Origin of the sequence: Rhodococcus sp. IEGM1428 (genome assembly GCF_050321865.1) — a bacterium.
In the GTDB taxonomy this organism is placed as follows: Bacteria; Actinomycetota; Actinomycetes; order Mycobacteriales; family Mycobacteriaceae; genus Rhodococcoides.
Map to the genome: position 1 here is coordinate 1 of NZ_JBNQFW010000009.1, position 111,292 is coordinate 111,292.

The 111,292-nt window shown below is 64.2% G+C and carries 116 protein-coding genes, 4 pseudogenes and 1 riboswitch (1 of these 121 cut by a window edge); of the genes and pseudogenes, 42 read left to right on the top strand and 78 right to left on the bottom strand.

Features of this window, described 5'->3' with window-relative positions; genetic code table 11:
- The 6 genes from ACQR3T_RS26535 to mnhG all read left to right on the top strand — a co-directional run.
- On the top strand, window positions 1-427 hold a 427-nt coding region (locus ACQR3T_RS26535; protein WP_428695544.1), incomplete at its 5' end, for an MnhB domain-containing protein.
- The gene (locus ACQR3T_RS26540; RefSeq protein ID WP_428695545.1) at window positions 424-1,080 is read left to right on the top strand and encodes a Na(+)/H(+) antiporter subunit C; all 657 of its coding nucleotides are present in this window, start codon (window positions 424-426) and stop codon (window positions 1,078-1,080) included. The genes ACQR3T_RS26535 and ACQR3T_RS26540, both read left to right, overlap by 4 nt.
- Entirely contained in the window at window positions 1,077-2,720 is a 1,644-nt protein-coding gene (locus ACQR3T_RS26545) for a Na+/H+ antiporter subunit D (protein ID WP_032380263.1), read from the top strand. Before ACQR3T_RS26540 ends, ACQR3T_RS26545 begins: the two co-directional genes overlap by 4 nt.
- An 8-nt stretch (window positions 2,721-2,728) precedes the next feature.
- Complete coding sequence (locus tag ACQR3T_RS26550) at window positions 2,729-3,370, top strand: Na+/H+ antiporter subunit E (RefSeq protein ID WP_329955168.1); 642 nt, start codon at window positions 2,729-2,731, stop codon at window positions 3,368-3,370.
- Window positions 3,367-3,624 carry a monovalent cation/H+ antiporter complex subunit F gene (locus ACQR3T_RS26555; RefSeq protein ID WP_032380262.1) on the top strand — a complete coding sequence of 86 codons (258 nt, stop codon included), beginning with the start codon at window positions 3,367-3,369 and terminating at the stop codon, window positions 3,622-3,624. The genes ACQR3T_RS26550 and ACQR3T_RS26555 overlap by 4 nt, the downstream gene beginning before the upstream one ends.
- Window positions 3,621-3,962, top strand: coding sequence for a monovalent cation/H(+) antiporter subunit G (gene mnhG / locus ACQR3T_RS26560; protein ID WP_032380261.1), 342 nt, complete (start codon window positions 3,621-3,623; stop codon window positions 3,960-3,962). The genes ACQR3T_RS26555 and mnhG overlap by 4 nt, the downstream gene beginning before the upstream one ends.
- On the opposite strand, the gene ACQR3T_RS26565 is transcribed toward mnhG, so the two are convergent.
- The 5 genes from ACQR3T_RS26565 to ACQR3T_RS26585 all read right to left on the bottom strand — a co-directional run bounded on the left by ACQR3T_RS26565 (window position 3,928) and on the right by ACQR3T_RS26585 (window position 8,150).
- A complete protein-coding gene (locus tag ACQR3T_RS26565; protein WP_428695652.1) occupies window positions 3,928-5,217 on the bottom strand; it encodes a DUF5933 domain-containing protein in 1,290 nt (429 codons plus the stop codon). The genes mnhG and ACQR3T_RS26565 overlap by 35 nt on opposite strands.
- A 38-nt stretch (window positions 5,218-5,255) precedes the next feature.
- On the bottom strand, window positions 5,256-6,386 hold the full coding sequence (locus tag ACQR3T_RS26570) for a glutamate--cysteine ligase (protein ID WP_428695546.1): 1,131 nt from the start codon (window positions 6,384-6,386) through the stop codon (window positions 5,256-5,258).
- A 1-nt stretch (window position 6,387) separates the two neighbouring features.
- Window positions 6,388-7,104, bottom strand: a complete 717-nt coding sequence (gene sodC, locus ACQR3T_RS26575; RefSeq protein WP_428695547.1) for a superoxide dismutase[Cu-Zn] — start codon at window positions 7,102-7,104, stop codon at window positions 6,388-6,390.
- A 114-nt stretch (window positions 7,105-7,218) separates the two neighbouring features.
- Window positions 7,219-7,752, bottom strand: coding sequence for a LytR C-terminal domain-containing protein (locus ACQR3T_RS26580; protein WP_428695548.1), 534 nt, complete (start codon window positions 7,750-7,752; stop codon window positions 7,219-7,221).
- A gap of 59 nt (window positions 7,753-7,811) precedes the next feature.
- Window positions 7,812-8,150 (bottom strand): DUF3263 domain-containing protein, encoded by a 339-nt coding sequence (locus ACQR3T_RS26585; RefSeq protein WP_032380761.1) that lies wholly within the window; start codon window positions 8,148-8,150, stop codon window positions 7,812-7,814.
- A 326-nt stretch (window positions 8,151-8,476) separates the two neighbouring features.
- Here ACQR3T_RS26585 and ACQR3T_RS26590 point away from each other — a divergent pair, with 326 nt between their 5' ends.
- The 3 genes from ACQR3T_RS26590 to ACQR3T_RS26600 are packed head-to-tail and all read left to right on the top strand — an operon-like array spanning window position 8,477 to window position 10,896.
- Complete coding sequence (locus ACQR3T_RS26590) at window positions 8,477-9,076, top strand: peptide deformylase (protein WP_428695549.1); 600 nt, start codon at window positions 8,477-8,479, stop codon at window positions 9,074-9,076.
- Window positions 9,077-9,098: 22 nt separating this feature from the next.
- Window positions 9,099-10,043 (top strand): N-acetylglutamate synthase, CG3035 family, encoded by a 945-nt coding sequence (locus ACQR3T_RS26595; RefSeq protein ID WP_428695550.1) that lies wholly within the window; start codon window positions 9,099-9,101, stop codon window positions 10,041-10,043.
- Between the two features lie 52 nt (window positions 10,044-10,095).
- Window positions 10,096-10,896, top strand: coding sequence for an exodeoxyribonuclease III (locus ACQR3T_RS26600; protein ID WP_428695551.1), 801 nt, complete (start codon window positions 10,096-10,098; stop codon window positions 10,894-10,896).
- On the opposite strand, the gene ACQR3T_RS26605 is transcribed toward ACQR3T_RS26600, so the two are convergent.
- The 3 genes from ACQR3T_RS26605 to ACQR3T_RS26615 form a co-directional block, all read right to left on the bottom strand.
- On the bottom strand, window positions 10,866-11,462 hold the full coding sequence (locus tag ACQR3T_RS26605) for a hypothetical protein (RefSeq protein ID WP_428695552.1): 597 nt from the start codon (window positions 11,460-11,462) through the stop codon (window positions 10,866-10,868). The genes ACQR3T_RS26600 and ACQR3T_RS26605 overlap by 31 nt on opposite strands.
- 84 nt (window positions 11,463-11,546) lie before the next feature.
- A complete protein-coding gene (locus tag ACQR3T_RS26610; protein ID WP_428695553.1) occupies window positions 11,547-11,897 on the bottom strand; it encodes a GNAT family N-acetyltransferase in 351 nt (116 codons plus the stop codon).
- A 104-nt stretch (window positions 11,898-12,001) separates the two neighbouring features.
- Window positions 12,002-12,328, bottom strand: coding sequence for a GNAT family N-acetyltransferase (locus tag ACQR3T_RS26615; RefSeq protein ID WP_032380255.1), 327 nt, complete (start codon window positions 12,326-12,328; stop codon window positions 12,002-12,004).
- A 291-nt stretch (window positions 12,329-12,619) separates the two neighbouring features.
- On the opposite strand from ACQR3T_RS26615, the gene thiD reads away from it, so the two are divergent.
- Window positions 12,620-13,474, top strand: coding sequence for a bifunctional hydroxymethylpyrimidine kinase/phosphomethylpyrimidine kinase (thiD, locus tag ACQR3T_RS26620; RefSeq protein WP_032380254.1), 855 nt, complete (start codon window positions 12,620-12,622; stop codon window positions 13,472-13,474).
- On the opposite strand, the gene ACQR3T_RS26625 is transcribed toward thiD, so the two are convergent.
- The 7 genes from ACQR3T_RS26625 to thiO form a co-directional block, all read right to left on the bottom strand.
- Window positions 13,436-14,257 (bottom strand): adenylate/guanylate cyclase domain-containing protein, encoded by an 822-nt coding sequence (locus ACQR3T_RS26625; protein WP_037172004.1) that lies wholly within the window; start codon window positions 14,255-14,257, stop codon window positions 13,436-13,438. The genes thiD and ACQR3T_RS26625 overlap by 39 nt on opposite strands.
- Window positions 14,258-14,294: 37 nt before the next feature.
- The gene (locus ACQR3T_RS26630; protein WP_428695554.1) at window positions 14,295-15,752 is read right to left on the bottom strand and encodes a M28 family peptidase; all 1,458 of its coding nucleotides are present in this window, start codon (window positions 15,750-15,752) and stop codon (window positions 14,295-14,297) included.
- A 33-nt stretch (window positions 15,753-15,785) separates the two neighbouring features.
- Window positions 15,786-16,556 (bottom strand): ABC transporter permease, encoded by a 771-nt coding sequence (locus tag ACQR3T_RS26635; protein WP_094680728.1) that lies wholly within the window; start codon window positions 16,554-16,556, stop codon window positions 15,786-15,788.
- The gene (locus ACQR3T_RS26640) at window positions 16,556-17,518 is read right to left on the bottom strand and encodes an ABC transporter ATP-binding protein (protein WP_032401761.1); all 963 of its coding nucleotides are present in this window, start codon (window positions 17,516-17,518) and stop codon (window positions 16,556-16,558) included. Before ACQR3T_RS26640 ends, ACQR3T_RS26635 begins: the two co-directional genes overlap by 1 nt.
- A gap of 214 nt (window positions 17,519-17,732) precedes the next feature.
- Window positions 17,733-18,482, bottom strand: coding sequence for a thiazole synthase (locus ACQR3T_RS26645; RefSeq protein ID WP_032380249.1), 750 nt, complete (start codon window positions 18,480-18,482; stop codon window positions 17,733-17,735).
- Window positions 18,483-18,594: 112 nt separating this feature from the next.
- Window positions 18,595-18,810 carry a sulfur carrier protein ThiS gene (gene thiS / locus ACQR3T_RS26650; protein ID WP_032380248.1) on the bottom strand — a complete coding sequence of 72 codons (216 nt, stop codon included), beginning with the start codon at window positions 18,808-18,810 and terminating at the stop codon, window positions 18,595-18,597.
- Window positions 18,807-19,874, bottom strand: coding sequence for a glycine oxidase ThiO (gene thiO / locus ACQR3T_RS26655; protein WP_428695653.1), 1,068 nt, complete (start codon window positions 19,872-19,874; stop codon window positions 18,807-18,809). Before thiO ends, thiS begins: the two co-directional genes overlap by 4 nt.
- Before the next feature lie 158 nt (window positions 19,875-20,032).
- Here thiO and thiE point away from each other — a divergent pair, with 158 nt between their 5' ends.
- Both thiE and ACQR3T_RS26665 read left to right on the top strand, forming a co-directional pair.
- A complete protein-coding gene (thiE, locus tag ACQR3T_RS26660; protein WP_032380247.1) occupies window positions 20,033-20,725 on the top strand; it encodes a thiamine phosphate synthase in 693 nt (230 codons plus the stop codon).
- Window positions 20,726-20,744: 19 nt separating this feature from the next.
- Complete coding sequence (locus ACQR3T_RS26665; RefSeq protein ID WP_428695555.1) at window positions 20,745-21,554, top strand: lipase family alpha/beta hydrolase; 810 nt, start codon at window positions 20,745-20,747, stop codon at window positions 21,552-21,554.
- On the opposite strand, the gene ACQR3T_RS26670 is transcribed toward ACQR3T_RS26665, so the two are convergent.
- Genes ACQR3T_RS26670 through ACQR3T_RS26685 form a run of 4 tightly spaced genes read right to left on the bottom strand, consistent with a single transcriptional unit; the run spans window position 21,544 to window position 25,300 of the window.
- Window positions 21,544-22,356, bottom strand: coding sequence for an ABC transporter permease (locus ACQR3T_RS26670; RefSeq protein ID WP_032380245.1), 813 nt, complete (start codon window positions 22,354-22,356; stop codon window positions 21,544-21,546). The two genes, ACQR3T_RS26665 and ACQR3T_RS26670, sit on opposite strands and share 11 nt — an antisense overlap.
- Window positions 22,353-23,303 carry an ABC transporter ATP-binding protein gene (locus tag ACQR3T_RS26675; protein WP_428695556.1) on the bottom strand — a complete coding sequence of 317 codons (951 nt, stop codon included), beginning with the start codon at window positions 23,301-23,303 and terminating at the stop codon, window positions 22,353-22,355. Before ACQR3T_RS26675 ends, ACQR3T_RS26670 begins: the two co-directional genes overlap by 4 nt.
- Complete coding sequence (locus tag ACQR3T_RS26680; RefSeq protein ID WP_428695557.1) at window positions 23,300-24,427, bottom strand: LolA family protein; 1,128 nt, start codon at window positions 24,425-24,427, stop codon at window positions 23,300-23,302. The genes ACQR3T_RS26675 and ACQR3T_RS26680 overlap by 4 nt, the downstream gene beginning before the upstream one ends.
- A 36-nt stretch (window positions 24,428-24,463) precedes the next feature.
- Entirely contained in the window at window positions 24,464-25,300 is an 837-nt protein-coding gene (locus tag ACQR3T_RS26685) for an NUDIX hydrolase (RefSeq protein WP_428695558.1), read from the bottom strand.
- Between the two features lie 86 nt (window positions 25,301-25,386).
- On the opposite strand from ACQR3T_RS26685, the gene ACQR3T_RS26690 reads away from it, so the two are divergent.
- The 3 genes from ACQR3T_RS26690 to ACQR3T_RS26700 are packed head-to-tail and all read left to right on the top strand — an operon-like array spanning window position 25,387 to window position 30,141.
- Window positions 25,387-26,691, top strand: coding sequence for a hypothetical protein (locus ACQR3T_RS26690; RefSeq protein WP_230592338.1), 1,305 nt, complete (start codon window positions 25,387-25,389; stop codon window positions 26,689-26,691).
- The gene (locus ACQR3T_RS26695; protein ID WP_428695559.1) at window positions 26,688-27,659 is read left to right on the top strand and encodes a glutamate ABC transporter substrate-binding protein; all 972 of its coding nucleotides are present in this window, start codon (window positions 26,688-26,690) and stop codon (window positions 27,657-27,659) included. Before ACQR3T_RS26690 ends, ACQR3T_RS26695 begins: the two co-directional genes overlap by 4 nt.
- A gap of 7 nt (window positions 27,660-27,666) precedes the next feature.
- Window positions 27,667-30,141, top strand: a complete 2,475-nt coding sequence (locus ACQR3T_RS26700; protein WP_428695560.1) for a tetratricopeptide repeat protein — start codon at window positions 27,667-27,669, stop codon at window positions 30,139-30,141.
- Here the strand turns inward: ACQR3T_RS26700 and ACQR3T_RS26705 are convergent.
- A complete protein-coding gene (locus tag ACQR3T_RS26705; protein WP_428695561.1) occupies window positions 30,138-31,328 on the bottom strand; it encodes an acetate kinase in 1,191 nt (396 codons plus the stop codon). The two genes, ACQR3T_RS26700 and ACQR3T_RS26705, sit on opposite strands and share 4 nt — an antisense overlap.
- Window positions 31,325-33,451: a phosphate acetyltransferase gene (gene pta, locus ACQR3T_RS26710; RefSeq protein ID WP_428695562.1), complete on the bottom strand. Its 2,127-nt coding sequence runs from the start codon at window positions 33,449-33,451 to the stop codon at window positions 31,325-31,327. The genes ACQR3T_RS26705 and pta overlap by 4 nt, the downstream gene beginning before the upstream one ends.
- Window positions 33,452-33,511: 60 nt before the next feature.
- Here pta and ACQR3T_RS26715 point away from each other — a divergent pair, with 60 nt between their 5' ends.
- Window positions 33,512-34,036 (top strand): nitroreductase/quinone reductase family protein, encoded by a 525-nt coding sequence (locus tag ACQR3T_RS26715; protein WP_428695563.1) that lies wholly within the window; start codon window positions 33,512-33,514, stop codon window positions 34,034-34,036.
- On the opposite strand, the gene fgd is transcribed toward ACQR3T_RS26715, so the two are convergent.
- The 10 genes and pseudogenes from fgd to ACQR3T_RS26765 all read right to left on the bottom strand — a co-directional run bounded on the left by fgd (window position 34,037) and on the right by ACQR3T_RS26765 (window position 41,834).
- The gene (gene fgd, locus ACQR3T_RS26720) at window positions 34,037-35,050 is read right to left on the bottom strand and encodes a glucose-6-phosphate dehydrogenase (coenzyme-F420) (protein ID WP_032401751.1); all 1,014 of its coding nucleotides are present in this window, start codon (window positions 35,048-35,050) and stop codon (window positions 34,037-34,039) included. It lies immediately after the preceding gene.
- Window positions 35,051-35,114: 64 nt separating this feature from the next.
- A complete protein-coding gene (locus ACQR3T_RS26725; protein ID WP_428695564.1) occupies window positions 35,115-35,447 on the bottom strand; it encodes a YidH family protein in 333 nt (110 codons plus the stop codon).
- Window positions 35,444-35,596, bottom strand: coding sequence for a hypothetical protein (locus ACQR3T_RS26730; protein ID WP_428695565.1), 153 nt, complete (start codon window positions 35,594-35,596; stop codon window positions 35,444-35,446). The genes ACQR3T_RS26725 and ACQR3T_RS26730 overlap by 4 nt, the downstream gene beginning before the upstream one ends.
- 8 nt (window positions 35,597-35,604) lie before the next feature.
- Window positions 35,605-35,937 (bottom strand): GNAT family N-acetyltransferase, encoded by a 333-nt coding sequence (locus ACQR3T_RS26735; protein WP_428695654.1) that lies wholly within the window; start codon window positions 35,935-35,937, stop codon window positions 35,605-35,607.
- Window positions 35,917-36,009 (bottom strand): annotated as a pseudogene (locus ACQR3T_RS26740) (GNAT family N-acetyltransferase); the annotation flags it as partial. The pseudogene ACQR3T_RS26740 and the gene ACQR3T_RS26735, both read right to left, overlap by 21 nt.
- A 468-nt stretch (window positions 36,010-36,477) precedes the next feature.
- Window positions 36,478-36,837: pseudogene (locus ACQR3T_RS26745) on the bottom strand (AAA family ATPase); the annotation flags it as partial.
- On the bottom strand, window positions 36,834-38,693 hold the full coding sequence (gene cysC / locus ACQR3T_RS26750) for an adenylyl-sulfate kinase (RefSeq protein ID WP_428695566.1): 1,860 nt from the start codon (window positions 38,691-38,693) through the stop codon (window positions 36,834-36,836). The pseudogene ACQR3T_RS26745 and the gene cysC, both read right to left, overlap by 4 nt.
- Window positions 38,693-39,622: a sulfate adenylyltransferase subunit CysD gene (gene cysD / locus ACQR3T_RS26755; RefSeq protein WP_428695567.1), complete on the bottom strand. Its 930-nt coding sequence runs from the start codon at window positions 39,620-39,622 to the stop codon at window positions 38,693-38,695. Before cysD ends, cysC begins: the two co-directional genes overlap by 1 nt.
- A complete protein-coding gene (stf0, locus tag ACQR3T_RS26760; RefSeq protein WP_428695568.1) occupies window positions 39,619-40,410 on the bottom strand; it encodes a trehalose 2-sulfotransferase in 792 nt (263 codons plus the stop codon). The genes cysD and stf0 overlap by 4 nt, the downstream gene beginning before the upstream one ends.
- Before the next feature lie 62 nt (window positions 40,411-40,472).
- On the bottom strand, window positions 40,473-41,834 hold the full coding sequence (locus ACQR3T_RS26765) for a sulfatase family protein (RefSeq protein ID WP_428695569.1): 1,362 nt from the start codon (window positions 41,832-41,834) through the stop codon (window positions 40,473-40,475).
- A gap of 128 nt (window positions 41,835-41,962) precedes the next feature.
- On the opposite strand from ACQR3T_RS26765, the gene ACQR3T_RS26770 reads away from it, so the two are divergent.
- Window positions 41,963-42,754, top strand: a complete 792-nt coding sequence (locus tag ACQR3T_RS26770; RefSeq protein ID WP_428695570.1) for an SUMF1/EgtB/PvdO family nonheme iron enzyme — start codon at window positions 41,963-41,965, stop codon at window positions 42,752-42,754.
- 50 nt (window positions 42,755-42,804) lie between these two features.
- Window positions 42,805-43,572: a type I methionyl aminopeptidase gene (gene map / locus ACQR3T_RS26775; RefSeq protein WP_428695571.1), complete on the top strand. Its 768-nt coding sequence runs from the start codon at window positions 42,805-42,807 to the stop codon at window positions 43,570-43,572.
- On the opposite strand, the gene ACQR3T_RS26780 is transcribed toward map, so the two are convergent.
- On the bottom strand, window positions 43,573-43,986 hold the full coding sequence (locus tag ACQR3T_RS26780) for a GNAT family N-acetyltransferase (RefSeq protein WP_317565182.1): 414 nt from the start codon (window positions 43,984-43,986) through the stop codon (window positions 43,573-43,575).
- Between the two features lie 263 nt (window positions 43,987-44,249).
- Between ACQR3T_RS26780 and ACQR3T_RS26785 the strand changes: the two genes are divergently transcribed.
- On the top strand, window positions 44,250-44,729 hold the full coding sequence (locus ACQR3T_RS26785; RefSeq protein WP_428695572.1) for a winged helix-turn-helix domain-containing protein: 480 nt from the start codon (window positions 44,250-44,252) through the stop codon (window positions 44,727-44,729).
- Between the two features lie 2 nt (window positions 44,730-44,731).
- Here the strand turns inward: ACQR3T_RS26785 and ACQR3T_RS26790 are convergent, their stop codons facing one another.
- Window positions 44,732-45,145, bottom strand: a complete 414-nt coding sequence (locus ACQR3T_RS26790; RefSeq protein ID WP_428695573.1) for an HIT family protein — start codon at window positions 45,143-45,145, stop codon at window positions 44,732-44,734.
- A gap of 61 nt (window positions 45,146-45,206) precedes the next feature.
- A riboswitch (ZMP/ZTP riboswitch) is annotated at window positions 45,207-45,297 on the top strand.
- Between the two features lie 22 nt (window positions 45,298-45,319).
- Here ACQR3T_RS26790 and ACQR3T_RS26795 point away from each other — a divergent pair.
- The 3 genes and pseudogenes from ACQR3T_RS26795 (at window position 45,320) to ACQR3T_RS26805 (ending at window position 46,214) form a co-directional block, all read left to right on the top strand.
- Complete coding sequence (locus ACQR3T_RS26795; RefSeq protein ID WP_428695574.1) at window positions 45,320-45,463, top strand: hypothetical protein; 144 nt, start codon at window positions 45,320-45,322, stop codon at window positions 45,461-45,463.
- A gap of 6 nt (window positions 45,464-45,469) precedes the next feature.
- Window positions 45,470-45,916 (top strand): annotated as a pseudogene (locus ACQR3T_RS26800) (tetrahydrofolate dehydrogenase/cyclohydrolase catalytic domain-containing protein); the annotation flags it as partial.
- Between the two features lie 115 nt (window positions 45,917-46,031).
- Window positions 46,032-46,214, top strand: coding sequence for a hypothetical protein (locus ACQR3T_RS26805; protein ID WP_428695655.1), 183 nt, complete (start codon window positions 46,032-46,034; stop codon window positions 46,212-46,214).
- Here ACQR3T_RS26805 and ACQR3T_RS26810 read toward each other — a convergent pair.
- The 5 genes from ACQR3T_RS26810 to ACQR3T_RS26830 all read right to left on the bottom strand — a co-directional run bounded on the left by ACQR3T_RS26810 (window position 46,129) and on the right by ACQR3T_RS26830 (window position 50,266).
- Window positions 46,129-46,653 carry a permease gene (locus ACQR3T_RS26810; protein WP_428695575.1) on the bottom strand — a complete coding sequence of 175 codons (525 nt, stop codon included), beginning with the start codon at window positions 46,651-46,653 and terminating at the stop codon, window positions 46,129-46,131. The genes ACQR3T_RS26805 and ACQR3T_RS26810 overlap by 86 nt on opposite strands.
- A gap of 87 nt (window positions 46,654-46,740) precedes the next feature.
- Complete coding sequence (locus tag ACQR3T_RS26815) at window positions 46,741-47,199, bottom strand: hypothetical protein (RefSeq protein ID WP_428695576.1); 459 nt, start codon at window positions 47,197-47,199, stop codon at window positions 46,741-46,743.
- A 2-nt stretch (window positions 47,200-47,201) separates the two neighbouring features.
- Window positions 47,202-48,527: an ABC transporter substrate-binding protein gene (locus ACQR3T_RS26820; RefSeq protein ID WP_428695577.1), complete on the bottom strand. Its 1,326-nt coding sequence runs from the start codon at window positions 48,525-48,527 to the stop codon at window positions 47,202-47,204.
- 12 nt (window positions 48,528-48,539) lie between these two features.
- Window positions 48,540-49,379, bottom strand: coding sequence for a carbohydrate ABC transporter permease (locus ACQR3T_RS26825; protein ID WP_428695578.1), 840 nt, complete (start codon window positions 49,377-49,379; stop codon window positions 48,540-48,542).
- Window positions 49,379-50,266: a carbohydrate ABC transporter permease gene (locus ACQR3T_RS26830; RefSeq protein ID WP_428695579.1), complete on the bottom strand. Its 888-nt coding sequence runs from the start codon at window positions 50,264-50,266 to the stop codon at window positions 49,379-49,381. The genes ACQR3T_RS26825 and ACQR3T_RS26830 overlap by 1 nt, the downstream gene beginning before the upstream one ends.
- A gap of 150 nt (window positions 50,267-50,416) precedes the next feature.
- Between ACQR3T_RS26830 and ACQR3T_RS26835 the strand changes: the two genes are divergently transcribed.
- A complete protein-coding gene (locus ACQR3T_RS26835) occupies window positions 50,417-51,175 on the top strand; it encodes a 2-phosphosulfolactate phosphatase (RefSeq protein ID WP_428695580.1) in 759 nt (252 codons plus the stop codon).
- A 72-nt stretch (window positions 51,176-51,247) separates the two neighbouring features.
- The gene (locus ACQR3T_RS26840; RefSeq protein WP_428695581.1) at window positions 51,248-51,724 is read left to right on the top strand and encodes an OsmC family protein; all 477 of its coding nucleotides are present in this window, start codon (window positions 51,248-51,250) and stop codon (window positions 51,722-51,724) included.
- Window positions 51,725-51,769: 45 nt separating this feature from the next.
- Here ACQR3T_RS26840 and ACQR3T_RS26845 read toward each other — a convergent pair whose 3' ends face one another.
- The 4 genes from ACQR3T_RS26845 to ACQR3T_RS26860 all read right to left on the bottom strand — a co-directional run bounded on the left by ACQR3T_RS26845 (window position 51,770) and on the right by ACQR3T_RS26860 (window position 55,403).
- Window positions 51,770-53,116, bottom strand: coding sequence for an LLM class flavin-dependent oxidoreductase (locus tag ACQR3T_RS26845; protein ID WP_428695582.1), 1,347 nt, complete (start codon window positions 53,114-53,116; stop codon window positions 51,770-51,772).
- 14 nt (window positions 53,117-53,130) lie between these two features.
- Window positions 53,131-54,003: an LLM class flavin-dependent oxidoreductase gene (locus ACQR3T_RS26850; protein ID WP_428695583.1), complete on the bottom strand. Its 873-nt coding sequence runs from the start codon at window positions 54,001-54,003 to the stop codon at window positions 53,131-53,133.
- A 6-nt stretch (window positions 54,004-54,009) separates the two neighbouring features.
- Window positions 54,010-54,324 carry a rhodanese-like domain-containing protein gene (locus ACQR3T_RS26855; protein ID WP_428695584.1) on the bottom strand — a complete coding sequence of 105 codons (315 nt, stop codon included), beginning with the start codon at window positions 54,322-54,324 and terminating at the stop codon, window positions 54,010-54,012.
- Between the two features lie 119 nt (window positions 54,325-54,443).
- Window positions 54,444-55,403: a phosphotransferase enzyme family protein gene (locus ACQR3T_RS26860; RefSeq protein ID WP_428695585.1), complete on the bottom strand. Its 960-nt coding sequence runs from the start codon at window positions 55,401-55,403 to the stop codon at window positions 54,444-54,446.
- Between the two features lie 77 nt (window positions 55,404-55,480).
- On the opposite strand from ACQR3T_RS26860, the gene ACQR3T_RS26865 reads away from it, so the two are divergent.
- Entirely contained in the window at window positions 55,481-56,446 is a 966-nt protein-coding gene (locus ACQR3T_RS26865; protein ID WP_428695586.1) for a squalene cyclase, read from the top strand.
- 778 nt (window positions 56,447-57,224) lie between these two features.
- Here the strand turns inward: ACQR3T_RS26865 and ACQR3T_RS26870 are convergent.
- The 3 genes and pseudogenes from ACQR3T_RS26870 to ACQR3T_RS26880 form a co-directional block, all read right to left on the bottom strand.
- Window positions 57,225-57,761, bottom strand: a pseudogene (locus ACQR3T_RS26870) (MATE family efflux transporter); the annotation flags it as partial.
- On the bottom strand, window positions 57,713-57,868 hold the full coding sequence (locus tag ACQR3T_RS26875; RefSeq protein ID WP_428695656.1) for a CGNR zinc finger domain-containing protein: 156 nt from the start codon (window positions 57,866-57,868) through the stop codon (window positions 57,713-57,715). The pseudogene ACQR3T_RS26870 and the gene ACQR3T_RS26875, both read right to left, overlap by 49 nt.
- Window positions 57,869-58,092: 224 nt before the next feature.
- Window positions 58,093-59,391, bottom strand: coding sequence for an NtaA/DmoA family FMN-dependent monooxygenase (locus ACQR3T_RS26880; RefSeq protein ID WP_428695587.1), 1,299 nt, complete (start codon window positions 59,389-59,391; stop codon window positions 58,093-58,095).
- Window positions 59,392-59,557: 166 nt separating this feature from the next.
- Between ACQR3T_RS26880 and ACQR3T_RS26885 the strand changes: the two genes are divergently transcribed.
- From ACQR3T_RS26885 to ACQR3T_RS26925, 9 genes are all read left to right on the top strand, one after another.
- Complete coding sequence (locus tag ACQR3T_RS26885; RefSeq protein ID WP_428695588.1) at window positions 59,558-61,399, top strand: FAD/NAD(P)-binding protein; 1,842 nt, start codon at window positions 59,558-59,560, stop codon at window positions 61,397-61,399.
- 44 nt (window positions 61,400-61,443) lie between these two features.
- Window positions 61,444-62,532 carry an ABC transporter substrate-binding protein gene (locus ACQR3T_RS26890; RefSeq protein WP_428695589.1) on the top strand — a complete coding sequence of 363 codons (1,089 nt, stop codon included), beginning with the start codon at window positions 61,444-61,446 and terminating at the stop codon, window positions 62,530-62,532.
- Window positions 62,532-63,389, top strand: coding sequence for an ABC transporter permease (locus ACQR3T_RS26895; RefSeq protein ID WP_032401731.1), 858 nt, complete (start codon window positions 62,532-62,534; stop codon window positions 63,387-63,389). The genes ACQR3T_RS26890 and ACQR3T_RS26895 overlap by 1 nt, the downstream gene beginning before the upstream one ends.
- Window positions 63,365-64,123 carry an ABC transporter ATP-binding protein gene (locus tag ACQR3T_RS26900; RefSeq protein ID WP_428695590.1) on the top strand — a complete coding sequence of 253 codons (759 nt, stop codon included), beginning with the start codon at window positions 63,365-63,367 and terminating at the stop codon, window positions 64,121-64,123. The genes ACQR3T_RS26895 and ACQR3T_RS26900 overlap by 25 nt, the downstream gene beginning before the upstream one ends.
- On the top strand, window positions 64,120-65,448 hold the full coding sequence (locus ACQR3T_RS26905; RefSeq protein WP_428695591.1) for an LLM class flavin-dependent oxidoreductase: 1,329 nt from the start codon (window positions 64,120-64,122) through the stop codon (window positions 65,446-65,448). The genes ACQR3T_RS26900 and ACQR3T_RS26905 overlap by 4 nt, the downstream gene beginning before the upstream one ends.
- A gap of 128 nt (window positions 65,449-65,576) precedes the next feature.
- Window positions 65,577-66,434, top strand: coding sequence for a MetQ/NlpA family ABC transporter substrate-binding protein (locus ACQR3T_RS26910; RefSeq protein WP_428695592.1), 858 nt, complete (start codon window positions 65,577-65,579; stop codon window positions 66,432-66,434).
- Window positions 66,435-66,436: 2 nt separating this feature from the next.
- Window positions 66,437-67,432, top strand: a complete 996-nt coding sequence (locus ACQR3T_RS26915) for a methionine ABC transporter ATP-binding protein (protein ID WP_428695593.1) — start codon at window positions 66,437-66,439, stop codon at window positions 67,430-67,432.
- Window positions 67,429-68,097, top strand: a complete 669-nt coding sequence (locus ACQR3T_RS26920) for a methionine ABC transporter permease (protein ID WP_428695594.1) — start codon at window positions 67,429-67,431, stop codon at window positions 68,095-68,097. The genes ACQR3T_RS26915 and ACQR3T_RS26920 overlap by 4 nt, the downstream gene beginning before the upstream one ends.
- Before the next feature lie 80 nt (window positions 68,098-68,177).
- Window positions 68,178-69,578: a pyridoxal-phosphate dependent enzyme gene (locus ACQR3T_RS26925; RefSeq protein ID WP_428695595.1), complete on the top strand. Its 1,401-nt coding sequence runs from the start codon at window positions 68,178-68,180 to the stop codon at window positions 69,576-69,578.
- Window positions 69,579-69,806: 228 nt separating this feature from the next.
- On the opposite strand, the gene ACQR3T_RS26930 is transcribed toward ACQR3T_RS26925, so the two are convergent.
- The 5 genes from ACQR3T_RS26930 to ACQR3T_RS26950 all read right to left on the bottom strand — a co-directional run bounded on the left by ACQR3T_RS26930 (window position 69,807) and on the right by ACQR3T_RS26950 (window position 74,727).
- Window positions 69,807-70,016, bottom strand: coding sequence for a dodecin (locus ACQR3T_RS26930; protein ID WP_094617705.1), 210 nt, complete (start codon window positions 70,014-70,016; stop codon window positions 69,807-69,809).
- 359 nt (window positions 70,017-70,375) lie between these two features.
- On the bottom strand, window positions 70,376-71,203 hold the full coding sequence (locus ACQR3T_RS26935; protein ID WP_094617707.1) for an ABC transporter ATP-binding protein: 828 nt from the start codon (window positions 71,201-71,203) through the stop codon (window positions 70,376-70,378).
- Window positions 71,187-72,215 carry an ABC transporter substrate-binding protein gene (locus ACQR3T_RS26940; protein WP_428695596.1) on the bottom strand — a complete coding sequence of 343 codons (1,029 nt, stop codon included), beginning with the start codon at window positions 72,213-72,215 and terminating at the stop codon, window positions 71,187-71,189. The genes ACQR3T_RS26935 and ACQR3T_RS26940 overlap by 17 nt, the downstream gene beginning before the upstream one ends.
- 11 nt (window positions 72,216-72,226) lie before the next feature.
- A complete protein-coding gene (locus ACQR3T_RS26945; protein ID WP_428695597.1) occupies window positions 72,227-73,084 on the bottom strand; it encodes an ABC transporter permease in 858 nt (285 codons plus the stop codon).
- Between the two features lie 326 nt (window positions 73,085-73,410).
- Window positions 73,411-74,727 (bottom strand): MFS transporter, encoded by a 1,317-nt coding sequence (locus ACQR3T_RS26950; protein WP_428695598.1) that lies wholly within the window; start codon window positions 74,725-74,727, stop codon window positions 73,411-73,413.
- 101 nt (window positions 74,728-74,828) lie between these two features.
- Between ACQR3T_RS26950 and ACQR3T_RS26955 the strand changes: the two genes are divergently transcribed.
- The 4 genes from ACQR3T_RS26955 (at window position 74,829) to ACQR3T_RS26970 (ending at window position 77,789) form a co-directional block, all read left to right on the top strand.
- A complete protein-coding gene (locus tag ACQR3T_RS26955) occupies window positions 74,829-75,986 on the top strand; it encodes an LLM class flavin-dependent oxidoreductase (protein WP_428695599.1) in 1,158 nt (385 codons plus the stop codon).
- 177 nt (window positions 75,987-76,163) lie between these two features.
- A complete protein-coding gene (locus ACQR3T_RS26960) occupies window positions 76,164-76,325 on the top strand; it encodes a hypothetical protein (RefSeq protein ID WP_428695600.1) in 162 nt (53 codons plus the stop codon).
- Window positions 76,322-77,428 (top strand): YeiH family protein, encoded by a 1,107-nt coding sequence (locus ACQR3T_RS26965; protein ID WP_428695601.1) that lies wholly within the window; start codon window positions 76,322-76,324, stop codon window positions 77,426-77,428. Before ACQR3T_RS26960 ends, ACQR3T_RS26965 begins: the two co-directional genes overlap by 4 nt.
- A gap of 133 nt (window positions 77,429-77,561) precedes the next feature.
- Entirely contained in the window at window positions 77,562-77,789 is a 228-nt protein-coding gene (locus ACQR3T_RS26970) for a hypothetical protein (RefSeq protein WP_428695602.1), read from the top strand.
- Window positions 77,790-77,818: 29 nt separating this feature from the next.
- Here the strand turns inward: ACQR3T_RS26970 and ACQR3T_RS26975 are convergent, their stop codons facing one another.
- On the bottom strand, window positions 77,819-78,196 hold the full coding sequence (locus ACQR3T_RS26975; protein ID WP_428695603.1) for a winged helix-turn-helix transcriptional regulator: 378 nt from the start codon (window positions 78,194-78,196) through the stop codon (window positions 77,819-77,821).
- A 59-nt stretch (window positions 78,197-78,255) separates the two neighbouring features.
- On the opposite strand from ACQR3T_RS26975, the gene ACQR3T_RS26980 reads away from it, so the two are divergent.
- Window positions 78,256-78,963, top strand: coding sequence for an NAD(P)H-binding protein (locus tag ACQR3T_RS26980; RefSeq protein WP_428695604.1), 708 nt, complete (start codon window positions 78,256-78,258; stop codon window positions 78,961-78,963).
- A 293-nt stretch (window positions 78,964-79,256) separates the two neighbouring features.
- Here the strand turns inward: ACQR3T_RS26980 and ACQR3T_RS26985 are convergent, their stop codons facing one another.
- The 15 genes from ACQR3T_RS26985 to ACQR3T_RS27055 all read right to left on the bottom strand — a co-directional run bounded on the left by ACQR3T_RS26985 (window position 79,257) and on the right by ACQR3T_RS27055 (window position 96,059).
- Entirely contained in the window at window positions 79,257-80,057 is an 801-nt protein-coding gene (locus tag ACQR3T_RS26985) for a TauD/TfdA dioxygenase family protein (RefSeq protein WP_428695605.1), read from the bottom strand.
- 108 nt (window positions 80,058-80,165) lie between these two features.
- A complete protein-coding gene (locus tag ACQR3T_RS26990) occupies window positions 80,166-81,095 on the bottom strand; it encodes a sulfite exporter TauE/SafE family protein (protein WP_428695606.1) in 930 nt (309 codons plus the stop codon).
- A 169-nt stretch (window positions 81,096-81,264) separates the two neighbouring features.
- Window positions 81,265-81,657 carry a VOC family protein gene (locus tag ACQR3T_RS26995; RefSeq protein ID WP_094617715.1) on the bottom strand — a complete coding sequence of 131 codons (393 nt, stop codon included), beginning with the start codon at window positions 81,655-81,657 and terminating at the stop codon, window positions 81,265-81,267.
- A 5-nt stretch (window positions 81,658-81,662) separates the two neighbouring features.
- Window positions 81,663-82,997: an NtaA/DmoA family FMN-dependent monooxygenase gene (locus ACQR3T_RS27000; protein ID WP_428695607.1), complete on the bottom strand. Its 1,335-nt coding sequence runs from the start codon at window positions 82,995-82,997 to the stop codon at window positions 81,663-81,665.
- A gap of 7 nt (window positions 82,998-83,004) precedes the next feature.
- On the bottom strand, window positions 83,005-84,084 hold the full coding sequence (locus ACQR3T_RS27005) for an LLM class flavin-dependent oxidoreductase (protein WP_428695608.1): 1,080 nt from the start codon (window positions 84,082-84,084) through the stop codon (window positions 83,005-83,007).
- 1 nt (window position 84,085) lies between these two features.
- Complete coding sequence (locus ACQR3T_RS27010) at window positions 84,086-85,117, bottom strand: aldo/keto reductase (protein ID WP_428695609.1); 1,032 nt, start codon at window positions 85,115-85,117, stop codon at window positions 84,086-84,088.
- A gap of 40 nt (window positions 85,118-85,157) precedes the next feature.
- A complete protein-coding gene (locus ACQR3T_RS27015; RefSeq protein ID WP_428695610.1) occupies window positions 85,158-86,183 on the bottom strand; it encodes an aldo/keto reductase in 1,026 nt (341 codons plus the stop codon).
- Between the two features lie 57 nt (window positions 86,184-86,240).
- On the bottom strand, window positions 86,241-87,452 hold the full coding sequence (locus ACQR3T_RS27020; RefSeq protein ID WP_428695611.1) for an acyl-CoA dehydrogenase family protein: 1,212 nt from the start codon (window positions 87,450-87,452) through the stop codon (window positions 86,241-86,243).
- Window positions 87,449-88,360, bottom strand: coding sequence for an LLM class flavin-dependent oxidoreductase (locus ACQR3T_RS27025; protein WP_428695612.1), 912 nt, complete (start codon window positions 88,358-88,360; stop codon window positions 87,449-87,451). The genes ACQR3T_RS27020 and ACQR3T_RS27025 overlap by 4 nt, the downstream gene beginning before the upstream one ends.
- 37 nt (window positions 88,361-88,397) lie before the next feature.
- On the bottom strand, window positions 88,398-89,636 hold the full coding sequence (locus ACQR3T_RS27030) for an LLM class flavin-dependent oxidoreductase (protein ID WP_428695613.1): 1,239 nt from the start codon (window positions 89,634-89,636) through the stop codon (window positions 88,398-88,400).
- The gene (locus ACQR3T_RS27035) at window positions 89,633-90,850 is read right to left on the bottom strand and encodes an acyl-CoA dehydrogenase family protein (protein ID WP_428695614.1); all 1,218 of its coding nucleotides are present in this window, start codon (window positions 90,848-90,850) and stop codon (window positions 89,633-89,635) included. Before ACQR3T_RS27035 ends, ACQR3T_RS27030 begins: the two co-directional genes overlap by 4 nt.
- Window positions 90,847-92,463 carry a dipeptide ABC transporter ATP-binding protein gene (locus tag ACQR3T_RS27040; protein ID WP_037172067.1) on the bottom strand — a complete coding sequence of 539 codons (1,617 nt, stop codon included), beginning with the start codon at window positions 92,461-92,463 and terminating at the stop codon, window positions 90,847-90,849. Before ACQR3T_RS27040 ends, ACQR3T_RS27035 begins: the two co-directional genes overlap by 4 nt.
- A complete protein-coding gene (locus tag ACQR3T_RS27045) occupies window positions 92,460-93,362 on the bottom strand; it encodes an ABC transporter permease (RefSeq protein ID WP_037172068.1) in 903 nt (300 codons plus the stop codon). Before ACQR3T_RS27045 ends, ACQR3T_RS27040 begins: the two co-directional genes overlap by 4 nt.
- Window positions 93,359-94,417: an ABC transporter permease gene (locus ACQR3T_RS27050; protein WP_428695615.1), complete on the bottom strand. Its 1,059-nt coding sequence runs from the start codon at window positions 94,415-94,417 to the stop codon at window positions 93,359-93,361. The genes ACQR3T_RS27045 and ACQR3T_RS27050 overlap by 4 nt, the downstream gene beginning before the upstream one ends.
- A 7-nt stretch (window positions 94,418-94,424) precedes the next feature.
- Window positions 94,425-96,059 (bottom strand): ABC transporter substrate-binding protein, encoded by a 1,635-nt coding sequence (locus ACQR3T_RS27055; protein WP_094617733.1) that lies wholly within the window; start codon window positions 96,057-96,059, stop codon window positions 94,425-94,427.
- A 233-nt stretch (window positions 96,060-96,292) separates the two neighbouring features.
- Here ACQR3T_RS27055 and ACQR3T_RS27060 point away from each other — a divergent pair, with 233 nt between their 5' ends.
- From ACQR3T_RS27060 to ACQR3T_RS27070, 3 genes are read left to right on the top strand one after another with little or no spacing between them, the layout of a single operon-like run.
- Window positions 96,293-97,420, top strand: a complete 1,128-nt coding sequence (locus ACQR3T_RS27060; protein ID WP_094617735.1) for an acyl-CoA dehydrogenase family protein — start codon at window positions 96,293-96,295, stop codon at window positions 97,418-97,420.
- Window positions 97,417-98,481 carry an LLM class flavin-dependent oxidoreductase gene (locus ACQR3T_RS27065; protein WP_094617736.1) on the top strand — a complete coding sequence of 355 codons (1,065 nt, stop codon included), beginning with the start codon at window positions 97,417-97,419 and terminating at the stop codon, window positions 98,479-98,481. Before ACQR3T_RS27060 ends, ACQR3T_RS27065 begins: the two co-directional genes overlap by 4 nt.
- A complete protein-coding gene (locus ACQR3T_RS27070; protein ID WP_428695616.1) occupies window positions 98,478-99,755 on the top strand; it encodes an MFS transporter in 1,278 nt (425 codons plus the stop codon). The genes ACQR3T_RS27065 and ACQR3T_RS27070 overlap by 4 nt, the downstream gene beginning before the upstream one ends.
- Here the strand turns inward: ACQR3T_RS27070 and ACQR3T_RS27075 are convergent.
- From ACQR3T_RS27075 to ACQR3T_RS27130, 12 genes are all read right to left on the bottom strand, one after another.
- A complete protein-coding gene (locus ACQR3T_RS27075; RefSeq protein WP_428695617.1) occupies window positions 99,733-100,401 on the bottom strand; it encodes a methyltransferase domain-containing protein in 669 nt (222 codons plus the stop codon). The genes ACQR3T_RS27070 and ACQR3T_RS27075 overlap by 23 nt on opposite strands.
- Before the next feature lie 141 nt (window positions 100,402-100,542).
- A complete protein-coding gene (locus tag ACQR3T_RS27080; protein WP_428695618.1) occupies window positions 100,543-100,989 on the bottom strand; it encodes a nuclear transport factor 2 family protein in 447 nt (148 codons plus the stop codon).
- Window positions 100,986-101,396 carry a nuclear transport factor 2 family protein gene (locus tag ACQR3T_RS27085; RefSeq protein WP_428695619.1) on the bottom strand — a complete coding sequence of 137 codons (411 nt, stop codon included), beginning with the start codon at window positions 101,394-101,396 and terminating at the stop codon, window positions 100,986-100,988. Before ACQR3T_RS27085 ends, ACQR3T_RS27080 begins: the two co-directional genes overlap by 4 nt.
- Entirely contained in the window at window positions 101,390-102,352 is a 963-nt protein-coding gene (locus ACQR3T_RS27090) for an NADP-dependent oxidoreductase (RefSeq protein WP_428695620.1), read from the bottom strand. Before ACQR3T_RS27090 ends, ACQR3T_RS27085 begins: the two co-directional genes overlap by 7 nt.
- A gap of 38 nt (window positions 102,353-102,390) precedes the next feature.
- On the bottom strand, window positions 102,391-103,515 hold the full coding sequence (locus tag ACQR3T_RS27095; RefSeq protein ID WP_428695621.1) for an LLM class flavin-dependent oxidoreductase: 1,125 nt from the start codon (window positions 103,513-103,515) through the stop codon (window positions 102,391-102,393).
- Window positions 103,512-104,252, bottom strand: a complete 741-nt coding sequence (locus ACQR3T_RS27100) for a DUF1684 domain-containing protein (RefSeq protein WP_428695622.1) — start codon at window positions 104,250-104,252, stop codon at window positions 103,512-103,514. The genes ACQR3T_RS27095 and ACQR3T_RS27100 overlap by 4 nt, the downstream gene beginning before the upstream one ends.
- Window positions 104,249-105,604, bottom strand: a complete 1,356-nt coding sequence (locus ACQR3T_RS27105) for an NtaA/DmoA family FMN-dependent monooxygenase (RefSeq protein WP_428695623.1) — start codon at window positions 105,602-105,604, stop codon at window positions 104,249-104,251. The genes ACQR3T_RS27100 and ACQR3T_RS27105 overlap by 4 nt, the downstream gene beginning before the upstream one ends.
- A complete protein-coding gene (locus tag ACQR3T_RS27110) occupies window positions 105,601-106,677 on the bottom strand; it encodes an LLM class flavin-dependent oxidoreductase (RefSeq protein ID WP_428695624.1) in 1,077 nt (358 codons plus the stop codon). Before ACQR3T_RS27110 ends, ACQR3T_RS27105 begins: the two co-directional genes overlap by 4 nt.
- Window positions 106,670-108,268 carry a dipeptide ABC transporter ATP-binding protein gene (locus ACQR3T_RS27115; RefSeq protein ID WP_428695625.1) on the bottom strand — a complete coding sequence of 533 codons (1,599 nt, stop codon included), beginning with the start codon at window positions 108,266-108,268 and terminating at the stop codon, window positions 106,670-106,672. The genes ACQR3T_RS27110 and ACQR3T_RS27115 overlap by 8 nt, the downstream gene beginning before the upstream one ends.
- Complete coding sequence (locus tag ACQR3T_RS27120; RefSeq protein WP_428695626.1) at window positions 108,265-109,158, bottom strand: ABC transporter permease; 894 nt, start codon at window positions 109,156-109,158, stop codon at window positions 108,265-108,267. The genes ACQR3T_RS27115 and ACQR3T_RS27120 overlap by 4 nt, the downstream gene beginning before the upstream one ends.
- Window positions 109,151-110,131: an ABC transporter permease gene (locus ACQR3T_RS27125; protein WP_037172088.1), complete on the bottom strand. Its 981-nt coding sequence runs from the start codon at window positions 110,129-110,131 to the stop codon at window positions 109,151-109,153. The genes ACQR3T_RS27120 and ACQR3T_RS27125 overlap by 8 nt, the downstream gene beginning before the upstream one ends.
- Window positions 110,132-110,135: 4 nt before the next feature.
- Window positions 110,136-111,292, bottom strand: partial view of an ABC transporter substrate-binding protein gene (locus ACQR3T_RS27130; protein ID WP_428695627.1) — the 3' portion only. The gene runs 460 nt beyond the window's last position; 1,157 of the gene's 1,617 nt are visible here — the last part of the coding sequence; its start codon lies beyond the right edge, outside the window; the stop codon is at window positions 110,136-110,138.

Below are 111,292 nucleotides of genomic sequence, written 5' to 3' on the forward strand. Positions count from 1 at the left end.
GATCTTCCCGACGATCATGGTGCTCTCGATCTACTTCTTCTTCTCCGGCCACAACGCCCCCGGCGGCGGTTTCGCCGGAGGTCTCACGGCCGGCTTGGCGTTGGTGCTGCGATATCTCGCGGGCGGCCGTTACGAGCTCGGCGAAGCGGTGCCGATCGATGCCGGAAAGATCCTGGGTCTCGGGTTGATCTTCGCGGCAGGCACGGCGGTGGCGTCGATGTTCCTCGGCGCGCCTGCACTGTCCTCGGCGACGTTGGAAGTGACGCTGCCGATACTCGGTGACATCAAGCTCGTCACCGCATTGTTCTTCGACCTCGGTGTGTATCTCATCGTGGTCGGGTTGGTACTCGACGTGCTGCGCAGTCTCGGCGCACGTCTCGACGCACAGGTGGAAATGCAGAGCCAAGGCCGAGTGAGCGCCCCATGACCGCTGATCTCGGAATGCTCGTCATCGTCGGCGTCCTCGTCGCCGCCGGCGTCTACCTGCTGCTCGAACGCAGCATCACCAAGATGTTGCTCGGCCTGTTGCTGTTCGGCAACGGCGTCAATCTGCTGTTGCTCACCGTCGGTGGGCCGGCCGGTACGCCGCCCATCGTGGGCCGGGACAACTCCCTGGGCCAGAGCATGGCCGATCCGTTGGCGCAGGCGATGATCCTGACGGCAATCGTCATCACCATGGGTATCGCGGCCTTCGTCCTCGCACTCGCCTACCGATCGTTCACGCTCAACACCAAGGACGACGTCGAGAACGACCCCGAGGACACCAAGGTATCCAAGCGCCGGTCGATGGCCGAGGCACCCGACCGCGACCGCTCCGATGACCCGGTGACGGGCGAACCGAGCTTCGGCGGCGACGCATTCGACTCGAAGGGCAATCCGATCCCCCTCGAGGAGATCAGAAACCTCGAAGACCTCGAATGCTACGAGGATCTGCACGACGGCGACTTCGACAACGACGACGACAATCCACAGCTCCGCGGGCTCGACGGTCTCGATACGGCCGAGAAGGACGACAGCCGCCCAGAGAACGGCAGCACCGACGACCGCAGCACCGACGACACGAAGGGAGACGGCAAGTGACGATCTCCCCGGGCGTGATCGATGCCCTGACTCCACTACCCGTTCTCATTCCGATGCTCGCCGCGGCCCTGACGTTGGTACTCGGCCGCAAACCCCGCGCGCAGCGTTTCATCACCATCGTCGCCCTGACTGCCGTGGTCGCGATCTCGTCGATGATGCTCTACCTCGCCGATCGCGATGGCACCAGCGCACTTCAGGTCGGCGGTTGGGATTCACCGCTCGGCATTTCCCTTGTGGTGGACCGACTTTCGGCGATGATGCTCGTCGTTTCCTCGATCGTGTTGCTCGCGGTCATGGTGTACTCGATCGGTCAGGGTATCCGCGACGGCAGTGAGAATCAGCCGGTCTCGATCTTCCTGCCGACCTATCTCGCACTGACCGCAGGCGTGTGCAACGCCTTCTTGGCCGGCGACCTGTTCAATCTGTTCGTCGGCTTCGAGGTACTGCTGGCCGCCTCGTTCGTGCTCCTGACTCTGGGAGCCAGCGCAGACCGCGTGCGAGCAGGCGTCTCGTACGTGATGGTCTCGATGGTGTCCTCGCTGATCTTCCTGATCGGTATCGCCCTGGTCTACGGCGCCACCGGAACGCTGAATCTGGCACATATCGCGGTGCGGATGGACGACATCCCGTCAGGCACGAGAACTGCGATCTTCGCCGTGCTGCTGGTGGCGTTCGGCATCAAGGCCGCGGTGTTCCCGCTGTCGACGTGGCTTCCCGACTCGTACCCCACCGCCCCGGCCCCGGTCACGGCAGTGTTTGCCGGTTTGCTGACGAAAGTCGGTGTGTACGCGATCATTCGCGCACACACCCTGCTGTTCCCGGACGGCTCACTCGACAACGTGTTGATGGTCTGTGGTCTGCTGACGATGCTCGTCGGCATCCTCGGCTCGATCGCGCAGAGCGACATCAAACGACTGCTCTCGTTCACCCTCGTCAGCCACATCGGCTACATGATCTTCGGTGTCGCGTTGTCGACGCAATCGGGATTGTCGGGCTCGATCTACTACGTCGCGCACCACATTCTGGTGCAGACGACACTGTTCCTCGTCGTCGGTCTGATCGAGCGTCAGGCCGGTTCGTCGTCACTGCGACGACTCGGCGGTTTGGCTGCGGCCAGCCCGGTGCTGGCGATCGTGTTCCTGGTGCCCGCCCTCAATCTCGGTGGCATTCCACCGTTCTCGGGCTTCATCGGCAAGGTCGCTCTGCTGCAGGCCGGTAGTGAACAGGGCAGCGTGTTGGCCTGGCTACTCGTCGCCGGCGGCACCGTGACCAGCCTGCTGACGCTGTACGTGGTGGCCCGGGTGTGGACCAAGGCGTTCTGGCGGGCTCGCGCCGACGCCCCCGAGGGCGACCTGGCGGACAACAGCCCGTCCGCTCTGCTCGACGACTCGTCGGACATTCAGTTCGGCGACCGCGAGGACGTCGGCCGGATGCCGGCCTTCATGTTGATCCCCACGATCGGCCTCGTCGTCGTCGGCTTGGCGATGACAGTGTTCGCCGGCCGCATCATCGACATCAGCGACCGCGCCGCAGCGGACCTCCGCGATCGCTCGGTGTACATCGACGCGGTGCGCGGTGCGGAATTCGTCGGCGATCAGGCCTACGAGCAGGCTCGTGCAGACGAGGAGGGCACCCGATGAAGATGAAGATGGACCGCTCGATTCTGCTTCGTCTGTGGACCCTCGCCTGGTTGACGGCCATCTGGGTGCTGTTGTGGGGCAACGTTTCTGCCGCGAACATCCTCGGCGGTATCGCGGTGGGTCTACTGATCATGGTGCTGCTGCCGTTGCCGCGGGTGCCGGTCGAGGGCCGCATCCACGTGTTCTCGCTCGTCAAACTCGCCGTCGTATTCCTCTACTACGCAATCGAATCCAGCGTCAGCGTCGCCTGGTTGGCGATCCGGCCGAAGGCCCCGCCGGTCACCGGAGTGCTGCGCTGCCGCATCGCGATCAAATCCGATCTGGTGCTCACCCTGTTCGTCGACGCAATGAATCTCGTGCCCGGCACCATGGTGCTCGAGATCGACCGAACCCGACGCCTGCTGTACGTGCACGTGCTGGACATGGGTACCCAAAAGGCGGTCGACGGCTTCTACGCCTACGTCCGACATCTGGAGAAGCTGTTCATCGCCGGCTTCGAGCGTGATTCCGACTGGAAGCCCAGCCCCCTGCACTACCAGGAGTACGAGCAATACCACGGGGTGCTCGGCGACGACCCCGTCGAGGCCGATTCGGACGCTCCGCGGGACGACAAGAAGACCGACGACAAGAGGAAGGGGGACTGGTCGTGACCGTCGTACTCGCCGTAGCCGGCGTCCTCCTGATCGCCGCCGCGATCCTGACCGCGTTCCGACTGCTCGACGGCCCCAGCACACTCGACCGACTCGTCGCCATGGACACGATTCTTGCCGTCTCCATGTGCGGCCTCGCGGTGTGGGCCGTCTACAGCCGCGACACCACGCTGGTACCGGCCATCGTCGCGCTGTCGCTGGTCAGCTTCGTCGGATCGGTCAGCATCGCACGTTTCAGAGTGAGGGACGAATGAGCACCGTTGCGCAGGTCATTGCCTCTATCTTCATTCTGTTGGGCGCGCTGCTGGCGTTCACCGCCGCCGTGGGTATCGTGCGCTTCCCCGATACTCTCTCGCGGATGCACGCGGCCACCAAGCCGCAGGTGGTCGGTCTGATCATGGTGTTGATCGGGGCGATCATCAGCCTGCGCGGAAACGTCGACATCTGGATGCTCGTGCTGGTGGGTATTTTCACCCTGGTGACCGCTCCGGTGATCGCTCATACGGTCGGCCGCGTGGCCTACCGAGAGCAGCGAGGTCGCGACGGCCTGCTGATCGTCAACGAGATGGAACCGGACGAGTCCGATCGGTAGCTCGGCGCGAATCGGCGAAGAACACCGCATGGAAGCCGAACGCCATGGCTGCCAGTACGCCGAGAACGAGCGGCCCGAACACCTGAGGGTGTGACGCGAATGCGGCGGCGAGATAGCGGTAGCTCACCAACAGTGCAGCCATCGCGGCGCAGCCGTAGGCCACCAACGTGATTCGGGCCCGATTCCAGCCGCGCTCGGGGTCGCGGAGAACGGATTCGAGGGTCAGGCACAGCACTGCACCGGCCACCAGATCGACCCCGTAGTGGTAGCCGAATCCGAGAGTGGCGGCAAGCGTACCGAGCAACCACAGGGTGCCGCCGGCGCGCAGCCACCACGGGCCACGTCGGGAATGGATGAAGATGCTCAGCGCCCATGCGGTGTGCAGGCTCGGCATGCAGTTTCTCGGAGTCTCCGAGTCGAACGGGATCTCGCCGAGCGCGCCGGAGAGCGGCAAGACCTGCGACGGCCACGAATCGAATGCGAACATCGGTCCCACCACCGGGAACAACAGATAGAACACCGGTCCGACGAGTCCGATGAGCAGGAACGTGCGGAACAGGAAGTGCCTCGGCCAGGCTGCACCCGCGGCAACTCCACGTAGCTGGTACAGCGCAACGACGATCGCCGCGACGGGAAGCTGGATGTAGATCCAGTGCAGCGTTCCTTCGGCGACCGGGCCTAGGCGGTCCAGGATGTTGCCCAGGACCCAGGACGGATTCCCCAGCGCGTGATCGGCGGCGTATGCGTATTCGTCGAGAACGTAGGGCCGGGCGACGGTGGTGATGTGCAACCAGGCGTCGCCCGCCTTGGTCGCGAGCAACAGCAGTGCTCCCAGAGCAACACCGCGCATCGCCCGAGTGTCCCCCCGACGGGCGACGTAGACTCCGAGCCCGACCAACACGAGGGACGGGCCGTTGCCGACCGTCAGGGTGGCGTCGAAACCGAATCGGACACCGAGCACAGCAACATCGATCAGCGCCGCGATGGCCAGGGTGCGCAGACGGAGAGCAGTGTTCAGACCTACAGTGGCCAGGACCAGCGCCGCCCACGGCAGCGACATCGACTTCGGTGTGCCGAACAGGTCGTTCCACACGCTCGGCAGCGGGCCGGGAAAGTTCCAGACCGTCGCGATGATCTGCAGCAGCACCAGGAACGCGGCAACGAGGGCAGCGCCGACGATCAGGGGACGAACAGAGTTCTCACGTGTCGAATCGACCTCGACGGTCCCGACGTCCCCCTGCAGCACGCCGTTGATCGTAAACGGTGAGTGAACACAAAGTTAAATACAAACGGTCACGATTGGAGCTCGGTGACCAACGACTCCACCACGGCTCGCAGATCGCCGCCGGACTGCGCAGCCACCGCACGCTGGCGTTGGTACGACGCCCCGCGCCGGGGAATGTCGGCCACCGCGGCCAACTCGTCGACGCAGTTCAACCGCACGGCCGTCGGCGTCAACTTTTCGAGCAGATCGTGCAAATCGTCGGTGACCAGGCGTTCGTTGCTGCTCGAGTCCAGGATGATCTCGGCATCGAGGCCGTACCTGGCCGCTCGCCACTTGTTCTCCTGCACGTGCCACGGCGGGATGGACGGCAGTGACTCCCCCGCTTCGAGTCGCTCGTCGAGGTGGACGATGAGGCAGTGAGTCAACGCGACGAGGGCCGCCAACTCCCGCTTGCTCGACGCCCCGTCGCACACTCGGACCTCGATGGTTCCCCACTTCGGTGCCGGCCGGATGTCCCAGTGCATGCCGCCGAGTTGCTCGATGACGCCGGTCTTGAGCTGATCGCGAACGAATCCCTCGAACTGCGACCAGTCCTCGAACTGGAACGGCAGACCGGCTGTCGGCAGCTGCTGGAACATCAGCGCACGATTGCTGGCGTATCCGGTGTCGTTTCCAGCCCAGATCGGCGAGGAGGCGGACAATGCCAGCAGGTGTGGGTATTGCAGGAGCAGCGAGTTGAGAATGGGAAAGACCTTGTGGGGCGACGAGACTCCCACGTGCACGTGCACTCCCCAGATCAGCATCTGCCGACCCCACCACTGGGTGCGCGCGATCAGCTCGTCGTAGCTCGGCGAGCTGGTGAGCTGCTGGGTGGACCATTCGGCAAACGGGTGCGTGCCCGCCGAGAACAGGTCGATTCCCAGTGGATCCGCGGCGCGGCGCACCAGGTCCAACGAGCCGCCGAGGTCCTCCATGGCCTCACCGACGTTCTCGCACACTCCGGTGACGAGCTCGACGGTGTTGCGCAGCAATTCCTTGGTTACCCGAGGGGTGTCCCCGGCGATATCGCGCACGCCGTCCATCACCGCTTCGGCGGAGTTGACCAGGTCTCGCGTGTTCTTGTCGACCAGTGCGATCTCCCACTCGACGCCGAGCGTCGGGCGAGGTGAACTCGCGAAGTCGATCCGGGGAGCGCTCAAACTACTGCAGTACCGCGCACGCAGCCCGAGCACCGGCGTCGCCGGTCATCAGGGTCGTCATGTCCGGCACCGCGGCACCGTCGGGAAGTGTGTACCGCGGCGGAATGTTCGCGAAGTTGTCGGCACCCTCGTGCACGATCACCGAGGTTCCCGCACCGCCGGCGCGCAGATCGTCGAGCGTGATCGTGTCGGTCGTGGTGACGAGTCGTCCGGTGCCGTCCTCGCCGACCTGGATGGACGTCAGATCGCCGCTGGCCGGATGCTCGGTGCGGCCGTCGACCTGCAGGTGACCGCCCGCAGACAGGAACGCGCCCGGTTCCCCGCCGGTGGGAGCCACGGAGTTCGGCTCGCAGGCGGCCACGGTGTGAACGTGGAAGCCGTGGAATCCGGGAGTCATGTTCTCGACCTCGGCGGTGACGGTGAGCTTCTCGCCCTCGGCCGCGAACGTCACTGTGCCCACCTCGGCGCCGGAAGCGTTGCGGAGGGTGCCCTCGATGGTCTCCTCGGAGCTCGACCCGGACTCGGCCCGGCCGTCGCCTGCCGTAGCGGCCGCCGACGGATCGGACTCGCCGGTCCAGACCGGCGGAACGGTGCCGGGGGTATCGGACGCAACCTCGCCGTTGCTGCAGGCAGAGAGACCGAGCGCTGCGATCGCGAGGACCGGCACCGCGTAACGCAACGATCGGGTTGCAGCAGTGCGTCGCTTGAACATGTCCATCGGAAATCGCTCCTCTTTCAGGCAGTTTCGCCGGGCTCGAAAATAATAACGTGCCGCCCGATTCGACCGAACCGGGCACGTCGTCGATGTGGTGAACTCTGGGGTCTGGATAACCTATTGCGTCACGATGACGACGACGCCGACCGTGGATTCGAGCGAGGTCGGCTTGGGCTCGGCAGGAACACCGAGTTCCGTGGCGATCGACTGCGCAGCTTGTTCCTCACCTGCAGCAGTTCCGTAGTACACCGCCGTCTGGGCGAACTGGGCCTCGCTGAAGTTGCCCGTCTCGGCGACGTTCCATCCCCCGGCGGTCAAGGTGCTCGCGGTACCGGCCGCGAGACCGGAGACGTTGGAGTTGTTGAGCACCCGCACTTCGACGTCGGCGGAGGTGCCCGAGGTGGTGGGGGCCGCGGAGCTGGTCGACGCGTCACCTTCCGGTACCTGCGCTGCTGGGGCCTGCGTCGTCGGTGCAACCGCAGCCGGCGCGCTGGTCGTCTCGGAAGCGGAGGGCTCGGCAGCCGCCTCGTCGGAATCGGAACCGGTGAGCGAGAGTGCACCGATCGCCGCGAACAGGATCGCGAGCGAAATCAACACCATGGCCAGAGCGCGGAGTGGTGGGCCGGTCTGTTCCGGGTTGGGGCTGCTCACGTACTCGACCCTAGCCGACCGTCAACGGCGACTCGGAACACGCCGATATTCGGACCTGCTCAGACGTCGAAACCGAGCCGACGTGCCGCGCGAGCCTTCTGCCGACTCGCCCGCAGGCGGCGCAGGCGCTTGACCAGCATCGGATCCGCGGCGAGCGACTCCGGACGATCGACCAATGCGTTCAGAATCTGGTAGTAGCGGGTGGCCGACATGGAGAAGAGTTCCTTGATGGCCTCTTCCTTCGCGCCGGCGTACTTCCACCACTGCCGCTCGAAGGACAGGATGTCGTGCTCTCGTCGACTCAGGCCGTCTGCACCGACTTCGTTCGGATCCTGCGAGCCGTCCGAACTTCCCGGTTGCTGAGCCTGGTTCGAGTCACGCGCTGCTGCGCCGTCCATCCCACTCCTCGACTTCTCGACTCCCTGGACCTGTGCGATCACCGACTCGTGAGACCACAGACCCTGGGGAAATCTGCTTCCCCCAGTACTGCCGGCACCCGTACGCGCACCGACTGAATTACACAGTTGTGTTTCGAGAATCATTCAACCATGCTCGACGCCCGAGGCACGGCTCCCGCGAGGTACCGGCGCGTGGCGTGTTCGATGAAGACCGGCAGCGCAAGAGACCACATGCACCACCCCACTGGGTCATTCCGCAGGCTCCACTCCCGCACCTCTTGGGTCATTCCGCAGGCTCCACTCCCGCACCACTATCCTTGTCGACCATGGCAATTCTTCCCATCCGGATCGTCGGCGATCCGGTGCTCCACACCGCAACCGCTCCCGTCACCGAGTCACCCGCCGAGCTGGCCGAGCTGATCGCCGACATGTACGAGACCCTGGCCGCCGCGAACGGCGTCGGTCTCGCGGCGAACCAGGTGGGCGTCGGCAAACGTCTGTTCATCTACGACTGCCCCGACCAAGGCGCGGACGGCAAGGTCGTCCGGCGACGCGGGGAGGTCGTCAACCCCGTCCTCGAGACGTCCGAGATTCCCGAGACGATGCCCGATCCCGATGACGACGACGAGGGCTGCCTGTCGGTTCCCGGCGAGCAGCACCCCACCGGCCGCGCCGACTGGGCTCGGGTGACCGGCACCGATGCGAAGGGCGATCCCGTCGACATCGAAGGCCGAGGCTTCTTCGCTCGGATGCTTCAACACGAAGTGGGTCATCTCGACGGTTTCCTCTACACCGACGTACTCATCGGACGACACGCACGGGCAGCCAAGAAGGCCATCAAGCGCGCCGGCTGGGGCGTGCCGGGTCTGAGCTGGACGCCCGGCACCGTCGACGATCCGTTCGGGCACGACGACGACGAAGACTGAACGACCCGATGAACTTCGATCAGTGAGCATTCCGGTGGGTACCCGGGTGATGCTCCGCTATCGGCTGCCGCCCGGGCACACCCATCCGATGACGGACGTGATCGGTGAGTTGGTGACGCTCGACGCCGATGCCGTCTCGGTCCGCGGCCGGGACGGATCGTTGGTGCAGGTTGCCGCCGAGCGCGTCGTAGCCTTGAAACCGTTGGGCCCGAGGCCGATTCGGACGTCGGAGATCAGGGCACTCGAAGCTGCCGCTGCCGACGGATGGCCGGGCGTCGAGCGAGAATGGATCGACGGTTGGCAGCTGCGCTTCGGTCACGGTTTCACCGGTCGCGCCAATTCGGCGGCACCGCTCGAGCCCGGCGCGTCGACGACGCCCGAGACGCTGGCGAGAATCTGCGATCGATACACCGCACGGGGATTGACGCCGACGCTGTCGCTTCCCGATCGTCTCGGCACCGCTCCGGCCGGATGGACGTCGTACAACGAGAGTGCCGTCATGGCGGCGGACATCTCGAATCTTGTTCTGCGCGACGGCGACTCGGCCATCACCGTCACTGCGGAGCCGACCGCCGACTGGTTGACGTCACTGCACTATCAAGGCCGCGCGGCACCTCACGGCGCTGCAGAAGTGGCGTCGGCGATCCACGAGGGCACCCTCGGGTTCGGCGCGCTCGGGGCCGGCGAAGTCGGATCAGGCACGATCGCAGTCGGGCGAGCGGCCGTCACCACCGCCCCGGACGGTCGTCGCTGGGTGGGGCTGACCTCGCTCTGGGTCTCCCCCGAACATCGTCGCAACGGTCTCGGCACATTGATGTGCGGCGAATTGGTGCGGTGGGGACGCGAGCACGGTGCAACCCACGCGTACCTGCAGGTGGCCGTGGACAACACCGTCGCGCTCGCCCTGTACCGAGACCTGGGTTTCGTCGACCATCATCACTATCGCTACGTGCGACCGGATTCGTGATGACGCGATCGGTCGAACACTCTGTCGGAGGCGTTCTATAGGGTTCCTTCCCGTGCGCTTGGCTACTTGGAATGTGAACTCCGTCCGCTCTCGTCAGGATCGAATCGTCGATTGGCTGCAGCGATCCGATGTCGATGTATTGGCAATGCAGGAAACCAAGTGCAAGGACGCACAGTTTCCGTATCAGCGGTTCACCGATATCGGGTACGAGGTGGCCCACGTCGGACTGAGTCAGTGGAACGGCGTCGCGATCGCGTCCAGGGTCGGTCTCGACGACGTGCAGATCGGGTTCGAGGATCAGCCCGGCTTCAGCAAGGATCCCGAGATCGATCCCGCGCAGGAAGCCCGCGCCATCGGAGCCACGTGCGACGGTGTGCGCGTCTGGAGCCTCTACGTGCCGAACGGCCGCGAGCTCGCCGACCCGCACTACACCTACAAACTCGAATGGCTGGCCGCACTGAAGGCCGAAGCTCAGGCGTGGGTTGCGGCCGATCCGCAGGCCCAGATCGCGCTGGTGGGCGACTGGAACATCGCGCCCACCGACGAGGACGTCTGGGATTCTGCCCTGTTCGAGGGCAAGACCCACACCTCCCAGCCCGAGCGTGATGCCTTCGCCGCGTTCGCCGACGCCGGATTCACCGAGGTGACGCGGCAGTTCACCCCCGAGCCCAGAACGTATACCTACTGGGATTACACACAGTTGCGGTTTCCGAAGAAGCAAGGCCTACGCATCGACATGGCGCTGACCTCGCCTGCACTGTCGGCCCGAGTCTCCGGTGCATCGATCGACCGCGAGGAACGCAAGGGCAAGGGAGCCAGCGATCACGCGCCGGTGATCGTCGAGATCGGCTGAGCAGGCCGGACCGAACTGCCGGCCACTGCTCGCGCGGCGATGATCGCTCCTACGGCAATCAGGATTCCGTGGGCGATCCGCACGGCCGGCGGGGTGTAGAACTGCGGGAGAAACAGCACGAATCCGGCGGCCAGCACCATCGCGTAGCGGTTCCGCAGAGCGAACAGCACCAGCCCGACGGCAATCGAGACGAGCCCGAGCGCGAACATCGTCGACTGCACAATCGAGTAGCGAATCGGATCGGCAAGATCGATCAGACCGGGGTTCGAGTTCGCTGCGGCGTCGACACCCAGGGCATGCAGCGCGAACGTCTCTGCGCCGTAGTACGGCAGAACCAGCCCGACGCCGATCCAGGTGGTGACCACTGCGGGATCGGACCGTCGACCTCCGTAGAGCACGGCCAGTCCGAGCGCAATGAAGCCGAGCATCGCGAAGGTGTGGGCCAGCACCCAGCTCGAGGATGCGAAGGCGTCCGCTCCTGCACTGCCCACCTCGTCCGAGTAGGGCCGCAATGCGGGGTAGAGGGCGAAACTGAGGCCGATGAAGAGGTACAGAGCTGCACGCATCGGAGGTACCAACCTTTCGAGAGCGGCGCTCTCTACAGGAAGCAGTATTCACCCTCGATGCACTCCAGGCAAGAGCAGTGCTCTCTATTCGGCGATGAGGTCCAGGAATTCCTCGTGCTGCGCCAGGTAGCGCCGGACGTACGTGCAGATCGGGACGATGCGCCACTGTCGATCGCGCGCGGTGTTGAGCGAGGCTCGCACCAGCACACCGGCCCAACCGCGATCGCCGTACTCCTCTTTGACGACCGTGTGCATGAGCGCGACGACGCATCCGTCGCCCACGTCCCCGTCACCGAAGCGGTAGCCGAGGATGCCGACGAGCTCGTCGTCGACAAAGAGGTCGAATCTACTGTGATCGGCGTCGTCCTCGATGCGGACGACGGGTCGCTCGACAGGTGTCGCCGGGACGGAGCGACGAGAAATGATGTGACTCATGTCACTTATGAGACCAGTGTTACTCGCGTGACGCGAGGCGAGTGCCTCGATCGTCGCCGAGTCGAGTCCGTAATGTGACCGCGAGAGACCGACCCGAGTAGTGGTCAGAGGGCGACGAGCATGTCGTTGTATTCCGGGTTCGCGGCGGCGAATCGCTGCACGTAGGTGCAGACCGGCCTGACCTTCCAACCGTAGGAACGTGCACTGTCCAGCGCGCGACGTACCAAGATTCCGGCCAGACCCTGATGACCGAAGTCCTCGGTGACGACGGTGTGCATGAAGGACACGACGTGCGTGCGTGTTGCGCGAGTGCCGTTTCCCTCCACCTCGAAGAATCCGACGATCCCGACGAGATCGCCGTTCAATCGGAGCTCGAACCGGTTCTGATCTTTGTTGATCGAGACATCAGCGCTAGGAGAACTCGCAAGCATGGGACGCCTCCTTCGCTGTGTATGGGGTGGTGAACGAGTGAATCGAATGTGACGTGCACCACTATTAAACATGCGCGCGGTGGCTCTGTCACCTTTTCTACCAACAAACCTTCGGATGCGTAGGTTTGTCCGTCCATCCCGACTCGAATGCTGGTATCGGTCATAAGCTGCCCTGTTCGACGTTGTGATACAACAACATTCGAAGCCACGACGCGTTTTCACCGAATATTCACAGGTTCGGATTCGGCCGCCGAGGCGGTCGCCTCCGCCCCGCCGGTACTGTCGTCTCTCGTGAAGTTCCTACCGCTCACGCCCAACGGCGAGACTCCCGTCCGCGCGCTGACGATCGCCGGAACCGACTCCGGCGGCGGGGCCGGAATCCAGGCGGACAGCCGCACGATGGCCATGTTGGGCGTCCATGCGTGCGTTGCCGTCGCCGCGGTGACGGTCCAGAACACCGTCGGCGTGACGGGCTTCCACGAGATCCCGCCCGAGATAGTCGCGGCCCAGGTTCGCTCGGTGGTCTCGGACATCGGCGTCGGCGCAGCGAAGACCGGGATGTTGGCGTCCACCGCCATCATCGAAGCGGTCACCGCCGTGTGCACCGAGGTGGGCATCGGCCGCGACCGGCCGGTACCCCTGGTCGTCGATCCGGTGTGCGCATCGATGCACGGCGATCCGCTACTGCACGCGGAAGCGCTCGACGCCATCCGCCACACACTGTTTCCCATCGCCTCGCTGGTGACCCCCAACCTCGACGAGGTCCGGTTGATCACCGGCATCGAGGTGGTCGACGACGCGTCCGCGCACCGCGCCGCGGAAGCCCTGCACGGCCTGGGCGCGCAGTGGGCACTGGTCAAGGGCGGTCATCTGCGCACATCCACCCACAGCACAGACCTGCTGTTCGACGGCGACACGTTCCTCGAATTCACCAGTGACCGCATCGACACCGGCAACGATCACGGCGGCGGCGACACCCTCGCTGCCTCGATCGCGTCGGCACTGGCACACGGATACTCGATGCCCGACGCGGTGGCCTTCGGTAAGGAGTGGGTCACCCGTTGCCTGGCCGCGTCCTACGACCTGGGTGCGGGCCACGGCCCGGTGTCACCGCTGTGGCGACTGCACGAGTCGGAGGATGCGTAGGTCGTCGGGCGCGCCCTTGATCTTCGGAGCGAAGAAGCTGCGGCGATAGGGCTTGGCCACCACGTGTAGGGCGTCGAGCACCTCCGGCGGGACCGCCTCGAGGGCCGCGGCGGAGATCATGACGTTGCCGTTTCCGCCGGTCTGCATCACGCGGGCGGCGACGGTGACGTCGACACCGAGCCAGTCCGATCCCACCTGACGCGGGCTGCCGGTGTGGATACCGACTCGCATCGTCGGGGTGTGTCCGTCCACATTCACGGCGCCGAGGGCATCCCGTGCCGCGAACACGGCCTCGACGGCTTTGTCCGCATCGGAGAACACGGCCATGATGCCGTCGCCCAGCCTTTTGACGACGTGACCGCCGCGGAACGCGACCTCGGGTTCGACGGCTTTCGAGACCTTGCGAAGCAAAGTCAGGGTGGCGGTATCGCCCGCACGAAGCGACCACGACGAGAATCCGACGAGGTCGGTGAAGACGATCGTGACGTCCGATTCGCCGCGACCGCGGCCGGCCCGCTCGAGAATTGCCTGCCACACCTGCAGGGCACCGAGGCCGACTTCACGGGATGCACCCGGTTCGTCGTCGAGTCCGTTGGCGGCCAGAAACCGATCCGCAACGCGGGCGACGGCCAATGCTCGCCCCGGGCCGTCGATGGACATCGGATCGCCGAACGTGGGGTCGCCGGGTAGTGCTCGCCGCACACGTCGAACCGCCCCGACCACCGTGGGCGCTCGATTGGTGGTGCGGACCCACTCCACCACCGAGGAGACGACTGCGTTCACAGCATCGAGCGTAACCCACGGTTACACATACTTAGCCTCACCCTTCGGCGCGTGCGGCCTCGCGCGCAGCACCGACCGGAACTCCGTTGGGGCCCTCCACCGACTGCGCGTAGACGCCGATTCCGTAGGCGACGGCGGCACCGTTCTTCGCCAGTGCGGCGCGGTCGACGTTCGCCAGGGTGTCCTGATCCGTGTGGTAATTCTCGTCGAAGGTCTGATCGGCGGTGCCGCCCCACTTTGCAGCCTGCTCGGTCGTCTTGTTCTCGTCCGCGCCGCTGAACACGCCGCCCGCCGGAATGCCGACCTCGATGAACGGGCCGTAGTCGGATCGACCGTCGAAGTCGGTGCCGTCCGCGGCGACACCGTCGGCGGCCAGCCGCTCGACGAAGGTGCGCTCGATGGCGTCGGATCCGGCCGGTCCCGCGGGCTCACCGACCTTGTCGGAGTCGTCGCCGTCGTACGCGAGGTAGCCGGCGTTGTGCGAGCCGATCATGTCGAAGTTCAAGTACAGAGCGATGTTTCGCTTGTCGTCGTCGGACAGGCCCTCGACGTACTTGGTGGAACCGACGAGCCCGTCCTCCTCGGCACCCCAGAACGCGAAGCGCACCGCGTTGGTCACCTCGGGCGCACTACCCATCTGCAGAGCCGTCTCGAGCACTGCCGATGTGCCGGTGCCGTTGTCGTTGATGCCCGGGCCCTCGGGCACGCTGTCGAGGTGAGCACCCGCCACCACAACGTTCTCGGTCGAGCCGGTGGTGGTCTGGGCGATGATGTTGCGGCTCGTGGTCGTGTCGGTCGTCGTGACGAGGGTCAACGTGACCTCGGGTGCCGCGAGGACCGCTGCGCCGTCCTCCTGGCTGACGCCGCCGGTCGGGATCTTTGCGGTCTCGGGATCGCCGAGTGTCCCCGAATCCAGCGGTCCCGGTTCGTTGTTGACGATGATCGTGGCTGCCGCGCCCAGTTCGGCGGCGACGGTCTGCTTCGCACCGAACGGGCACACGCCACGCGGCACGACGGCGACCGCACCGGCGAGATCGAGGCCGGCGTAATCGGCTGCCTCGCATCCGTCTGCACCGGCGGGGGCCCCGACGACGCGCGCAGTGATGCCCTCTGCAGGCGTGGTCGGTGAATAGCTGAGCGCGAACACCGGAATCTCGGTGCCCGCGAGAGAGAGGGTCTGGGTCTGCGCCTCGAAGGTCTCGAACTCGAACTCCGGAGTGGTGACCTCGAAACCGGCCGATTCGAGTTGCGAGACAACGTAATCGACACTCGCGTCGTATCCGGCGGTACCGGCGGCGCGGTTTCCGTCATGTGCGGCGGCGATCGTTTCCAATTCCTGGAGGTGCCCGACCAGGGCGTCCTCGGTGACCGCGGCCGACAGCCCCGGCCCGTCGGGTGTCGCGAAAACTCTGGCCGGTTCCTCGTCCGAGGTGGACGAGCAACCGGCCAGAATCAACACAGTGACGGCGCTACCTGCAAGCAAGGAAATCCGCATAGCGGACACCCTACCCAGACAAATCGCAGGGTGTCAGGCGTCCCGACGATTGACCACGAACACTGCTGCGCCGAAGATCACCGCAGTGAAGACGACGAAGTAGATCAGACTGCCGACCGGACCCCAATGGAAGTCGGTGCCCGCCGAGCCGCCCAAGAAATGGTCGGCGTTCTTGAAGGGCAGGAACGGCTGAATCTTCTCGCCGACCTTCGGGATGACTCCGACGAGGCTCTCGATCAGCAACGGCCACAACAGTAGGACGGCGATGGCACCGGCGGACTGCCGGATGAGCGCACCCACCGCGACAGCGAGAACGATCTGCACGAACGCCAGGACGGCAGTGCCGTAGATGACTCGCCATGTGCCGTCGACGTCGAAGCTCAGGAGCGCGCCTGCTTCTTCACCCGCGATCGATTTCGCCAGGAAGAATGCACCGAACGCCAGGATCAGCGACAGCACCGCGCCGTACACGCCGACGATCAGCGCTTTGGCACCGAGCACCGAGGCCCGGTTGGTGACCGCCTGAAATGTCGTCCGGATCAGGCCGAAGCGGTATTCGCTGGTGACGGTGAGGGCCGCCAGGATCATCAGCACCATGATCCCGAGCCCGCCTACACCGCTGCCGACGACGTCGTATGCGGTGGTCGGCGGAAGCCCCTCCGGAGCATCCGGGCCGATGGCCGTCTTTGCGGCCCAACCGAGGATGGCTCCGAACCCGAGGCCGAATACCACCACGATCGCGCTGCACCACCACGGCGATTTGGTCGAGGTGAACTTGATTCTTTCTGCTGCCAAGACGCCCATCAGAGTGACCCGCCCATCGCTTGCTGAGTGTTCTGGTCTTCGGCGCCCGCGCCGTGGTACTGCACTGTGTCTCCGGTGAGTTTCATGAATGCTTCCTCGAGTGAGCCTCGCTGAGAGGCCAACTCGTGCAGGGTGATTCCGGCGCGCCCGGCGATATCGCCGATCGTGTCGGTCGTGGAGTTCAGCACCACGAGCGAGGGCTGAAGCTCATCGGTCTTGTCCGGCTCGCGCACGGTCAGACCGGCCGTGGTCAGTGCCTGTCGAAGCCCGTCGAGCTGTGGGCTGCGCACGCGCACCGATGCCTCGGAAGCGTGGTCGATGAATTCCTGCACCGAGGAATCCGAGATCAGCTTGCCGCGTCCGATGACGATGAGGTGCTCTGCAGTCTGGGCCATCTCCGAGAGCAGGTGGCTCGAGACCAGTACCGTGCGGCCCTCGGCTGCCAAGCGCTGCATGAACTTTCGGATCCAGACGATGCCCTCGGGGTCGAGGCCGTTGACCGGCTCGTCGAACAGCAACACCTTGGGATCGCCCAGCAGAGCGCCGGCGAGACCGAGCCGCTGCGACATGCCGAGCGAGAAGCCGCCCGCATTCTTCTTCGCGACCTCGGACAGTCCCACCAGACGCAGCACCTCTTCGACGCGCGACTTGGGGATGCCGTTGGACGCAGCCATCCACTCGAGATGAGCACGTGCCGAACGATTGGGGTGCACCCACTTGGCGTCGAGCAGAGCGCCGACGGTACGCAGTGGCTGCTTCAGATGGCTGTAGCTCTTGCCCTCGATGGTCGCCGAGCCCGAGGTGGGTCGGTCGAGCCCGAGGATCATCCGCATGGTGGTCGACTTGCCTGCGCCGTTCGGGCCGAGGAAGCCGGTCACGATGCCGGGTTTGATGGTGAAGGTGAGGTTGTCGACCGCCGTCACCGCGCCGTATTGCTTGGTCAATCCTGTCACTTCGATCATGGGGTCAACCTTCCCCGATCGAACGCGTCCGCACATCGACCTACAGTCGCCGATTGCATCATCCTTTCGGATGACACACACCCTGAGACAGTCGGTCACATGGGCGGCACGCGGTTACATCGGCACCCGTGGCCAACCAGGCGCAGCCGCAAACGCGCGCGCGTTTGCCGGATACGCAGCACCCTGGAAGGTGCCGGGCCGCCGACGCAGCCGCTCACATCGGCGAGCTGGCCTGCGCCCAGAATCGTTTCGGGATGCGTCCCGCATGTCGGGCCTGGTAACCAGCCGCTACCGCATGTCTCATCGCCGACGCCATCAGCGCCGGGTCCTTCGCCCGGGTCACCGCGGTGGCGAGCAGCACCGCGTCGCAGCCGAGTTCCATCGCGAGGGTGGCGTCGCTGGCGGTACCGATACCCGCGTCCAGGATCACCGGCACCGTTGCGGCGTCGACGATCATCTCGATGTTGTGCGGGTTGGCGATGCCGAGACCGGTGCCGATGGGCGACCCGAGCGGCATGACGGCCACGCAGCCGATGTCCTCGAGGCGCTTGGCCAGCACCGGGTCGTCGGTGGTGTACGGCAGCACCTGGAAGCCGTCGTCGACGAGTTGCTCTGCGGCCTTGACCAATTCGATGGCGTCGGGCAGCAGGGTTCGCTCGTCGGCGATCACTTCGAGTTTCACCCAGTCGGTCTCGAGCGCCTCACGACCCAGCTGCGCGGTGAGCACGGCCTCGGCCGATCCTCGGCATCCTGCGGTGTTCGGCAGCGGCGCGATGTTCAACCGGCGCAGCAGATCCAGCACTCCCGTCCCACCCGCGGCGTCGACGCGGCGCATCGCAACAGTGGTCAGTTCGGTTCCGGACGCGACGAGCGCCTCCTCGAGTACCGCGAGATTGGCCGCTCCCCCGGTGCCGGTGATGAGCCGAGAGGTGAAGGTGCGGTCCGCAATAGTCAGACCCGCCATGCCCTCAACCACCCCGGGAGTGGAGCCCGCGGAACGACCCTCAGCCACCCCGGGAGTGGAGCCCGCGGAACGACCCTCAGCCACCCCGGGAGTGGAGCCCGCGGAACGACCCTCAACCACCCTGAACCGCCGTGAGAACGTCGATGGTCCAACCCTTTTGGACGTCGGTGGTGTCCCACCGGCTCTTGGGCAGCACGGCACCGTCGACGGCGACGGCGATGCCCTTCTCCGGCATTCCGAGCTTGTCGAGAAGCCGAGTCATGGTCATGTCCTCGGTGAGCAGGTGATCCTCGCCGTTGACGGTGATGCCGATGGCAACCTGTGTCATGGTGTCCTTTCGATCTGCGGGCTGTGAATGTGCGAGAAGCGTTCGGGGTCGGCCGCTTTCGCCTCGGGCAGCGCTTCGCCGGCAATAAGTGCGGCTACCGCGTCGGCGGTGATGGGGGCGAGCAGAATCCCGTTGCGGCCGTGACCGGTGGCGACGATCACCTGGGGAGACAGCCTGCCGATGATGGGTAGTCCGTCCGGGCTCATGGGCCGCAGTCCGGCAGCTGTTTCGTACAGCTCGTATTCGCCGATACTGGGCATGAGCCGTTCGGCGTCGGCTATCAGGTCTCGTACCCCGGCGACGGTGACCTGGGTGTCCTGACCGGATTCGTATTGTGTTGCGCCGACGACCAATCCGTCCCCCCGTGGCACCAGGTAGATCGGTCTGCCGTGCACGGTTCCGCGAATTGTGCGGTGCGGCGGGGGCGCGGCGCTCGGTCGACGACGCAGCCGCAGGATTTCGCCCTTGACCGGACGGACGGGCAGCGTGGGCCACAGCGCGGCCGACTGTGCGCCGGCGGCCAGCACCACCTGGTCGGCATCGGGGATGGTCTCCACCGGGGCGGTCACGAACTCCACTCCCGCATCCAGGCATCCCTGCTCGAGCGCGGCAACCAGCGCTCGATTGTCGACGGACAGCTCGGTCGGTGCCAGCAGGCCGAGCCGAATGTTCTGTGCCAGTGCGGGTTCGAGCTCACGCAGCTGTGCGCGGCCGAGAATCTCCAGTTCGTGTCCTTGCTCGCCCACCCACTCGGCAACGGTCCGCAGATCTGCGGCATCGGCGGAGTCGAGGGCAACCGTCACCGATCCGGACGCGGAGAACACCGCCGGGCCGGGCAGGCGCTCGGCGAAGTCCGGCCACCGCGCCAGCGAGGCAGCACCGAGGTGCAGGAGTTCGTGTTCGCCCGGCCACCCCTCGGACAGCGGTGCCAGCATGCCGCCGGCCACCCAGGACGCACCCTTGCCAAGAGCGGGATCGTGCACGACCACTCGGTGACCGTCCTGGCTCAGGCGCAGCGCCGTCGACAGCCCGATGACGCCTCCGCCGATAACGACGATGTGCACGCGATTCACGTCCTCACTCCCTGCGCCCGCATGATCGGGTTCAGGTATTGACGGTAAGGGCGGCGAACCCACTCTCAGCCCCACGATCCTCGGGACTCCCGCGAAATCTCGGCCACTCCGTCGTCGGTGGCGGCCACCATGAGAATACAGTTCGCTTTGTGCATCCATCTCAGACCGCCCGCAATCAGACTCCCCGTGAGCGTCTTGCGTCCGCTCGCCTGTACCTGTGTACCGATGCCAGGCGTGACAAGGGCGATCTCGCGCAGTTCGCCGAGGCCGCGTTGTCCGGTGGCGTCGACATCATTCAGCTGCGCGACAAGAACTCGGCCGGTGAGCGCCAGTTCGGGCCGCTCGAGGCCAAGGACGAGCTCGCTGCACTGGCGATTCTGCTCGGCGCGACCAAGCGGCACGGTGCACTGCTGGCGGTCAACGACCGCGCGGACCTGGCGCTGGCCTCCGGCGCGGACGTGCTGCATCTCGGTCAGGGCGATCTGCCGGTGCACTACGCCCGCCAGATCCTCGGTCCGGACGTGGTGATCGGCCGCTCGACGCAGAACCGCGCCCAGTCCTCGCTCGCCGCGATCGAGGACGGCGTCGACTACTTCGCCGTCGGGCCGGTCTGGCCGACGCCCACCAAGCCCAACAGATCGGCCGCTGGGCTCGAGACTCTGCGGGCCACCGCGGACGCGCTGCCGGAGCGGCCGTGGTTCGCCATCGGTGGCGTCGACGCCACCAACGTGGATCAGGTGAGGGCAGCCGGTGCCGACCGCATCGTGGTGGTCCGCGCCATCACCGAGGCCCGCGACCCACAGGCAGCCGCTCGCGCGCTGGTCGAGGCTCTGCAGGCCTAGCCGGGGCACACTGGACGGAGTGTTCTCCTCCCTCGCCCCGGCCCGTCGCCGGTTCGTCCTCGCTCTCCTCGTCCTGGTTGCGGTCGGGGTCGTCGTCGTCGCTGCGATTGTTGCGTCGTCGCTCCGTACCGATGACCCCGTCGCGAGCGTCGACCAGTCGGTGCCCGGCCCGGTGCTGCTGGTCCCCGGTTTCGGCGGTTCCACCGATGCGCTCGACGTGCTCGCGGCCGCGCTGCGAGAAGACGGTCGCGACGCCACCGTGGTGGCCCTGCCGGACGGCGGCGTCGGCGACCTGACCGTGCAGGCGGGCACCTTGCGGGACGCCGCCGACGCAGCTCTGACTCGAACGGGAGCGACGTCGGTCGACGTCGTCGGGTATTCCGCAGGCGGTGTGGTGGCCCGGATCTGGGCAGCCGACCTGGGCGGTAGCGAGCAAGCCCGGCGCATCGTGACTCTCGGCTCCCCGCACCACGGCACCCAGGTGGCGGGGCTGGCGGCCCAGGTCCTGCCCGACCAATGCCCGACGGCCTGTCAGCAGCTCGCCCCGGACAGCTCCGTACTCGCCGCCCTGAACTCCGGCGACGAGACCCCGGAGGGGCCGCAGTGGGTGTCGATCTGGACCGACGTGGATCAGGTGGTGGCCCCGCCTACCTCGGCCGAACTCGACGGGGCGATCGACATCCCCGTCCAGAGCGTGTGTGCGGATTCCACCGTCGATCACGGGAACCTGCCCCGCGATCCTCTCGTCGCCGCGATGGTCTCCGCCCAGTTGGACGGCAACTCCACCACCCAGCTCGGCGCAGCTGATTGCAGCCGTCTCAGCTGGTGATGTCCTTGGTCGTGAAGTTCGCCCATGCTGCGCCGAGAAGCACGACGACGTAGACGCCCTGCAGACCGACGCCGCGGACCAGGTCCCGCGTCGGCACCGGATCGCGGAACAGGTCGACGAAAGCCAGCCAGTACCGCGTCGGCAGGTACGGCGCAATGGCGTCGGCCGCGTCCAGGGTCAGCAGCAGCGAGCTGGCGATGAGGAAGGCCAACGCGCCCAGCGACGCGGCAAGCGGGGAGTCGGTCAGGGTCGAGAGAAACAACCCCATGGCAGCGACTCCGAGCATGGACAGAGTCACGTAGAGCACGGCGATGACGGTGCGCACGGCGACCTGTTGATCGGTCAGCACCGTGCCCGACACGCTGGAGACGCCGGCCAACGACGTGGTGTCGAACAGCGTCGTCCCGACGAAGTACGCGACGGCGGCCACGATGACCACGGCGAGCAGCACGAAGGCGGCCACCGAGATCAGCTTTGCCACCAGTAGCTTGGTCCGTCCCACCGGGCGGGCCAGCAGGTAGCGCAGGGTGCCGGCCTGGGCCTCCCCGGCGACGGCGTCGCCGGCGATGACCGACACCGCGACGGGCAGGAACAGCGGCAGCACGATGGCGAGCGCGGCGAGCGGGAAGAGCTGGCCGTTGGTGGTCACTGCCGACAGGAAGGCAGGGCCTTCGCCGGGTCGCGGACCGATGTCGGTGAGTGCCAGCAGGCCCGCGACGATCGTGGGCAGCAGGTTGAGCAGAAGGATGACGACCCAGGTGCGGGGTCGACTCAGCATCGCGCGCAGCTCGACGCCGATCATGCGGTCACCTCCGTCCGGGTGGAGCGAACAGGACCGTCGACTCGGTCGGCGCTGGCGCCGGTGGCGGCCAGCACGGACTGCTCCAGACTCATCTGCTGCGTCGTCAGCTCGCTCACTCGGACCCCGCCTTCGACGAGCAGTCGATTGAGCAGGGCGGAGTCGGGGTGTTCGATCACGAGCTGCTGTCCTTCACGGTGGAGCACGGTGGCGTTCTGGACTCCGGCGAGCACGGCGACGGCCTCGGCCGGGTCCGGGGTGCCCACGAGCACTCGGCCGGTGGGCTGTTGGAACGCGGAGAGCTGATCCTGCAGAACAAGGCGACCCCGATCGAGCACGCCCACTCGGTCGCACAGTTGTTCCACCTCGGCCAGCAGGTGGCTGGAGAGGAACACTGTGGTCCCCTTCGCATGCAGGCCCAGGAGCAACTCTCGAATCTCCAGGATTCCCTGTGGGTCGAGACCGTTGGTCGGCTCGTCGAGTATCAGCAGCTCGGGGGTGCGCATGAGTGCCGCGGCCAAGCCGAGGCGTTGCCGCATGCCGAGCGAGTACTGCTTGACCGGTCTGCGTCCCACCCCGGCGAGGCCCACCTGCTCGAGAGCCTCGCCGACGCGGGCGGTCCGGGTGCGCCGGGCACCACCCGGCCCGGCCGCGTCGAGCAGCGTGAGGTTCCGGCGTCCCGAGAGATTGGGGTAGGCGGCGGGGTTCTCGATCAGCGCTCCCACCCGCGGCAACACGCTCCTGCGTCGCCGCGGCATCTCCTCACCGAGCACCTGCATCTGCCCGGCGGTGGCCAGAACCAGACCGAGCAGCATCCGCACGGTCGTCGTCTTGCCGGAGCCGTTGGCACCGACGAAGCCGTAGATGTCGCCGGCGCGCACATCGAGGTCGACGCCGTCGACTGCTCGCACCGATCCGTAGCTCTTGGTGAGGCCGGTCGTGCGGATCATGTGGCTGCTCCTTCGAGCTGCTGGGCGGCGGTGGCCAGGGTTTCTGCGGTGACGGTGCCGGAGAGCAGGTAGCGACGCCGGTCGGCGGTGGGCTCGGTGATCAGGACGTTGAGCGGCCCGATCGACAGCGCGACGCTGTTGCCGGTGACGACTGCGCCAGGGGCTTCCCGCAGCTGGTCGACGAGCCCGCGCGCGGCGCGACGCGGCAGCGGAGCGGCGATCAACTCGGTCACTCCGCGGCCGTAGATTCCCACCGCACCCTGGCCGCCGCGGTCCATCAGGTCGAGTCCGGACAGCGTCGACGGAAGACCGGCGGCGTCGATCCCGTCGGCAAACGAGGCGATGTCGAGACCGTCCTGCTGCTGCACATCGGTTCCCGGCGGCGGGACGAAGCGGACGGTGTCGGCGTCGGGGGTCGCGGAGGAGAAGTCGAGGAAGGCGGTGCTGACGATAGGGCGAGCGGCGCCGTCGCCCAGCACGTCGACCTGAAGGGGCAACCCACTGTCGGGGTCGACCCACACGTCGACCGCGGTGACGGTGCTCTGCGACTCGCTGGGGATCAGCCGGAGGCCAGGGGCGTCCCGGCCGGCGATCCGGCGATCCGGCAGTCGGGTGACCTCATCGGCGATCGCTTCGCTGAGCAACCGCTGCCCGAGCTCCGGGGGCAGCAGGTCGGCTTCGCGAGGCAGGCGCAGGCTCGGCTCGGGGACCGGTGTCACCACTGCCGTGTTCTGTTCGTAGTCCCAACTCCACAGCCGAGCCGGGCTCCGGTAGAGGCCACGCTCCCCGGCGAGGCGCACGGTGTCGATCCGCCAGCTGTCCGGGCTGCGATACCAGGCGCGCAGGGTTGTGGTGTCGCCCAACAGATCCGGAAGGCCACCGAGTCCGTCGGTCACCGGCAGAGTGACACCGCCGACCGCCTGGGCGTAGCCCGAGTACGGCGTCGCGGTGGAGGACTGGACTCGGGAGAGCAGTTCGGCCGCGGTGATGTTCGACGCCTCGACGGGCCAGCGCTCGATCACCGAGGGGGTGGCGACGAGCACGGCGATGCCGAGCACCACCGCCAGCCACCGCCACTTCTTGCGCACCTCTTCGACCGTACGGACGTACCCGGTGTGCTGCATGTGAGCAGAACCGACCGCGGTCGAACTCCAGGTTCTCTACAACCAGCCGAGGACGGTCGACGGCGTCAACACCTGCACCGAGTCGGGCAGCCGGTCGCGCAGTCCGCGGTCGGCGGTGACCAGCGCCGTCAGATCTCCGTCGAGACGGGCCTGATGGGCCAAGGTGTCGTCGCCGCTGCCGTTCGCGAGAATCGTCCGGGTGCGCGGGTCGTTCACCACCGCGCCGCGGGCCTCGCCTTCGAGGACGGCCTCGATTCTGGTGAGCCACCCGTATTGGCCGCCGGGCAGTTCGACGGTGCGTGGCAGCGTCTCGGCGAGCGAGGTGAGCAGTGCGCCGGTCGATCCGGCGCGGTCCTTCCACCAGCCGTTGGGTCGTGAACCGAGCACGTTGGCGGTGTCCAGCAGTACCCGCAGCGGCACTGTGCGCAGCGCCGACCAGCTCGATGCGAACCCCGGGTGCAGCGGGAGGTCGGCGACGGTCGATTCCGGTACCCAGCGCAGTTCGGTGCTCTCACCGTTGGGCACGGTGGTCAGTGGATGATCGGTATCGGCAACGACGGTGGTGTACGACCAGCCGCTCGCGACACTCGCCGTGACTCGCTCGCTCCGAACGCACAGCTGTTCGGCCGCGATACCTGCTTCCTCGTGCGCCTCGCGTATGGCCGCGTGCTCGGTGCTCTCGTGAGAGTCCCGGGCCCCGCCGGGCAGCGCCCACGTTCCGCCCTGGTGGCTCCACAGTGCTCGGTGCTGCAGCAGTACGAGTGGTTCTCCGGTGTTCGACGGTGCGCGGAGCAACAGTCCGGCGGCCCCGTGCTTTCCCCAGTGCCGAGAACCGTCGGCACCGATCACCCACCCGTCCCCGTCACCTCGCATGCTCACCACCCTAGGGGAATCGTCCGCGTGTAGTGACTGTGCTGTAGTGGCTGCAGTACGGTCCGCCTGCTTATATGCTCGGTGACGTGATCGCGGCCGGCATTACCCCCTCCGCTGCCGTGCCTCCGACAACGGCCACTCCCGTCGGTACCGTTGCCGGCAAGCCACCGGTTCGCTACACGATGCGTTCGACGCCTGCGCGGTTGGTCGCGATGGGAACCGCGCTGGTGGTGTTGGCGTTGACGGTCGGAAATCTGGCGTCCACGGCTGTCACCGAGCGGGTGGACACCTTGGGCACACTGCTGGTGCGGACCGAGCCGTTCGCGAACTCGGCGCAGAATCTGTACGGGGCACTGTCGGTGGCCGATTCCGCTGCCGCAACCGCATTCATCGCCGGCGGTCTCGAACCGGCCGAGGTACGCGAACGCTACTCGCAGGCACTCGGCGAGGCGTCGTCCGAACTGATCGCAGCGTCGGCCGGAGTGACCGAGAACGACGAGGCCACCAGTGCGGTGCTGACGCAGATCGCCGCCGGATTGCCGGTGTACAGCGGTCTGGTCGAGACGGCCAGGGCCAACAACCGGAGCGGGAACCCGGTGGGGGCGGCGTATCTCGGTGAGGCCTCGACCATGATGCAGACAAGTCTGCTGCCGCTGGCCGAGAAGTTGTACACCGAGCAGGCATCACGGGTGTCGGCCGATCAGGAACGGTTCACCAGCCCGCCGTTCTTCGCGATCGGGTCGGTGGTGTTCCTGCTGATGATGACCGGCCTGGCGCAGTGGTACCTCTCGCGAACGACGCGTCGAACGTTGAACGTCGGATTCCTCGGTGCCACAGCCGCTGTCGTCGGCCTGCTCGGCTGGATGCTGGTGGTGGGTCTGATCTCCTCGATCGCTACCGACCGCGCGCTCGATCGCGGTGTCGCGCCGCTGAAGTCGTACACGACGGGTTTCATCATGGCCCAACAGGCCAGAGCGGACGAGACCCTCGATCTCGCACGCCGCGGCGGCAGTCAGGATTACGGACAATCGTTCGACGCCAACGTCTCTCGCATGTCGGAGATGTTCCAGGGTGATACCGCGGTGATCGACGCGTTGAACACGTGGTCCGGCTCGCATGCGCGTATCGATTCCGCGCTCGAAGTCGGCGACTTCAACGGCGCGGTCGCCATCGCCACCGGAACCTCGGAATCCGATTCGGCCGCCGCCTTCACTGCACTGGACAGTGTTCTGGTCGACGGCATAGAGAACGCGAGAGCCGAACTACGGTCCAACATCGACCGCTCGGTCGGTGTGTTGTCCGGCTTGTCCAACGGCGCGTACGTGCTCACCGTCGTCGCCTCGGTGGCGTTCGGTGTCGGCCTGTTCCCGAGGCTGCGTGAGTATCTGTGAAACGTCTGCTCGCTGTCGGCCTCCTGACCACCGCACTGCTGGTCGGCTGCACCCCGCCGGAAAGCTTTGCGCCACAAGTCGATACGACGTTCTCCGAACCGCCGCTACCGGACGGGGCATCCGTAGCCGCTCGGCCGACCGAGACTCCGGCCGACGACGAGTGCGCCCGCCCCACCGCCAGCCTGCGCCCACTCACGACCGGCACGGACGCTCCGCCGGTACCGCAACCGACCATCGACGCACTGCGCGCGAAGGGCCGCCTGGTAGTCGGACTCGACACGGGCAGCAACCTTTTCAGCTTCCGTGATCCGATGAGCGGGCAGCTGGTCGGGTTCGACGTCGACATCGCGCGGGAAATCTCGCGGGACCTCTTCGGCGATCCGAACAGGTTGGACTTTCGCATTCTGACCTCGGCGCAACGGCTGGAGGCCCTGCAGGATTCCTCGGTGGACATTGTGGTGAAGACCATGACCATCACGTGCGCTCGACGCAAGGACGTCCAGTTCTCCACCGTGTATTTCCAGGCGCAGCACCGGATTCTGGTGGTGCAGGGTTCGGGTATCCGCGGCGTCGGCGACCTGGCGGACAAGCGCGTGTGCGCCGTCGAGGGCACCACCTCACTGCGACGACTGCAGCGAATGCAACCCGCAGCGACCGTGGTCACTGTGCCGATGTGGTCGGATTGCCTTGTGGTGCTGCAACAACGACAGGTCGACGCGATCAGCACCGACGACGCCATTCTCGCCGGTCTGGCTGCGCAGGATCCCTACCTCGAGATCGTCGGCGACAGCCTGAGCCCAGAGCCCTACGGGGTCGGGATCAACCGAGACAGCGAGGATCTGGTGCGGTTCGTCAACGGAACACTGGCGCGCATTCGCGCCGACGGAACCTGGAATCGCATCTACAACCGATGGCTGACGGTCCTCGGCCCCTCCCCCGGCCCGCCTACCGCATCGTACTGCGACTAGGGGCATCATGGACGACGACGAACAGCAACCCACTGCCCCAGCGGACAAGACGCAGGCAGTCTTTCGGGCCGAGTCGGGAACCGACGGAATCGAACGCACCCAAGCAGTTTCGAGAAGCCCAGCAGTGTCGAATAACCCAGCAGTGTCGGAAAGCCCAGCCGTGTCACGGGCACCGATCGACGATCGGACCGCACGGACGCCGGGACCCGTTTCACCGGACGCCGGCTCGACCGAACGCGGAACAGCGAAATCGGCTGCAACACGGGCCGCATCGACCCGTTCCAGGACGGGTAGGTCCAGATCCGGTCGATCGCGCAGCACCGGCCTTCGACGTCGACTCGGGGGCGGGCTGGTCGACGTGCCCCGGGTGGAGCCGGTCGATCCCGAAACTGCGGTGATGTCGGATCCGACGGTGCCGCAGCACAAGCGGTTCTGCTGGAAGTGCAACGCCAAGGTCGGCGGCAGCGAGCCGGGCGAGCCCGACATCGCCAAGGGCGTGTGTCCACACTGCGGTACGACATTCGACTTCACGCCCCTGCTCGAACCGGGCGATCGAGTGGTCGGCCAGTACGACGTGCAGGGCTGTATCGCGCACGGCGGACTCGGCTGGATCTATCTCGCCATCGACCGCAACGTCAGCGACCGCTGGGTGGTGCTCAAGGGACTACTGCACTTCGGCGACGAGGAAGCCCACGCAGTCGCGGTCGCAGAGCGTCAATTCTTGGCGGAGGTAGCGCATCCCGGCGTCGTCAAGATCTACAACTTCGTCGAGCAACCCCGCAGTGACGGGTCGACCGTCGGCTTCATCGTCATGGAGTACGTCGGTGGACGGTCGTTGCGCGACATCCTCGGTACGTGCGACGGCGGAAGGATGCCCGTCGAGCAGGCACTCGCCTACGTCCTGGAAGTGCTTCCGGCACTGGGTTACCTGCATTCGATCGGCCTGGTCTACAACGACCTCAAACCCGAGAACATCATGGTCTCCGACGACCAGATCAAACTCATCGACCTCGGCGCGGTCGCGGGTATCGAGGACTACGGCTACTTGTACGGCACGGTGGGCTACCAGGCACCGGAGATCGTCAAGACGGGACCGACGGTGGCGTCGGACATCTTCACGGTGGGCCGCACGCTCGCGGTACTGACGCTGGACATGCCCTCGAAGAACGGAAAGTATCTCGAGGGCCTGCCGTCGGTCGAAGACTCCGAAGTGCTGCAGCAATTTCCGTCACTGCACCGACTGCTGCTGCGCGCCACGCACGAGAACCCCGCTCGACGGTTTCGATCAGCGGACGAATTCGCCGGGCAAGCGACCGGGGTGCTACGCGAGATTCTGGCCATCCGAACCGGCGTCGAGCGCCCCGGCCTGTCCACGGTGTTCAGCCCGCCTCGTACCACCTTCGGAACCGAGCAGTCGGTGGGCCGTACCGACACCTACGTGGACGGCACGGTACGCCACGAACGCATGACCGCAGCCGAAGTTGTTGCGGCGCTTCCCGTTCCACTGGTGGACCCCAATGATCCCAGCGCGCCCTTGCTCGCGGCGGCCGTACACGTCGAACCTCGCCAGACCCTGGACTCGCTGCAGCACGCCAAACGTAACGGCATCGAACGTGTCACTGCAGGCGCGGACAAGCCCAAGGACTCCATGACTTCCTCGTCTCCTGTCGACCTGGGGGTCGAGATCACCCTCGCCGAGGTCAAAGCCAATCTGGATCTCGGAAACGTCGTCGAGGCCACCGAGATTCTGGCCAAGGTGCAGTCCGAGGACCACGCCGCCGATCCGTGGCGGGTGCAGTGGTACGCAGGCCTGATCGCGCTGCTGCATCACGAATACGATTCTGCTTTCACGAGTTTCGACAACGTGCTCGGAGCGATGCCCGGAGAGCTGGCCCCCAAGCTCGCTCTCGGTGCCACTTCGGAATTGCTGGGTCACGTCGCCGCGGGCAAAGCCGACGAAGCCGAGAAATGGCGAGCCCGAGCCGAGGGCCTCTACCGAGCTGTGTGGCGTACCAACCGCGGCATCGTGAGCTCGGCGTTCGGCTTGGCCCGGCAGTTGCAGCGGCGCGGCGATCAGACCGGGGCCATCGCCGCTCTCGACCAGGTACCGATCAGTTCACGGCACTACTCGATGGCGCGCATGACCAGTGTGTTGACGCTGCTGATGGATCGCTCGCGAGCCGAACTGTCCGAAGCCGACTTCCGTTCCGCTGCCCGCCGAGTTGCGTTGCTACCCAAGGCGGAGAGCCGGGCACTGCAGATGCGGACGCTGGTGCTCGCGATGGCCTTGGACTGGATCGTCTCCGGCCACGCCGCCACGGCCGAACGGGAGCCGATTCTCAGCGTCCCGTTCACCGAGGACGGATTGCGGCGTGGCACCGAGAAGGGGCTGCGGGCGTTGGCCCGCAACGCCACCGATCGCGCGCATCGCTTCTCACTGGTGGACCTGGCGAACGCTATCCGGCCCCGTTCACTGTTCTAGTCGCCGTCACGAACCAGATCGTCCGTCGCCCGAGCGATCGCCAGCTCCTCGTTGGTCGGCACCACCAACACGGTCACGGTCGACGAGTCGGTCGAGATGACCCGAGCCTGCTTGCTGCGCACTGCATTACGCTCCGGGTCGATCTCGATGCCGAATCCCTCGAGGTTCGCCAGGGCGTCGGCACGCACGGCGGACGCGTTCTCGCCGACACCCGCGGTGAACGTGATGACGTCGAGCCGGCCGAGTCCGAGCATGTACGCGCCGATGTACTTGCGCAGTCGGTGAATGTAGACGTCGTACGCCAGCCGCGCGGAGGCGTCGCCGTCGTCGATCCGTTGTTGCAGTTGCCGGAAGTCGTTGACCCCGGACAATCCGATCAGCCCGGACCGACGGTTGAGCAACGCATCGATGTCGTCGACACTCATGCCTGCGCTGCGGCGCAGATGCATGATGACGCCGGGGTCGATGTCGCCGCTGCGAGTACCCATGACGAGTCCTTCGAGCGGGGTCAGGCCCATCGAGGTGTCGACTGCCTTGCCCCCGGAGACCGCCGATGCCGAGGCTCCGTTGCCCAGGTGCAGGACGATCTGGTTCAGGTCTGCGAGATCGCGTCCCAAGAACTGCACCACCTGGCCGGAGACGTAGTGGTGCGAGGTGCCGTGGAAGCCGTAGCGCCTGATGTCGTGCTCGGCGGCGACGGTCGCGTCGATGGCATAGGTCGCGGCTGCGTCGGGCAGCGAATGAAAGAAGGCCGTGTCGAACACCGCCACGTGCGGGACGTCCGGCAGCTGCTTCCTGGCAACCTCGATGCCGAGTACGTTCGGCGGATTATGAAGCGGTGCAAGACTGCTCAGGTCCGAGATCTGCTGCACAACGGCGTCGTCGATGATCGTCGGACGGTAGAACACCGTTCCTCCGTGGACGACTCGGTGCCCGACGGCGGTGACGTCTGAGCCCAGTTCGATTCCCGCGTCCGCGAGCATCTCGAACGCCAGCGCCAGACCGGCACCGTGATCCTCGATGTGCTGGGTACGCTCGACGCTCTCGCCGCGATGGTCGAGTTCGACGCGGCCGTCGGATTCACCGATGCGCTCGACGAGCCCACTGGCCAGCGACTCGCCGGAGCCGGGGTCGACCAGTTGGAACTTGACCGACGATGACCCGGAGTTGACGACGAGGATGCTCACGATTCGCTGCTCTCCTTGGCTGCGTCGGCAATACCCTGTGCCTGAATAGCCGTGATGGCAACGGTATTGACGATGTCCTCGACGAGTGCGCCGCGGGACAGATCGTTGACGGGTTTGCGCAGGCCCTGCAGAACCGGTCCGACGGCGACGGCACCGGCGCTGCGCTGGACGGCCTTGTAGGTGTTGTTACCGGTGTTGAGATCCGGGAAGATGAACACCGTCGCGCGGCCGGCCACCTCGGAGTCGGGCAGCTTCGACGCGGCGACGGACGGCTCGATGGCCGCGTCGTACTGGATCGGACCTTCCACGAGTAGTTCCGGATTCCGTTCGCGCACAATCGCAGTGGCCTGTCGAACCTTGTCCACGTCAGCCCCGGATCCGGATTCTCCGGTGGAGTAGGACAGCATCGCCACCCGCGGTTCGATGCCGAACTGGGCCGCTGTCTGCGCCGAGGACACGGCGATGTCGGCGAGTTGCTCGGCTGTCGGGTCCGGTACGACGGCGCAGTCACCGTAGGCGAGTACGCGATCGGACAGGCACATCAGGAAGATCGACGACACCGTCGACACTCCCTCGGTGGTCTTGATGATCTCGAACGATGGCTTGATGGTGTGCGCGGTGGTGTGCGCGGCGCCCGAGACCATGCCGTCGGCGATTCCCTTGTGCACCATCATCGTTCCGAAGTACGAGATGTCGGCCATGATCTCGCGGGCGCGCTCGATCGTCATGCCCTTGTGCTTGCGCAGCTCGGTGTACTCGGCCGCGAAGTCCTCGGTGTACTCGCAGTTGTTGGGATCGAGCACAGTGGCTTTGTCGAGGTCGACGCCCAGTTCCGACGCACGTCGCCGAACAGGACCCTCTTCGCCGAGGATCGTGAGGTCCGCAACCTGACGCTGCAGCAGTCGGCCGGCAGCCCGAAGGATGCGATCGTCGCCGCCCTCGGGCAGGACGATGTGCTTGCGGTCGGCGCGGGCCCGGTGGATCAGCTGGTACTCGAACATCTGCGGAGTCGTGATGGTGGGGATGGCGATGTCGAGCCGTCCCAGAAGGGTTTTCGCGTCCACTCGCTGTTCCATCAACCCCAGTGCCGTGTCGACCTTGCGCTGCGATCCCACCGCGACACGGCCTCGGGTCTGCGCCGCGGCAGAGGCGGTGTCGAACGTGCCGAGGTCGGTGGTGAGGATCGGTAGCCGGGGGCCGAGTCCCGCCACCAGACGTGCGATGGCCGGATGGGGCTCGATGCCGCCGTTCATGATGATGCCGGCCAGCGACGGAAAGCCCTCGGCCTCATGGGCATTGACCAGTGCGAGCAGTACGTCCGATCGGTCCGCAGGCGCGATGACGACAACGCCCTCGGTGAGGCGTTCGAGGATGTGCTCGGCTGTCATGCCACCGACCATGACCCGCAACGCTTCTCGCTGCAGCAGCGACGAGTCACCACTGTAGAGGGTGCCGTCGACGGCGTCGAGCAGCTCGGCCATCGTCGGGGCCACGAGGAGGGGGATCTCCGGCAAGCTCCACGCAGGCACCCCGACCGACGCCAACGCATCGGTGACCGCATCGAGATCGTCGGGGGCACAGCGGTTTGCCACGATCGCGGCCAGATGAGCGTGATGTTGGCGTAGTTCGGCCTGGCACAGAGCCGCCAACTGCGCGATCTCGTCGGGTGTGCGATCCGATCCACGCAGTGCGAGCAGCACCGGGGCACCGAGATTGACGGCGATCCGGGCGTTGAAGCCGAGCTCACTGGGGCTGCCGACATCGGTGTAGTCGCTGCCCACGATCACCACGGCGTCGCACTGAGCAGCAACCTCGTGATAGCGATTGACGATCTCACTGAGAGCGGCATCCTGGTCGGTGTGCACCTGCTCGTACGTAACGCCGAGCGACTGCTCGTACGTCAGATCCGCGGTGGTGTGCTCGACGAGAAGTTCCAGAATGTAATCGGGTTCGTCCGTGGAGCGAGCGATGGGACGAAACACCCCCACCCGGGCGGCCGTCGCGGCGAGCATCTGCAGCACACCGAGCGCAATGGTGGACTTGCCGGAGTCACCTTCCGGTGACGCGACATAGATGCTGGAGGGATACATACCGGCCGTCTCGGCACTGGTGGGCTCAGCCATGGTCGCTAGCCTAGTGGTTGCGGTGTTGACACCGAGGGCAGTCCGGTTGTCCTATGAACCATGGCCGATTCACCGTTCCCGGATGTGCGCTGGGGCAGCGAGACCTCGTTCATCCGCAAGCCCGCCGTGAAGTTCGCGTCGACGAAGCCCGGTTCGTGGGTCATCCGCAATCTCGCGGGCGTCGACCGCTGGTTGCTGACCAAATCCGACGGTCGCTTCACCGTGCTCGGCCCGATCGCCGCTCCGGTGATACTGCTGACCACGACCGGCCGCAAATCCGGCAAGCCGAGGACGAGCCCGCTGCTGTACTACCGGGAGGCCGACAAGATCTATGTCGTCGGCTCCAATTTCGGTCAGCAACATCACCCGGCATGGACGTCCAACCTGCTCGCCGATCCGAAGGCTGTGGTGGCCATCGGCGGCAAGAAGATTCCGGTGACGGCCACCCGCATCACCGGCGACGAGAAGGCCCGCATCTACCGACAGTTCGACGCGATGGTCGAGGTGTACGGCGAGTACGAAACCAGGACCGACCGCGACATGCGATTGTTCGCACTCGCGGCCGATCTCGGTGGGTCGTCGTAGCTAACCGAGCTTCCGCAGGCGCGGCGCGAGGTCCTTCTCGAAGAGTTCGAGGAACCGCTTCTGATCGTGACCGGGGGCGTGGAACACCAGGTGGTTCAGGCCGGCGTCGGTGTACTGCTTGACCTTCTCCACGGCCTCGTCCGGATCCGATGCCACGATCCAGCGCTTGGCGACCTGCTCGATCGGCAACTCGTCGGCGGCCTTCTCCATCTCGATCGGATCGTCGATCGAATGCTTCTGCTCGGGCGTCAGCGACAGCGGGGCCCAGAAGCGGCAATTCTCCAGCGCCAGTTCGGGATCGGTGTCGTAGCTGATCTTGATCTCGATCATCTTGTCGATCTCACCGGCGTCGCGCTCGGCCTTACCTGCGCCCTCTTCCACAGCCGGAAGGAGCTTGTCGGTGTAGAGCTCCATGCCCTTGCCCGAGGTGCAGATGAATCCGTCGCCTGCGCGTCCTGCATACCGCGCGACGACGGGTCCGCCGGCCGCGATGTACACCGGGATGCCGCCCTCGGGGACGTCGTAGATCGACGCGCCCTTGGTCGTGTAGTACTCGCCCTCGAAATCGACGCGGTCGCCGAGCCACAGCTCGCGCATCAACCGCACGGACTCACGCAGGCGCGCGAATCGTTCCTTGAACTCCGGCCATTCGCCGGTGAATCCGGTAGCGATCTCGTTGAGCGCTTCGCCGGTACCGACACCGAGCATGATGCGCCCCGGGTACAGGCAGCCCATCGTCGCGAATGCCTGGGCGATGACCGACGGGTTGTAACGGAACGTCGGGGTGAGCACCGAGGTACCGAGCTGGATCGTGTTGGTGCGCTCACCGACGGCAGTCATCCAGGCGAGCGAGAACGGTGCGTGCCCGCCTTCGTGCCGCCACGGCTGGAAATGGTCGCTGACCGTCGCGGAGTCCATTCCGTGCTGCTCGGCGAGAACACCGAGCTCGACCAACTCACGCGGCCCGAACTGCTCCGCCGATGCCTTGTAACCGAGTTTGAGACCCTGCGCCACGCCGAACTCCTGTCGTTGGTCGTCCTAGTTCTTCGATTGTGCACCCGCAGTGATCCACCGAGTACTACTGGATCCCCAGAACGGTGACCACTGCAGCCATGACCGCGACAATTGCTATTCCGACCGCGAAGATCCACAGGTCTCGAGACTCCGGCATCGGTGCACCGTTCTCCAGGGCTTTGCGAACACGCATCCACCGCCGCAGGCCGATGATCGGTGCCGCGGCGGCGAGTCCGATCAGAATCAGACCGAGTGCCGTCCGCACCCATCCCGTACTGAAATCGGGAACGAGGTGAACGATCGCAATTCCGCCGGCCAGGAGCCCGAGCGAAGTCCGCAGCCACGCGAGAAAGGTGCGTTCGCTGGCGAGCGTGAACCGCTCGTCGGGGCGCGTCACTGCCGTGCGGCAATGCGCTCGCGAATCAGATGGGCAACGAGTTCAGGATCGCCGGGGGTGAAGACCGGCGAGATGCGGCGGATAGTCAGCACCACTGCAGTGTCCTTCTTCGGGCGCATCACGTCCAGCGGAAGCCACCGACCGACCATCGCACTCGTCAGTCGGCATGCTCCGCGTTCAGTGCGGGCGTTCGGACCAATGTCAGATGGGACGTCCGACGTAGCTCGAATCCGATGGACAGGTACAGGTCGATGGCGCGCACGTTCGCAGCCGATGCATGCAGGAACGGCTCCTCTCCGCGGGCGCGGATACCGTGACCGACCGCGCGCACCAGGTCCGTGGCCAGACCCTGCCCTCGGAATGCCGGGTCGGTGCACACCGCGCTGATTTCCGTCCACCCGGGAGGGTGCATGCGCTCGCCCGCCATCGCAATCAAAGCACCGTCGCGTCGAACACCGAGGTACGTGCCGAGCTCGATCGTCCGGGGCAGGAACGGTCCGGGCTCGGTGCGGCGAACCAGATCGAGCATCTCAGGGACGTCTGCGGCCTTGAGCTCGACGGCCTCAGTGAAGGGCCGCGTCTCGAGGTGCGTGCCGACGAGTTGCACCAAACCGAAGGTCTCCTCGTGCGACCACCCCGCGGGCACTTCGCGTTCCGGTCCGTTCAGTGCCACCACGGTTCGCGGTCCGAACAGGGCAGCGATGTCGTCCCAGTCCTGCGGATCGAGAACGTCGGGGTGCACCAGGAACGGAGACACCTCGGGATCCGCCCGCATGACCCGCCCGCGCCGGACCGCAAAGCGAGAGAGTGCGCCGTCGAGAGAATTGCGAATGGGTTCGTCGAGAGGATGAGCGGACACAGGAAAGAGAATCGCACGGGCGTCAGCAATCGACATTGCCGGTGTACGTCCGGCAGTGTCGAGTACACGGTGTTCGCTTGTCCAGTGATCGTATTCGTGGCGCTCGATCTCATCCCACCTCGGAGCCCGAAAGCTTCCGGTGTCGCCCACAATTGCGACCGAGCGTGCCTCGGCCCGGCGGCGGTGCTCCTTCGGATCCGAACATGTGACCTCGAGTTCCACGATGTCGGCACCGGCTGTACTGGCGGTGTCTCGCCACGCGCGACGCGTGACCTCGAGTGGGTTCACGCATTCGACGACCACCGAAATTCCGAGCGCGAGATTATCGGCCGCGACGGCGTAAGCGACCATGTAACCGGCCGGCCCGATCGGTTCGGCCGAACCACCACCGCACGCCGCAAGGGCAAGGTGATGTTCTATCGTGTCCACCCGCACGAACGCCAACTGTGCCTCGGCCGCGATCGCCAACGCGATAGTCGACTTTCCGGTCGCGGGCAGACCACAGATGACGTACAGCGTCGGTCCGCTCAACGCCGCTCGTGTTCCTCCAGAACCGCCAAGACCTTCTGCACCAGATCGTCGATGTCGGCTCCGGTGGTGTCGATCGTCAGGTCCGGGTTCGACGGAGCTTCGTACGGGGCGTCGATGCCCGTCAGCCCCTTGAGTTCGCCGGCCCGAGCGCGGGCGTACAGGCCTTTGGGATCGCGGCGCTCGCATTCTTCCAACGGAGTGCTGACGGCGACCTCTACGAACGGTAGCTTCGCAGCGTCGTTCAGTGCACGAGCGATGGCGCGGTCCGATTCCAACGGCGACACGAGCGAGGCAATGGCCACCACCCCGGCATCGGCGAGAAGTCGCGTCAGGTGCCCGACGCGACGGATGTTCTCGGCTCGGTCGCCTGGGCTGAAGCCGAGATCGTCGGACAGTCCGTGACGCACATTGTCGCCATCGAGAAGGTATGCGGTACGGCCCGATTCGACCAACGCGCGTTCGAGCGCCACCGCCACTGTCGATTTACCCGAGGCCGGCAGCCCGGTGAACCAGACGGTTGCTCCGCTCTGCCCCGTTGCGCCCCAGCGGTGTGCACGATCGAGCGCAGAGGGGTGCCACTTGATGTCGTTTCGGGTCTGCTCGCCGGGCTTGACTTCCCTCGCCTCTGCGATGGTGCCTGCACCGACTGTGTCGTTCGAGGATTCGTCGATCAGGATGAACGCACCGGCATCTCGGTTGCCCAGGTACGGATCGGCCACGATCACCGACGATGTTCTGAGAGTCACGATACCGATGTCGTTGAGCGACAACTCGACCGGCGAGTCCTTCTCGTCCAGAGTCTCCGGATCGAGCCTGGAGTGCAAGGCCTGCACCGTCGCCCGGACTGTCCTGGCGGTGTGTTTGAGCGACACGCGGTCCCCGGCACGCAGCGGAGTCGCGCCGAACCAGCACACCGTTGCGTCGATCTCCCGCGCGAGCACCGGCTCGTGTGCACCGTCGACACCACTGACCAGGACGTCTCCGCGGCCGATGTCGATATCGTCTGCGAGCTGGACCGAGATCGACAGTGGTGCAACGGCGGTCGTGCGATCGTCGTCGAGAGTGTCGAGTCCGGTCACAGTCGAACGAGACCCCGACGGCAGCGCGACCACCTCGTCGCCGACGGACAGTGTTCCGGCCGACAGCCTGCCGGTGTACCTACGTCGCTCCCCCGCGGTCGGTCGAGACACCCATTGAATCGGCAGACGTAACTCAGCGGGTTCCGCTGCAGGAGCGGCCAATTCGATGCTCTCGAGATGCTCGAGCAGAGTCGGGCCGTGGTACCAGGGGGTATTCGCAGAGCGGTGCACTACGTTGTCGCCGTCCTTCGCGGCCAACGGGATCACCGTCAGTTCGACGCCGCCCAACCTCTCGGCGAGCAAACGAAGCTCGGCCTCCACCTCTCGGAACCGATCCTCGCGATAGCCGACGAGGTCGATCTTGTTCACGGCGGCCACCAGGTGTTCGACACCGAGCAGCGTCGAAATCCTGGCATGCCTGCGTGTTTGCCGCAGTACCCCGGCGCTGGCGTCGACCAGCAGCACTGCGACGTCGGCCGTCGACGCACCGGTGAACATGTTTCGGGTGTACCGCTCGTGACCGGGGGTATCCGCCAGGATATAGCTCCGCGATTCGGTGGAAAAGAATCGGTACGCCACATCGATCGTGATGCCCTGCTCCTGCTCGGCGCGCAACCCGTCCGACAGTGCCGCCAGGTCCGCAACGCCGTCCTTCGTGACCGCGTCCAGGTGGTCGAGCGGCAGGCTGTCGGTATCGAACATCAGCCGACCGATCAGCGTGCTCTTGCCGTCGTCGACCGAGCCTGCCGTAGCCAGTCGCAGAAGTTGCCGTGTCATCAGAAGTACCCCTCACGCTTGCGGTCTTCCATCGCGGCCACCGACGTTCGGTCGTCGGCGCGAGTTTCTCCCCGTTCGGATACCGTCGCCGCAGAGATCTCTCCGATGACGCCGGCGATGTCGGTTGCGTGCGAGCGCACAGCTCCCGTCATCGTCAGGTCGCCCACTGTGCGGTAGCGCACCCATTCCGTCGACGCACGCTCGTGCTCGGTGGGAGAGGTGAACTCCGATGTGCTGAGCAGAATCCCGTCCCGCTCGAACACTTCTCGCTCGTGCGCGAAGTAGATGGACGGAAGCTCCAGGCCTTCGAGTTCGATGTAGCGCCAGATATCGAGCTCGGTCCAGTTGCTCAGCGGGAAGACGCGTACCTGCTCGCCGCGGCGGATGCGCCCGTTGTACAGCGACCACGGTTCGGGGCGCTGCGCCCTCGGGTCCCACTGGCCGAACTCATCGCGGAAACTGAGCACTCGCTCCTTTGCCCTGGCCCGCTCCTCGTCGCGCCGCGCCCCACCGAACGCAGCGTCGTAGCGGCCTTCCTCCAACGCGTCCAACAGAGTTCGCGTCTGAAGGCGGTTGCGTGATGCATTGGGCCCGCCGACCTCGGTGGAGCGGCCACGGTCGATGGAGTCCTGCACCGACGCGACGATCAGCTTGTGCCCCGAACTTTGCACGCGTCGATCTCGAAATTCGATGACCTCGGGGAAATTGTGTCCCGTGTCGACGTGCAGAACCGGGAAGGGCAGCGGCGACGGCCGAAACGCTTTCTCTGCCAACCGAAGCAGGACGATCGAGTCCTTGCCCGCCGAGAACAGCAGTACAGGCCGCTCGAGTTCGGCCACCACCTCACGAATGATGTGGACCGACTCCGCCTCGAGAATTCTGAGCTCGTCGACGGTGGTGTGATCGGAATTCGTGAGACTCGCACTCATGCGCTCACCCTTTCGGCTGTATAGCGGTCGATCCAGTCGTCGGAGCGGCGATCGCCTTGCCGCTTCAGCGCAGGTGGTGGTGCCAACGCTGGATCGAGTCCGAGCGCCGCCAGCACCCGCCCGACCTGGCCGGTCGTGTCCTGGGCGAGTTCGCTGAAGCCGACGTCGAGTGGCGTCACACCGGCCTCTGCGAACCACGCCGTCCATGACTGCTCCTGCTGGACGAGGATTCGATGCAGATGTGCAATTCCGTCGGCGTTGTACTCGGCTCTGGCATCGACCTCGGGATCGGCGCTGCCACGCCACACCTGAGTCTGCACCGCCCTCCACATCGACACTGCCTGCGCCACTGTGTCTTCGCGTCGGACATGCACGAGAAGAACATCGTCATCGATGACGTCATGGATGGCCGAGAGCAGGTCGTCACCCGATCGATCGGGTAGGCCATCGGCCCAACCCGTGAGCAGCGGTGTCTGATTCCACATCAGCTTGCCGCCCCAGACGCCATTGTCACTGCGCCCGGCTGCGCGAATTCGATCCCGCCACTGCACGGCGGTCTCCGTGGCCGGGGTCCCCGGCAACAGCGGCGCGAGTAGGCGAAGGATCGACTCGTCCTCGACGCCGGCGAACCACTCACGCGGCTGGGGTGCCAACGATGTGCCCGGCAGGTATTGGAAGAACTCCTGCGGCTCGCCTGCCACGCCCGTCGCGCGCAACGATTCGACGAGCAGGGTGCTGCCGCTGCGCTGCGATGCGAGCACCAGATAGGAACGTGGGGGTTCGCTCATGGACGAGAGCGTAAACGAACTCCAACAACCGCGCGCAACAGGCTATTTCAATCTCGCAGCATTTAACCCTTGCCTGATTCGCCGTCATGTGCAGCATCTATTCCTCGCTCGGCACTGAGCGGAGAACGAGACGTCGGCTTCAGCCCGTGCACGACGACGTAGTCCTGGGTGTACCGGTCGGAGATGCGGGTTCCGACGAAATCCGACGGAATCACGTCCCGGGTGTACTCACGCCACGTGTGCAGACGCATTGCCAGATCCTCGGCGACGCTGCGATACGACGGGTCGCCGTATACGTTGACGGTTTCTCCTGGATCGGTACGTAGGTCGTACAGCTCCGTTCGTGCTCTCGGACCGGCCACGGCACCGGCAACCGCCTGACCGGACGGGCTTTCCTCGATGTCCCAGGGCAAGTCCAGCTCCGGACGATCCGTGTAGTTCTCGATGTAGCTGTGATCCTTGGTCCGCACGGCCCTGATGGGGTCGAACGAGTCGTGGTAGGTCTTCGACGTGAAGACCTGGTCGCGAGCCACCGCGGAATCTCCGGTCAGCTGCGCTGCATGCGAAAGTCCTTGTACCTCATCAGGTACCGGCACCCCCAGCAGATCCAATAGCGTCGGCACGAGGTCGACCCCACTGAACAGCTCGTCGTACACCTTCGGCTGCAGTCCGCGCGACTTCGGCGGGCGGACGATCATGGCGATTCCGGTGCCTGCCTCGTACAAGGTCGACTTCGCGCGCGGGAAAGCCGGGCCGTGGTCGGTCATGAACACGACCCAGGTGGTCTCGTCGAGCCCCGTCTCGGTGAGCGTGTCGAGCAGCTCCCCCACCGCTGCGTCCGCAACCTCGACCGACCCGTGGAACTCGGCCAGATCGGCCCGGACCTCCGGGGTGTCGGGCAGGTAATCGGGAACTTCTATCGACGAGGCGTCGACCGGGGTGTATCGCTCCCGAGGGTAGGGCCGGTGCGTCTCGAAGAAGCCCGCCGTCAACAGGAAAGGTCGGCTGCGATCCTCACGCAACCACTCGTCCGCCTTTTCCACGACATATTCGCAGTACGAGTTCGACACATCGAACGTCTCGAACCCCAGCCTCGAAGGAAACGACGTTTCGTGCTGCATACCGAAAAGCGTTGTTTTCCAACCGGATTCACCAAGAAGAGCCGGCAAGGTCTGCACACCTGGGCGATACTCCCACCCATGGTGCGCCAAGCCGACCAGCCCGTTGCTCTGCGGGTAGCGGCCCGTGAACAACGAACCCCGCGAGGGCGAGCACAGTGGCGCAGTGGCATGCGCGCGGGTGAACAGGATTCCCTCAGCGGCAAGCGCGTCGACGCGCGGGCTCGATACCGAGCGCACCCCGTACGCGCCCAGGTGACGCCCCAGATCGTGCCAGTGAACAATCAGGACGTTCTCTTCACTCATTGTTATTGCCTAGCACATCGTTCGGCTCAGGATGCGATCATGAGGACATGTCCGCATGCTGTACACCCGGCCGCAACGGGAGCGTCGGTGCCCCGACCAGCATGTCGAGCTCCGGTGTGGCGCCCGCGATGGCGGACCTGAACGGAACTGCGTTTCTGATGGGTAGCGACGATCCACTCAGCTACCCCGAAGACCTCGAGGGACCGGTGCGCCGAGTTGCCGTCGACAGCTTCTCCATCGGTATCACCACGGTGACGGTGCGCGAGTTCGCGGCATTCGTAGATGCCACCGGGTTCGTCACCGACGCCGAGACCTTCGGGGATTCCCTCGTGTTCGCGGGCACCCTTCCCGCCGAGGACCGGTCCCCCGTCGTTCCAGAGACCCCCTGGTGGCGCGTTGTTCCCGGGGCGAACTGGCGGGCACCGGCCGGGCCGCAATCGTTGCTCGACGCCGTCCGCGACCTGCCGGATCACCCGGTGACTCACGTGTCCCGACGCGACGCCACGGCATTCTGCGCGTGGTCCGGGACAGGGCTACCGTCCGAGGCTCAGTGGGAGTTCGCAGCCAGGGGCGGGCTGGAGCAGCAACCGTTTCCGTGGGGCAGCGAACCGGATCTCTCCCGCATGAACACCTGGCGCGGCCACTTTCCCGGCTCGTCGACCGACACCGTGTACACCTGCGCTACAAAGACATTCGACCCCAACCGGTACGGCCTGTACGAATGCACCGGCAACGTCTGGGAGTGGACGACGGGCGTATTCGACGCCTCCCGCCGCGACCGGCGTGGGGTGATCCGTGGCGGATCGCACCTGTGTCACGCCAGTTACTGTCGACGCTATCGCACGTCGGCGCGCTCGGGCGTGTCCGAGGACACGTCCACTGGTCATATCGGCTTCAGAGTCTGCAGCATCCCGACCTAGAGGTATAGTTATACCGGTATAGTTATCGCATAACCCACGAAAGGTGCCCCATGATCGAAATTCTCCCGCCGAGCAAGATCCCCCTCGCACGCAAATCGGGAGCATTGGTGGCCGAGATACTCGAGACCGTCCGCGAGCGTGCCACCGTCGGCACCAACCTGCTCGAGATCGACGAGTGGACCAAAGACATCATCCTCGGAGCCGGGGCGACGTCCTGCTACGTCGACTACGCGCCCTCCTTCGGCCGCGGTCCGTTCGGCCACTACATCTGCACCTCTGTCAACGATGCTGTGCTACATGGCCTTCCGCACGACTACGCGCTGGTCGACGGCGATCTGCTGACTCTCGATCTCGCCGTGGTCCTCGGCGGCGTGGCGGCGGACTCTGCCATCAGCTTCGTAGTCGGCGAGCCTCGAAAAGTAGACACCGCCATGATCGACGCCACCGAACGGGCTCTGGCTGCGGGGATCGCAGCGGCACGTCCGGGAAACAAGATCGGCGACATCTCACATGCCATCGGCACCGTCCTCGGCGAGGCGGGCTACCCGATCAACATGCAATTCGGCGGTCACGGCATCGGGTCGACGATGCATCAGGACCCACATGTGTCCAACAACGGGCGGCCGGGCCGCGGCTACGGCCTTCGCCCCGGCCTGATGTTGGCACTGGAGCCCTGGATCATGGAAGACACCGACGAGCTCGTCACCGACGACGACGGCTGGACTCTGCGCAGTACGACGGGATGCCGCACCGCGCACAGCGAGCACACGGTGGTCATCACCGACGACGGTGCCGAGATCATGACCGTGCGAGCCTGACTACAGGCGCTTCTCGAAGGTGTTCGAGAACGGCAGGACCTCATAGGGAGGAAATACCGGGATTCGGGTGTAACCGCTCTTCTCGTACAGCCGAACCGCGTCGGGCTGACGGTCTCCGGTCTGCAGTATCAGCCGCGGCAGCCCCTGGTCGCGGGCGGCATTCTCCGACGCCTCCAGCAGGGCAGCCGATACTCCCGTGCCGCGATGGTCGGGATGAACGAACATGCGCTTGAGCTCGAGGTCGGAGCCGTTCCACCGCAGCGCTGCATGCCCGACGGCATGCTCATCCCCCTCCGAGTCACGGCGATACACGACGAACGTCCGGTGCACAGTGCTCTCGTCGACGGCGTTGGCCTGGGTCTTCGACATCAGAGCGGCCCGGTCTGCGTAGCGGGGACCCACCTCGGCGGCCATCGCCGCGCGCAGGGCTTCGGCGTCGGGATGATCCCAGTCGACGGCTCGGGTGAACAGGGCGGCGCGGGGTCGGCATACATCGGTCACGCCCGATCGCAACACGTCGACGGCCACCGGTCAACTGTTCCGATCACGGTGAGCAGATCTCTGGCGCACGAGCCCGCCGTCGATCACCCTGTGACGGTGAACAAGAACTGTTGCTGCCCACGCTGACCAACTGCCCAGTATCCGCAGCACACACTTGTCACAGGAGCCGACCAGCCATGAGCACCGAAGCCACAGTCATCGTCCGGATCTCGGATTCCGGCACTTCGTCTTTGCAGGGATTGACCCGCCCACAATTGCATGCACTCGCCGAGGCACTCCGCAGTGTCACCAAAGGTTTTGCGCCGCAAGCGAAAATCCTCACTCGCTTCGATGTGCAAGCAAACGAGCTGAATGCGCCGCTGGTGATCGACCTGCCCGCGCGTGACGTGATCCTGAGCGGCAAGAGCGTGAGGCTCAGTCACACCGAGTTCGAGATCTTCGCGTATCTGGCTCAGCATCCACGCGTCGTCGTCGCGCGATCCGAACTCAACACATCCGACGGTGGACGCAGCGTCGATGTCCACCTGTCGAGGGTGCGCACCAAACTCGGCCAGTTCGGTCGACTGATCACCACGGTCAGAGGAACCGGATACCGCTTCGATCCGGAACCGGGAATCCGCGTCATCACCGAGCCGACGGTATTGCGCAGCGCCTGACGTCAGGCGGGCATCAGACCCTTCATCTCGGCTGCGAAGCTCTCAGCACCGAGCCGATCGACTCTGTGTGGCCCAGGCTCGTCCCGAACTGCGAACCACTCGACCGACGCATCGACACCCGGCCACCGAGGAATCACGTGCACATGCAGGTGGGGATGACTGTGCCCGATCGCCGCGACATACACGTACTCGGCACCGAGCCGCGTGAGGGTGCGTGAGACCGCCGTGACCGTCTGACCTACCTCGGCCGCTTCCACGTCGGTCAGAGTCCCGAAGTTCGGGGTGTGCCGTATCGGCGAGACCATCGAGTGTCCCCGAAGCACGAGGCCGTCGATCGACTGTTCCGGGAGGTGAAACGCCACGACTCTGTCCGACGCATGGAGAAAGTCGCCGGGTAGCTCGATCTCTCCGGCCACTTCCCTACAGAGCAAACAAGTTTCGTCCATGACAAGTGTCGAGACTAGCGGTAATGTCTCTGTCGCACAGCATGACTGGCGAAGGTGGAGTACCACCGGGGAGTGCTGCGATCAGTTCACCGAAGGAAGCGCCGACCGCCTGGGTGTTTCACACGATCTTCGTGTGGAGGACCGATGAAAATTTTGAATGGCGCAGTGGTCGCAGCAGAGATCCTGGCGCACACGGCGACGCGGTCAGGGGCACCACTCGAAAGTAACGGTGCCGCCGCAGTTCTGGCCACTGTTCTCGTTGGGGACGACCCCGCGTCACGAACGTAGTTGAACATGAAGGCGCGTCGTTGCGAGCAAGTCGGCATCAGGTCACGAGGCGTCGAATTGGACGCCGAGACGACAACGTCCGAGTTGATCGCCGTTATCGAGAATCTATCGGCCGATCCGGAAGTGAACGGAATCCTGCTGCAACATCCCGTTCCCGAAAACATCGATGAACGTGCGGCATTCGACGCCATCACGCCCGCCAAGGACGTCGACGGCGTCACGACGGCGTCCTTGGCTGCAACGGCGTTCGGCGGGGTTGGGTTTCGATCGTGCACGCCGGGAGGAATTCTGCGCTTGCTCGATGCGTACGACATCGAAATCTCGGGCAGGCGCGCCGTCGTGGTCGGCCGCAGCCCGATACTCGGGCTACCGGTGGGCCTCTTGCTGCTCGGCAGAAACGCGACAGTCACCTACTGCCACTCCAGAACCGCTGACCTGGAGGCCGAGGTGGCGCGCGCAGACATCGTGATTGCCGCGGCCGGGCACGCCGAGCTGGTCCGAGGCTCGTGGATCGCCCCCCGGTGCCGTTGTAATCGACGCGGGGTACAACGCAGGCAATGTCGGCGACGTGGAATTCGCGGCCGCCGCGGAGCGTGCGTCGGCGATCACTCCAGTCCCCGGAGGCGTCGGGCCCATGACCATAGCGCTGCTGCTGGAGCAGACGCTTACTGCGACAGAGCGGCAGCTCTACGGCGACGGTTTCGCCGCACCACCACGAAGACCAACAAAGCAACCAGAACCACGGCGATGATCGCGCCGAGTGCCGTTGCGCCGCGGAAACCCGGCGCACTGGTGTCGAGGGTGCGTTCACCGGCATGGGCGGCATTGCTGGTACCGAGGACAATGGTGAGGGTCAACAGGTTCGGAATCGCAGTGACGACGGCGAGGACGACCGACCCGATGGCAAGCTGCTTGCCCGCCCTACCCTTGCGGACCGTCCAGGCGCTCCAGAAGAACACCAGCGGCGCGAACGTGCAGACGATGCCGAACAGCAGGCCCCACAGAATGCCCTTGGTGAACGTGCGGTCGGCCAGTTCTTCGACCCGCAGACTCCACCAGCGCGGAAGAAATGCCGCCAGGATGAAGTACGCGATCAACAACAGGACGATGCCGGCTCCGACGAGGATGCCCCGCCTCTTCCAGTTCGCCGAGCTGGTCGACGGTGCGGGCGTGGTCGGATCGGCAGTCATGAGGCCATCGTAGATCGTGCGTGGCCGTACCCCACGCGAGTCGAGACCCGATCGTTAGCTTCCAGAGTCGACTCGTGTACCCGGCAGCTATCCCCCGGCCACTGTCGCATCGATGTGCACCCCGTTCGACGCGTCGCCCAGGCGCACCTGCGGATTCGACTCGACGTGCGTCGGCCGGTATGCCGTCTCGGCACCGGCGAACACGCAGTGTCCACGAACATGCACGACGCCGCCCGGCGTGGTGAGGTCCACCCCGCCCTGAAGCTCCACTGCCGCGGTCGGCTCGACCGGAATCAGTGCGTGGAGCCACGGCGCCAGATAGGGGTCCACCTCGACTGCCCCTGAACGCGGATCTTCCGCAACCGGAGCCAACAGAATGGGCGACGACGGAAACTCCACGTCGGATCGAGCACTCGGCAACGAGGCTTCGAGTTCTTGCCAATAGCCGGGTGGGATATCGGCGTGGGCGGCCCCGGGGCTCAGCACGGTGCCGGTGAGAACAGCTACAGTGAGTCCCAGCCCGGCCCACCACCCGCGAGTTCTCAAACCTAGCCCGACACCTGGTCGTTGGCGGCGTCCTGAGCCGCTTCCAGGGCCTCCGGAATCGACTCTGCTCGTCCGGCGAAGATGTCCTTGAATGCCGAGTCGATGTCGGCCGTCGCGGCTTGCGCCCCGGGCACCGGATCGTTCTTCAGTACCCCTTCCTGTACGGCTTTCGGGAACAGGCTTGCATCGACGCCTTTGCCATCCCAGTAGTCGAAATAGGACTGCTGCGCCCCGGTCACCGCCGGGATCAGCGACCCGCTCGCACCGAGCGCAGTGCTGCCCTGGGTACTGCTGATCCAGGCCAGCACCTTCTGCACCGACTCGTCGTTGCCGGATTTCGCATTGGCTGCGGCGATGACGCTGTTGGTCACCGGGATTCGGCCTGCCGGGCCGGCCGGGATGGGAGCCAGTCCCCACTCGAAGTCGGCACCTTCATCGATCTTCGCCAGGTTGTAGGCACCGGATTCGAGCACCGCGAGCTTGCCCTGCAGGAACTGGTTCACGCTGAAGTCCGAGTTGTCGTTGGTATCCGCTGCCGACGGCGCAACCTTGCTGTCGTTGACGAGACCGACCGCGTACTCGACTGCCTCGACAGCCTTTTGGTTGCTCCCGAAGACGTACTTGCCGTCATCCTGGTACAGACCGCCGTTGGAGCCGATGAAGTTCCCCAGAATTGCATCGAAATCGTAGGCTGAGTTGAATCCGTACTGGGCCACCTGCGAGGCGTCGAAGCCTGGCTGATCTGCCGTCCGCCCGGCAGAGTCGACGGTGAGCTTGCGCAACGCGGGCAGGAAAGTGTCGGCCGCGACATTTGCCGGATCCCAGGTCAAGTTCTCGAGATCGACACCCGCGTCGGCGACCAGCTTCTTGTTGTAGTACAGCGCTTTGCCGCCGTCGATGAGCTGAGGAACACCCCACAGGGAATCGTTGCGGGTGTACTGCTGAACCGCAGTCTCCTCGAATCCCGAGACGGCGTCGGGCAGGGTCTCACTGATGTCGACCAGACTGCCGTTGTCGGCGTAATTACTGAAGTTCGGCGCGTTGACCCAGAAGATGTCGTCACCGCCACCACCGGACAGGTCTGCTCGTAGCTTGTCCCAGTAGTTCACCCACGGAACCTGATTCACCTGGACGGTGATGTCGGGATTCTGCTTCGTGAACTCCTCGAACGACGCCTCGTAGGCGGCGGCCACAGCGTCGTCGCTCCAAATTCGGAACGTGACAGTTCCCGTGTCACCGGCGTCGCCGGATCCGCACGAAGTCAAACCTGCGATCAGCGTCAGCGCACCGAAAATACCGACTGCTCTGCCGAAATACCTGCGTGCCATGCACTTTCCTTCTCAATTGAATCCGCGGATCGCCAATGAGTCGACGATATGTTTGTGGAATGCAACGAACAACGCCAGCAGCGGCACGATGGCAACCGTCGTGGCCGCCATCACCAGCGTCCAGTTGCCGTTGTACTGGCTCTGCAGATTCGCCGTCGCCACGGTGACCACCTGCCACCGCTCGCCGCTGGTGATGATCAGCGGCCACAGGAAGTTGTTCCAGTGTGTGACGACGGAGATCACCACCAGGGTTGCGATGATAGGCCTGCTCACCGGAATGACGATGTGCCACAGGGTGCGCAGATGTCCAGCTCCGTCGAGTCGGGCTGCCGCCAGCAGGTCCTCCGGGATACGTAGGAAATGCTGACGCAGCAGAAAGATGGCGTAGGGCGACCCGAACATCGTCGGTAGTACCAACGACCAGAACGTGTTTCGAAGACCGGTTTGCGAAAATATCGCGTACAGAGGGATCAGCGTGACGATCGCCGGAACCATCATGGTCGAAAGGTACACCCAGAACAAGACGTCACGACCCGGAAATTGCAGTCTTGCAAAGGCATAGGCGGCCATGATCGAGAAGGTCACCTGCGCGATAACGATGGTCGCGGCTACTGCGACGGTCACCAGAATCGCGCGTCCGAACGACCCGCTGCCGAGCAACTGTGAGTAGGACTCGGTCGACGGCGGTGAAGGCAACGAGGTAGGCGCGGTGCCGGCGAACTGTCGGGCGGTCTTGAGCGAGGTGAGGAAACTGAGCAGGAACGGCACCAGTATCACCAGGGCGGCAGCGGTCAGCATCACGTACACCACGGCAGTGGACGTATGGCGTTTCGAAAACGTCGGAGTTGCCATCAGCTGAGCTCGTAGCTCGTGCGGCGGGAGAAGTATCGTTGCTGCGCGACCGTGAAGACGGCCAGCACGAAGAACAGGACCAGGGCCATCACAGCGGCGTTACCGAACTGAAAAGAACTGAACGCCTCGTAGTATATGCGTCCGCTGACGACGTCGGCCGCCCGCTGCGGCCCCCCGTTCGGCGCGAGAGCGTATGCGGTGTCGAAGATCTGAAAAGAGCTGATCATTCCGGTCACGAGAACGAAGAACGTCGTCGGGCGCAGCAGCGGAAGCTTGATGTGCCGAAATTGCTGCCAGGTGTTGGCCCCATCGATCCGGCTCGCCTCGACGATGTCGTGCGGGATGGCACCGAGACCGGCAGCAAAGAAGAGCGATACGTAGCCGACGTTGGTCCACACACTGACGAAGATCAACACGGGCAGAACCAGTTTCGGCTCTGCCAACCATTCGATGCGGTGCCCGATGACGGTATTGAGCAGTCCGTCCGTCGGCGCGAGAATCCACTTCCACACCACACCGAGTGCCAACGGCGCACACACCCAGGGCAGCAGCAGTATCAGTCGAAATACGCTCGCACCTCGGTCTCCGCGAGCCAGCAAAGTACCAAGAAACAGTCCGACGACTGTCTGTGCGGGCAATGCGACGGCGACGAATACGGTTGTGACAAGCAGCGAATGCGCGAATCGCCCGTCCTTGAACACGTTGCTGACATTGTCGAAACCTACGAACGACGGGTCACCGATCAGGTCCCACTTCTGGAAGGCGAGCCAGATCACCACTGCGATCGGGACGAGAAGGAACAGTACGACACCGAACAGGCTCGGCAACAGAAAGAGATATCCCGCCACGGTCTCTCGGCGGGCGGAACGGTGAAGCGTCGACGGCACTCGATGAACTGTAGGGCGAGACGACCCTTCCACACACAGTCAGAATCATCCGGAGTCGATAGGTTGACAGGTCATCGGAGCATCTGACCGGAGAAGGACGAGGCTGATAGCGGCACGGATTCGCGACCGCGCGCAGGTAGCATCACCGCGGTGAATTCTGCACACCGGCAATTGTCGTACGGCTTACGGTTCGAGTGGGGATTGTCGGGCGCGAAGGCTGTTGCGCCCGAATGTGATCTGGCGATCGTGGTGGATGTTTTGTCGTTCACCACGACGTTGAGTGTGGCGCTGGACGCCGGCATCGTGGTATTGCCCTTCGGTGTGCGCGGCGACGAAGCACAGGCCTACGCGCAGCAGAACGATGCCGTTCTTGTGGTCGGCCGATCCGTCGCTCGAGGAGATCAGATCAGCTTGTCGTCGCCGACCATCCGTGATCGCGCCTCGAAACCCGAGCGGCTCGTGTTGCTCTCGCCGAACGGGTCGACCATCTGTTACGAATTGGCCGAGGCGGTCTCGTGCGTCGTCGGCGGATGTCTGCGAAACGTCGACGCGATCGGGCAGTGGGTTGCTGCGGAGTTCGCCGACGGCGCTCGGATCGCCGTCATCGCCGCGGGCGAGAAGTGGCCTGATGGGACACTGCGCCCGGCCGTCGAGGATCTGTGGGGTGCCGGTGCCGTGATCAGTACTATCGCTGGTCACGGGCGACGCCGGACCCTCTCCCCCGAAGCCCGGATGGCCGGTGCCGCATGGACCGCTGTCGAGGCCGACCTCCCGGCAGCCCTCGAAGTATGTTCGAGTGGGCAAGAACTGATTGACGCCGGATACCCGCGGGACGTCTCGATTGCTTCAGAACTGAACGGCAGCGACGTCGTTCCCGTTCTCCGTCACGACCGCTTCGTCCCCGCCTGACTCCTGCCGAGTTCGGATCACGATGAGCCGAACCCTTCCGATTCGGTCGCCGGAGGGACATCGTCGGAATTCATGACAACCAGCTCTATTCGAACGTCCGTCGTTCCCTTCGTGATCAATGCCAGCGGCACCGGGGTCGCCCAGCACCTTGTCGCCGAGGGCGATGCAGGCCACCAATTCGACACCGATGCCTATCCCGCATTCGGCGGTAAGGACGAGGCACCCAGCCCGTTGTTCTACGCGCTCGGTGCGTTGACCTCGTGCAACCAGGTGACGGCCGCCCTCGTCGCCAAGGATCTGGGAATCACACTCGGCGAGTTCACGTTTCGCATCCAAGGCGACCTCGACACCGCAGTGCTCGTGAACGGTGACGAAGGAAATGCGAATTTCGACGCCGTGAAGGTCGAGGCGACGGTACAGACCGACGCCGACCAGGAGACCTTCGACAAGTTCGTCTCCGAGGTCGCTCGCCGTTGCCCGGTGACCCAGCTCTTCGTGCGCAGTGGCCTGGAGTTCGTGAACGAATGGTCGCGCGCAGAGTTGAGCTGACCGAGCTCGTCCCTCGACCCGACTCGTAGGGCGCTCCGAAGCGCCCTACGAGGCCTGCTCCCGCTCCGACGCGGTCTCCTCGTCGAGACCGAGGTGCCCGCGCAGCGTGGTGCTCGTGTACTCGGTTCGATACACCCCGCGCTCCTGTAAGGCCGGAACCAATTTGTCCACGAGGTCGTCGATGGCATCACCCAAGTGATAGGGGTTGATGTTGAATCCGTCGACCACCCGGTGCCGAACCAGATCGGCCCATCGGTCGGCCAACGCCGCAGGCGTTCCGGAATGGAACCGGGACGCAGGCGAGATCTCGAGTACCAGTTCGCGGATCGACAGGCCTTTCTCCTCGGACAGCGTGCGCCACTGGGCAATCTGATCGAGCTTGCCGGTACGTGCATCGACGGAGAGGGTGCCACGGGACGGATCGAGCTCGTCCTCTACCGGATCGATGTCCGGCAGTGGACCTTCCGGGTCGTAGCTCGACAGATCCTTTCCCCAGTAGTGCTCGAGGAACGCAATGGCGCGAACTCCGTTGTAGGCGTTGGATCTTAGCCAGCGAACCTTCTCCTCCGCCTCGGCTTCGGTATCACCGAGCACCACGGTGACACCCGGCAGAATCTTGACCGCATCGGCGGCGCGACCGTATGCAGCCGTTCGTGCGCGCAGATCTCTCGCGTACGCCACCGCCGCGTCGTAGGCGTTGTTGGCCGAGAAAACGACGTCGGCGTGCCTCGCTGCCAAATCGCGTCCACCCGAAGAATCCCCAGCCTGAAAGAGCACGGGAGTGCCCTGCGAACTGGACCGAACATTGGGTGTTGCACGGGCTTTCAGCAGATCGGTATCGGCGTCGATATCCGAACCCGCCCAATACTGTTTCGCCAGTTCGACCACCTGGGTTGCCCGCTCGTAGCGTCGTTCGTGGTCCAGCCAACCGCCCCGACGGAAGTTCTCACCCGTCCACGCATTGTCGGTGGTGACGATGTTCCATCCGGCGCGCCCGTCGGAGAGGATGTCGAGACTCGCCAACCGCCGGGCGAGCTCGACGGGGATGCTGTAGGTCGTGTTCTGTGTGGCGACCAGTCCGATGCGCTCGGTCACCGATGCCAACGCAGCGAGCTGTGTGATCGCGTCCGGCCTGCCGGCGATGTCGGTGGAGAGGATGGCACCGCGGTTCTCCCGCACCCGCTGACCGTCGCCGAGGAAGAAGGCATCGAACAGACCACGTTCGAGCTTGGTTGCCACCTCGACGAAGGTGTCCGTCGCAACCTGATCGGGTGCCTTCGGATCCTCCCAGACCGTCTGGGCGCCGATTCCCGGATAGAACACGCCCAGATGAATCTGTGCATTCGGGTCGAACGGTGCGCCGGTGTCCGGGTGCTGGTCGTTGGTGCTCACGATGATTCTTCTCCCTATTTCTGAGCCGAAGCGGCGTAGCGGCTGACCGGACGCGCCAGTCCCAAATTCTCGCGCAGCGAGAGTCCAGGGGTCGGCCTGCGAAGCAGATGTGCCGGGACGGAAAGGTCTTTCACGGCGTCAGTCCCGAGATGTAACCGGATGCCGTCGACCACGCCGGCCAGCGATTGGGCGTCGGACAGATCGTCGATGTCGGCAAACACCAGGGCTGCTCCATCGGCGCGCGCCGCTGCCGCCCGATCCACGACATCGTCGCCGCGCACCAACGCCACATCCAGCAGATCGGTGACGCCCAGATCTACATCTCCGATGACGACCACCTGCCCCTGCGGCGAACGTGGGGTGATCAGGGGCCCGACGACGTCGAAGAACTCGCCCTCGAACCGCACGTGATGCACCTTGGCTGGGTCGAGATATCGACCGGTCGCCGCGTCACGGATAACCGCGTCGTCCTCCCACGAATCCCACAGCCGCCGAGACACGTCGATGACGTCACGGATCTCGGCGGTCACGCTCGACCGCACCTCCGATCCCACTGCTGCATGAGCAGCGGGAGAGTTGTCTGCGCCGATCACCCAGGCTCCCCGGCCGTGGGATGCATGGTCGAGGCTGGCGAGTTGTGTTGCGAGAAAGAACGGTTCGGTAGTGACTGTGTGGACGGTGGGAGCCAGCCCGATGGTCGATGTGGTCGAGGCGACAAACGCAGCGCGCGTGCCTGCATCGAGTCGATTCCGGGTCGAGACCAGAGAATCACCGAAGGTGACGACAGTGAAACCTGCGCGTTCGGCGTCCGCGACGTCGCTGCGAAGCCGCTCTGGCGATTCGTCGTAGCCGTCGAGTTCGAGGGCAAAGTACAAGGTGTCAGCCATTGTCGCTCACACGCCCTGAATCGGCAGGCCGTGATCGCGCAGCGCGGGAAAGCCACCGTCGACGTGCGCGACATTGGTGTATCCGAGCTCTTTCAATTTCTCGACGACCGGTCCGGATCCCTTGACAGAGCCGAAGAACACCACGATGCGCTCGGAACGGTCGCGATTGTCGGCACCGAATTCGACCGCCACATCGTCCTTGTCGACCACGATCGCACCTGCGACAGTGCCGAATTCGATTCTCGACGGTGCGCTTCGCACATCCACCAACGTGGCCTCGCCCGCCACGGCTTCGCTGGGACTGATCAACTCCGAACTCATCGTGATCCTGCTTTCTCCGGGGCATACATCGATACCTGCGCAACAGCCCACTTTGCCGCAGATGCGCTCGGGAATGAAGGGTTCGAATCAGCGTGAGGAAAACCCCGACGCAATGGCGGTCACAGTTCCGACACCCACCCCGCAGAGTCGTTCTCATCCGAAACTGCAGCAAGTGAATGCCACAGCACCAGCACGTCGAACCATTGTGCCGCTGCAGAACTCAACGGTCGTACCTGTTCGTAGCCGGCACGAAACGATCGCCGTACCGACGCCGGTATGGGTCGCCACTCGGTGAAACGGGTACCGAGATAAACGCTCGCCTTGGCCAGATCGAGCACCGCAGGATCAGTCCGTACCTCGTCGAAATCGAGGATCCCCACCACCCGCGAATTCTCGGTCAGTATATTCGCTGCTCGAAAGTCGTTGTGCACCAGTTGGACACTCTCGTCGAGCTCGGGAAGATCGGCGAGAGACTCGCCAAGCCTGCGCGACGCGTCGGGCGCGAATCCTCTGTCCTGGCCGGACAGCCAGTTCTCGATGCGTTTCTTCGGCTGCACCTCGGTCTGAATCGACGGTAGGGCGTCGGAGGCAAGATCGCGCATTGCCCTGTGCACCTGGGCGAGACTCGCTCCTGCGGATCGCACGGCCGAGGCGTCGGCGGTGTCCAGCCACTGCCCGGTCAATTCCGGCAGCACAGTCACCGAGAGTGCACCTGCTGGGGCGTCGATCACCACTCGCTCGCTCCCCACGGTCGACGAAACCGGCATGGCTACAGGCACTCCCCGCTCACCGAGTGCGCGCAGCATGCGCGTCGTCGCGTCGAGAGCAGAGAACCGAAACGAGCCGTGCGACCACTTCACCACCACCGGGCCCCGGTCCGTCTCGGCCCACACGATCGCATTGTGATCGCTGACGACGATCCGAGTGCAACGAGCGACGCCGATCTGCCAATGCTCGGCGAGGGCGCTCGATACCCACGCCTGCACGCCATCGACGCCCTCGAATCCGAACCGCTCTCGGAGCGCAGTCGAGGGGTCGATCGACTTCTCCCACAGCATGGACACTCCGAGCGGCAACATCTGTTCGACTGTAGCGAGGTTTTCGTAGCAGTCGAACAGCCGCGACGAACGGCCACACATCGATAGACTGCCTGTCCATGGTCGCCGATTCCCTGCGCAGCTGGCTGGTCGATTCGGATCCAGCGCTGCGCTGGCAAGTCGAACGCGATCTCTTGGACGAACCCTCCGACGTATGGGAAGCAACGCGCGCACGAGTCGCAATCGAAGGCTTCGGCGCGCGACTGCTCGCCCTTCAGGATCCGGACGGTCAATGGGCGGGTGGTGCATTCTTCCCCGCGAACTTCGACGGTTCCCAGGCTCCGGGGCAACCCTGGACCGCCACCACCTGGTCGCTGAATTCGCTGCGCGAGTGGGGTCTTCACCCCGCGGTGCTACGGGCGCGCCGCACAGTCGAATTGCTGGACGAGAACAGTCGGTGGGAGTACGAGAACCTGCCCTATTGGGGCGGCGAGGTGGACTGCTGCATCAACGCGTGGACGGTCGCCAACGGGGTGTGGCTGGGGGCAGACGTCGAGGGCATCGTCGAGTGGTTTCTCGAGCATCAGCTGCCGGAGGGTGGATGGAACTGTGAGTGGGTCGAGGGATCCACCCGCTCCTCGTTTCACTCGACCCTGAACTCGTTGAAAGGGTTGCTGGAGTACGACAAAACCATGGGTGGCACGGAAACAACCCGCACCGCCCGGCGCACCGGTGAGGAATATTTGCTGAGTCGAAAACTTCTGTACACCCTGTCCACGGGCAAGCGCGTCGGGCCATGGGTGGACCAGTTCTCCTATCCATTCCGTTGGACGTACAGCGCCCTCAACGCTGTCGACTATTTTCGCCAGGCCTCCCTGCTCGACGGGACACCCCCGGATTCGCGGCTGGAGGAGGCCATCGCAGTCATCAGGGCCGCCCGCCGGACTGATGGAACGTGGTTGCAGGGTCGCCCTCGGCCAGGACAGGTCTGGTTCGAGATCGACGCACCGGAGGGCGAATGTTCGAAGTGGCTGACCTTGATCGGGACCAGGGTGTTGACGTGGTGGGATTCCCACCACCGTTGAGGGCACGACCCCGGCGGCGAGACGAGCGGTACGGCCACACCGCTCGAATCAGCAGTCCCAAGGGCATTCCGATCCACATCCACCTCAGATCGCCGCTCGACCAGGTGGCACCGGCACCGGCCACAGTGACAACGGTGCCGACTCCGATACGCAGGAGATTGACCGCGAAGTCGCCGCGCCCGAATTCGACTCCATCCCTGGTGAATGCCACCGCTCCCACCACGAAGCTCAGAGCCGAAAGTCCCCAGATCGACCACGCTGCCACCTGCACCTCCGGCGATGCCGACAGCATCCGGGTCGCCCAGGGGCCCACGCCGAGGACGATGACAGCAGAGACACCTCCGAGCGCCACCGATCCGGTCAGCACGGTCTTCTCCACCATTGCGCGCTCGGATTTCGACTGCGCGCACGCGACCAGAATCTGGGACGCCGACTTCCACCCTTCGACGGCCAGCACCACCAGCAACCACACTTGATAGACCACCAGGTGTGCGGCTGCGTTCACGTCCGAAGAATGAACGGCAGCCGCCGTCGACGCCAGAGTGGCTCCGCCGAGCATCGCCGATCGCACCGCGAGTAAGCCCGCCGCCGCAGCGGATGCGCGCCAGTGATCGACTGCGTTGTCAGATAAAGGCTTTCGCCACGACCATAAATCGCGTCGCTTCATCACCCACAGTGCGACCAGGACGACAGCCGATTGGGACAGACCCGACGCGGTGCCGATACCGATGATGCCGACATCCGAGGCCGTCACTGCAACGATGATGCCGATGTGTATCGCCGCCCCGCTCAGAGCAAGTGCGGTGACGTCGGAGACGCGCCCGGCTCCGCGAAGCGCGCCGTAGCCTGCCAGGACCACCGCCGATACCGGCAACCCGGCAGCGCGCACCAGCAGGTAGCCGCGGGCATCACCGTCGCTGACGGTGAGCAACGCGAACAGGGTTACGCCACAGGCAAGTACGAGTCCCCACACCGCGGCCATCGCAACCGCCCGGCGTACTGCTGCCTGCACCCGGGCCCGGTCACCTTCCCCTCGAAGCCGCGCGATCTCGGTGGTCTGCGCAAACATCAGTGGGGTGAGCAGCCACGTCGTGGTGGTGACTATGCCGGACCCGAGAGCAAGTGCGCTCTGCTCGGAGACTCCCAGGTAGCCGGCCGCTGCAGTGTCGGCAAGTCCGCTGAGCGGCTCGGCCAGCAGGGCCAAGCCGGCCAGCCCTGCCAGTCGCAATGCCGAGCGAAGGATTGCCCTGTCGAAGATCGCACTGTTCACGACGCCTTTCCTCGATGCTGACGCACATGAGTACGGGTAGCGCACCGGCGAGTGCAGAAACGTTGGCGCGCAGAGCGACTGAAGTCCACGAAGGCCTGTTCGCACGAGTCGCACACCCCCAGCCGTAATGCACCGGACGGGTCGGCCAACACGGTCGCGAGCCCGACCAGACAGTTGGTCCGCAACCGTTCGGCGATTCCCGACGTTCAACGCTTACATCACACAGTCCGAGTCAGCCGCGGATGCCGAAGTCGACGGCAGCGTGAGTGCACGCAGGCTGCGATCCGAGGCGGTCGATGAGAGCCGCTACTCGCGCTTTGAGCCAGGTCATGAGCCTGATGCTAGGCTCGATGCGCAGAATATGCACCCGTTGCAATCACGCTGATTCGAATGGTGGCAAGGGAGGAAGTTCGAGATTTTCGCGGAAGGTTCCGCCGATGTAATCGGTGCCGAGGATGCCGCGTTTGCGCAATTCCGGGAACAGTCCGTTGAGAACGAAGTCCCCGGTCCGTGGGTCGGTCAGTCCGCCGACGGAGATGACATCGAGAACCCCCGCGTCGTAGCGTTCCTGGATGGCGTCGGCCAGTTGCTCGGGGGTTCCCGCTGCAGCCCAGTGGCCGGTGTCCTTCGATGCGATGATCAACTCACGCAGCGTCTTTCCCTGCGCCGCCAGTTTGCCGAAGATCTCCACTCGACCGCGTCGACGGTTGACCGAGGACGGGTCGGGTAACACCGACTCCGGGATCGGCTGGTCCAGCGGCAATTCCGACAGGTCTACGCCACCGCCGAGCATGTCTTCGAGCCGCAACCTACCGGCGTCGAAGTCGGTAGCATCCTCGGCCTCACGAACGATCTGCGCCACCTCTGCTTCCGAGGCCCCGTAGGTGGCATGGAAGGAGCTGAAGATCAGGGGCAGTTGGTCGCCGCGGCCCAGTTCGGCGGCCCGGGTTCTCACTGCCTTGGTGTAGGTGACGGCGTCTTCGAGGGTCGCGAGCGAGGTGAACACCACCTCGGCGAATCGGGCACCCAACTCGATCCCGCCTGCAGACTGCCCGGCCTGGAACTGTACCGGTCGACGCTGCGGCAACGCAGGAATGTTCAGCGGACCCTGGACGGTGAAGTACTTGCCCCGATGGTCGATGCTCTCCACCAGCGTGGCATCCAACTCGGCACCGTTCGGCCCCGGCGTCAATGCGCCGGGCTTCCAGCTGTCGAACAACTTGTTCACCACCTCGAGCGACTCGGTGGCGCGTGCATACCGCTCCTCCGGGCTCGGCAGATCCAAATCGCTGTAGTTCTCCTCCCCCAGCGACGAGGTGACAGCATTCCACGCGGCGCGGCCGTTGCTGACATGGTCGAGCGTCCCGAAGAGCCTCGCCAGGTTGAACGGATGATGGAACGTCGTGGTGACGGTAGCGATCAAACCGACATCCGAGGTGACCGCAGCCAGCGCGGCCAGATAGATCAACGGTTCCTGGGCGCCGATCGCACCTTGCGACCCGAAGCTCAGCAGGTCGGCCGCAAAGAGCGCATCGATTTTGTTGGCCTCCGCAATCCTGGCAACCTCGAGCGCCTGATCGAGAGTGGACTTGGTGGAATCGACTGCCGCGTCGTAGATATCGGTTCCACCGCTGACGCCGGTGACGGTCTTGAGTGTGCGACGACGCTCGCTCATGCGCCCACGTACCGAACTGTTGCAAGTGCCATGTGGAACGACGGTAAAGTGCCGCCGGCCGAAAAGGGAAGACTTCGACTCAGCGTGATTTTTTACACCTGCAATCCGCGATTTCGGCACGTGCATACTTGATTTCGAGACGTCTGCACACTCGGGAAGGAAGCCAGTGACCGCGTTCACCATTGCGATAGTCGGCGCAGGCCCCCGCGGTACCGGCGTGCTGGAACGGCTGCTGGCACGAGAGTCCGCCACGGATATCCACGTCCACGTGATCGATCCCTTCCCGCCCGGAGCAGGCAGAATTTGGCGCGGCAACCAACCGCCGTTGCTGTGGATGAATTCAGTAGCGGCCGATGTCACCATGTTCACCGACGACACCACCGTTGTGGACGGACCCATCCGAACGGGTCCAACCCTTGCCGAGTGGGTTCTCGACAACGTAGACACACTGCGCGCGGACCCCGAGCTCCAGGACGAGCTCGAGCGGTTCACGCCCGGATCGTTCGCCTCACGCACCCTTCAGAGTCGCTACCTCGGTTGGGTGTTCGAGCGCGCCATCGCTGGGTCCAGCGCGCACGTGCAGGTGCACCGGGCGCGGGTCGTCGATGTGTCGACCGAGCAAGTCCTCACACTCGACGACGGGTCGAACATCCACGCCGACGTCGTTCTGCTCGCGCAAGGCCATCCCGATGCGCTTGCCTCACAACGGGAGACAGAGTTAGCAGACTTCGCGAATGCTCACGGGTTGACGTATATCGGCCCCGGATACACCGCAGATCTGGACCCGGGCCCGGTACCTGCGGGTGAGCCGGTGTTGGTTGCCGGACTCGGGCTGGCCTTCATCGATTGGATGGTGTTGCTCGCGGAAAGTCGCGGTGGCACCTTCGCACGGAGCGAGAACGGCACACTCGTGTACACACCTTCGGGCCGTGAGCCGGTGCTCTACGCAGGCTCGCGGCGCGGGGTGCCCTATCACGCGAAGCTCTCCTACGACATCGCGGCCGCTCGGCCGCCTCTGCCGAAGTACTTCACCGCCGACGCGTTCCCCGGCGACGGACCGCTGCACTTCCGCGACGAGATCTGGCCGCCGGCGTCCAAAGAACTCGCCTGGGCCCACTATTACGAACTGTTCGCAGCTCATCCCGAGCGCACGTCCGGATCGTGGACGGACTTCGAGTCCGGATTGACCGAGATCGAGTGGCAGTCGGAGGAACTCGTCCGGTTTGTCGAACAGTACGTTCCGAAGGACGACGACCGGATCGATCTCGCGCGCATCGACAAGCCCTTCGCCGGAGTACGATTCGAGAGCCTGGAGGATGTTCGGACGCACCTGGACGACTACATCGTGACCGACCTACGCCGTCGAGCCGACCCTCACTACAGCTCCGACGCAGCAGTCTTCTCCGCGTTGCTGTCGGTGTACATGACGATCGGTGAGTTGTTGCGCCGCGGCCGGATTCCGGCGCACTCTGTTGCAACGGACGTCGAAGGCTGGTTGCATTCGTTCTTCAGCTTCGTCGCCAGCGGACCGCCGCCTCTTCGTCTCGAACAGCTGTTGGCCCTCAGCCGTGCCGGCATCGTGCAGTTCCTCGGCCCCGAGGTCACCTTCGCTACCGAGGGCGACCGGTTCGTCGCCCGCAGCGCCGCTCACGACGTGGTGATCCATGCCGACACCCTGATCGATGCGCGGCTCCCCGTGGCGTCGATCGCGAGGGCAGGTGATGAACTGCTGCGCACCCTGCATGCCCGCGGTGACGTTACGGATATTCGTGCGACCGAGCAGAGTTCGGCCAAGGTCGCCGTGGACGGTCGTTCCAGGCTGATCGACGCCTCGGGTGAACCAGCCGAACGCAGCTACGCCGTCGGTCCGTGGGTTGCCGGGCACACGTGGTCGAGCGCCTTCCCCCGGCCGAGGACCAACGCTGGGTTCTTTCGACACAACGACCAGTTGGCCGCCGAGCTGCTCGGCCACCGAAATGATCGAGAAGCGCACTTAGAATCACGCTAACGTAAACTGTTGTTCAACAATCGGTGTCACGTTTCACTGGTCCCATGCGCACCTTCATGGCCAGACGACGACCGTTCCGAACCGCGACCACTGTCCTGGTCGCCCTGTGCACTGTGGCCGTGGCTCTGTCCGGTTGCGCGTCGGACGATTCGCCGGACAATGCTCTCGCTGCCGACGCGGCGTTGCCCACCGAGGTTCCTGAAGGAACCAAGCTGGTCATCGCGGACCAGTCGGAGGCTCAGCAGACCGTGCTGGCCGCATCAGGCGAAGCGGATGCTCTGCCGTTCGACTACGAGTTCGCAAACTTCGTGGGCGGGCCTGCAATTCTGGAGGCCTTCCGGGCCGGTGCCGCCGACGTCGCCATCGTCGGCGACACCCCGCCGATCCAGGCTCTCATCGCCGGCCAAGATGTGCCCATCATCGCTGCACGCCAGTCGGATCCGAACAACACTCGGCTGGCAGTAGCCGCGGGCCGAGACATCACGACGCTAGCCGATCTGCGCGGCACCAAGATCGCCTACGCCGAAGGCACGGCCCAGCAGGCAATCGTGTTGCGCGCGTTGGCCGCTGCCGACCTGACCACCGATGACGTCGAGCTCGTCCGGCTGCAGCTCTCGGAGTTTCCGGACGCCATCCGCACCGGTCAGGTGGACGTCGCGCCGTTGAACGAGCCCAATCTGACTCGCTTCCTGGCCAATCCGGGCACAACGTTGATCGACGTCACCGAATCCGACGGGACCTCGACGGGCCTGGCTTACCTGTACGCACGGCGTGAAGCACTGCAGGACCCCGCCAAGGCCGCAGCCCTTCGAGCTTACGTCGCGTCCTACATTCGCGCGGTCGACTGGTCCAACGACAACCCGGACGAGTGGATCCAGGCGTACTACGTGGACAACCAGGGGCTCACCGAGGCGGACGGTCGACGCATCGTGGAATCGCTCGGACCGTCGACCTTCCCTGTCCTCGACGAGGCCCTGGTGCAGCGTCAGCAGGACACCATCGACGTCATCGACGCCGCAGGCGAACTGCCCGAGAAGGTCACCGCATCCGAAGGATTCGACCTGCGATTCGAGCCGATCATCGCGGAGACGGTCACCGATGTCGGCGGCGCACGCACCCGTGAGGACAGCTGATGGCCACCCTGGCACTGCGCCGCACCAGCAAGCCACACGTACTCGACTCGACCGGCAAGCTCGCGCCCCGGCGTACCTCGACCCGACGCCTCGGGCCGGGCAAGGCAATTCCGTACGGGTTGGCTATCGGCCCAGTACTTCTACTGCTTCTGTGGGTGATCTCGTCCGCCGCCGGATGGCTGGACCCGCAGACCCTCCCGGCTCCTTGGACCATCTACCAGGCCGCGGCCGAACTGATCGCCGACGGGCGCCTGCAGAGCAATCTGCTCACGTCCGTTCAGCGCGCGGGGATTTCACTCGTACTGGGCGTCGCCATCGGGGTCGTACTCGCCCTGGTCGCCGGCCTCAGCCGGCTCGGTGAAGCTGTCGTGGACGGGCCGGTGCAGATCAAACGCGCCATTCCCACCCTGGCCCTGATCCCCTTGTTCATCGTCTGGTTCGGAATCGGCGAGTCGATGAAGATCATCGTCATCACCACCAGTGTGCTCATCCCCGTCTACATCAACACTCACGCCCAATTGCGAGGAGTCGACAAACGCTTCGTCGAGCTGGCCGAGACCGTCGACCTGTCCCGCTGGCAGTTCATCCGAAAGATCGCTCTCCCAGGCGCACTCCCCGGTTTCTTCACCGGCCTGCGCATGGCGGTCACGATCTCGTGGCTGGCGCTCGTCGTAGTGGAACAGGTCAACGCCACCAGCGGCATCGGCTACCTGATGACGCAGGCACGCACCTACGGACAGATCGACATCATCGTCGTCGGGTTGGTGGTGTACGCGCTGTTCGGATTGATCGGCGACACCCTTGTTCGGGCGGCCGAGAGAAAGGCACTGGCATGGCGACAGACACTGGGCGGTTGAGCACCACCACGACGCCGAACGATTCTCGAGTAGTCGAAGCTCGTAGTCTCAGCAGAGGTTTCGACGATCGGCTCGTGTTGGACAGCATCGACCTCGACATTCACAGGGGCGAGTTCGTTGCGCTGCTCGGGCGAAGCGGCTCGGGCAAGAGCACGCTACTTCGCGCATTCGCCGAATTGGATGACGGCGTGCTCGGTTCCGGCGACCTACGCGTGCCGCGAGCTCGTGCCGTCGTGTTCCAGGACTCTCGTTTGCTTCCGTGGGCCCGTGTACTCGACAACGTCGTCCTCGGACTTACCGGACGCGATGCCTCTGCTCGTGGCCGCGCCGCCCTGGCCGAGGTGGGCCTGGAGGGCCGCGAGAGGGCCTGGCCCAAGGAACTGTCCGGCGGCGAACAGCAGCGAGTTGCGTTGGCCCGCTCCTTGGTTCGTGAGCCGGAGCTATTGCTTGCCGACGAGCCATTCGGTGCACTCGACGCACTGACCCGCATCCGCATGCACGTCCTGTTGCGGGATCTCTGCACGCGCCACAACCCTGCCGTGCTGCTGGTCACGCACGACGTCGACGAGGCAGTACTACTCGCCGATCGCGTACTCGTACTCGACAACGGCCGCTTCGTTGCCGATCGCCAGATCGATCTACCGTCACCGCGTCGTCACGGCGACCCCCGATTCGTCTCGCACCGCAACGCCTTGCTCGAGGCTCTCGGTGTCGAGGAAGGAGCACACGCATGACCAGGACCCTGCACTTCAATGCCTTCCTGATGTCCACCGGTCATCACGAGTCGTCCTGGCGTCTGCCGGAATCCGACGCGCGCTCCGGCACCGATATCAAGCACTACCAACGTCTCGCCCAGATCGCCGAGCGCGGCACGTTCGATTCGATCTTCTTCGCCGACAGCCCCCAATTGATGGCAAATGTCGCGCGACGCCCGTCCGGGAACCTCGAACCGTTGCAGATTCTGACGGCCGTATCGACGGTCACCGAACGAATCGGCCTGATAGCCACTGCCACAACGAGTTACAACGAACCGTTCAACCTTGCGCGTGCATTCGCCTCCCTCGACCACATCTCGGGCGGTCGTGCAGGCTGGAACATCGTCACCACGGCGGGCCTCGAGGCGGCACAGAACTTCAACCTCGACGAGCTGCCCAAGCACGACGTTCGGTATGCCCGCGCGGCAGAATTCGTCGACGTGGCCCAGAAGTTGTGGGACAGCTGGGACGACGATGCCATCTCAGCGGACAAGGAGTCCGGCGTATGGGGACACAACGACAGGGTGAGAACCGTCGATCATCGAGGCGAGTTCTTCTCCGTCCGTGGACCGTTGAATGTCCCCCGCCCGATACAGGGGTATCCACTTCTGGTCCAGGCGGGCTCGTCCGAGGACGGTAAAGATCTTGCGGCCCGGTACGCCGAAGCAGTGTTCACCGCGCAGCAGACAATCGACGATGCTCGTGCGTTCTACGCAGATCTGAAGGCGCGCGCTGCTGCTGTCGGTCGAAATCCTGACCACATCAAAATTCTGCCCGGCATCGTACCGGTCATCGGCTCGACCGAGGCCGAGGCCCGCGCACTCGAACTCGAGCTGGACCGGCTCATCGTGCCCGAATACGCACTTGTTCAGCTCGCGAAAACCTTGAAAGTGGATCCAACGGCTCTGCATCTGGATGAACAGCTTCCTGAGCAGCTACTGCCCGAGGACGCTATCGAAGAGGCCAAGAGCCGCTACACCCTGATCGTAGAACTTGCTCGACGCGAACGGCTCACGGTGCGGGAACTGATCGGTCGCCTCGGCGGCGGACGCGGGCATCACACGTTCACCGGTACGCCGCTGCAGGTGGCCGACGCCATCGAAGAGTGGTTCCTCGGCGGAGCTGCAGACGGCTTCAACATCATGCCGCCGGCGCTTCCGTCCGGACTCGAAGTGTTCGTCGACGAGGTGGTTCCGATTCTGCGGGCGCGCGGGCTGTTCCGAACCGAGTACACGGGATCGACGTTGCGCGAGCACTACGGCCTGCCACGTCCGGTGAACCAATTCGGTCTGGTCTCGGCCTGAAGATCGTTCCGACGCGGACGGGATCGAACTCGTGACATCGAATCACGATGATCCTGAACATTCCCCGAAACCGATGCCTCCGCCACGATGAGGCGTCACGCTCGATCTACCCAAAAGGAATCTCTCAAGTGTCTCTGTTTCGACGCCGCAGTTTCGCGGCTGCGTTCGCCCTCACCGCCGCGGCCACCCTCACCTTGGCGGGGTGCAGCAGTTCCTCCGAGTCCGACGCTTCGGCACCGCTTCGAATCCTTGCCTCATCGACCCCGCACGCCGAAATCTTGAAGTACGTGCAGGACTCGGGCCTCCTGGGCGACGAAACGCTCGAGGTCACCGAGATCACCGGCGACCTCGATGCCAATGAGGTGCTCGAAGCCGGCGACACCGACGCCAACTACTTCCAGCACGTCCCCTACCAGGACCAGTGGGAGAAGGAGAAGGGCGTCGACGATCTCGTAGCCGTCGCGAGTGTGCATGTGGAACCGCTCGGCGTGTACTCGAACAAAGTCGACAGTCTCGACAGTCTGCGCCAGGGTGCGGTGATCGCCTTGTCGAGCAACGTCACCAACTACGCGCGTGGACTGTATCTGCTCCAGCAGGCCGGACTGATTCAACTCGACCGACAGCTCGGTGACGCAGGAACCGACATCACCCAGATATCCGAGTCGAACATCACGTCGAATCCCAAGGGACTGACCTTCACTCAGGTTGACCCGCCGCAGCTGCCACGTACCTTGGACGACGGAAATGTGGACGCAGCAATCATCAACGGCAACTATGCAATCGAAGGTGGCCTCGATCCAGCTCAGGACGCGCTGGTCCTCGAGGAGGCCGAGGGCAACCCCTACGCCAACGTGCTGACCGTCCGCTCGTCGCTGCAGGAAGATCCTCGGGTCACGAAACTTGCAGAAGCGTTGACATCGACGGACGTCGTCGAATTCATCGAGAGCACGTACAAGGGTTCCGTCGTTCCTGCCAACGCCACCTGAGCATGGTCTTCACAGTCGAAAGGGTCTCCAAGAAATTCGGCGACGGCGCAAACGAATTGACGGCGCTGGACGATGTCTCGCTCCGTATCGAAGACGGTGAAATTTTCGGAATCATCGGCAAGAGTGGTGCCGGAAAGTCGACCCTGCTGCGTTGCCTGAATCTTCTGGAGCGACCCACCAGCGGGCGAATTCTTTTGGGCGACACGGACCTGACCGAACTGAGCCCGGCGCAACTGCGCCGGGCTCGGCGCCGGATCGGGGTGGTGTTCCAGCATTTCGCCCTGCTCCATTCACGCACAGTCGCGGGAAACATTTCGTTTCCGCTGGAGGTTGCGGGAATCGGCAAGGCCGAGCGTGCCAAGCGTATCGACGAGCTGATCACGTTGGTAGGGCTCGAGCATCGCAGGGACGCCTACCCTTCCCAACTGTCCGGGGGACAGAAACAACGAGTGGGAATCGCGCGCGCTTTGGCAGCCAAGCCTGACGTACTGCTGTGCGACGAGGCGACGAGCGCCCTCGATTCCGACACCACATCTCAGATCCTTGCTCTGCTATCGGACCTGAACAAGCGACTGGGCGTCACGATCGTGCTGATCACGCACGAACTCACCGTCGTGCGAAGCATCTGTCACAGGGCCGCACTGATCGAGGGTGGCCGCATCGTCGACGAAGGCAGACTGGCCGATCTGGTGACCGACGCCGATTCGCCGCTCGGGGAGGCATTGCTACCGTCTGGCAGCAGTTCGACGGTCGGAGGAACTCCCGCACTGCTGACGTTCGTCGATTCGCTCGCGTCGGCACCGGTGCTCTCGCACCTCGCTCGCGACATCGGCGTCGACGTGACGATCGTTTCCGGGGGTATCGACCGAATCGGAGACCATCAGGTCGGAAGGCTTCGGGTCGAATTCAGCGCCCACGGCCAACCACCAGATGCGGACGTACTGGTCGCGGCGACCACCTATCTTTCCGAACGATCGGTGAAAGTGGTTCTGTCATGAACAAAGTCACCTGGCAAAATTCGTTGGGCGAGGCATGGCAGGCGCTGCTCGACACGCTGTACATGGTCGGGGTTTCGTTCGTCCTCACCATAATCATCGGCATTGCGGTCGGAGTGGTTCTCTACTCGACTGCCCCCGGCGGCATCCTTCCGAACCGCGCGGTCAACAGCGTGCTGGGAATCATCGTCAACATCGGCAGGTCGCTCCCGTTCGTGATTCTGCTCGTCATCCTGATACCCACCACGCGCGCGATCATCGGCACGTCCATCGGTGCCACTGCTGCCATCGTCCCGCTGACAGTCGGATCGGTGCCGTTCTTCGCGCGGGTGGTGGAAAACGCTCTGCGCGAGGTCGATTCGGGCCGGATCGAGGCCGCCCTGTCGATGGGCTCGTCGAACAGAGACATCGTGGTCAAAGTGCTTCTTCCGGAATCCGTTCCAGGTCTGATCGGTGGAGCCACCCTGACCGCGGTCATGCTGATCGGGTACTCCGCAATGGCCGGTGCAATCGGTGCAGGCGGTCTTGGCGACTTCGCGATCAAATACGGCTATCAGCGCTTCAACACTCCGGTACTGCTGGTCGCCGTGGTCATCCTGATAGTGGTCGTCCAGATCATCCAGTCGGTCGGCGATATCTCGGTGCGAAAGCTGGCTCACCGCCGCTGATCGGCGGCTTACATCCACGCTGAGTTCAACCCTTGATCGGTAAAACACGGTGGACAAGTCTAGGGTCTGGAGGTAATCGAATGTCAAGTGCTGAAAGCGACATCCAGACCGACACTGGGGCGCTCAACGTCTACGAATCCGTCGCGGATGCAATAGGACACACGCCGCTGGTTCGACTGAACCGTGCGACCGAGGGCATCGCTGCGGCCGTCTACGCCAAACTCGAGCTACTCAATCCCGGCGGAAGCGTCAAGGACCGTGCCGCGCGTCAGATGATTCTCGATGCGGAAGCGAGCGGTGAGCTCAGGCCTGGCGGAACAATTGTCGAGGGCACTTCGGGCAACACCGGTATCGGACTCGCCGTTGTCGCCGCGTCGCGTGGGTACCGAACCATCGTTGTCGTGCCGGACAAAACGAGCGTCGAGAAGGTTGCGTTTCTGCGCGCCTACGGTGCCGAGGTGAAAGTGACGCCCGGCGCGTTGCCGACACATCACCCCGATCACGTGCGCAACGTCGCCCGACGGATCGCCGACGAGACCGACGGCGGCTGGCTGGCGGGCCAGTACGACAATCCAGCGAATCCCGGTGCGCACTACGTCACGACCGGACCCGAGCTGTGGCGTCAGACGGCAGGTGCCATCACGCATTTCGTTGCCGGTATCGGCACGGGCGGGACGATCAGCGGAACCGGGAAGTACCTCAAGGAAGTCAGCGACGGAGCGGTGCGAATCATCGGAGCCGATCCAAAAACCTCCAGTTACAGCGGTGGAGACGGGCGAGCGTACTACGTCGAATCGATCGGCCACTTCGTTCACCCAGACTCGGTCGGGGATGTCTGGCCAGAATCCTACGACCACGGCATCGTGGACGAGTTCATCACCGTCAGCGACCGCCAATCGATCACGGCTGCACGCACTCTGGCCCGAACCGAAGGGCTGTTGGTGGGCGGATCAGGTGGAACGGCCGTCGCGGCAGCGTTGCGAGTTGCCCGAACGCTGCCCGCCGATGCCGTCGTCGTGGTGCTCATTCCGGACTCGGGTCGCGCGTACCTCTCGAAGTATTTCGACGACGATTGGGTCGCGCGCTTCGGATTTGCCGACCGCGCGGAGAGTGTCGACCGCGCCGTCGAGGACCTGCTCGGCGAGATCACCACTCCGGTGGTCGTACCGTCCAACGTTACTGTGGGTGAGGCTCTTTCGCTGCTGGGGTCACGCGCCGAGCTGCCGGTTGCACTGCCGCGTAACCGGACGGGCGCACAGGTTGTCGCCGAGATCCTCGGATCGGTGACTGCTGAAGAATTGCGCGACGTCGATCCGTCCGCTCCGCTGACGGCTCACATCTCACCGCCGCTTGTAGTCGTCGGAGCGTTCGAAAGCGTCGACTCGGCAGTTCGGCGCGTGGGCAGCGATCGTCGTACTGTCGTCGTCGCCGGATCGGGCGTGTTGGTGGGGCTACTCGAGCCAGGACGGCTGAGTCGGTGACGGTACGCCTGTCCGGTCATGGCCACTGTTGATCACCTGTCCGGCAGAAAGATTCGGGCGACGGAATACCGTCTGGCGTTCTTTTGCTGCTCAGGGATATGACACTGGTGAGCGGCGTCGGTCCACGGCGTTCCGCTTTCGCTCGTGTGTTGGCGGCGCTCGATTGAACGGGAGGGCGAAGTCGGCCTCGGGAGCCTCCCGAGGCCGACTTCATCGGCCACGCTCGCTTCACTCCTCGAGCTTGAAGCCAACCTTGATCGTGACCTGGTAATGCTTGACCTCGTTGTTCTCGATGTGGCCGCGAGTCTCGACCACCTCGAACCAATCGAGGTTCTTCAGCGTCTTGCTCGCCCGTGAAATGGCGTTCTTGATCGCATCATCGGATCCCACCGTGGACGTCCCGACGATCTCGGTGACTCGGTAGACGTTGTCACTCATTACTCACAGTCCTTTCGTAGCGTCGTTCCAGTGTGCATCCAGCGGACCGAAGACGGCCACCATTCGAATCGATCCGATCCGAACGAGAAGTGGAGACTGCAGGAACGACCAGTCGAATCACGTTCTGTCCGTGCGCTTGCGGAGTACTGCGGGCAGGCAGGATTTCTGCGTTCGCCAAGGCTGCGCCCGTCGATTCTGCGGCAGTCCTACGCCCCCACACATCCGACCGCCGTCCCCCAAACACCGACCAGGACGGCCTGAGCGGTGCCTGACCGAGGCCGAAACCAGTCCGACAACAGCGCGTCGGAGCGATACTCTCCGCACGCAGCGCTTGCCCAACCCTTCAACTGCATTTCGTGTCAGGCAGCTGCCGCGGACTTCACGGCCTGACCGACCTCGGCACGTAGAGCGGCGAACTCCGGTGAACCCCTCAACTCGTCGGCGTCGACCCCAGTGCGTGGCAGATCGACCCCGATATCCAGTGCCACCTGCCCAGGACGTTTGGTGAGGACAACAATGCGTGAACCCAGGAACACAGCTTCGTCGGCACTGTGCGTGACGAAGACATTGGTCCGGCCCAGCTCGGAACTTACCTGGCGAACGTCTTCCTGCAGCCGCTCACGGGTGAGGGCATCGAGCGCGGCGAACGGCTCGTCGAGAAGCAGCAGCGACGTCTCGGCCGCCAGAGCGCGGGCGATGGCGACCCGCTGCTGTTGCCCGCCGGAAATCTCCCAGATCTTCCGATCCTGCGTGCCCTCGAGACCGACGCGCTCGAGCAGCTGCGCGCGCCTGCCGGCCCTGGCCGACTTCGGCACCCCTGCGTACTTCAGTGCCAGATCGACGTTGCCGCCCACGCTCTTCCACGGGAACAGACGCGGCTGTTGGAACACGACACCGGACGTCACGCCGGGCGTCGGCGACGTCCCGGACACCTGCACCGAACCCTCCGTTGCATCCTCGAAACCCGCGATCAGGCGAAGCAGTGTGCTCTTACCGCATCCCGACGCGCCGACGAGAACCAGGAACTCGCCTGGTGGGACCGTCAGATCGACGGGTCCCAACGCTGTCACTCGATCGGTGCCTTTGCCGTAGATGTGAGAAACATTGTCGATTCGAATCGAGCCGTCGACGCCTACCTCGGCCCGTCTCGAATCGGATTCTGTGCGCGACTCAGTTTTCGAGGACATCGGGAAGGCCTTTCACGTAGATGGCATTCTGGAATGTCTCGATCGGGGACGCCGCATCGATCTGCTTCTGATCGGCCAAGAACTGCGACGCACTCTGCAAGTTGGCGGCAAGGTTCCCGACGTTGCCCTCGGTACCCAACCACTCCGAGGACGTCAATTCCTCAGGCGACAGGAACACTCCCTGGCTCAACTGATTCGCAGCCTCGTCCTGAGTGATACCGATCTCGGCAGCGACAGCCGCGGCAGCCGCGTCGGGGTCGTCTGCGATGGTCGTCAACGCGCGAGTCTGCACCTGACGCCACGTGTCGACGACGTCGGGATTGCTTTCGGCGAACGAGGTGGAGACCACTCCGAGATCGAGGGTGGGCTTGCCCGCCGTCGCCAACTCCTTGCTGGCGATGAGCTGCTTACCCGTCTTACGCAGCTCGTCCAGGGTGGGAAGCCAGGTGTACACAGCATCGACATCGCCGCGCTCCCAAGCCGCCAGCGAAGTTTGCGGCTGCAGATCGACCAAGTTCACATCGGAGGCGCTGAGCCCTGCCTGCTCCAGCGCGGCGAGCAGACTGTAATGCGCGGTGGACGCGAACGCCGTTCCGATTCGTTTGCCGCGCAGGTCCGCAACGGTTTCGATGCCGGTACCGTTGCGAGCGACCAACGCCTCGTTGTTGCCCGCGACGTCGAGAACGAACGCGACCTGATACGGAATGTTCAGCGGCGCGGACAGTCCGCGGGCCACCGGGCTCGATCCGATGGCACCGAAGTCGACTTCGCCGGCGACGAAGGCGGTATTGATGTCGGCACCGGAGTCGAACTTCGTCCACTCGATGTTGTAGTCCGGCAACGCTTCTTCGAGCCACTTGTTGTTCTTCACCACCAGGTCACCACTCGGAAACGACTGGTACGCAAGGCGAATTGTCGGCTTGCTGCTATCGGTGGTGCCATTGTCCACCGCGCAACCGCTCAACGCCAGCGCACCGAGAGTCAACACGGCCAGGATCTTCGACAACTTCATGATTTTCTTCCTCAGATCTTTCCACGCCAGGGGACGACTCGACGCTCGACCGAGCGCAGGATGCCGTCGATGATGAGACCCGAGATGCCGATCGCGAAGATCCCGACGAGCACCACGGGGGTGTTGTTGTAGTTACTTGCATCCTTGACTGCTCCGCCGATGCCGGGGAGGCCGTTGAACAGTTCCGCAGCAACCACCGAAGAGTAGGCAATACCGACGGAAAGTCTTATCCCAGTAAAGGTTTCAGGCAGTGCCGATGGTACGACCACGTCTCGGATGACGTCGCGCCGCGACGCTCCCAAAGCCCTCGCCGCTTCGACGAGTCCGACCGGTGCCGCAAGCACGGCCGCCGTCGTTGCTACTGCCGCCGGAGGAAGCGCCGCCAGCGCGAGAAGAGTGACCTTGGGTGCTTCGTCGATGCCCAGCCAGATGACCAACAGAAAGAAGTAGGCCAGCGGAGGAAGTGCGCGCAGAAACGTCAGCCACGGCTCGAGGATGCTGCGCACCCAACTCACCGTTCCCATGGCCAACCCGAGCGCTACACCGAGAACGATACCGATGACAACGCCCGCGAATACCCGCCGCAGCGTCATGTACAGGTGTTCCCACAGCAGGTAGCCCTGGTAGCCACGGACGCCATCGTGGGTGGTGGAGAAGTCGACGAACGCCGACCACACGGTGCTCGGGTACGGCACGAACGTCTGGTTCCAGATTCCGCTCGCTGCGGCAGCCTGCCATATACCGACGAAGACGACGAGCGACAGTAAGGGAAGTGCAACATTGGTGAGGCGCTGCACCCACGGATTGTCCGAGGTACGACGAGATGACGCGACCGGGTCGTCGGGGACGAGGTCGACGGGAACAGACATGGCGTTCGCTTTCGGTAAGCGCCGACCACGGAATCAGCGATAGTCGAACAGCAACGTCGCGATACCTGCGTCGGCAAGAGTGACGGCCCGCCTTGGGCGGGCCGCTAGAAATGAGGGCTCTTTACTGAACCGAGCGTTATGGGAGTGGTCACCGACAACACATGGTGGTGCAGGTACGACAAAAATCGACGGTGAACCGTCGGATCAGGAATGTCGTGTGCACGGACAATTCCTACCGCACACATGGGAATACCTCAAGTCGAACGGGTCAGGTTTCCCGACCGCACCTGACGTGGGCCACACAGTGCACCCCGCGGGCAGATGCGCTAGAAATGCAAGTCCTTCTTTCGGATCAGGGACGTGGCGATCACCGAGATCACCGACGTCGCGACGAGGAATCCGCACGCCAGCCAGGGTGATCCACTTCCCACGGCGATCAGGGACGTCAAGATGAGTGGCGTGACGCCCGAAGCGTAGATGCCTGAGAACTGGTAGACGACAGACAGTCCGGTGTAGCGGATCTCGGTGGGATACAGGCTGGCATACAGGGTTCCCTGCGCAGCGTAGAACGTCGCGTGCACGATTCCGAACACCAGCACGAGTCCCAAGCCGAATAACCACAGGCTTCCGGCACCGAACAACGCGAACACCGGGAAGACAGCGATCCCGTAGGCGGCAATACCGATGATGTACATGCGGTGCGCTCCGAACCGGTCCACGAAATAGCCGGACACGGGAATCAGCACTGCCATCAGCGACGCAGCGACGGTGACGACCAGCAGGACCGGCACCTTCTCGTATCTCAATTGCGTTGTGGCATAAGTGATTGCGAAAACACCCCAGGTGTTGAATGCCGCGCCTTCCCCCCAGCGCGAGAGCAGCCCCAGTACCGTATTGCGAATGTGGCTGCGCGCGAACACCTCTTTCACCGGTGCACTCGATCGCTGCTGCAATTCGGTGACCTCGAGGAATGCCGGGGTCTCCTCGACCTTGAGCCGCACCACCAGCCCAACGGCCACCAGAACGAGGCTGAGCAGGAACGCGATGCGCCAGCCGTACGCAAGGAACTGAGCGTCGTCGAACACTACTTGCAGGAGGGCGAATACTGCTGTACCCAGCGCCAATCCGAGTGCCAGACCGATCTGCGGAATGCTGCCGAACAAGCCGCGTTTCTTCGGCGGGCTGTGTTCCACTGCCAACAGCACTGCTCCGGCCCATTCACCACCGAGCGCGAATCCCTGCAGAACCCGTAACAGCAGCAGCAGAACCGGCGCGAGAATGCCGATCTGCTCGGCAGTAGGAAGAACCCCCATCAGCGCGGTCGCGACACCCATGATGAGCATCGACAGCGCGAGCGTCTTCTTTCGGCCGATGCGATCACCGAAGTGACCGAACACCACGCCGCCGATCGGACGCACGAGAAAGCCCACGGCAAACGTCGCGAACGAGAGCATGGTGCCTACGAACGACGACTGATCCGGGAAGAACAGCTGGTTGAACACCAGGCTCGCGGCGGTGGCGTAGAGGAAGAAGTCGTACCATTCGACTGTGGTTCCGAGCAGGCTCGCGGCTACGACGGTCCGCAATCGCGTTCGGCGGTCCAGATCGGACTCAGGCTGCGCCGGTTCAGCAAAAGAAGTCATGTGGTTCCACACTGCAATACCGAGAACGTCATGTCACGGGTTCGACTCGAGCTGATTTCAACTGTGGGAGCGAGGCCGTCGCCGGCGTACGGTTGAGCAACATGTCTCTCCGCTTCCATTGGTTCCTGCCCACTTATGGCGACTCTCGCAATTTGATGGCCGGTGGCCATGGGTCGTCGATGTCCGGTGATAGGCCGGCGACGCTGAAGTACCTCAACCAGATCGGTGCGGCCGCCGAGGACAACGGCTTCGAGGCAGTCCTGACGCCCACTGGCGCGTGGTGCGAAGACGCCTGGCTGACTACGGCCATGATGATCGACACCACCGAAACGCTGAAGTTCCTGGTGGCCCTGCGACCCGGGCTGCTCAGCCCCACCCTTGCCGCACAGATGGCCGCGACCTTCCAGTGGCAATCCGGTGGCCGGTTGCTGCTCAATGTCGTCACCGGCGGCGAGGACCACGAACAGCGCACCTTCGGCGATTTTCTGACCAAGAACGAGCGTTACGCGCGGTGCGGCGAATTTCTCGACGTCACTCGCAAGCTCTGGGCCAACAAGGGCCCGGTGACTTTCGACGGCGAGTACATCAAGGTGGAGAACGCGTCATTACAGCGTTACCCGGACCCGGTACCGCCTATCTTCTTCGGCGGAAGTTCCCCGGCGGCAGGCACTGTCGCGTCGCAGTTCGCCGACACCTACCTCACCTGGGGTGAACCGCCGACCGCCGTGGCCTCGAAGATCGCCTGGATCCGCGACCTCGCCGAGGTCCAGAACCGACGCCTCGATTACGGCATCCGCCTGCACGTCATCACCCGCGACACATCGGAACAGGCCTGGGCCGAGGCAGATCGACTGCTTGCAGCGCTGGACCCGAAAACCATCGAGGCAGCCCAGGCATCGCTCGCGCGCTCGGGTTCCGAAGGCCAGCGTCGAATGCGCGAATTACACAGCGGCGGTGACGCATTCACGGCAGGAAACGACGCACGCAGCCTCGAAGTATCCCCCAACCTGTGGTCCGGAGTCGGCCTGGTCCGCGGCGGCGCGGGCACCGCACTGGTCGGATCGCACAGAGAGGTCGCCGACCGCATCGCCGAATACGCCTCGATCGGCCTCGACCACTTCATTCTCTCTGGCTACCCGCACGTCGAAGAGGCATTCCATTTCGGTGAGGGTGTGCGGCCGATCCTCGAGCGCCGCGGCCTCGTGCAGCAGCGAGACACGACACCTTCAGGGGTGGGAACGCCGTTCGTCTCGCGCTAGGCGGGCTGGTTCGACACGTCTCCTGGAATATCCCGTGCCCAAAGCCGTTTTTGGCCTGCTCACGCGAGCACTGGCGTGCGGTCATCTCGGCACCATGCACCGACGGCGCGATGAAACGCTGGAATCAACGTGATTCGAACTGTTCGCATTCACAGCGACCGCCCATACCGTCGGTGCATGTCCGAAAAATCCGATACACCGCTCGCACCCGACGGGGACTCGTCCGCGGAAGAACTCAGACTTTCCTGGCTGGGTGAGGACTGGGCCTCGGTCGTCGTCGGACTTGCTCTCATCGCGCTGGTCTTCGTCGGCGCAATTCCGGGCTGGTTGGTCCCATGAGCGACAACCTGCAACTCGAAAACGGACGGAAGACCCGCGGTGTTCCATTGGCTCTCGGTGGCGTGCTCGCCGTGGTGGTACTCGGGTCACTGACACGTCTACTGGAATCTCAGGTGCCGAATTGGCTTGCTGACACCCCACTCGAAGGCATAGCCAAGGCAATCGAATTCCCCATCTATGCAATAGCTCTCGGCCTCATCGGCAATCTTGTACTCGGCACCCTGGGACTTCGTGAGAAACTGTCGGGGGGCTACCGAACCGAGTTCTTCATCAAGACGGGTCTTGTGCTGTTGGGCGCGTCGGTGAATCTGAAGATTCTGGTGACGGCAGCCGGGCCCGCAATCGTTCAATCAATCCTGTTGATCACCATCGTTTTCGGATTCACCTGGTGGTTCGCAGGCAAGCTGGGCATCGACGACAAGCTGCGCGCTCTGCTCGCCTCCGCCGTCTCGATCTGCGGCGTCAGCGCTGCCATCGCCGCTGCCGGTGCGGTGCAGGCCAAGAAAGAGCAACTTGCCTACAGCGCATCTCTCGTCATCGTGTTCGCGCTGCCCTCGATCTTCCTGTTGCCATGGCTGGCCAGCGTTATCGGGCTTCCCGACGCGGTTGCAGGAGCCTGGATCGGTGGAAACATCGATACCACAGCGGCCGTGGCAGCGGCAGGAGCGCTCGCGGGCGAGGATGCCCTGCAGATCGCCACTATCGTCAAGACCACGCAGAACGCACTCATCGGTTTCGTTGCCATTGCGCTCACCGCGTACTTCGCGTTGAAGGTCGAACGCACGTCGTCGGCGCGTCCGACCATCTCGGACTTCTGGGGGCGTTTCCCCAAGTTCGTCCTCGGCTTCATCGCAGCATCGATCATCGGAACGTTGTGGGTCGCGAACGTCGACGGCGGCAAGGCCGACATCGGCGTGATCAACGACCTCCGAACCTGGTTCTTGATCTTCGCATTCGTCTCGATCGGGCTCGAGTTCTCGGCGAAAGGAATTCGAGAGGCCGGTTGGCGGCCGATTGTGGTTTTCGGCTCGGCCACGGTCGTAAATATCGTTGTCGCGCTCGGACTTGCGCTGGTTCTGTTCGGCAGCTTCGAACTCGGTTGATTCACAACCGGCCAGCCGAGCCACGTAGACCGCATGCGCGGTGATCGCAACGTTCGCCCACGCCCCGCTCCTCTACCGACTCGCAGCCCGAGGGGCCGACATCGTCGTCATCACGCCCCACACCGTTGCCTAAGTGCACACCACCTTCATCAAGATCAGAGCGATCGAACAGCATTACCGGCCAACGCGCCCTACGCCGCTGAAAATCCACGCCGACCTAACCGTGCTTCTGGGCAACGGTGCTTCCGCCACGAAGCGGCGGTCGATCCTCGAACACACAGCACCCGTCCCGTCCGAATGGACGTCCGGCAGCCGAGTGTTCAGTGCCACAAAGAATGACGACGCCGACGAGATGGTGTAGTGGGGGCCTTGGAAGTTGATCGCCTAGGTTTACGACCTGCCGTCCTGGATGGCCGCTACTTGCGCGGGCGATGTGCCTTCTCGGGACGTCTGCGACTGGGCATTCGCCCACGATCGCACCGCATGGATGAGCGGAATGAAGGATCTGCCGTGGGCAGTGAGCTGGTAACTCGTGGTGCGATCTTCACGCTCGATACGAGTGAGGTAGTCGTCTTCCTCCATCGACCGCAGGGTTTCGCTGAGTACCTTCGCGCTGATCGGGGCGAGATGGCGACGGAGTTCGCCGAACCGGCATGGGCGTCGAGCTAAGCACTGCAGGATCATTGCCGTCCAGCGTCCACCGATCTGGACCGGGAAAGTGCTCATCGGGCAGCGCGGATCGAAGGAAGGCAGCTCATCTGAATTCATGCGAACCTGCTCGGCAGTCACGTTGCGGTAACTAGGGGGGTCGTTTCTATCATCCCAGGATGGCAGAGAACAGAGAACAATTGGCACCTGTACTGGTACTGGGTGGGTCCGGACGTGTCGGTCGCGCTGTCGTCGACGAGCTCGCGGCCCGCGGCGAACACGTCGTATCGCTATCTCGCCGCGTGAGCGCATCACCCCACATAGCGACGGTCGAGCATCGCCGCGGCGATGTCTCCGACCTCGAAGAGGTATTGAGCGGTCTCCGCCCATCCGCAGTGGTCATTGCGGTCACCCCGTTCACAGCGCCACCCGAATCGTTCGACGGATTCGACACAGACTTCTATGCACGAATGATGACCCGAATCGAAGAACTCGTCTTTCCTGGCACCCGAGTGATCGATGTTGCGGTCACCGCGATTGCGCACCTCGACGACGGGTCCATCGTCGCTGACCACGACGAGCTGTTTCCCCGCCGACTGCGGCCGTTCAGCGATGCCCACGCTCGTGGTGCCGACCGGCTCGATTCCTCCACTCTGAACGGCACCGTTCTGATTCCCGCCGCCGGTCTGGGTCTGACGAATACTGGATCCGGGTCCACCCCCGTTCTCCTGGATGAACCCGTTCCGTTGGAAGACGCGATCGCCGCGGTGACGCACGTAACCCTGGCGACTGCGGTAGTCGATCAGCTCACGCTCACCAACTCTGGTAACCAGCGCTGGCTGGTACGCGACGCGGCAGTGCCGCTGACGCGCAGTTCCCAGCGCTAGCACGGTTCTCGCAGAGGAACTGGACATCGAACGCGACTCTGGCTGTGTCTGTTACAGCTGCGGAAGATAGTCGTCCGCGAGGACTCTTCGTCGACCAGGGCGAGTAATTCGACGTCGATCGTAGGACGCCTCTCTGCACACTCCAGGACCGCCACCCAGTTGCCGACAAGTAGACCGATCTCCCGAACCCACTCTTCTCTGGTTATCCGACCGGCCGTCACCTCGCCCAGTATGGGTTGGGAGACGCGATTTCGTGAATCAGCCCGCTGCGCAACCGGTGGCGATGCGCCCCGCTACGACTGCTCCGGTGTCGCGGCCAGTACCTTGCGGTATCGACGCGGACCGACTCCGTAGTCGTCGATGGCGTAGTGCCACGTCGCCAGGTTATTCCATAGTACGAAATCGCCTGCATTCCAACCGAACCGGATGGTGTAGTTCGGCGAGGATGCGTGATCGAGCAGGAACGGCAAAAGGGCCTTGCTCTCTCGATCCGTCACGCCTTCGAGTCGCAGAGCTCCGGTACTGACGAACAATCCCTTGCGACCGTTTCGGTCGAGCCGCACCACCGGATGCGAGACCGTCTGCTTGATCTCACCGCGGTCGGCACCCTGTGCGTAGTGCACGGCATTCGAGTCGTAGACCGCACTCACACCCTCGAGCAGCACCTTCACGGGCTCCGACAGATCGTCGTAGGCTGCTTGGAGGTCCGCCCACAGCGTGTGGCCTCCGAGTTCCGAAACCTCTTCATAGACAAGGGATTCGATCGAGAACGGCGGCGTCCTCCAGACCCCGCCGATGTGCCAGGTACTGGCCTTACCGGTGCTCTGGACGTCGTACGGATAGACCAGCGGATGTTCCGGGTGCCGAACTGCAGTCGGGTGATCGAACGGTTCGTCGAAGATCCGCACAGCCTCTACCTGCTGGGCCGGAGTCAGATTCGCGGATCGGAACACCAACACCTTGTGCTCGTCGAACTCTGCACGCAGTGCGGTGCGGGTTGCGTCGTCGATCGGTTGGGCAAGGTCGATGTCGGAGATCTCGGCACCGAACAATGGTCCAGCGCGGTGGATTCGGTAAGTCAGAGTGGATGTCATGGGCTCGACGCTAGAACGCCCACTGCGCGTGGTCGATAGTTGCGATCCGCATGCGCAGAAGTCGACATTCGTTTCCGCGCCGAGCCCACGACAGACCGGCTCCCCGAATCAAGCCGAAATTTCCTCCGCCCTGCGCTTGGCCTCCTCGGCCACTCGATCCGCCGACTCGAACTCACGGTCGTCGAAGTACGCCCGGAGTGAGTAGGCGAACGCACCCGCCCAGGCGACGACAATCGTGATGTAGATGGCTGTCTGAACTGTGCCGTCGAGCTCGAACCAGCCACTGCGGAAAAGGCTTCGAGTGTTGGTAAGCACGATGATGCCGCCAACGGAAGCGCCGAGCAACCGAGGCGGCACGTGGCGAACCAACCACGCGGCGAGCGGTGCGGCGATCACGCCACCGGCCAGAATCGCCAGCACCCAGCCGAAGTTGATGCCCTGCGATCCGAGGCTGAACAAGAACCCCAAGCTCGCCGCGAGTGCAATCACGAATTCGCTGGTGTCGATCGATCCGATCACCTTGCGAGGCTCCAGCCGCCCACTGGCCAGAATGGCAGGCGTGCCGACCGGGCCCCAACCTCCGCCACCGGTGGCATCGACGAATCCTGCCAGCAACCCCAGCGGGGCAAGGAAGCGCTTACGCAACGGCTTACCGAGATTCCCACGCGGGATACCTTGGAAGGTGAATCTGATCAGAATGTAGAGACCGAGGGCAAGCAAGATCAACGCCATGACGGGCGCGGCGCTTTCTGTCGAGAGTCTCGACAGCACTGTGGCCCCGAGGAAGGCACCGACTGCACCCGGTAATGCGATACGCCGCACCACCTTCCAGTCGACGTTACCGAATTTCCAATGCGAGACGCCCGATACGAGCGTGGTACCGATCTCGGCGAGGTGAACCGTGGCCGACGCAGTGGCGGGGTTGGTTCCGATGGCCAGTAGCAACGTGGTGGTGGTGACGCCGTACGCCATACCGAGTGCGCCGTCGACGAGCTGGGCGGCAAGCCCGACGAGGCCGATCAAGATGAGAGTCTTCACGAATTACTCCAGTGGGTCGAAGTTCGGATCTGTGGGTTGGGTCAGATCGAACGGGGACAGCCAGCGGAGACGAGGCGGGTCGGTGGAGGCATACGGACAATTCGACATAATCGGGACACCGTCGTCAAGAGTTCCGCTCGAGCAAGTGCATAAAGCGGAGGAGCTCGAATCATCCCGCAGGCGAGGATGAATCGAATACCTTTCCGACAATCTCCGGCGACCACTGAACGTATTCGACGCTCACTCCATCGGGATGCGTCAGGTAATAGAAGACACCCGTGTCGCTCTCGAGCGGACCGGCGTCCACCCGCGCGCCGGCTGCGAGGAGCTGCGTGACGAGTGCGTCCACGTCGTCGACGATCACCGGCCCGATAGTCGAGCGGAACCTGTCGGTGAGTTCACTCGGTCCACCGATGATCAGAAAATTCCCGACCGCCGCAAGGTCTGCACCCTCGAAGCCGAACCGCAGGTCTGCCGGCCTGCCGACCAGCTCCTCGTACAGCGGCAGGGCAATCTCGGTGTTCTCGACGAACAATCGCGCATACGTCTTCAGGATCGTCATCGTTGTTACCGGGCCTCGTGTCGTTGGATCGCGTCGGACGTCTCTACCCCGAGCCCCAACCTCTCACGGAGTGTCGTTGCGCTGTAGTCGGTCTGGAACAGCCCGCGCTCCTGCAGAATCGGCACGACGAGGGTTGCAAAATTCTCGAAGTCCACGGCGGTGTCGGCCGGCATGATCGTGAATCCGTCAGCAGTGCCTGCCTCGAACCAGGACTGCAGATCGTCGGCCACCTGTTCCGCCGATCCCACCACCAACCGGTGGCCGGATCCTCCTGCCCCGCGCTCGATGAGTTCGCGCGGTGTGATGGCACGTTCCTCGATGAGAGCACGGGTGGAGATTGCAAACCCGGACGAGAACGCGGTGATCGGAATCGACGCAGGGAGGTCGGCTGTCGAGATGGCGTCGTCCGGACCGAACGAACCGTCGGGAAGTCCGAGATTGCTCAGCAGGGCCGCCGTGAGTCGCTCGATGGGCAACGATCTGTAGAGCTCCTCTGCCCGCTCCCTGGCCCTCTCCTCGGTGGCGTCGACCACGACAACCACACCGAGCGAGATCTTCACCTCGTGCGCTCCGCGCCCCGCACTCACTGCACGCCGGCGAATGTCGTCCCGGAACGCCGCCGCCTTCGCCCGAGTCTGCGCAACGGTGAACACCACGTCGGCGAAATTGCCGGCCAGCGTCAATCCACCCTCTGATCCCCCGGCCTGCACCAGGACCGGGCGGCCCTGCGGGCCCGCCGGAACGGGAAGTGGACCCGCGACGGAGAAGAACTCACCCTCGTGATCGATTCGGTGGATCTTCGTCGGATCTGCGTAACGCCCCGAGTCCTTCTCGGCTACAAGCCAATCCGGATCCCAGCTGTCCCACAAGCCGGTCACCACTTCGAGGAACTCCCATGCCCGACGGTAGCGAGTGGCTTTGTCGGGATGCTCCGTCAGTCCGAAATTGGCGGCGGCGGCTTCGGTTCCCGTGGTGACGATATTGACTGCCGCTCGGCCCTTCGTCACGTGATCGAGAGCCTGGAACCGTCGCGCCAAATTGTACGGCGAGTTGTACGTGGTCGAACTCGTGACGATCACGCCGAGGTGCGCGGTGAGGGCGGCCAGATGCCCCAGGAGAACGAGCGGGTCGATTCCGGTTCCCGGAGCCTCTTCGATCTCGCCGCGTAGGGCTGGTCCGTCGCCCAGGAACACTGCGTCGATCTTCGCCGCTTCGGCAATGACGGCGAGGCGGGCGAAGTGGTCGATGTCGAGATATGCCAACGGGTCGGCATGCGGCAGTCGCCAGGCGTGCCGAAAGTGACCCGGTGTCATCAGTGACAGATTCAGGTGAAATGGCATAGCTCGCTCACAATCGGATCGGTTGACCGGCGGTCGCCGGGTACCACCCGAGCGCCGGTGCGAGCTCTCGGGCGCTTGTCTCGAGCAGTCGCCGATGCTCCGCGGGTTCGGGCACTCCCGGTACGAAACTGACGAGCAGATCGGTGATCTCGCGTAGCGCCGGATCCTCGGCGAGCTCCGCAGCCAGAACATCACTCGGCCCGATCAGCGCCCGGTCCGAGGCCAGATACTCCTCGGCGGTCTGCTCCGGTCTGGCTTCCCCCGTGGTGCTCCAACTCTGCCAACGGCGCACCCCGGGAGAGACCAGGCGCAGCGCCTCCGCGCGGTCCTCGTGGGGATAGACCGCACGGGAGACCTGAATTCGTGGGGCATGCACCGGGTCCGTCCACGCCGCGCGGTACTTCGCTACCAGCTCGCCTTGACGTTCCCGCGCCTGCCGAGCCGTCCCGCCCCGCCACGCCGTCGCTCGGGAGAGTTGCAGGCCGTCACCCGATCGTGCAACCGCACGCACGGCGTCGCCTGCGACCGCCGGATCGCTCGTGGTTGCCTGCCACAGCCGACTACGCACGCCCGCACCCGGCGGGTGGAGAACCTCACCCGCACTGTTGAGAGCCGACCCGTCGAGTACCTCGTGCAGCCTCGCCACCGACTCGTCGAACAGTCGGTGCCTGTCCCCCAACGGCTTCCCGAATGCTTCCCACGCCTGCGGGAACGGGCCGGAGCCCACGCCCAGTTCGACGCGTCCCCCGCTGATCGCATCGAGGGTGGCCACGTCTTCGGCGACCCTCAAGGGGTCCTCCAGCGGGAGGACGAGGACCCCCGTCCCCAAACGAATGCGCGTCGTGTGTTGCGCAATCGCGGCCAGGGTCACCAACGGTGACGAGATGTGTTCTTTACCTTGCCGGAAGTGCCGCTGAATGACCCAGCCGGAGTCGTAACCCAATTCCTCGGCGTGGACGAACAACTCGACGGCCTCGCGATACGCGTCGGCGGGTGCGAGGTCTCGGTCGAGATGAAGTAGAAAGCCGAGGCGGAACGGACGCCCGTCCTCGACGCCTGCACCGATGGCCGCGCCGTGGTACGTCATGTCAGAGATTCAGTCCGGTGCCGTGCACACCGAATTCCTCGATGATCGCAAGGTCCTCGTCGGTCAGTGACGGGAAGCTCAGCGCCTGTACGTTGTGGTCCAGCTGCCACGTCGAGCTTGCCCCGACGAGGGCCGACGTCACGGCAGGTTGACGGAGAACCCATTGAAGTGCCAACTGCGCCAACGACTGTCCTCGTGATTCGGCCAGTTTGTTCAGTTCCGCGGCGCGCTGACGGTAGGTGTCGGTCAGAGCGTCGGGCGTCAGAAAAGTGCTGTTGACGGCGCGTGCTTCGGCCGGGATCGACTCGAGGTACTTGTCGGTCAGCAGACCCTGTGCCAGCGGTGAATAGACGACGAGCCCGAAGCCGTCCTGCTCGGCGAGTTCGAGTAATCCGTTCTGCTCGATGCGTCGATCGAAGATCGAGTATCTGGGCTGGTGCACGAGCAGCGGCACGCCGGCCTCGCGCAGCAGCACGGCGGCCTCGTGGGCGCGCTCGGGGAGGTAGTTGGACAGGCCGACGTACAGCGCCTTGCCCTGCTGGACGGCCGAAACCAGTGCTCCGACAGTCTCTTCCAGTGGCGTCGTCTCATCTGGGCTGTGGTGGTAGAAGATGTCGACGTAGTCGGTGCCGAGATCGCGAAGACTGTGCTCGAGCGAGCCGAGCAGCGACTTGCGAGATCCGCCTTTCAGGTACGGGCTGGGACCGATCGCATTACCCGCCTTGGTGGACAGCACGATCTCGTCGCGGTACGCGGCCAGGTCCTTGCCGAGTACTCGGCCGAAATTCTTCTGCGCGGCCCGGTGCGGCGGGCCGTATCGGTCCGCGTTGTCGAAGTGGGTGATACCCAGATCGAACGCGTGCAGGATGATCTCCTGCTGGGTCTCGAACGAATAGTCGGTACCGAATTTCTGCCACAGGCCGAACGAAAAGGCAGGCAGATCGAGTCCTGATGTGCCACTGCGCCGATAGTCGATCTTGTCGTAGCGATCGGCGGCCGCGAGGTGGGGGGTATCGAATGATCCGTATGACATGAGACGAAGGCCTTTCAACGATGGAGGTTGCGGTGGTAGGTCAGTTGTTGCGGCGCAGCGCATCCGGAGACAGTGAAGGTGTGTCCGCTCCGGTATCACGGTCCTGGAACTGCGTGCCGGGTTCGACGATCTCGTCGATGCGATCCAGCACATCGGAACCGAGCCGAACGGTGCTCGCCTTCAGGTAAGCCTCGAGGTGTTCCTGGGTTCGTGGACCGATGATGACACTGCTGATCGCAGGGTGTTCGAGTGCGAACCCGATGGCGAGCTCGATGAGGGTGAGTCCATTGTCTTCGGCGAGTCGGGCCAGGGCGTCGGCTGCTTCCAGCTTGCGCCTGTTACGCGCCGCACCGACGTCGAACCGACCCGGTATGAGATCGGCACGCGCAGAATCGGGTTGCGGTGCATCGAGCCGGTAACCGCCGGAAAGCCATCCGGCCGCGAGTGGACCGTAGGTCAGCACTCCCACTCCGTACTTGCGCACCACCGGAAATACCTCGCGTTCGACGCCTCGGACGAGCAACGAGTACGGGAGCTGTTCGGTATGCGGGGCGATGAGCCCGTGCTTCTCGGCGATCCAGTGCGCCTCGACCTGCAGGTGCGCAGGGAAGACGGAGGTGCCGTAGTAGAGAATTTTTCCCTGCCCGATCAGGTCGTTCAACGTCTGCAGCGTTTCGAGCAGGCTGGTGGTGGGATCCGGGCGATGCGCCTGATACAGATCGATCCGGTCCGTTCCAAGCCTGCGCAGACTGTCCTCGACCGCACGGGTGATCCAGCGCCGTGAGTTTCCAGCGTGGCGCGGGTCGGTACCGATCTGTCCGTGGAACTTCGTGGCCAGGAACACGTCGTCACGACGACCCGATATCGCCTTGCCGACAATGGCTTCCGACTCGCCCTGCCCGTACACATCTGCAGTGTCGATCGAGCTGATTCCTGCATCGAGCGCCGCCCCGATAATGCGAAGGCTTTCGGATTCCTCCTGCCAGCGACCGAAATTCATCGAACCCAGTGTGAGCGGGCCGATGCGAACTCCGGTGCGGCCCAGTACGCGGTCTTCGTTGGACATTGTTCCCTTTCGTGGGTAGCTCGAAATCGATTCGGGCTTTTACGGAGACTCGGGCTTCTAGAAGAGCCCGGTCGTGGGCGGATCCTGCCCGGTCAGGTGATATGCCCCGGCGACAGCTGCTTTCCATTGTCGCGGATTGTGATTGGCGGCCGTCCTCGCGTTGCGCCAGTGCCGATCGAAGCCCGACCCCCGATCGGTGATGGATCCACCCCCGACGTCGAACAGCAGTTCAGCGGCTTTCAGGGCCGATTCGATAGCGACGATTCCGGCCTCGGCGACGGTCACCGAAGCACGGGCTCCGGCGTCGCGAGCCTCGATTCCGGAGAGACCGCGTGCATCCTGCACTGCCTCGGCCGCCAGAATCACCACCGCGCGAGCTGCAGTGGCCTTCGCCGCGATCTCGCCGACGGTCTGTCGGACGTACGGATCGTCGACGCTGTGTGGGGCTGAACTGTGTTTGATCGGACGGGCACGCTCACGCACGAACCACACCGCATCGTCGCGGGCCCGGGCCGCGATGCCGGCCTGTACCGCCGCGAGATAGAGCTGAGCGAAGGACCCGAGCCACGGATTGTCGGGCGTCGCGGCGTCGAAATCGACGGCCTCGTCGGCGTGCACCCGCACTCGGGTGAACAGAGTCGATCCGCTCTGTGTCAGTCGTTGACCGATCGCATCGAAGTCGTCGTTCCGCTCGAGCCCGGCACGGTCGGTGGGGACGGTGAAACGCACCACCTCCCCGGTATCGGTCACCGCGGACGACGAGAAGTACGACGCGTAGAGCCCGCCCGTCGAGTAAAACTTGCGGCCGTCGACGAGGTATCCGTCTCCGTCACGGGTAGCGGTGGTGGAGATACTTCCGCTTGACCCGCCGTTTCGTTCGTTGCCTGTTCCCGCGAACAGAGCCCCCGCTCTCAGACGGTCCAGATTGACCTCACGCAGGGGTACGTCCTTCCTCCCGGCTATCTGGTTCGCTACCAGAAACGTGGGTCGAAGCGCCTGTGCCACATTGGAATCAGCACGGGCAATCTCGATGACCAGGTCGGCGACGTCTCGAACGGATCCGCCTGCACCGCCCTCGTGACGTGCAATTCCCGTCAATGCGATTCCGGCACCGGCAAGTTCGCGTACCTCGGAAAAAGCGTAGTCGCGCGACTCTTCACGTGATCGAGCCGTCTCGCCGAGCGTGGCCAAGATGGGTGCCACCACGGAGCGGATCCCGTCGACGGTCACCTGCCGAGCCGTATCGAGAGTGTCCGTCTGCGTGTTCATGCGGGTACCTCCGTACGAGTACGCAGTCCGAGTCTGTCCCGCAGACTTCCACCCGCCGGTCTCTCGATGTGGGCCGCGACCGCGCGGATCAGATCGACCACCTCCCCCGCATCGAGGTCATCGGTGACGAGCACGACGCCGTTCACCTCGTCGTGTGCGAACCACTCCAGGTAGTCCGGCACCGTTCGAGTCCTGACCAGGACGGTCACGTCGGTCCGATTCCTGCCCGCCGCCCCCAGCGCCGACGTGAGCGAACGCAGTGACGCGACCGCAGTCGGAACATCGATGATCACCACATCGGCATGTGCCGCCGTACGCTTCCATCCCACCGCGTCCGGCTCGGCAACGACGAGAGGTGGTCGCCCCTGACGCGATGACGGACCGTCCAGCGGGCCCGCCACTCGATAGAACCGACCGTCGTGCTCGATCGCCCGAACGAGGCTGTCGTCGACCACGAGTGCGCGTTCCTGGTCACCGAGAAGTGCTGAGGCCGGAAAAGACTCCCACAGCTGTTCGAGGATGCCCGCGTACTCACCCCATCGCTCGGCGGACTCGACGGCTCCTCGATCGGGGGCCGTTGCATCGCTCACTTCGTCGCCATCGCCCGGATTCAGGACGAGCCCGACCAGGCCATCGGTTGCCCGGTCGAAGGCCGACACCCGACGCGCCAGATTGTACGGCGCATTGTGAGTGGTTCTGGCGTCGATCAGGTATCCGAGACCGTCGTGGTGGCCGGCGAGATAAGCACCCGTTACGGACGGATCGACTACCGCCGATTCACCTGCCCGGTCGAGAAGTCTGATCGCATCGATGCCGGACTCCTGCGCCACGGCAAGGATGGCATCGGCATCGGCCAACGACACCCCCGCATCCGAGTCCGTCACTGCCAGTTCGAGTACGACGGTCATGGTGTGCTCCTGGTTTCGTCGAAGGCGAATCGCGTTCTCACACTGCACTCACTAGGGGACGAGTCGTCGACGTCGGTGCGGCAGGGAGACCGAGACCGAGATGACCCCGCAGGGTCGTGGTCTCGTACTCGGTTCGGAACAATCCACGGCGCTGCAGTTCGGGAACGAGATGATCGGCGAAATCATCGAATCCCGAGGGCAATACGTCGGGCATGACGTTGAAGCCATCCGCAGCCCCTCCGCGGAACCACCGCTCGATATCGTCGGCGATCTGCTCGGGAGTGCCGACGACGATCCGGTGTCCGCCTCCACCCGAGAGCTTCTTGAGCAGCTGCCTCACCGTGGGGTTCTCGCGGTCGATGATGTCGCGGACCACACGATAGAACGTCTGCGAACCGCCGGCGTGGTCCGGGTCGCGGAGCAGTTCGGCAGGGATCGGCTCGTCGTCCGGAAGACCGTCGAGGGAGAAACCGAGCTGACCGGACAGCCGTGCACGGGCGTAGGCGTCGGGTAGTAGTTCGTCGAGTTGCTCACGACGAGCGAGCGCCTCGGCTTCGGTACTACCGAGGACCGTCGAGAGCCCGGGAAGCACCACGATTTCCTCTGGATCGCGGCCGAATCGCACTGCACCCTGGCGTATTTCGGAACGGAACGCACGTGCCTTGTGGAGATCCTGTTCGGCGGAGAAGACCACCTCGGCCACGCGCGAGGCGAGTTGCTTGCCATCGCTCGACCCGCCGGCTTGGACTACCACGGGCCTGCCCTGGGGGGAGACCAGCTCGGCACGAGAACTCCATTGCGCAACAACGTGTTCCACCACATCGGCCGCTCTGCGGTATCGCAGCGCGTGCTCGGGCTCGCCGTCACGACCGAAGTTCGCGCCCGCTATCGGGCCGGCCGTGGTCACCACGTTCCAGCCGAACCGACCACCACTGACGTAGTCGAGATCACCGAGTCGACGGGCGATTTCACGGGGATCGTTGTAGGAGGACGAGAGGGTGGCAATGAGTCCGATGCGTTCGGTCTGCGCGGCCACTCGCGCCAGCACCGTGGTCGGCTCCAAATTGTTGCCGGGTCGGTGGCGTGTGCTCGGGTCGAACTGTGGTCCGTCGGCAAGGAACACCGCGTCGAGTGCGGCCTCCTCCGCCTTCTTCGCAATCGAGGTGTAGTGGTCGATCGAGTAGCTCGCCAGTCCGTCGGTTCCGGGAAACCGCCAGGAGCCGCCGAAGACACCGGCATTGAGGATGTTGACATTGAGATGTAGCCGACGCGTCATCGCTGACTCTCCGATTCTCCGTAGTAGCCCGAGACCGGGCGAGTTCCGTTGACGAGGTTGTCCCCGATCACTCTCGGCTTGTAGATCAGCGGATTGTGTGAGGCCAGAGTCCTCGCGTTACGCCAATGACGATCGAGTCCCACCCGTGCGCGAACTGTGGACGATCCGCCGGCGTCGAAAGCGCTCGAGGCCAGGTCCAGGACAGCATCGGCCACGCCGATCTGCGCTGCGGAGGTTTCGACGTACGCGTCGGCGAAAGCCGCTTCGTCATCGAGTTCGTGCGCCGAGTGCAGCTGCTCTGCAGCGTGTTTCAGCAACGTCTCTGCGGTGAGTGATCGGGAGTACAGGGTACCGATCACCGCGAGCACATCGGGGTCGGACGCAGCGTCCTGGGTTGTCGCGTGGCGACCGGTCCGTGTTCGAGTGCGCACGATGTCGACGGTCTCGGCCACCGCGCTACGAGCGATACCGACGAGATTTGCCAGGTGGACGATCTGCACGAAGGAGTCTAGACCGCGCAGTGCGTCCTTGTCCGCGCCCACGTCACCGTGTGGCTCGACGGGTACGGCGGTGAAAATCGTTGTTCCACTTCCGGTCTGACGTTGACCCACGCCGTCCCAGTCGTCGATGTGCTGAACTCCTGGGTGGTCGGCAGGGAGAACCACGAATCCTCGGCGGTCGTTCTCGTCCAGCACGGCGGCACGGATGAACTGCGCGAAGCGCGATCCGGTCGAGTAGAACTTGGTACCCGACACCACCCTGCTTCCTGCATCGTCGACACCGACCCGAGCGGTGATGGCACCGTGCCCGCCCACTGTCTCGAGTCCCACGACCGAAGCCGAGGGTTCCGATTGAGCATTACCGAACACGGCCCCGTCGGATATCTTTCGCGACCAGTGCTCGGCTACCACGGGATCTGTTTCGCGTCTGAGTATCTCGGTCGTGGTGAAGTGACCGCGCCAGATCTGCGGAATGTTGGAATCGGCCTGCCCGGCCTCGGCGAGCAGTGAGAACAGCGTCGGCAGATCGACGTCGAAGCCGCCGAACTCTTGGTGGACGCGTAGCTTTCCGAAGCCTGCACGAGCCAGCTGCTGCACCAGCTCGTACGGATGCTCTCCCGAACGGTCGCGTTCGGCAGCACCCTTGGCCAATTCGGCGAACACCGTGCGGAACTGCGCCACTGCAGCGTCGAGATCGTTCGTCGATGCGCTCATGCTGAACCTCGGGTGCCGATGGAGTCGCGGCCTGCGATCGCCTCGAGCAGTTTCACGGTGTAGTCGCTGGTGGGGTTGTCGAATACCGTACTCACGGGACCTTGCTCGACGATTCGGCCGCGTTGCATCACCGCAACCCTGTCCGAAATGGCCTCCACGACAGCCAGATCGTGCGAGATGAACACGTAGGTCAGCCCGTGTTCGCTCTGCAGCCGCTGCAGCAGCTCCAGGATTTGGGCCGCAACCGACACGTCCAACGCCGAGATCGGTTCGTCGAGCACCAGGACCTTCGGCTCGAGGATCAACGCCCGGGCGATCGCGACGCGCTGCCGCTGTCCGCCGGACAGCTCGCGCGGATGGCGAGCAGCGAAATCAGCAGGAAGCGCTGCTGATTCGAGCGCAGCCGCCACCTCGTCGACGTTCTTGCGACGACGCCCCCACCGCGGTTCCTGGAACGATCGGAGTGGCTCCTCCACCACGTCGAACACACTGAATCGTGGGTCGAACGACGAATACGGATTCTGGTAGACGATCTGCACGTCGCGGCGAAGCGGCCGAAAATCCCTGCTGCTCAGCGTCGTCGTCTCTGTGCCCAGGATCGTCACCGCTCCGGAGGTCGCGTTGGTCAGCCCGGTCAAGATGCGCGCCGTGGTGGATTTACCACTTCCGGACTCGCCTACGATCGAGAATGTCTCCCCTGCGCGCACCGAGAACGAAATTCCCTCCACAGCAGGCTTGTCGCCGTATGTCTTGTGGAGTTCGGCGACCTCGATGACCGTCGCCTTCTCAGCGGACACAGCGGCTTTTATCGGCCGAGAGGCACGACGCGACGGCACACTGTCGAGAAGATGTCGGGTGTAACTGTCTTGCGGGTTGGCCAGCACGTCGGCCGTTGCGCCCAGTTCCACCAGATGCCCGCCCCGCATGACACCGATGAGATCGGACCGGTCGGCGGCGACACCGAGATCGTGGGTGACCAGAACGAGACTCGTCGACGACCGGGTTCGCAGGTCGTCCACGAGATCGAGGACCTGTTTCTGCACGGTCGCGTCCAGGCCGGATGTGGGCTCGTCCGCAATGATGAGGTCCGGTTCCGAAGCTACTGCGGCAGCAACCAATACACGCTGCTGCATGCCGCCCGACAATTCGTGCGGGTACTGCTGGTATCTGCGTTCCACGTCGTCGAATCCGACCAGACCGAACAGATCGAGTACTCGTGCCCGCCGTGCGTCCGCGTCGAGATCGGTGTGCAGCCTGAACACGTCCTCGACCTGATGCCCCACCCGTCGCACCGGATCGAGCGAGACCGACGGGTCCTGCGGGATCAGGCCGATCGCACTGCCGCGGACCTGCCGCCATTCTCTGGGTGTGAAGGTGTTGAGATCCCGACCGCGGAAGGTGATCGTGCCGCCGAGTACGTGGCCGTTCGCGGGTAGCAACCCCAAGATTGCCTGCCCGGTGGTTGTCTTGCCCGACCCGGACTCCCCGACGAGCGCCAGAACCTGACCTGGACCGACGTCGAACCCGACCCCGTGTACCACCGGTCGTAGATCCCTGCCGGTTCGATATCCGACGGTGAGGCTGTCGACGGACAGTACTGGTGTGCCGGTCATCGGGCGTTCCGTTTCTGGAGGTGGCGAGAAATGATGTTGGTCGACATCACTACTGCGATGATGGTCAGTGCGGGGTAGAGGGTGAGCCAACCCCTGGTTGCGATGAACTGCCTACCGTCGGCCACCAGCAGCCCCCACTCGGGGTCCGGCGGCTGCGCACCCAACCCGAGGAAACTGAGGGACGCAATCCAGATGATGGCAATTCCGAGCTGAACCGCGATCAGTGAAATGGTGGGTGCCAGCGAGTTCGGCACCACGTGACGGCGCAGAATCGTGAACGTCGTTGCGCCGCTCGTAACTGCAGCCTCCACATAGCTGCTCGTCCGCACCTTCAGCACTTCGGAGCGAATCAGCCGAGCGAATTTCGCGGACGACGTGACCCCGACAGCCAGTGCGGCCGGAATCAATCCAGCGCGGCCGGTGCTGGCGGAGTACAACACGACGATGGAGATGGCCAGAAGGAACTCGGGAATGGAGAGCACCACATCGATAACGCGCATGACGACACTGTCCAGGGCACCTCCGAACCATCCGGCGACGGAACCGAGCAGGGAGCCGGCGACGACCGCAACGGCAACGGCAAGGCCTGCGCCGAGCAATGAGGCACGCGCTCCATAGACGATGCGAGAGAACAGATCTCGACCGAGTAGATCGGTTCCGAACCAGTGCTCTCCCGACGGCGGCAGCAACTTACGAGTGTTGTCGATGGCGATGGGATCGAAGGCGGTGAACAGCGACGGCGCGACGGCCCACGCGGCCGCGATCGAGAAGATCGTCACTGCTACTGCCAGCACGGCATGACCACGCAACCAGCGAAGTACTGTGCCGATCGATCGTGCATTGTGGGACGGTTGTACTGCGGTGTCGTCCTGTGGCGCAGCGGAGTCCAGGGTCGTCATGGCATCGACACCTCCGCTGGGAGTCCACGACCGACCGACACCGCGCCGATGCCGTCGAGCCGGGAATCGCCGAGCAGGGTCTTCGCCGGTGCCCGTAGTCCGGCTCCGGCCCTTCGTGTCCGACCTGTCGCCACCAGTATTCGTGGGTCGAGGAACGGGTAGGCAATATCGACGACGAAGTTGACCACCACGAACGCCAATGCGGCGATGAGCACGACCCCCTGCAGAACCGGAAGGTCCTGTGTACCGACAGCATTGACGGTCACCTGTCCGATTCCGGAGCGAGCGAACACGGCTTCGGTCACCACCGAGCCAGCGATGAGTTCGCCGCAGACCAGCCCCAGGAGCGTCAGCACCGGAAGCGACGAGTTTCGTAGTACGCCGCGACGGAAGCTGTACCCTTCGCCGGCTCCCCTGGCCCGCAGTACGTGGACGAACGGCAGATCGCGAGTCTTGGCGATCGAGATGGCCAGCACCTGTGCCAGTGGTGCAGTGATGAAGATCGCCAGGGTCACCGCGGGTGCAAGAAGCGCGAGAAACGTGCCGTCATCGGTGGAGGGGATCAACCCGAACTCGAAGGACAGGAACTGCAGCGCGAGGATACCCACCACGAACGTGGGCACCGAACCGAAGAGCGCCGGAATCGAACCGAGCACAGCGCGCACCGGCTTCCACGGCGCGTAGTTGGCACCCGTCGCCAACAGAGCCGCAAAGATCAATCCGAACACCAGCGCCAGACCGGTCAGCTGCAACGTACTCGGCAGAGCGTGGGCCAGAAGACCTCCCACGGTTGTGCCATTGGTCAGCGAGAATCCGAGATCACCGTGCAGCACCGACCCCAGCCCGCTGAAGTACTGCACCACCAGGGGCCGGTCCAGGCCGTAGTAGGCAATCAGCGCCTGCGCGGACTCCGGTGACAGCTGGGCCTCGGGGTTCTGGATCCGGTTGCTGACCGCGTCGCCAGGCAGTGCATTGAGCAGCAGGAAGGACAACGTGTACGCGGCCCACAGAACCAGCACTGCCTGCCCTGCTCGCTTCAGGATGTAGGTACTCATCTCGCGCCTACTCCGACAGCCAGGTGTCGTAGAACCAGGAGCGACCGGTGGATTCGGTCGTGAAGCCCTGTACCTCGGGTGCGAGTCCGAAGACCTGCGTTTCGTCGTAGAGCGGAATCGAGTATCCCTCGGTGAAGATATGGTCCTCTACCGCCTGGATCGCTGTCTCTCTCGAGGCCGGGTCGAATTCCGCAGACTGCGCCTCGAGCAGCCTGTCGAGCTCGGCATCCGGGGCGGCATTCTTGGTCACGTTCTGCCGATCACTGCCGTAGGAGGTGCGCAGGACACTCGGTTCCGCAGTCGATGTCTGACCCTGGGTGAAGTACCAGTCGGGTGCACTCGCAAGCTGCGATTCGTACTCGGTCAGCGACGGCCGGGTCAGGTTCACCTCGACACCTGCTTTGCGCCACTGCGATTGAACGACTTCGAGTACGGACTGCGATACCTGGTAGTACGGGGCGACACGGAGGTTGAACGACAGACGCTTACCGTCCTTTTCACGGACTCCGTCGGCTCCGACTGCCCACCCGGCACCATCGAGAAGCGATGTAGCCTTGCTCAGATCGTAGGCAAGGTACTCGCTCGAGTCGCCACGCAGTGGGGTCCCCTGCACCAAGGCGCTTGTCGGAATCGGATAGTTGGGCGATAGAACGGACTTGTTGATCTCGTCCCGATCGGTAGCCGCTTGCAGAGCCAGCCGCACCTGCTTGTCCTGGATCGGGGCAGTGGGGTCGCTGAGATCCACTGTCAGATCGTTGGTCTCGCCTTGGACCGGGATCGCCACTAGATTTCCGCCACCGGCAGTGACCGTCTCCTCGTCGTACGGCGCAATGTTACGAGCAATCTGTGCTTCTCCCGATTGCAATGCACCGACCCGGGTTCCACCCTCCGGAACGGTTTTGAACACGATCCTGTCGAGATATGCCTTGCCGCTGTGCTCGGATCCTTCGGGTGCCCAGTCGTAGTCCTGGCGGCTCGTCAACGTCACACCCGTCGTTCCGTCGACGGATTCGACGACGAACGGACCGGTACCCACCCAGTTACGCAGATCGCTCTGCCCGTTGAGGTCTCGATCCAGAAACGACTGAGCCAATATCGAGCTCGCGCGGTAATTCGACAGAATCTGAATGAACCCGGCGTTGGGCTTGGACAACTTCACTGCGACCGTCCGGTCGTCGATCGCATCGGTACCGGCGTAGTCGGTCCAGAACGGATCCTTGGTGATTCCGCGAGCCTCGTCGCCGTTGCCGTGCTGATCGAAGTTCGCCTTGACGACCTCGGCTGTGAGCGCGGTGCCGTCACTGAACGTGACGCCCGGCTTCAGCACGAACGTGTAGGTGAGGTTGTCGTCGCTGATCCGATACGACTCGGCCAACCACGGTCGGTATTCACCGGTCTCGGGGTCCTGCCAGATCAGACGCTCGGCAAGATTGTCCGAGACCTGACTGTTGGACCAGATCGAGTTGGTGGGCTTCCACGCGTTGTACTCGACCGGATCGTAGAACGTGAGCGTGCCACCGGACACCGGTGATCCCACGTCGGCCTGCGCGGCGGGACCGCTGCTGCACGCTGCCAATGCAAAGACAGCGGCGGCGGAAACAATGACGGATGTGACAGCGCGTTGAGACTTCTTGGTGAACACGTAGTTCGCCTTTCTACAGAGACCTGTCCCGACAGATAAAATGAATACATCCAGGCGACCCACGCTTCGAGCGCGGACTCGATCGACGATTGACGACAGTCAACGGCACTCGCGGAATTTGGTCACGAGTTCTATTCATCGTGATTACAAGGTGGGTGAAACCCACTCGACCGCAGTAGCTTTGTGCACACTGCAGAGCGGGGGACGTATGAGCCGAATGGAGAAACGAACGCATGACGCCTAGCTCGTTCCGCGTAACCCCGTCCACGCAATTGATTACCGAAGAAAAAGAAATTCCGTTCCTCGATCGAGTACTCGAGTACACCGAACGCGCACTGCGGCCGTCTGCCCTGCAGACCGACAAGCACGGAGTAACCCATGAGCGAATCGAACAATTCTCGGAACTGAAGCTGCTCAATCACCTTGCCCCTCCGGAATTCGGCGGTGCTGCAGTCGATCGAACAACCGATCGTCGACTTCACGAGGCAATCGCAGGGGCGTGCCTCAATACGTGGCTCGTCTGGGCCCAACATGGACCGATGGTCGGCAGACTCGCCGAAGCACACGCCGCAGGTAGAGAGTTGCCCGAGTTGGGTTACGAGATTCTGCGTGGACGTGTGCTCGTCGGGGCGGCGGTCAGCGACGTTCGAAAGTTTCCCGATCACTTCATCGAAGCGGTACACAATCGCGGCAGTTGGACGTTCTCGGGAACGGTCTCCTGGGTCAGCGGTTGGGGCCTCAACACGGTGTTGACCGTCGCCGCGGTCGAACGCGCGACACGCACGGTGGTCACTGCGCTGGTACCCGTCACCTCCGACATCCGTCCAATGGGACTGGGCCTGAGCGCAGTTCACGGGAGCCGCACCGAGCGGGTGAAGCTGGCGGACGTAGTGGTGCCCGACGAATACGTCATCGACAGGGTGCCGCTCGCCACCTATCGCACGAAGGACTTCGGTGTTGCAAGCGATGCGCGTCCACATCACTTCGGGCTGGCCGAGACGGTGCTTGCCGAACTCGACGTGTCCACACCGGAAGCCCGACAGGTTGCCCAGGCGTGGCGACCTCGCATCGCACAGCTGCGTGCCGATGCTTACGGCCTCAGTGACGCCGCGAAGCAGTCCGGCGACGACCGGCACCGTGCAGGAGATCGCCTGCGCATCAAAGCTGTGGTCGGAGAAGCATTGTCGACGCTGACGCGGGCTCTGCTGATCTCACGCGCAGGCCGCGGCATTCAATCCGACGACACTGCACAACTCCACGCACGTTCGGCATTGTTTCTCCTCGTGCAGGGCCAAACCTCGGATGTACGTGAGGTGCAGCTGAACAGAATCGCCCTCGAAGGGACAGAAGAGAGAACATGACCAACGAATTCCTCTGGTACATACCCAATCAGGTCGATCCCGGCCACCGCGGCGACGACACCGTCGAGGGCCACAACAGCCTCGAGAACCTGACCGGTCAAGCCATTGCGCTCGAGCAGAACGGCTGGGCGGGCGCATTGATCGGCGCCGGATGGGGCCGTCCCGACACCTTCACCGTTGCAACAGCCTTGGCGGCTCGAACCACCACGTTCGAGCCGCTCATCGCAGTCCGTCCCGGATACTGGGCTCCCGCCCACTTCGCCGCCTCGGCAGCAGCTTTGGATCATCTCACCGGAGGTCGGGTACGGGTCAATATCGTCTCCGGCAAAGACGATCTCGGTGCCTACGGAGATGTCGACAGCGATCAGTCACGCCGTTACGAACGAACCGCAGAGTTCATCGCACTGGTGCGCAAGCTGTGGACCGAGGAAAACGTGACCTATCGAGGTGAGCATTTCCAGGTGGAGAATTCGACCGTGTCCCCGCCGATCGTCGGACGCCCTGGCCGTCCGCACCCCAAACTCTACTTCGGGGGTGCCTCGGAGGCAGCCGAGCGAGTATCGGCCGCTCATGCAGACGTTCAGTTGTTCTGGGGTGAGACGCTCGACGGAGTTGCCGAACGAATCGAGCGGCTGAAGAAGTTGAGCGAGGATGTCGACCGGAAACATCCACCGCTCGAATTCGGCTTGCGCGTCACCACTTTCGTCCGCGAGACCACCGATCAGGCGTGGACCGATGCGGAAGCCAAGGTGGCCGAACTCGCAGGCTCACAATCCGACGCATTCCGAAATCCGCACCGTCGAGTCGCCGTCGGGCAACAGCGTCTGCTCGATCTGGCATCACGTGGAGACGTGTTGGACGACAACCTCTACACGGCCCCCGGACGCGTGGGCGGCGGCGGTGCCGGCACTACCTGGCTCGTCGGGTCGGCGCACGACGTCGCCAAGTCACTGCGCAAGTACCAGGATCTCGGGATCACCCATTTCGTCCTGTCGGATACGCCCTACCTGCGTGAGATCGAGCGCCAAGGCACCACCTTGCTCCCGCTACTGCGCGAATGACACTCGCGACCACCGACTCGCTCCTACTGTCACCGAAGTCGAAGCAGCGCTTGGTTGCCGTGTTCGCACTGACGAACTCGATCGGTTACATCGCCATGGTGCAGACCCTGCCGGTTGTGCTGATCCCCATGGCAGACGACCTCGGAACGTCGCGAACCGCGATTGCGGCGGCAACAACGGTCTCGACCTTGATGGGGGCCTTCGCTGCACTACCGGTAGGGCGGGTCCTGGACCGAGTCGGTGGCCGCGCCCTCATGGCGACCGGGTCCGGGTTGGGCGCGGCATCGGTACTTCTGTGGTCACAGGCCCAGAGCCTCCTGCTGTTGTACGGCGCGTTCGCCCTGATCGGTTTGGCGTTGTCCATGTCGACCTACGAAGCGTCCTTCGCGGTACTGGCTGTATCTGTCGAGCCCCCGCAGCGAAACCAGTCGATCCTGACGGTGACGATGGTCGTCGGCCTGGCGACCTATCTTGTCTACCCCCTCGTGGGGTGGCTGAACATCCAGTTCGGTTGGCGGACAACCGTCATTGCTCTGGCAGTAACTTTGGCCGTCACCGCCGTACCGGCTCATGTTGTCTCGGTGCCTTCGCGAACAACACACCGCGGCCGAATAATCGGGCGCTCCGGCGCTCCGCTCGGCACTGTGCTGCGGCAGAGCCGGTTCTGGCTGCTGACGGTCGCATTCGTCGCGCAGGCAGCGTCGTCGGCCGCATTCTTGCTGCTCGGAATCACCTACCTGATCGATAGAGGGCATTCGGTGCCCGTCGCCACCTCTGTCCTGATCTCAGTCGGGGTACTGCAGATCGTCGCCAGACTCATTCTGACGGTGGCGGGCAGTCGCTTGTCTTTCACGGTGGCAGCCGCCGTATCCTTCGCAATCCAGGGCATCGGGCTTTTGTTGTTGCCGTTGGTCGGGCTATCGATTCCGTTGACACTGCTGTGTGTGGCGGCGGTGGGCCTCGGCCAAGGCGTGGCCGTCGTCGCGAAGCCGGCGATGCTGGCCAATACGTTCGGGGTGCTGCATTTTGCAAGCGTGCTCGCCGCCATCACCGTTCCGACAGCACTCGCGCGAGCCGGATCGCCCCTGCTCGCAGCCTGGTTGGGTGATTGGCGATTTCTCGTCGGATGCGGTGGGTTGTCTCTGATCGCTGCACTCGCGTTGCTCCCGCTGCTGCTGAGATCATCTCGGAACACCGACGAATCCTCGGCTGCGGGTCGTGACAGGGATTCGACAGGAACGGTTCAGTCCGCTACCTGCGCGCGTACACGCTGATGTGCCGCTCGCTCGAGGCGGTGAAGGGCTCGCCGTTCCAACCACCCCACCGGCTCCGCAACTGCAATCCGGCGATTCTCGCCATCAGATCCATCTCGGCCGGCCAGATGAGTCGGCACGAGATCGGGCCCAGCCGAATCCCGCTATCGGTGAACGAGACGTGGTTCTCGTCGAGGATCTGTGTGACCGGGTCATAGCGATTGACATCGAGAATGACCTCACCGGCAGTAAGTCTTTCGACGTTGACGAACTGGTCCCCGCGCAACCATGCCGACGGCACACCGGCTTCGACGACGAAGACTCCGGTTGCCGTCAGGTGCGAAGCCGCGTTCTCGAAGCAACGCACCTGACCGTCCTGAGTCAGCAGGTTGTAGATCGTGTTGTAAACGAGGTAGACGAGAGGATATTCGTCCGCTGGGCCGGTCGCGCTCGACATGTCGCCGATCGTCACATCGATTTCGTTGCCGCCCGGCTTCTCACGCAACCGAGCGACCATATCCGGCGACAGCTCGATACCGTCGACTCGAATGCCCTGGTGTGCAAGCGAAATCGCGATACGCCCGGTACCGACAGCAAACTCGAGTGCGGATCCGTCGGCGGCCAGACCGGCGAGAAAGCGAACGGTGTCGTCCTCATCGCCACGCACGGATCTGTCGTATCGCCGTGACACCTCCGGTCCAAAACTGGTCGCGGGGTCGAATCCTTCCATGCGAATGATGTTGTCAACCGGGCGCACAACCATCAACCGATTTATCCAGCGCAGCCGAACCAGTCGCCGCGGCTCCTGTCATCCCCTCCAGGAAGCGAAAGTGAATGTCCTGCTCGACGGACCGCCGGGGTCGTCGCGTCGACGGTTTCCGCGGCTTGCGACTCGGTGCGCGATTCTCCAGCCACGGCGGGTGTGCACCAGCGTGTCCTGGTAGTCGCCGCTGCCCGCGGTGCCGTCGGTTCGAACGATGACGAACTTGCTCCACGCCCGGATGGTTCCGTCCGGGCGGCGGGTGAGGATGGTGTTGGACGTGTGGTGTGGGTGATAGGGCCGAACGTTCTCGACCATCTCTTGCACCGTCGAAATACCCTGCCGAGCAGCCTCTCCGGCCCCGAAGACCACATCGTCGGTGAACACTGTGTGGGCCTGATCCCAGTCCCGGTTGTCTATCACCTGGGCGTAGCGGGAGAGAACGTCCAGGATCTCGGCCGCAGTGTCGGAATCGACGCGAACTTCCGCGGTCACGACCGAGCCCAGCTCGCGAACGATTCCGCCTCGTGTTGAGCAATGTCCGGTCGATTGCGAACGGTGATGCGCCTCCTCGAGATTCGGGCACCGTCTCCGGTCGCGGTCACCTGATCGACGTAATCACCGGTCAGAGAGGTGGCGTCGAACTCGACCACGATGAACCGACTCCACACCCGCGCTACATCACCGTCGATATCGGTGATGGTGTTGAGCGTGTGATGAGATCGCTTCGGATCGAACGACTCCAGATACCCCCGGATACCGTCGAGTCCGATGATCAGGTTTTTCTCTGCCTCCAGGGTTGCATCGGGAGTGAAGACCGACGCCAACTCTTCCCACTCCTGATTGTCAACCACGTGCGCGTAGCGCGCGAGTACCTCCGCGACAGCCCAGTTGTTCAGCACGTCAACTTCTTCCGTCGCGGAATCAACACGAACTTTCCGCGCGGGTGATCCCTTTTCAGTTCCAAGTGCGCTGTGGCTACATCGGCCAACGGGAACGTCTTCGCGACGACGACCTCGAAATCACCCTCACCTGCTTGTCGCACGAGTGACAGGGCTGCCTTCTTACGCCGTTCCGCGCTCTGCGGGTTACCGCCACCCACCGAAGGGAAACCCTCGTTGGCGGCCCGCTCGAAGGCAGCGATCGTGACCAAACGGGCTTTGTCCGTCAACAATTCGAGGGATACATCCACGGCCTCGTCGGTGCCGACCGTGTCGATGGCCGCATCGATGCCGTCGGGTGCCACGGCCCGCACACGATCGAGCAATCCCTCGCCGTACTCGATCGGCACCGCACCGTATTTCCGCAGAGCGTCATGGTTCTCCGCACGCGCTGTGGCGATCACGGTCGCACCACGGGCCTTTGCCAACTGCACGACTATGGATCCGACTCCGCCGGCCCCGCCGTGTACGAGCACGGTGTCGCCGGTCGACACAGCGACCGTTTCGAGCGTGTCGTATGCGGTACCGGCGACGACGAGCAGGCCGGCAGCGACATTCCAGTCCAGAGAGGCGGGCTTCGGCAGTACCGCATCCGCAGGAACGAGAATCTTCTCGGCGTATGCCCCCTTCGCACCGGACACGATCACCTCGTCGCCGACCGAGATCGGCCCGCCCGCACCTTCGGCCGCGTTACCGACAGCAACGACGACGCCGGCCGCTTCGCTACCGAGCGGGAGCGGAAGCGACGACTCGTCGGTGCCGAACGCGCCGCTGTAGAGCTTGTAATCGATCGGATTGACCCCGATGGCCCTCACCTCTACCAGAACCTGCCCTGCTGCAGGCTTGGGCAGAGCCCGATCGACGATCTCGACGACCTCTGGCCCACCGAATGATGTTGCTACCGCTACTCGAGTCATGCCGCCCTCAACTGTTCTCTCACATCGTTTGTTCCCGACTACACGCGTAATCGCGGTAGTCCCCATTCCTTACCGAGCAGTTCGTACGAGAGCAACCGGTCGGCGTGGTCGTGGGTCATCGAGGTGACAACCAATTCGTCTGCGCCGGTGGCCTTCTGCAAACCATCGAGCTTCTCGCACACCGTCGCCGCCGAGCCGGTGAATTGGGTGTCCACGCGATCGGCCACCAGTGAGTACTGCTCGTCGGACAGCGGTGTGAGACTCCTGGGATCCGGATACTCGACGGCACCGTGACCGCTCCGAATGCTGTACACCCACTGGGGGAACGACGCCGCCAACTCGTGCGCGCTGGAATCCGAATCTCCCACAACCACATCAGCTGACACTGCAACATACGGATGGGACAACGTTTCCGACGGCAAGAATGCACTCCGGTACTCGTCGATCGCGTCGAGTGTCGTTCCAGGACTGACGTGGTAATTCGCGACAAACGGTAGTCCTCGAGCACCCGCTTCACGGGCGCTTGGCCCTGCACTGCTTCCGAACAACCACACTTGCACCTGGGCACCCGCACCGGGACGGGCCGACAAGGGCACACCGTTTCGCTCATAGGTATCGGACAGCAGCGCCGCGATATCGTCGAGCTGATCACCGAAGTCCGGTGAGATCGCCTCGGGCTGCTGGAGGGCACCCAGCGATGCTGCCAGTCGGGCCGACTTCAGCAGTGCAACAGGTGAATACGGAACTGGAAACAGCACCCCGTCGATCGTTCGCGCATCGCGAGGCCGCTCGGGTACCGGGGCACCGGACAGCACTTCGGCACGCCGCTGCCCGGATCGACCCACACCAAGATCGATACGACCCGGATACAACGCGTCCACCGTTCCGAAGGACTCCACAACGGCAGCAGCTGTCGTGAAACCGAGCTGGACCGCAGCCGATCCGACACGAATCCGGTTGGTGGCAGCGGCAATCAGACCGATCAACACTGCGGGTGAAGAACTGGCCGCGGCCACGAAGTGGTGCTCGGCCACCCAATAACGCTCGTACCCCCACTCCTCGGTCTGGCGCGCAAGGTCGACAGTGTTTCGCAGCGCCTGCGCGACCGTCGACCCCTCGCTGATCGGGGACAGATCGAGAACCGACAACGGAACTCGCGTCATCTCGGGTTCTTCTCCCCTGCCTCGACGGCGAAAGTCAGTCTGTTCTCGGCAGGCGCGACGGGGCACGTCGCGTAGTCGGTGAACGCACACGGAAGGTTGGATGCCCGGTTGAAATCGAGAACGACGGAACCGTTCTCGGGTGCCGCAATGGAGAGAATCCGCGCAGCCGGATAGGTGGTCACTCCGCTCGTGGCATCGGTGAACAGGACCTTCAGACCATTGCCGATGCCGCCGAACGCAATCAGTTGCGCAGCGGTACCGGCCAACTCGAAGTCGAGAGTGCCCACGGCCGTGTGATGGTGTTCGAGTCCTTCCACCACGGCTCCGGTCGTGACGGTCACCGGCGAGTCGTACGGGGTGAACGTCCCGGTGGCAACGAACTTCTCGCTCGGCTCGTAGGCCGGGATACCGCTGTAGGACTGGAGGGTCTGCGCTTTCGGGTCGTGTACCCGCAGCGCGACCGAACCGGTCCGACGTATCACCTCGATCCGTCGATCTCCGTCCTCGACCAGGATGCCCGGTGCGCCCTCCACCGGATTCAGCGCGGTCACGCCGTCGACCCCCTGGACAGTCACCGAATCGGCATCGGCCTTCCACTGGCCGGGAAGGTCCGCGACGGTCTCGAATTCATCGGTCAGCCAATACAAACCGGTCAATGAGACCCACCCCAGAGGATCACCGTAGGACGCCTCTCGGTCGGCATGCCATTGCTTCCAGTCCTGCTCGAAATCGCTCATGATGCTCGCACTCCTTCACGCTGTTCGTACGGGTGCCGCAGACCGAGATGGTCACGCAAGGTTGTTCCGGCATATTCGGTGCGGAAGCTGCCGCGGTCCTGAAGTTCCGGAATCACCTTGTCGACGAATTCATCGAGGCCGGCTGGGGTGATGTGCGGGACGAGTATGAAGCCGTCGCTCGCATTGTTCTGCACGTAGCTGTCGATCTCCTCGGCCACCTGCGCAGGGGTTCCGACGAACTGCTGCCGCGTCGTCATCGCGATGATCAGTTCACGAATGGTCAGGTTGTCTGCTTCGGCGCGCTCGCGGTACTGCTGGGCAATGGTTCTGGGGTCGCCGTGTCGCGCACGACCACGGGTGATGGACACATCGCCGCTGGGTTCGATGTCTGGCAAAGGCCCGTCCGGGTCGTAGGCGGACAGGTCCTGTCCCCACACCTGCTCGAGGAATGCGATGGCCGTCCGGCCGCTGACCTGCTGATGCCGGATGTGGTCCGCCTTCTCGGCGGCGTCCTGCGCAGAATCGCCGAGCACAAAAGTCGCGGCGGGCAGCACCTTCAGGTCGTCGTGCTCGCGGCCGTACTTGGCGAGCCGACCCTTGACGTCGGAGTAGAACTTCTGTCCGTCCTCGAGCGTGCCGTGGATGGTGAAGATGGCGTCGGCCTTGGCCGCACCGAACTCGCGGCCCTCGTCGGAATCGCCCGCCTGCAACAGAACCGGATGCCCCTGCGGACTACGCGGCAGCGTGAATCTGCCCTCGACCTCGAACTGCGGCCCGGAATGCCGGACCGTTCGGATTTCGGACTCGCGACCGAAGATTCCCCGCTCGCGGTCGACGACGAAGGCATCGGTCTGCCAGCTGTCCCAGAGCTCTCGCGCGACGTCGATGATCTCGTTGGCACGCACATAACGGTCGGCACGATCGAGATAACCGCCCCGCCGAAAATTCTCGCCGGTGAACGCGTCCGAGGACGTCACCATGTTCCATGCCGCCCTACCGTCGGACAGATGATCCAGCGAAGAGAACTGCTTGGCGAGCTCGAACGGTTCGTTGAACGTGGTGTTGATCGTCCCGGCAAGTCCGAGCTTGGTCGTCACCGACGCAAGCGCATTGAGGACGGTGAGCGTATCCGGTCGACCGACCACGTCGAGATCGTGGATCTTGTTGCGATGCTCTCGCAGTCGCAGCCCTTCGGCAAGGAAGAAGAAGTCGAACAGACCGCGCTCGGCCGATTCGGCGAGGTGCACGAACGAGTCGAACTCGATCTGGCTCTTCGATTCCGGATCGGCCCAGACAGTGGTGTTGTTGACGCCGGGGAAATGGGCACCCAGATGTATCTGCTTCTTCGTCACAGGCTCTTCCCCTCGAGTGCATAGCGATTGACGGGACGCGTCAGGCCGAGACGCTCGCGCAGAGTCGATCCGCTGCGGGTGTCCGTAGCCGGAAGTGCCGCAACTCCTGACGGCAGGGCGAGGGGAACCAGCGTGACTCCGTCCAGACCGGCCGCTTCGATCGAACCGAGCAGGAGATGCAAGCCTGCCAGGTCGCCGATATGCGACACGCTCTCAGCGGCTCTGACGTGCCCCGCCCAGTTGTCGAGCTGAGCGAGTTCCTCAGCGGCAGAATCGGATACCAAGGTCTCCACGTCCAACAGGACGAATACCTCAGCCGGGTCACGACCTTCGGCAACGACGGCCCGTCGAATGCGGGCGGCGGTCGTTGCCGCCTCCTCGACCGTGTCGGCGACGATTCGGACGATGTCGGCACGCGCGGCGGCGACCGATACGGACTCCGCGGAGTCGCCGCGAATCACGACGAGCGGCTGTCCCTGAGGAGACCTCGGAGTGATCGACGGACCCTTGACCGAGAAGTTCTCACCCTCGAAGTCGATGTAGTGCAGCTTGTCTCGGTCGATGAACCGCCCCGACTCGACATCGCGGATCTCCGCGTCTTCTTCCCAGCTGTCCCAGAGCCTGGTGACGACCTCGATTGCCTCGTCCGCCTCACGCCACAGGCTGCCGTTGTCCTGCTCCGCTTTCCGGCCGAACAGCGCTGCCTGCTCGGCACCCGGACTCACCTCGACCTGCCATCCGGCCCGGCCGTGGGAAGCGAAATCGAGGCTCGCGATCTGCTTCGAGATGTGGAACGGCTCGGTGTGCGTAACGGTGATCGTGGGCACCAGCCCGATCTTCTCGGTGAGGGCGGCTGCCCGCGCCGCGACGGCTGCGGCCTCGAGCGTGCGACTGGCAAACGAATCGCCCAGGAACGCGAGATCGATACCCGCTCGGTCTGCAGCCTGCAGCTGGTCGATCCAGAACCCTGCTGTGAACACCTCTTCCGCGCGAGAATCGGGACGACGCCAGGCCTGCGGATGTGCGCCGGTGCCTTTCAGCTCTATCGCGGTCAGGAACAGCTTGTCAGACACTGGTGCTCGCTTTCTCGTGCGCGCTTCCGGGAATGGCCCCGAGCAGCTCGCGGGTGTAGTCCTGCTGTGGATTGTCGAACAGTGCTGCGGTGTCGCCGTATTCCACGATGACGCCGGATTGCATGACGGCCACGGTGTCGCTGATCTGACGGACCACGGCCAGATCGTGCGAGATGAAGAGGTAGCTCAGACCCAGCTCGGACTGCAAGTCGTCGAGCAGCGTCAGGATCTGTGCTTGCACCGATACGTCGAGGGCCGAGACCGGCTCGTCGAGCACCACCAGTTCCGGTGCGAGAGCCAACGCTCGGGCGATGGCGACGCGTTGGCGCTGCCCACCGGAAAGCTCGGCCGGCCGGCGGGCCAGGTAGTCGCTGGTGAGTGCCACCTGGTCCAGCAGCGTCCGGGCACGCTCGGAGCGCTCACGCGAGGAACCGACCTTGAACGCGTCCAACGGTTCTCGCACGATCTCGCCGACGCGCAGCTTCGGGTTCAGTGACGCGTACGGGTTCTGATAGACGATCTGAACACGTCGCCGCAGTTCACGCCTGGCCTTGCCACGCAGACCTGTGATGTCCACGCCGTCGAACGTGACCGAACCCGACGACGCGGTCTCGAGACCGATCGCGATGCGCGCCAACGTGGACTTACCGGACCCGGACTCGCCGACGAGCGAGACCGTCCGCCCGCGTTCGACGGTCAACGTGGCTCCCTTGACCGCATCGAGGTGGATGCCGCGGCCTATGGTGAACCGCTTCGAGACGTTGCTGACCGAGAGGATCGGTTCGGCTGCCGTGGTGCGCGCGGGTCGTACGGTCGTATTCAGCGACGGCGCAGCGGCCAACAGTTGACGTGTGTACGCGTGCGTCGGATTCGCCAGTACCTCTGCGGTGGGGCCGGTTTCGACAATCCGACCCGCGCTCATGACGATCAGGCGATCAGCTCTGTCCGCAGCCACGCCCAGATCATGAGTGATCAGCAGGACAGCGGCACCGGTTTCGGCGATCCTGGCGTCGAGATGGTCGAGGATGCGTCGCTGCACGGTGACGTCGAGGGCGCTGGTCGGCTCGTCGGCGATCACCAGTTCCGGGCGGCACGCGAGAGCGATTCCGATCAGTACGCGCTGACGCTGCCCACCGGACAGGTCCTGCGGATACTGCCGCGCCCGCACCTCGGGGTTGTCCAAACCGGCTTCGGTGAGGATGCGAATCGCCTCGACCTTCGCGGAGCGTCGATCGGCCAGACCGTGCACCCGCAGCACCTCGGCAACCTGATCGCCGACGCGAACCACCGGGTTCAGCGAGGTGGTCGGGTCCTGCGGGACGAGCCCGATATGGCGGCCGCGCAACCGGTTCAACGTCTTGTCCGAGGCTGTGTCGAGCCGCTGCCCGTCGAACGTCACCGATCCGCCCACGATGCGGCCGGAACCCGAGAGCAGACCGATGAGGGCGTGGGCAGTCGTCGACTTTCCGGAACCCGACTCACCGACCACGGCCACCACTTCACCGCGGTCGACGGTGAACCCGATGCCGGAGACGGCGGTCGTCTCACCGTAATTGACGTGCAGATTCTCTACTTCGAGAATGGGGCTCATTGTGATCGCCTCTCGAGTGCGTGCCCTAGGCGGTGCGCGGACACGACGACGGCCACGATCACCAAGCCCGGCAGTGTGGTCATCCACCAGGCGGTGGCCAGGAAGTTGCGGCCCTCGGAAATCAGCGATCCCCACTCCGGGGTGGGCGGAGCGGCGCCGAAGCCGAGGAAGCTCAGCGCCGACACCGCGAGAACTGCCATACCGAATTCGACTGCAGCGAGGGCGATCACAGGGCCGTACGAGTTTCTGAGGATGTGCCTGCGGAACACATCGAACCACCGCACACCCGAGGCGTAGGCCGCTTCGACGTACAGTGATCTGCGCACCCGCAGCACCTCCGAGCGCATGACTCTGGCGAAATTCGCGATCAATGTGACACCGACGGCGATAGCGACGTTGACGGTGCCGAAGCCCAGAGCGGTCACCAGCGCCAGCGAGAGCAACAGCGTCGGAATCGACAGCAGCACATCGACGATGCGCATCAGCACCGCGTCGACTACTCCGCCGACGGCCCCCGAGACCAGACCGATGATCGAGCCGACCACCAGGGCGATGCCGACTGCCAACAGCGTTGCCGTGAGAGACAGTCCGGAACCGTGGACCACTCGGGTGAAGACGTCGCGGCCGATGTTGTCGGTGCCGAACCAGTGCGACGCGCTGGGTGCCTGGAGCTTGTCGGCCGGTGTACCGACCAGCGGGTCGCCGCTCGCGAAAACGGACGGGAACAGCGCGAACCCGAGAGCCAGCAACAGCACGACCACGGAGGCACCGAGCCAGATGTGCTTCAGCACGTCTCGGGGACCCCGGCGCCGCGCGGGTGCCGGTGCTTCTTCGACTACCGTGGGAACTGCCGAATGGACGGCGGCCTCGCGAATCAGGATGTCAGACATGAGCTTTCTCCGGTTCTGCACTGGCCTGCACGGGCCGGTATTCGCGCACGATGCGCGGATCGATCAGCGGATAGAGCAGGTCGACTGCGAGATTGACCAGGACGAAGACAAGCGAGGTCAGAACGACGATGCCTTGCACCACTGGAATATCCTGGGCCAGCACCGATGTCTGGGTCAGCCGTCCGACTCCGGCGCGCGAGAACACCGTCTCGACCACCACCGATCCGGCCAGCAGGGTGCCCACCAAGACTCCGGCAATCGTGAAGGCCGGGATCGAGGACAGTCTCAGAACGTGTCGCGTCTGCACCCGAATGCGTGAGACCCCCTTGGCCCGAGCCACATCCACGAACGGCTGCTTCCACGTGGTCGCCATGCTGGTAGCCAGGACCTGCGCGATGACAGCACCGGTCGGCAATGCCAGTGTCACCGCAGGCAACACCAACGACGCCGCGCCTGCGTCACCGAACGCCGGAAACCAGCGCAGTCGGAACGAGAACAGTTGCAGCAGCAGTAGTCCTACCCAGAACGTCGGCACCGCCACCCCGAGCGGTGGGAGCGCGAGCAGCAGGTTCTTCAGCCAGACGATCTGGGTGTACGTGGCGGCGTAGGCCACCGCGGATCCGAACACGACCGCCAGCACCAGGGCCGTCCCCGCCAAGCCGAGTGTGCTGGGCACCGCGTCGAGAATGGCCGTCGTCACCGGCTGGCCGGTGGCGATGGACAGTCCGAAGTCGCCCTGCACGGCCCCGACCAGCGAGTGCCAGTACTGCACCAGCACCGGCTGATCGAGACCGTAGCGGGCCTGCAGTTCGGCGATGGCCGCAGCGTCGGCCGGGGTGCCCGAGCCGGCCGAGTCCACGGCAAGACTGACCGGATCCGAGGGAAGGAGGAAGAGCACGATGAACGAGATCGTGAACGCAGCCCACAGCACTGCCAGTGCCTGCAGTACTCGCTGTCCGATGTAGCGGGTCATAGCTCTACTGCCCGCTCAGCCAAGTGTCGAAGAACTGCAGGCGAGCGGACGCCTCGAATTTCAGATCCTGCACTGTCGACGCCGCGCCGACGGCCTGCGAGAGTTCGATCGTCGGAATCCACAATCCGTTGTCGAGCACCTGCTGCTGGGCGGTTGCGAGGATCTCGTTGCGCGCCGCAACGTCGGTGGTCGAGAGCTGCTCCGTCAACGATGCATCCAAATCCGGAATCGGGCCGCGCGCGTTCAAGTTCCGTCCGTCCACAGCAAACGAGGTGCGCAGAATGTCGCCGTCGGCGCGGGTGCTGTTGTAGTACGTCGCGTCGTAGTCCTTCGTGCCTTGCCGTGCCGTCGCCTCCGAATTGGAGACCAACTCGAGCTGTAGGTCGACACCCACTGCACGCAGCTGCTGTTGGGTCAGTTCCAGAATCGCCTGGTTGCCGGCGAACACCGCCGAGTACATGACCTTGAAACTCAGCTTCTGCCCGTCCTTTTCACGGATGCCGTCTCCACCGGGAACCCAGCCCGCGGCGTCGAGCAGCGATTTCGCCTTCTCGGGATCGTAGGTGACATCGGCGAGCTCGACGTAACCCGGCGTGGCGCTGGCCAACGTGCTTGTCGCTGTCCGGAAGTCGGGTCCGAGGACCGTATCGACGAGTTCCTGACGGTTGATCGCCGGCACCAAGGCCGTCCGGACGGCGGGGTCCTGTAGCGCACCGCGAGTGACGTTGGGCTGAATGCCGAACGGAACGCCCGGATTGGATGCCGTCAGGATCCGGCCACCGGTCGCCTCGATCTGTGGAGCGTCCTGCGGTAGTGCATCGCTGACGGCGTCGAGCTGGTCAGAGGAAAGACTGCCGGTACGTACACCAGATTCGGGCACGATGGTGAACTCGATGCGGTCCAGGTAGGCCTCGCCCTCGTGACCGAATACCGCAGAGCCCCAGTTGTATCCGCTTCGCCTGGCCAGAGTGACGGAACGGTCCTGTTGATAGTCCGCGTAGGTGAACGGTCCCGATCCGACGTTGGTACCTAAGCACCGCGACTCCGCCGACTGCGCCGAGGTCGCGATGGATTGAATTCCGAGTTGAGGCGTCGAACTCGCCTGCAGGAACTGCGCATTGGGTGCCGAGAAGTCGATGCGAATGGTGAGCGGGTCCACGA

Excerpts from the sequence above, each read along its gene's own strand:
- ACQR3T_RS26540 (WP_428695545.1), top strand. The coding sequence starts at position 424 with ATGACCGCTGATCTCGGAATGCTCGTCATCGTCGGCGTCCTCGTCGCC.
- ACQR3T_RS26550 (WP_329955168.1), top strand. The coding sequence starts at position 2,729 with ATGGACCGCTCGATTCTGCTTCGTCTGTGGACCCTCGCCTGGTTGACG.
- mnhG (WP_032380261.1), top strand. The coding sequence starts at position 3,621 with ATGAGCACCGTTGCGCAGGTCATTGCCTCTATCTTCATTCTGTTGGGC.
- sodC (WP_428695547.1), bottom strand. The coding sequence starts at position 7,104 with ATGGACATGTTCAAGCGACGCACTGCTGCAACCCGATCGTTGCGTTAC.
- ACQR3T_RS26585 (WP_032380761.1), bottom strand. The coding sequence starts at position 8,150 with ATGGACGGCGCAGCAGCGCGTGACTCGAACCAGGCTCAGCAACCGGGA.
- ACQR3T_RS26590 (WP_428695549.1), top strand. The coding sequence starts at position 8,477 with ATGGCAATTCTTCCCATCCGGATCGTCGGCGATCCGGTGCTCCACACC.
- ACQR3T_RS26605 (WP_428695552.1), bottom strand. The coding sequence starts at position 11,462 with ATGCGTGCAGCTCTGTACCTCTTCATCGGCCTCAGTTTCGCCCTCTAC.
- ACQR3T_RS26610 (WP_428695553.1), bottom strand. The coding sequence starts at position 11,897 with ATGAGTCACATCATTTCTCGTCGCTCCGTCCCGGCGACACCTGTCGAG.
- ACQR3T_RS26615 (WP_032380255.1), bottom strand. The coding sequence starts at position 12,328 with ATGCTTGCGAGTTCTCCTAGCGCTGATGTCTCGATCAACAAAGATCAG.
- ACQR3T_RS26630 (WP_428695554.1), bottom strand. The coding sequence starts at position 15,752 with ATGCGGATTTCCTTGCTTGCAGGTAGCGCCGTCACTGTGTTGATTCTG.
- ACQR3T_RS26635 (WP_094680728.1), bottom strand. The coding sequence starts at position 16,556 with ATGGGCGTCTTGGCAGCAGAAAGAATCAAGTTCACCTCGACCAAATCG.
- ACQR3T_RS26640 (WP_032401761.1), bottom strand. The coding sequence starts at position 17,518 with ATGATCGAAGTGACAGGATTGACCAAGCAATACGGCGCGGTGACGGCG.
- ACQR3T_RS26645 (WP_032380249.1), bottom strand. The coding sequence starts at position 18,482 with ATGGCGGGTCTGACTATTGCGGACCGCACCTTCACCTCTCGGCTCATC.
- thiS (WP_032380248.1), bottom strand. The coding sequence starts at position 18,810 with ATGACACAGGTTGCCATCGGCATCACCGTCAACGGCGAGGATCACCTG.
- ACQR3T_RS26670 (WP_032380245.1), bottom strand. The coding sequence starts at position 22,356 with ATGATCGGCGTCGAGCTGCGCGCGATGCTGAGTCGACCCCGCACCTGG.
- ACQR3T_RS26675 (WP_428695556.1), bottom strand. The coding sequence starts at position 23,303 with ATGATCCGCACGACCGGCCTCACCAAGAGCTACGGATCGGTGCGAGCA.
- ACQR3T_RS26680 (WP_428695557.1), bottom strand. The coding sequence starts at position 24,427 with ATGCAGCACACCGGGTACGTCCGTACGGTCGAAGAGGTGCGCAAGAAG.
- ACQR3T_RS26685 (WP_428695558.1), bottom strand. The coding sequence starts at position 25,300 with ATGCGAGGTGACGGGGACGGGTGGGTGATCGGTGCCGACGGTTCTCGG.
- ACQR3T_RS26700 (WP_428695560.1), top strand. The coding sequence starts at position 27,667 with ATGGACGACGACGAACAGCAACCCACTGCCCCAGCGGACAAGACGCAG.
- pta (WP_428695562.1), bottom strand. The coding sequence starts at position 33,451 with ATGGCTGAGCCCACCAGTGCCGAGACGGCCGGTATGTATCCCTCCAGC.
- ACQR3T_RS26715 (WP_428695563.1), top strand. The coding sequence starts at position 33,512 with ATGGCCGATTCACCGTTCCCGGATGTGCGCTGGGGCAGCGAGACCTCG.
- ACQR3T_RS26730 (WP_428695565.1), bottom strand. The coding sequence starts at position 35,596 with ATGGTCGGTCGGTGGCTTCCGCTGGACGTGATGCGCCCGAAGAAGGAC.
- cysC (WP_428695566.1), bottom strand. The coding sequence starts at position 38,693 with ATGACACGGCAACTTCTGCGACTGGCTACGGCAGGCTCGGTCGACGAC.
- cysD (WP_428695567.1), bottom strand. The coding sequence starts at position 39,622 with ATGAGTGCGAGTCTCACGAATTCCGATCACACCACCGTCGACGAGCTC.
- stf0 (WP_428695568.1), bottom strand. The coding sequence starts at position 40,410 with ATGAGCGAACCCCCACGTTCCTATCTGGTGCTCGCATCGCAGCGCAGC.
- ACQR3T_RS26765 (WP_428695569.1), bottom strand. The coding sequence starts at position 41,834 with ATGAGTGAAGAGAACGTCCTGATTGTTCACTGGCACGATCTGGGGCGT.
- ACQR3T_RS26770 (WP_428695570.1), top strand. The coding sequence starts at position 41,963 with ATGGCGGACCTGAACGGAACTGCGTTTCTGATGGGTAGCGACGATCCA.
- map (WP_428695571.1), top strand. The coding sequence starts at position 42,805 with ATGATCGAAATTCTCCCGCCGAGCAAGATCCCCCTCGCACGCAAATCG.
- ACQR3T_RS26780 (WP_317565182.1), bottom strand. The coding sequence starts at position 43,986 with ATGGCCGCCGAGGTGGGTCCCCGCTACGCAGACCGGGCCGCTCTGATG.
- ACQR3T_RS26785 (WP_428695572.1), top strand. The coding sequence starts at position 44,250 with ATGAGCACCGAAGCCACAGTCATCGTCCGGATCTCGGATTCCGGCACT.
- ACQR3T_RS26795 (WP_428695574.1), top strand. The coding sequence starts at position 45,320 with ATGAAAATTTTGAATGGCGCAGTGGTCGCAGCAGAGATCCTGGCGCAC.
- ACQR3T_RS26810 (WP_428695575.1), bottom strand. The coding sequence starts at position 46,653 with ATGACTGCCGATCCGACCACGCCCGCACCGTCGACCAGCTCGGCGAAC.
- ACQR3T_RS26820 (WP_428695577.1), bottom strand. The coding sequence starts at position 48,527 with ATGGCACGCAGGTATTTCGGCAGAGCAGTCGGTATTTTCGGTGCGCTG.
- ACQR3T_RS26825 (WP_428695578.1), bottom strand. The coding sequence starts at position 49,379 with ATGGCAACTCCGACGTTTTCGAAACGCCATACGTCCACTGCCGTGGTG.
- ACQR3T_RS26840 (WP_428695581.1), top strand. The coding sequence starts at position 51,248 with ATGACAACCAGCTCTATTCGAACGTCCGTCGTTCCCTTCGTGATCAAT.
- ACQR3T_RS26850 (WP_428695583.1), bottom strand. The coding sequence starts at position 54,003 with ATGGCTGACACCTTGTACTTTGCCCTCGAACTCGACGGCTACGACGAA.
- ACQR3T_RS26855 (WP_428695584.1), bottom strand. The coding sequence starts at position 54,324 with ATGAGTTCGGAGTTGATCAGTCCCAGCGAAGCCGTGGCGGGCGAGGCC.
- ACQR3T_RS26860 (WP_428695585.1), bottom strand. The coding sequence starts at position 55,403 with ATGTTGCCGCTCGGAGTGTCCATGCTGTGGGAGAAGTCGATCGACCCC.
- ACQR3T_RS26865 (WP_428695586.1), top strand. The coding sequence starts at position 55,481 with ATGGTCGCCGATTCCCTGCGCAGCTGGCTGGTCGATTCGGATCCAGCG.
- ACQR3T_RS26880 (WP_428695587.1), bottom strand. The coding sequence starts at position 59,391 with ATGAGCGAGCGTCGTCGCACACTCAAGACCGTCACCGGCGTCAGCGGT.
- ACQR3T_RS26890 (WP_428695589.1), top strand. The coding sequence starts at position 61,444 with ATGCGCACCTTCATGGCCAGACGACGACCGTTCCGAACCGCGACCACT.
- ACQR3T_RS26895 (WP_032401731.1), top strand. The coding sequence starts at position 62,532 with ATGGCCACCCTGGCACTGCGCCGCACCAGCAAGCCACACGTACTCGAC.
- ACQR3T_RS26900 (WP_428695590.1), top strand. The coding sequence starts at position 63,365 with ATGGCGACAGACACTGGGCGGTTGAGCACCACCACGACGCCGAACGAT.
- ACQR3T_RS26905 (WP_428695591.1), top strand. The coding sequence starts at position 64,120 with ATGACCAGGACCCTGCACTTCAATGCCTTCCTGATGTCCACCGGTCAT.
- ACQR3T_RS26915 (WP_428695593.1), top strand. The coding sequence starts at position 66,437 with ATGGTCTTCACAGTCGAAAGGGTCTCCAAGAAATTCGGCGACGGCGCA.
- ACQR3T_RS26920 (WP_428695594.1), top strand. The coding sequence starts at position 67,429 with ATGAACAAAGTCACCTGGCAAAATTCGTTGGGCGAGGCATGGCAGGCG.
- ACQR3T_RS26925 (WP_428695595.1), top strand. The coding sequence starts at position 68,178 with ATGTCAAGTGCTGAAAGCGACATCCAGACCGACACTGGGGCGCTCAAC.
- ACQR3T_RS26930 (WP_094617705.1), bottom strand. The coding sequence starts at position 70,016 with ATGAGTGACAACGTCTACCGAGTCACCGAGATCGTCGGGACGTCCACG.
- ACQR3T_RS26935 (WP_094617707.1), bottom strand. The coding sequence starts at position 71,203 with ATGTCCTCGAAAACTGAGTCGCGCACAGAATCCGATTCGAGACGGGCC.
- ACQR3T_RS26940 (WP_428695596.1), bottom strand. The coding sequence starts at position 72,215 with ATGAAGTTGTCGAAGATCCTGGCCGTGTTGACTCTCGGTGCGCTGGCG.
- ACQR3T_RS26945 (WP_428695597.1), bottom strand. The coding sequence starts at position 73,084 with ATGTCTGTTCCCGTCGACCTCGTCCCCGACGACCCGGTCGCGTCATCT.
- ACQR3T_RS26950 (WP_428695598.1), bottom strand. The coding sequence starts at position 74,727 with ATGACTTCTTTTGCTGAACCGGCGCAGCCTGAGTCCGATCTGGACCGC.
- ACQR3T_RS26955 (WP_428695599.1), top strand. The coding sequence starts at position 74,829 with ATGTCTCTCCGCTTCCATTGGTTCCTGCCCACTTATGGCGACTCTCGC.
- ACQR3T_RS26960 (WP_428695600.1), top strand. The coding sequence starts at position 76,164 with ATGTCCGAAAAATCCGATACACCGCTCGCACCCGACGGGGACTCGTCC.
- ACQR3T_RS26965 (WP_428695601.1), top strand. The coding sequence starts at position 76,322 with ATGAGCGACAACCTGCAACTCGAAAACGGACGGAAGACCCGCGGTGTT.
- ACQR3T_RS26975 (WP_428695603.1), bottom strand. The coding sequence starts at position 78,196 with ATGAATTCAGATGAGCTGCCTTCCTTCGATCCGCGCTGCCCGATGAGC.
- ACQR3T_RS26980 (WP_428695604.1), top strand. The coding sequence starts at position 78,256 with ATGGCAGAGAACAGAGAACAATTGGCACCTGTACTGGTACTGGGTGGG.
- ACQR3T_RS26985 (WP_428695605.1), bottom strand. The coding sequence starts at position 80,057 with ATGACATCCACTCTGACTTACCGAATCCACCGCGCTGGACCATTGTTC.
- ACQR3T_RS26995 (WP_094617715.1), bottom strand. The coding sequence starts at position 81,657 with ATGACGATCCTGAAGACGTATGCGCGATTGTTCGTCGAGAACACCGAG.
- ACQR3T_RS27000 (WP_428695607.1), bottom strand. The coding sequence starts at position 82,997 with ATGCCATTTCACCTGAATCTGTCACTGATGACACCGGGTCACTTTCGG.
- ACQR3T_RS27005 (WP_428695608.1), bottom strand. The coding sequence starts at position 84,084 with ATGACGTACCACGGCGCGGCCATCGGTGCAGGCGTCGAGGACGGGCGT.
- ACQR3T_RS27010 (WP_428695609.1), bottom strand. The coding sequence starts at position 85,117 with ATGTCATACGGATCATTCGATACCCCCCACCTCGCGGCCGCCGATCGC.
- ACQR3T_RS27015 (WP_428695610.1), bottom strand. The coding sequence starts at position 86,183 with ATGTCCAACGAAGACCGCGTACTGGGCCGCACCGGAGTTCGCATCGGC.
- ACQR3T_RS27020 (WP_428695611.1), bottom strand. The coding sequence starts at position 87,452 with ATGAACACGCAGACGGACACTCTCGATACGGCTCGGCAGGTGACCGTC.
- ACQR3T_RS27025 (WP_428695612.1), bottom strand. The coding sequence starts at position 88,360 with ATGACCGTCGTACTCGAACTGGCAGTGACGGACTCGGATGCGGGGGTG.
- ACQR3T_RS27030 (WP_428695613.1), bottom strand. The coding sequence starts at position 89,636 with ATGACGCGTCGGCTACATCTCAATGTCAACATCCTCAATGCCGGTGTC.
- ACQR3T_RS27035 (WP_428695614.1), bottom strand. The coding sequence starts at position 90,850 with ATGAGCGCATCGACGAACGATCTCGACGCTGCAGTGGCGCAGTTCCGC.
- ACQR3T_RS27040 (WP_037172067.1), bottom strand. The coding sequence starts at position 92,463 with ATGACCGGCACACCAGTACTGTCCGTCGACAGCCTCACCGTCGGATAT.
- ACQR3T_RS27045 (WP_037172068.1), bottom strand. The coding sequence starts at position 93,362 with ATGACGACCCTGGACTCCGCTGCGCCACAGGACGACACCGCAGTACAA.
- ACQR3T_RS27050 (WP_428695615.1), bottom strand. The coding sequence starts at position 94,417 with ATGAGTACCTACATCCTGAAGCGAGCAGGGCAGGCAGTGCTGGTTCTG.
- ACQR3T_RS27060 (WP_094617735.1), top strand. The coding sequence starts at position 96,293 with ATGACGCCTAGCTCGTTCCGCGTAACCCCGTCCACGCAATTGATTACC.
- ACQR3T_RS27065 (WP_094617736.1), top strand. The coding sequence starts at position 97,417 with ATGACCAACGAATTCCTCTGGTACATACCCAATCAGGTCGATCCCGGC.
- ACQR3T_RS27070 (WP_428695616.1), top strand. The coding sequence starts at position 98,478 with ATGACACTCGCGACCACCGACTCGCTCCTACTGTCACCGAAGTCGAAG.
- ACQR3T_RS27090 (WP_428695620.1), bottom strand. The coding sequence starts at position 102,352 with ATGACTCGAGTAGCGGTAGCAACATCATTCGGTGGGCCAGAGGTCGTC.
- ACQR3T_RS27095 (WP_428695621.1), bottom strand. The coding sequence starts at position 103,515 with ATGACGCGAGTTCCGTTGTCGGTTCTCGATCTGTCCCCGATCAGCGAG.
- ACQR3T_RS27100 (WP_428695622.1), bottom strand. The coding sequence starts at position 104,252 with ATGAGCGATTTCGAGCAGGACTGGAAGCAATGGCATGCCGACCGAGAG.
- ACQR3T_RS27115 (WP_428695625.1), bottom strand. The coding sequence starts at position 108,268 with ATGAGCCCCATTCTCGAAGTAGAGAATCTGCACGTCAATTACGGTGAG.
- ACQR3T_RS27120 (WP_428695626.1), bottom strand. The coding sequence starts at position 109,158 with ATGTCTGACATCCTGATTCGCGAGGCCGCCGTCCATTCGGCAGTTCCC.
- ACQR3T_RS27125 (WP_037172088.1), bottom strand. The coding sequence starts at position 110,131 with ATGACCCGCTACATCGGACAGCGAGTACTGCAGGCACTGGCAGTGCTG.